The 115,343-nt window shown below is 72.0% G+C and carries 97 protein-coding genes, 2 pseudogenes and 1 riboswitch (1 of these 100 running past the window's edge); of the genes and pseudogenes, 68 read left to right on the top strand and 31 right to left on the bottom strand.

Annotated elements, in window-relative coordinates; all coding sequences use genetic code 11:
• On the bottom strand, positions 1–446 hold the 5' portion of the coding sequence (locus ACFY0F_RS17715; protein WP_388794364.1) for a hypothetical protein. It extends 40 nt beyond the left edge of the window; the window shows 446 of its 486 coding nt (coding positions 1–446); it begins with the start codon at positions 444–446; its stop codon lies beyond the left edge, outside the window.
• 347 nt (positions 447–793) lie between these two features.
• Here ACFY0F_RS17715 and aroC point away from each other — a divergent pair, with 347 nt between their 5' ends.
• The 6 genes from aroC to nusB all read left to right on the top strand — a co-directional run bounded on the left by aroC (position 794) and on the right by nusB (position 6,965).
• On the top strand, positions 794–1,978 hold the full coding sequence (aroC, locus tag ACFY0F_RS17710) for a chorismate synthase (protein WP_388794361.1): 1,185 nt from the start codon (positions 794–796) through the stop codon (positions 1,976–1,978).
• Complete coding sequence (aroB, locus tag ACFY0F_RS17705) at positions 1,975–3,621, top strand: 3-dehydroquinate synthase (RefSeq protein ID WP_388794358.1); 1,647 nt, start codon at positions 1,975–1,977, stop codon at positions 3,619–3,621. The genes aroC and aroB overlap by 4 nt, the downstream gene beginning before the upstream one ends.
• 183 nt (positions 3,622–3,804) lie before the next feature.
• Positions 3,805–4,734 carry a Pro-rich N-terminal domain-containing protein gene (locus tag ACFY0F_RS17700; protein WP_388794355.1) on the top strand — a complete coding sequence of 310 codons (930 nt, stop codon included), beginning with the start codon at positions 3,805–3,807 and terminating at the stop codon, positions 4,732–4,734.
• A 70-nt stretch (positions 4,735–4,804) separates the two neighbouring features.
• Complete coding sequence (locus ACFY0F_RS17695; RefSeq protein WP_388794352.1) at positions 4,805–5,911, top strand: aminopeptidase P family protein; 1,107 nt, start codon at positions 4,805–4,807, stop codon at positions 5,909–5,911.
• 56 nt (positions 5,912–5,967) lie between these two features.
• Entirely contained in the window at positions 5,968–6,534 is a 567-nt protein-coding gene (gene efp / locus ACFY0F_RS17690) for an elongation factor P (RefSeq protein ID WP_388794349.1), read from the top strand.
• A 2-nt stretch (positions 6,535–6,536) separates the two neighbouring features.
• Positions 6,537–6,965: a transcription antitermination factor NusB gene (nusB, locus tag ACFY0F_RS17685; RefSeq protein ID WP_388794346.1), complete on the top strand. Its 429-nt coding sequence runs from the start codon at positions 6,537–6,539 to the stop codon at positions 6,963–6,965.
• Between the two features lie 221 nt (positions 6,966–7,186).
• On the opposite strand, the gene bldD is transcribed toward nusB, so the two are convergent.
• The gene (gene bldD / locus ACFY0F_RS17680; RefSeq protein WP_086562148.1) at positions 7,187–7,690 is read right to left on the bottom strand and encodes a transcriptional regulator BldD; all 504 of its coding nucleotides are present in this window, start codon (positions 7,688–7,690) and stop codon (positions 7,187–7,189) included.
• A gap of 254 nt (positions 7,691–7,944) precedes the next feature.
• Here bldD and pyrR point away from each other — a divergent pair, with 254 nt between their 5' ends.
• The 13 genes from pyrR to metK all read left to right on the top strand — a co-directional run bounded on the left by pyrR (position 7,945) and on the right by metK (position 22,387).
• Positions 7,945–8,553, top strand: coding sequence for a bifunctional pyr operon transcriptional regulator/uracil phosphoribosyltransferase PyrR (pyrR, locus tag ACFY0F_RS17675; RefSeq protein WP_388794343.1), 609 nt, complete (start codon positions 7,945–7,947; stop codon positions 8,551–8,553).
• 110 nt (positions 8,554–8,663) lie between these two features.
• The gene (locus ACFY0F_RS17670) at positions 8,664–9,644 is read left to right on the top strand and encodes an aspartate carbamoyltransferase catalytic subunit (protein ID WP_388794341.1); all 981 of its coding nucleotides are present in this window, start codon (positions 8,664–8,666) and stop codon (positions 9,642–9,644) included.
• A 5-nt stretch (positions 9,645–9,649) separates the two neighbouring features.
• Complete coding sequence (locus ACFY0F_RS17665) at positions 9,650–10,936, top strand: dihydroorotase (protein WP_388794338.1); 1,287 nt, start codon at positions 9,650–9,652, stop codon at positions 10,934–10,936.
• Positions 10,933–11,526, top strand: a complete 594-nt coding sequence (locus tag ACFY0F_RS17660) for a hypothetical protein (RefSeq protein ID WP_388794335.1) — start codon at positions 10,933–10,935, stop codon at positions 11,524–11,526. Before ACFY0F_RS17665 ends, ACFY0F_RS17660 begins: the two co-directional genes overlap by 4 nt.
• Entirely contained in the window at positions 11,523–12,665 is a 1,143-nt protein-coding gene (gene carA / locus ACFY0F_RS17655) for a glutamine-hydrolyzing carbamoyl-phosphate synthase small subunit (RefSeq protein WP_388794332.1), read from the top strand. Before ACFY0F_RS17660 ends, carA begins: the two co-directional genes overlap by 4 nt.
• The gene (gene carB, locus ACFY0F_RS17650) at positions 12,658–15,966 is read left to right on the top strand and encodes a carbamoyl-phosphate synthase large subunit (RefSeq protein WP_388794329.1); all 3,309 of its coding nucleotides are present in this window, start codon (positions 12,658–12,660) and stop codon (positions 15,964–15,966) included. Before carA ends, carB begins: the two co-directional genes overlap by 8 nt.
• Positions 15,967–16,050: 84 nt before the next feature.
• Complete coding sequence (locus ACFY0F_RS17645) at positions 16,051–17,157, top strand: quinone-dependent dihydroorotate dehydrogenase (protein ID WP_388794326.1); 1,107 nt, start codon at positions 16,051–16,053, stop codon at positions 17,155–17,157.
• A 5-nt stretch (positions 17,158–17,162) separates the two neighbouring features.
• Positions 17,163–18,008, top strand: coding sequence for an orotidine-5'-phosphate decarboxylase (gene pyrF, locus ACFY0F_RS17640; protein ID WP_388795243.1), 846 nt, complete (start codon positions 17,163–17,165; stop codon positions 18,006–18,008).
• A 299-nt stretch (positions 18,009–18,307) separates the two neighbouring features.
• On the top strand, positions 18,308–18,631 hold the full coding sequence (locus tag ACFY0F_RS17635) for an integration host factor (protein ID WP_003977346.1): 324 nt from the start codon (positions 18,308–18,310) through the stop codon (positions 18,629–18,631).
• Between the two features lie 60 nt (positions 18,632–18,691).
• Positions 18,692–19,285, top strand: a complete 594-nt coding sequence (gmk, locus tag ACFY0F_RS17630; RefSeq protein ID WP_388794323.1) for a guanylate kinase — start codon at positions 18,692–18,694, stop codon at positions 19,283–19,285.
• Positions 19,286–19,336: 51 nt separating this feature from the next.
• Positions 19,337–19,609, top strand: a complete 273-nt coding sequence (rpoZ, locus tag ACFY0F_RS17625) for a DNA-directed RNA polymerase subunit omega (protein WP_005319902.1) — start codon at positions 19,337–19,339, stop codon at positions 19,607–19,609.
• A 112-nt stretch (positions 19,610–19,721) separates the two neighbouring features.
• Complete coding sequence (gene coaBC / locus ACFY0F_RS17620) at positions 19,722–20,927, top strand: bifunctional phosphopantothenoylcysteine decarboxylase/phosphopantothenate--cysteine ligase CoaBC (RefSeq protein ID WP_388795240.1); 1,206 nt, start codon at positions 19,722–19,724, stop codon at positions 20,925–20,927.
• 251 nt (positions 20,928–21,178) lie between these two features.
• Positions 21,179–22,387 carry a methionine adenosyltransferase gene (gene metK / locus ACFY0F_RS17615; protein ID WP_388794320.1) on the top strand — a complete coding sequence of 403 codons (1,209 nt, stop codon included), beginning with the start codon at positions 21,179–21,181 and terminating at the stop codon, positions 22,385–22,387.
• Positions 22,388–22,463: 76 nt separating this feature from the next.
• Here the strand turns inward: metK and ACFY0F_RS17610 are convergent, their stop codons facing one another.
• Complete coding sequence (locus ACFY0F_RS17610; protein ID WP_388794317.1) at positions 22,464–23,264, bottom strand: S1 RNA-binding domain-containing protein; 801 nt, start codon at positions 23,262–23,264, stop codon at positions 22,464–22,466.
• Positions 23,265–23,588: 324 nt separating this feature from the next.
• On the opposite strand from ACFY0F_RS17610, the gene ACFY0F_RS17605 reads away from it, so the two are divergent.
• Positions 23,589–25,748 carry a primosomal protein N' gene (locus tag ACFY0F_RS17605; protein ID WP_388794314.1) on the top strand — a complete coding sequence of 720 codons (2,160 nt, stop codon included), beginning with the start codon at positions 23,589–23,591 and terminating at the stop codon, positions 25,746–25,748.
• Positions 25,749–25,796: 48 nt separating this feature from the next.
• Here ACFY0F_RS17605 and ACFY0F_RS17600 read toward each other — a convergent pair whose 3' ends face one another.
• Positions 25,797–26,339 carry a hypothetical protein gene (locus ACFY0F_RS17600; RefSeq protein ID WP_388794311.1) on the bottom strand — a complete coding sequence of 181 codons (543 nt, stop codon included), beginning with the start codon at positions 26,337–26,339 and terminating at the stop codon, positions 25,797–25,799.
• Positions 26,340–26,630: 291 nt separating this feature from the next.
• Here ACFY0F_RS17600 and fmt point away from each other — a divergent pair, with 291 nt between their 5' ends.
• From fmt to ACFY0F_RS17560, 8 genes are all read left to right on the top strand, one after another.
• Positions 26,631–27,563, top strand: coding sequence for a methionyl-tRNA formyltransferase (gene fmt, locus ACFY0F_RS17595; protein WP_388794308.1), 933 nt, complete (start codon positions 26,631–26,633; stop codon positions 27,561–27,563).
• Between the two features lie 80 nt (positions 27,564–27,643).
• Positions 27,644–29,062 carry an RsmB/NOP family class I SAM-dependent RNA methyltransferase gene (locus tag ACFY0F_RS17590; RefSeq protein ID WP_388794305.1) on the top strand — a complete coding sequence of 473 codons (1,419 nt, stop codon included), beginning with the start codon at positions 27,644–27,646 and terminating at the stop codon, positions 29,060–29,062.
• Between the two features lie 466 nt (positions 29,063–29,528).
• Complete coding sequence (gene rpe / locus ACFY0F_RS17585) at positions 29,529–30,215, top strand: ribulose-phosphate 3-epimerase (protein ID WP_388794302.1); 687 nt, start codon at positions 29,529–29,531, stop codon at positions 30,213–30,215.
• 89 nt (positions 30,216–30,304) lie between these two features.
• The gene (locus ACFY0F_RS17580; RefSeq protein WP_388794299.1) at positions 30,305–31,348 is read left to right on the top strand and encodes a sugar-binding transcriptional regulator; all 1,044 of its coding nucleotides are present in this window, start codon (positions 30,305–30,307) and stop codon (positions 31,346–31,348) included.
• Between the two features lie 209 nt (positions 31,349–31,557).
• Positions 31,558–33,000 (top strand): GuaB1 family IMP dehydrogenase-related protein, encoded by a 1,443-nt coding sequence (locus tag ACFY0F_RS17575; RefSeq protein ID WP_388794296.1) that lies wholly within the window; start codon positions 31,558–31,560, stop codon positions 32,998–33,000.
• Between the two features lie 59 nt (positions 33,001–33,059).
• Positions 33,060–33,512: an Lrp/AsnC family transcriptional regulator gene (locus ACFY0F_RS17570; RefSeq protein WP_388794293.1), complete on the top strand. Its 453-nt coding sequence runs from the start codon at positions 33,060–33,062 to the stop codon at positions 33,510–33,512.
• 595 nt (positions 33,513–34,107) lie between these two features.
• Complete coding sequence (locus tag ACFY0F_RS17565) at positions 34,108–34,896, top strand: carbon-nitrogen hydrolase family protein (protein ID WP_388794290.1); 789 nt, start codon at positions 34,108–34,110, stop codon at positions 34,894–34,896.
• Between the two features lie 57 nt (positions 34,897–34,953).
• On the top strand, positions 34,954–36,666 hold the full coding sequence (locus ACFY0F_RS17560) for a flavin monoamine oxidase family protein (protein ID WP_388794287.1): 1,713 nt from the start codon (positions 34,954–34,956) through the stop codon (positions 36,664–36,666).
• 21 nt (positions 36,667–36,687) lie between these two features.
• On the opposite strand, the gene ACFY0F_RS17555 is transcribed toward ACFY0F_RS17560, so the two are convergent.
• The 3 genes from ACFY0F_RS17555 to ACFY0F_RS17545 all read right to left on the bottom strand — a co-directional run bounded on the left by ACFY0F_RS17555 (position 36,688) and on the right by ACFY0F_RS17545 (position 39,894).
• Positions 36,688–37,617, bottom strand: coding sequence for an LLM class F420-dependent oxidoreductase (locus ACFY0F_RS17555; protein ID WP_388794284.1), 930 nt, complete (start codon positions 37,615–37,617; stop codon positions 36,688–36,690).
• A gap of 89 nt (positions 37,618–37,706) precedes the next feature.
• Entirely contained in the window at positions 37,707–38,393 is a 687-nt protein-coding gene (locus ACFY0F_RS17550) for a DUF5995 family protein (protein WP_388794281.1), read from the bottom strand.
• A gap of 103 nt (positions 38,394–38,496) precedes the next feature.
• A complete protein-coding gene (locus tag ACFY0F_RS17545; protein ID WP_388794278.1) occupies positions 38,497–39,894 on the bottom strand; it encodes a uracil-xanthine permease family protein in 1,398 nt (465 codons plus the stop codon).
• Between the two features lie 121 nt (positions 39,895–40,015).
• Here ACFY0F_RS17545 and ACFY0F_RS17540 point away from each other — a divergent pair, with 121 nt between their 5' ends.
• Both ACFY0F_RS17540 and ACFY0F_RS17535 read left to right on the top strand, forming a co-directional pair.
• Positions 40,016–41,275 carry an alginate lyase family protein gene (locus ACFY0F_RS17540; RefSeq protein WP_388794274.1) on the top strand — a complete coding sequence of 420 codons (1,260 nt, stop codon included), beginning with the start codon at positions 40,016–40,018 and terminating at the stop codon, positions 41,273–41,275.
• 121 nt (positions 41,276–41,396) lie between these two features.
• The gene (locus tag ACFY0F_RS17535; RefSeq protein ID WP_388794271.1) at positions 41,397–41,855 is read left to right on the top strand and encodes an acyl-CoA thioesterase; all 459 of its coding nucleotides are present in this window, start codon (positions 41,397–41,399) and stop codon (positions 41,853–41,855) included.
• On the opposite strand, the gene ACFY0F_RS17530 is transcribed toward ACFY0F_RS17535, so the two are convergent.
• Positions 41,815–43,023 (bottom strand): MFS transporter, encoded by a 1,209-nt coding sequence (locus ACFY0F_RS17530; RefSeq protein ID WP_388794268.1) that lies wholly within the window; start codon positions 43,021–43,023, stop codon positions 41,815–41,817. The two genes, ACFY0F_RS17535 and ACFY0F_RS17530, sit on opposite strands and share 41 nt — an antisense overlap.
• Before the next feature lie 121 nt (positions 43,024–43,144).
• On the opposite strand from ACFY0F_RS17530, the gene ACFY0F_RS17525 reads away from it, so the two are divergent.
• The gene (locus ACFY0F_RS17525) at positions 43,145–44,389 is read left to right on the top strand and encodes an ROK family transcriptional regulator (protein ID WP_388794265.1); all 1,245 of its coding nucleotides are present in this window, start codon (positions 43,145–43,147) and stop codon (positions 44,387–44,389) included.
• On the opposite strand, the pseudogene ACFY0F_RS17520 reads toward ACFY0F_RS17525, so the two are convergent.
• Positions 44,386–44,646 (bottom strand): annotated as a pseudogene (locus ACFY0F_RS17520) (nucleoside-diphosphate sugar epimerase); the annotation flags it as partial. The gene ACFY0F_RS17525 and the pseudogene ACFY0F_RS17520 overlap by 4 nt on opposite strands.
• 312 nt (positions 44,647–44,958) lie before the next feature.
• Positions 44,959–45,089, top strand: a riboswitch (FMN riboswitch).
• Positions 45,090–45,242: 153 nt separating this feature from the next.
• Between ACFY0F_RS17520 and ACFY0F_RS17515 the strand changes: the two are divergent.
• The 9 genes from ACFY0F_RS17515 to ACFY0F_RS17475 all read left to right on the top strand — a co-directional run bounded on the left by ACFY0F_RS17515 (position 45,243) and on the right by ACFY0F_RS17475 (position 52,670).
• The gene (locus ACFY0F_RS17515) at positions 45,243–45,848 is read left to right on the top strand and encodes a riboflavin synthase (protein WP_388794262.1); all 606 of its coding nucleotides are present in this window, start codon (positions 45,243–45,245) and stop codon (positions 45,846–45,848) included.
• On the top strand, positions 45,845–46,495 hold the full coding sequence (gene pnuC, locus ACFY0F_RS17510) for a nicotinamide riboside transporter PnuC (RefSeq protein ID WP_388794259.1): 651 nt from the start codon (positions 45,845–45,847) through the stop codon (positions 46,493–46,495). The genes ACFY0F_RS17515 and pnuC overlap by 4 nt, the downstream gene beginning before the upstream one ends.
• On the top strand, positions 46,492–47,850 hold the full coding sequence (locus tag ACFY0F_RS17505) for a bifunctional 3,4-dihydroxy-2-butanone-4-phosphate synthase/GTP cyclohydrolase II (RefSeq protein WP_388794256.1): 1,359 nt from the start codon (positions 46,492–46,494) through the stop codon (positions 47,848–47,850). The genes pnuC and ACFY0F_RS17505 overlap by 4 nt, the downstream gene beginning before the upstream one ends.
• 21 nt (positions 47,851–47,871) lie before the next feature.
• Entirely contained in the window at positions 47,872–48,357 is a 486-nt protein-coding gene (gene ribH, locus ACFY0F_RS17500) for a 6,7-dimethyl-8-ribityllumazine synthase (protein WP_388794253.1), read from the top strand.
• Positions 48,358–48,391: 34 nt separating this feature from the next.
• Positions 48,392–48,664, top strand: a complete 273-nt coding sequence (locus ACFY0F_RS17495; protein WP_190196936.1) for a phosphoribosyl-ATP diphosphatase — start codon at positions 48,392–48,394, stop codon at positions 48,662–48,664.
• A 48-nt stretch (positions 48,665–48,712) separates the two neighbouring features.
• Complete coding sequence (gene hisG, locus ACFY0F_RS17490) at positions 48,713–49,561, top strand: ATP phosphoribosyltransferase (RefSeq protein WP_388794250.1); 849 nt, start codon at positions 48,713–48,715, stop codon at positions 49,559–49,561.
• A gap of 33 nt (positions 49,562–49,594) precedes the next feature.
• Positions 49,595–50,050, top strand: coding sequence for a PH domain-containing protein (locus ACFY0F_RS17485; RefSeq protein ID WP_388794247.1), 456 nt, complete (start codon positions 49,595–49,597; stop codon positions 50,048–50,050).
• A 203-nt stretch (positions 50,051–50,253) separates the two neighbouring features.
• Positions 50,254–51,588 (top strand): hemolysin family protein, encoded by a 1,335-nt coding sequence (locus ACFY0F_RS17480; RefSeq protein WP_388794244.1) that lies wholly within the window; start codon positions 50,254–50,256, stop codon positions 51,586–51,588.
• A complete protein-coding gene (locus ACFY0F_RS17475) occupies positions 51,585–52,670 on the top strand; it encodes a hemolysin family protein (protein ID WP_388794241.1) in 1,086 nt (361 codons plus the stop codon). Before ACFY0F_RS17480 ends, ACFY0F_RS17475 begins: the two co-directional genes overlap by 4 nt.
• An 87-nt stretch (positions 52,671–52,757) precedes the next feature.
• On the opposite strand, the gene ACFY0F_RS17470 is transcribed toward ACFY0F_RS17475, so the two are convergent.
• Positions 52,758–54,623: an AAA family ATPase gene (locus ACFY0F_RS17470; RefSeq protein ID WP_388794239.1), complete on the bottom strand. Its 1,866-nt coding sequence runs from the start codon at positions 54,621–54,623 to the stop codon at positions 52,758–52,760.
• Positions 54,624–55,075: 452 nt separating this feature from the next.
• On the bottom strand, positions 55,076–55,675 hold the full coding sequence (locus tag ACFY0F_RS17465; RefSeq protein WP_388795237.1) for a uridine kinase: 600 nt from the start codon (positions 55,673–55,675) through the stop codon (positions 55,076–55,078).
• A 251-nt stretch (positions 55,676–55,926) separates the two neighbouring features.
• Here ACFY0F_RS17465 and ACFY0F_RS17460 point away from each other — a divergent pair, with 251 nt between their 5' ends.
• From ACFY0F_RS17460 to ACFY0F_RS17435, 6 genes are all read left to right on the top strand, one after another.
• On the top strand, positions 55,927–56,883 hold the full coding sequence (locus ACFY0F_RS17460) for a hypothetical protein (RefSeq protein ID WP_388794236.1): 957 nt from the start codon (positions 55,927–55,929) through the stop codon (positions 56,881–56,883).
• A gap of 46 nt (positions 56,884–56,929) precedes the next feature.
• Positions 56,930–58,471: an amino acid permease gene (locus ACFY0F_RS17455; RefSeq protein ID WP_388794234.1), complete on the top strand. Its 1,542-nt coding sequence runs from the start codon at positions 56,930–56,932 to the stop codon at positions 58,469–58,471.
• 211 nt (positions 58,472–58,682) lie between these two features.
• On the top strand, positions 58,683–60,053 hold the full coding sequence (locus ACFY0F_RS17450) for a peptidase C39 family protein (RefSeq protein ID WP_388794231.1): 1,371 nt from the start codon (positions 58,683–58,685) through the stop codon (positions 60,051–60,053).
• Positions 60,054–60,160: 107 nt separating this feature from the next.
• Positions 60,161–60,301: an SCO1431 family membrane protein gene (locus tag ACFY0F_RS17445; protein ID WP_388794228.1), complete on the top strand. Its 141-nt coding sequence runs from the start codon at positions 60,161–60,163 to the stop codon at positions 60,299–60,301.
• A 98-nt stretch (positions 60,302–60,399) separates the two neighbouring features.
• Positions 60,400–61,059 (top strand): TetR/AcrR family transcriptional regulator, encoded by a 660-nt coding sequence (locus ACFY0F_RS17440; protein ID WP_388794226.1) that lies wholly within the window; start codon positions 60,400–60,402, stop codon positions 61,057–61,059.
• 226 nt (positions 61,060–61,285) lie between these two features.
• Positions 61,286–62,458: an acyl-CoA dehydrogenase family protein gene (locus ACFY0F_RS17435; protein ID WP_388795234.1), complete on the top strand. Its 1,173-nt coding sequence runs from the start codon at positions 61,286–61,288 to the stop codon at positions 62,456–62,458.
• A 365-nt stretch (positions 62,459–62,823) separates the two neighbouring features.
• Here the strand turns inward: ACFY0F_RS17435 and ACFY0F_RS17430 are convergent, their stop codons facing one another.
• Positions 62,824–63,270 (bottom strand): hypothetical protein, encoded by a 447-nt coding sequence (locus ACFY0F_RS17430; protein ID WP_388794224.1) that lies wholly within the window; start codon positions 63,268–63,270, stop codon positions 62,824–62,826.
• Between the two features lie 268 nt (positions 63,271–63,538).
• Between ACFY0F_RS17430 and ACFY0F_RS17425 the strand changes: the two genes are divergently transcribed.
• The 4 genes from ACFY0F_RS17425 to fxsA all read left to right on the top strand — a co-directional run bounded on the left by ACFY0F_RS17425 (position 63,539) and on the right by fxsA (position 67,586).
• Complete coding sequence (locus ACFY0F_RS17425; protein ID WP_066997022.1) at positions 63,539–63,979, top strand: Lrp/AsnC family transcriptional regulator; 441 nt, start codon at positions 63,539–63,541, stop codon at positions 63,977–63,979.
• Between the two features lie 52 nt (positions 63,980–64,031).
• Positions 64,032–65,648 carry an amidohydrolase gene (locus ACFY0F_RS17420; protein ID WP_388794220.1) on the top strand — a complete coding sequence of 539 codons (1,617 nt, stop codon included), beginning with the start codon at positions 64,032–64,034 and terminating at the stop codon, positions 65,646–65,648.
• A gap of 536 nt (positions 65,649–66,184) precedes the next feature.
• Positions 66,185–66,982, top strand: a complete 798-nt coding sequence (locus tag ACFY0F_RS17415; RefSeq protein ID WP_388794217.1) for a polyprenol monophosphomannose synthase — start codon at positions 66,185–66,187, stop codon at positions 66,980–66,982.
• Between the two features lie 46 nt (positions 66,983–67,028).
• On the top strand, positions 67,029–67,586 hold the full coding sequence (gene fxsA, locus ACFY0F_RS17410; RefSeq protein WP_388794214.1) for an FxsA family membrane protein: 558 nt from the start codon (positions 67,029–67,031) through the stop codon (positions 67,584–67,586).
• A gap of 108 nt (positions 67,587–67,694) precedes the next feature.
• On the opposite strand, the gene ACFY0F_RS17405 is transcribed toward fxsA, so the two are convergent.
• The 4 genes and pseudogenes from ACFY0F_RS17405 to ACFY0F_RS17390 all read right to left on the bottom strand — a co-directional run bounded on the left by ACFY0F_RS17405 (position 67,695) and on the right by ACFY0F_RS17390 (position 71,172).
• A complete protein-coding gene (locus ACFY0F_RS17405) occupies positions 67,695–68,069 on the bottom strand; it encodes an RNA polymerase-binding protein RbpA (RefSeq protein ID WP_009187548.1) in 375 nt (124 codons plus the stop codon).
• A gap of 267 nt (positions 68,070–68,336) precedes the next feature.
• Positions 68,337–69,686: an MFS transporter gene (locus ACFY0F_RS17400; protein WP_388794211.1), complete on the bottom strand. Its 1,350-nt coding sequence runs from the start codon at positions 69,684–69,686 to the stop codon at positions 68,337–68,339.
• Positions 69,687–69,756: 70 nt separating this feature from the next.
• Complete coding sequence (locus ACFY0F_RS17395) at positions 69,757–70,524, bottom strand: glycerophosphodiester phosphodiesterase (protein WP_388794208.1); 768 nt, start codon at positions 70,522–70,524, stop codon at positions 69,757–69,759.
• Positions 70,521–71,172, bottom strand: a pseudogene (locus tag ACFY0F_RS17390) (YitT family protein). The gene ACFY0F_RS17395 and the pseudogene ACFY0F_RS17390 overlap by 4 nt, the downstream one beginning before the upstream one ends.
• 165 nt (positions 71,173–71,337) lie before the next feature.
• Here ACFY0F_RS17390 and ACFY0F_RS17385 point away from each other — a divergent pair.
• A complete protein-coding gene (locus tag ACFY0F_RS17385; RefSeq protein WP_388794205.1) occupies positions 71,338–72,834 on the top strand; it encodes a PLP-dependent aminotransferase family protein in 1,497 nt (498 codons plus the stop codon).
• 34 nt (positions 72,835–72,868) lie between these two features.
• Here the strand turns inward: ACFY0F_RS17385 and ACFY0F_RS17380 are convergent, their stop codons facing one another.
• The gene (locus ACFY0F_RS17380) at positions 72,869–74,449 is read right to left on the bottom strand and encodes a hypothetical protein (RefSeq protein WP_388794202.1); all 1,581 of its coding nucleotides are present in this window, start codon (positions 74,447–74,449) and stop codon (positions 72,869–72,871) included.
• Positions 74,450–74,498: 49 nt separating this feature from the next.
• The gene (locus ACFY0F_RS17375; RefSeq protein WP_388794199.1) at positions 74,499–74,693 is read right to left on the bottom strand and encodes a hypothetical protein; all 195 of its coding nucleotides are present in this window, start codon (positions 74,691–74,693) and stop codon (positions 74,499–74,501) included.
• Between the two features lie 327 nt (positions 74,694–75,020).
• Here ACFY0F_RS17375 and ACFY0F_RS17370 point away from each other — a divergent pair, with 327 nt between their 5' ends.
• The 5 genes from ACFY0F_RS17370 to ACFY0F_RS17350 all read left to right on the top strand — a co-directional run bounded on the left by ACFY0F_RS17370 (position 75,021) and on the right by ACFY0F_RS17350 (position 80,416).
• Complete coding sequence (locus tag ACFY0F_RS17370) at positions 75,021–75,413, top strand: ankyrin repeat domain-containing protein (protein WP_388794196.1); 393 nt, start codon at positions 75,021–75,023, stop codon at positions 75,411–75,413.
• Between the two features lie 300 nt (positions 75,414–75,713).
• Complete coding sequence (locus ACFY0F_RS17365) at positions 75,714–77,132, top strand: HEAT repeat domain-containing protein (protein ID WP_388794193.1); 1,419 nt, start codon at positions 75,714–75,716, stop codon at positions 77,130–77,132.
• A 139-nt stretch (positions 77,133–77,271) separates the two neighbouring features.
• Positions 77,272–78,402: a glycosyltransferase family 4 protein gene (locus ACFY0F_RS17360; protein WP_388794190.1), complete on the top strand. Its 1,131-nt coding sequence runs from the start codon at positions 77,272–77,274 to the stop codon at positions 78,400–78,402.
• Positions 78,399–79,583: a glycosyltransferase gene (locus tag ACFY0F_RS17355; protein WP_388794187.1), complete on the top strand. Its 1,185-nt coding sequence runs from the start codon at positions 78,399–78,401 to the stop codon at positions 79,581–79,583. Before ACFY0F_RS17360 ends, ACFY0F_RS17355 begins: the two co-directional genes overlap by 4 nt.
• Positions 79,580–80,416, top strand: a complete 837-nt coding sequence (locus tag ACFY0F_RS17350) for an SGNH/GDSL hydrolase family protein (RefSeq protein WP_388794184.1) — start codon at positions 79,580–79,582, stop codon at positions 80,414–80,416. Before ACFY0F_RS17355 ends, ACFY0F_RS17350 begins: the two co-directional genes overlap by 4 nt.
• A 28-nt stretch (positions 80,417–80,444) precedes the next feature.
• Here the strand turns inward: ACFY0F_RS17350 and ACFY0F_RS17345 are convergent, their stop codons facing one another.
• The 5 genes from ACFY0F_RS17345 to ACFY0F_RS17325 all read right to left on the bottom strand — a co-directional run bounded on the left by ACFY0F_RS17345 (position 80,445) and on the right by ACFY0F_RS17325 (position 84,897).
• The gene (locus ACFY0F_RS17345; protein ID WP_388794181.1) at positions 80,445–81,314 is read right to left on the bottom strand and encodes a biotin-dependent carboxyltransferase family protein; all 870 of its coding nucleotides are present in this window, start codon (positions 81,312–81,314) and stop codon (positions 80,445–80,447) included.
• The gene (locus ACFY0F_RS17340) at positions 81,311–81,928 is read right to left on the bottom strand and encodes an allophanate hydrolase subunit 1 (RefSeq protein ID WP_388794178.1); all 618 of its coding nucleotides are present in this window, start codon (positions 81,926–81,928) and stop codon (positions 81,311–81,313) included. Before ACFY0F_RS17340 ends, ACFY0F_RS17345 begins: the two co-directional genes overlap by 4 nt.
• The gene (locus ACFY0F_RS17335) at positions 81,925–82,683 is read right to left on the bottom strand and encodes a LamB/YcsF family protein (RefSeq protein ID WP_388794175.1); all 759 of its coding nucleotides are present in this window, start codon (positions 82,681–82,683) and stop codon (positions 81,925–81,927) included. The genes ACFY0F_RS17340 and ACFY0F_RS17335 overlap by 4 nt, the downstream gene beginning before the upstream one ends.
• Before the next feature lie 67 nt (positions 82,684–82,750).
• Positions 82,751–83,581, bottom strand: a complete 831-nt coding sequence (locus tag ACFY0F_RS17330) for a putative hydro-lyase (protein ID WP_388794172.1) — start codon at positions 83,579–83,581, stop codon at positions 82,751–82,753.
• Complete coding sequence (locus ACFY0F_RS17325; RefSeq protein WP_388794169.1) at positions 83,578–84,897, bottom strand: MFS transporter; 1,320 nt, start codon at positions 84,895–84,897, stop codon at positions 83,578–83,580. The genes ACFY0F_RS17330 and ACFY0F_RS17325 overlap by 4 nt, the downstream gene beginning before the upstream one ends.
• Before the next feature lie 128 nt (positions 84,898–85,025).
• On the opposite strand from ACFY0F_RS17325, the gene ACFY0F_RS17320 reads away from it, so the two are divergent.
• The 4 genes from ACFY0F_RS17320 to ACFY0F_RS17305 all read left to right on the top strand — a co-directional run bounded on the left by ACFY0F_RS17320 (position 85,026) and on the right by ACFY0F_RS17305 (position 92,953).
• Positions 85,026–85,721, top strand: coding sequence for a GntR family transcriptional regulator (locus ACFY0F_RS17320; RefSeq protein ID WP_388794166.1), 696 nt, complete (start codon positions 85,026–85,028; stop codon positions 85,719–85,721).
• 90 nt (positions 85,722–85,811) lie between these two features.
• On the top strand, positions 85,812–87,338 hold the full coding sequence (locus ACFY0F_RS17315; RefSeq protein ID WP_388794163.1) for a hypothetical protein: 1,527 nt from the start codon (positions 85,812–85,814) through the stop codon (positions 87,336–87,338).
• A gap of 58 nt (positions 87,339–87,396) precedes the next feature.
• Complete coding sequence (locus tag ACFY0F_RS17310) at positions 87,397–88,275, top strand: hypothetical protein (protein WP_388794160.1); 879 nt, start codon at positions 87,397–87,399, stop codon at positions 88,273–88,275.
• 40 nt (positions 88,276–88,315) lie between these two features.
• Positions 88,316–92,953 (top strand): hypothetical protein, encoded by a 4,638-nt coding sequence (locus ACFY0F_RS17305; RefSeq protein WP_388794157.1) that lies wholly within the window; start codon positions 88,316–88,318, stop codon positions 92,951–92,953.
• A 48-nt stretch (positions 92,954–93,001) separates the two neighbouring features.
• Here the strand turns inward: ACFY0F_RS17305 and ACFY0F_RS17300 are convergent, their stop codons facing one another.
• Complete coding sequence (locus ACFY0F_RS17300) at positions 93,002–93,553, bottom strand: hypothetical protein (protein WP_388794154.1); 552 nt, start codon at positions 93,551–93,553, stop codon at positions 93,002–93,004.
• A gap of 418 nt (positions 93,554–93,971) precedes the next feature.
• On the opposite strand from ACFY0F_RS17300, the gene ACFY0F_RS17295 reads away from it, so the two are divergent.
• The 5 genes from ACFY0F_RS17295 to ACFY0F_RS17275 are packed head-to-tail and all read left to right on the top strand — an operon-like array spanning position 93,972 to position 101,801.
• A complete protein-coding gene (locus ACFY0F_RS17295; protein WP_388794151.1) occupies positions 93,972–96,737 on the top strand; it encodes a nitrate- and nitrite sensing domain-containing protein in 2,766 nt (921 codons plus the stop codon).
• Positions 96,734–97,168 (top strand): roadblock/LC7 domain-containing protein, encoded by a 435-nt coding sequence (locus tag ACFY0F_RS17290; RefSeq protein WP_388794149.1) that lies wholly within the window; start codon positions 96,734–96,736, stop codon positions 97,166–97,168. Before ACFY0F_RS17295 ends, ACFY0F_RS17290 begins: the two co-directional genes overlap by 4 nt.
• A 9-nt stretch (positions 97,169–97,177) precedes the next feature.
• A complete protein-coding gene (locus ACFY0F_RS17285) occupies positions 97,178–97,573 on the top strand; it encodes a DUF742 domain-containing protein (RefSeq protein ID WP_388794147.1) in 396 nt (131 codons plus the stop codon).
• 24 nt (positions 97,574–97,597) lie between these two features.
• Positions 97,598–101,215 carry a hydantoinase B/oxoprolinase family protein gene (locus ACFY0F_RS17280; protein ID WP_388794145.1) on the top strand — a complete coding sequence of 1,206 codons (3,618 nt, stop codon included), beginning with the start codon at positions 97,598–97,600 and terminating at the stop codon, positions 101,213–101,215.
• Entirely contained in the window at positions 101,196–101,801 is a 606-nt protein-coding gene (locus tag ACFY0F_RS17275) for an ATP/GTP-binding protein (protein ID WP_388794143.1), read from the top strand. The genes ACFY0F_RS17280 and ACFY0F_RS17275 overlap by 20 nt, the downstream gene beginning before the upstream one ends.
• A 153-nt stretch (positions 101,802–101,954) precedes the next feature.
• Here ACFY0F_RS17275 and glpK read toward each other — a convergent pair whose 3' ends face one another.
• The 4 genes from glpK to ACFY0F_RS17255 all read right to left on the bottom strand — a co-directional run bounded on the left by glpK (position 101,955) and on the right by ACFY0F_RS17255 (position 106,362).
• Entirely contained in the window at positions 101,955–103,475 is a 1,521-nt protein-coding gene (gene glpK / locus ACFY0F_RS17270) for a glycerol kinase GlpK (RefSeq protein ID WP_388794141.1), read from the bottom strand.
• Positions 103,476–103,496: 21 nt separating this feature from the next.
• Positions 103,497–104,246, bottom strand: coding sequence for an MIP/aquaporin family protein (locus ACFY0F_RS17265; RefSeq protein ID WP_388794139.1), 750 nt, complete (start codon positions 104,244–104,246; stop codon positions 103,497–103,499).
• A 482-nt stretch (positions 104,247–104,728) separates the two neighbouring features.
• Positions 104,729–105,919, bottom strand: coding sequence for a lipid-transfer protein (locus ACFY0F_RS17260; RefSeq protein WP_388794136.1), 1,191 nt, complete (start codon positions 105,917–105,919; stop codon positions 104,729–104,731).
• A complete protein-coding gene (locus tag ACFY0F_RS17255; protein ID WP_388794133.1) occupies positions 105,916–106,362 on the bottom strand; it encodes a Zn-ribbon domain-containing OB-fold protein in 447 nt (148 codons plus the stop codon). Before ACFY0F_RS17255 ends, ACFY0F_RS17260 begins: the two co-directional genes overlap by 4 nt.
• 226 nt (positions 106,363–106,588) lie before the next feature.
• Here ACFY0F_RS17255 and ACFY0F_RS17250 point away from each other — a divergent pair, with 226 nt between their 5' ends.
• On the top strand, positions 106,589–107,125 hold the full coding sequence (locus ACFY0F_RS17250) for an NUDIX domain-containing protein (RefSeq protein WP_388794130.1): 537 nt from the start codon (positions 106,589–106,591) through the stop codon (positions 107,123–107,125).
• 7 nt (positions 107,126–107,132) lie between these two features.
• On the opposite strand, the gene ACFY0F_RS17245 is transcribed toward ACFY0F_RS17250, so the two are convergent.
• Positions 107,133–109,490, bottom strand: coding sequence for a TIM-barrel domain-containing protein (locus tag ACFY0F_RS17245; protein ID WP_388794127.1), 2,358 nt, complete (start codon positions 109,488–109,490; stop codon positions 107,133–107,135).
• 211 nt (positions 109,491–109,701) lie between these two features.
• Here ACFY0F_RS17245 and ACFY0F_RS17240 point away from each other — a divergent pair, with 211 nt between their 5' ends.
• On the top strand, positions 109,702–111,669 hold the full coding sequence (locus ACFY0F_RS17240; protein WP_388794124.1) for an acetoacetate--CoA ligase: 1,968 nt from the start codon (positions 109,702–109,704) through the stop codon (positions 111,667–111,669).
• A gap of 101 nt (positions 111,670–111,770) precedes the next feature.
• A complete protein-coding gene (locus ACFY0F_RS17235; protein WP_388794121.1) occupies positions 111,771–112,664 on the top strand; it encodes a hypothetical protein in 894 nt (297 codons plus the stop codon).
• 68 nt (positions 112,665–112,732) lie between these two features.
• Here ACFY0F_RS17235 and ptsP read toward each other — a convergent pair whose 3' ends face one another.
• Together ptsP and ACFY0F_RS17225 are read right to left on the bottom strand one after the other, a co-directional pair.
• Positions 112,733–114,403: a phosphoenolpyruvate--protein phosphotransferase gene (gene ptsP / locus ACFY0F_RS17230; protein ID WP_388794118.1), complete on the bottom strand. Its 1,671-nt coding sequence runs from the start codon at positions 114,401–114,403 to the stop codon at positions 112,733–112,735.
• A gap of 78 nt (positions 114,404–114,481) precedes the next feature.
• Positions 114,482–114,931, bottom strand: a complete 450-nt coding sequence (locus tag ACFY0F_RS17225) for a PTS glucose transporter subunit IIA (RefSeq protein WP_388794116.1) — start codon at positions 114,929–114,931, stop codon at positions 114,482–114,484.
• Positions 114,932–115,343: the final 412 nt, after the last annotated feature.

Genomic DNA, 115,343 nt, shown 5'->3' with positions numbered 1-115,343 from the left:
CCTTCTCCGTCGAGATCGATGTTGTAGCCGACGGTTGCATCTGCCGTCCAACCGGTACCTGAGCCGGTGTGGGACGCCGTTCCGCAAGTCCGGCCACCGGTTTCGTTGTCGTTGATGGCGCGGGTGAAGTCGCAGCCGTTGTAGGTTATCGCGGCGTCGTTCTTTTCCAATCTCGTCTCGACCCAGAAAAGGTCGAACTTCCTGGCGCCGCCGCCATCGGCCCAGTCGATGTAGGTCTCGGCGTCGTACGTCGAACCGGTTCGCCATACGCAGAGCTGAAGGTACACGTCGACGTTGTAGCCGGGTGTGTCGAATTCGCGGTGCTGCTTGCCCGTGCAAGAGATGTCATCAGCGGCGTATGCCGTGGGAGTGGTGAAAGCGGACAAGCCGACCATGGTGGTTGCGATGGCGAGAAAAGCCCTGCCGATTCCGCGCACTCTAGACATGTATAACTCCCGAAGATCTTGTTTAGGATCGGTAAAGTAAAACTAAAGGATCGGTTGTGTCAAACGATCGAGGGAGATGTGGCACGGTTGCCCGGAATTTCGGGTGGATTTAGCCTTATGGCTGTATTTGAATGAGTGTCCTGCAGGTCGGTAATGTCCGCAGGTGATCGCTGGTCGTGGAGGTCGAGGCCCGCTCGGTCCGTCTGCTGGACCGGCGGCCGTTCCCGCGCCCGGACGTGGGAGGATCGGAGATGGCGGGCCGGGGCCGCGCACCCGGGCACGTCGTTGCCGTACGCGAGGACACGCGTACGCGGGGCAGTACCGGGCGCGAGCATTGAGGAGCACCGTTGAGCAGGTTGCGCTGGCTGACCGCGGGGGAGTCCCACGGTCCCGCACTCGTCGCCACGCTGGAGGGCCTTCCCGCCGGCGTGCCGGTCACCACGGAACTGGTGGCGGACCACCTCGCGCGGCGGCGCCTCGGCTATGGGCGCGGGGCGCGCATGAAGTTCGAGCGGGACGAGGTCACCTTCCTGGGTGGCGTCCGGCACGGCCTCACCCTCGGCTCCCCGGTCGCGATCATGGTGGGCAACACCGAGTGGCCCAAGTGGGAGCAGGTCATGGCGGCCGACCCCGTCGATCCCGAGGTGCTGGCCGGTCTGGCCCGCAACGCGCCGCTGACCCGCCCCCGCCCCGGCCACGCCGACCTCGCCGGCATGCAGAAGTACGGCTTCGACGAGGCCCGCCCGATCCTGGAGCGCGCCTCGGCCCGGGAGACCGCGGCCCGCGTGGCGCTGGGCGCGGTGGCCCGGTCGTACCTGAAGGAGACGGCCGGCATCGAGATCGTCAGCCACGTCGTGGAGCTGGCCTCGGCGAAGGCCCCCGCGGGCGTGTACCCCACGCCGGCCGACGTGGAGAAGCTGGACGCCGACCCGGTGCGCTGCCTGGACGCCGACGCCTCGAAGGCGATGGTCGCGGAGATCGACCAGGCCCACAAGGACGGGGACACCCTCGGCGGCGTGGTCGAGGTGCTCGCCTACGGCGTTCCGGTGGGCCTCGGCTCGCACGTGCACTGGGACCGCAAGCTCGACGCCCGGCTGGCCGGTGCCCTCATGGGCATCCAGGCGATCAAGGGCGTCGAGATCGGCGACGGCTTCGAGCTGGCCCGGGTGCCCGGCTCCAAGGCGCACGACGAGATCGTCGGCACGCCGGACGGCATCCGGCGGGTGTCCGGCCGCTCCGGTGGCACCGAGGGCGGCCTGACCACCGGTGAGCTGCTGCGGGTGCGGGCCGCGATGAAGCCGATCGCGACCGTGCCGCGCGCTCTGCGGACCGTGGACGTCAGCACCGGCGAGGCGGCCCAGGCGCACCACCAGCGTTCCGACGTGTCCGCGGTCCCGGCCGCCGGCATCGTCGCCGAGGCCATGGTGGCGCTCGTCCTCGCGGACGCGGTGGCGGAGAAGTTCGGCGGCGACTCGGTGACCGAGACCCGCCGCAACGTCCAGTCGTACCTCGACAACCTGCAGATCCGATGAGCGGACCGCTGGTCGTCCTGGTCGGCCCGATGGGCGTCGGCAAGTCCACCGTCGGGCGGCTGCTCGCCGAGCGGCTGGGCGCCGTCTACCGGGACACCGACGACGACATCGTGGCTGCCGAGGGCCGCACGATCGCCGAGATCTTCGTCGACGAGGGTGAGGCGGCCTTCCGGGCGATCGAGAAGGCCGCCGTGCACAAGGCGCTCGCCGAGCACGAGGGCGTCCTCGCGCTCGGCGGCGGCGCCGTCCTCGACGAGGACACCCGCGGCCTGCTCGTCGGGCACCGTGTGGTCTACCTCTCCATGGACGTCGAGGAAGCGGTCAAGCGCACCGGCCTCAACGCGGCCCGCCCGCTGCTCGCCGTCAATCCGCGCAAGCAGTGGCGCGAGCTGATGGAGGCGCGGCGGCACCTGTACGAGGAGGTCGCCACCGCCGTCGTGCCGACCGACGGCCGCGTGCCGGAAGAGGTCACCCAAGCGGCCCTGGACGCACTGGAGTTGAAGACTGCATCTCCCGGGGGGCAACCCCCGGACCCCCGGCCGGAGGATGTAATGACGAACCAGCTCACAAGGATCCAGGTAGCCGGCACCGCGGGCACCGACCCCTACGAGGTGCTGGTCGGCCGGCAACTCCTCGGTGAACTGGGCGGGTTGATCGGGCCCAGGGTCAAACGGGTCGCGGTGATCCACCCGGAGGCCCTCGCCGAGACCGGTGACGCCCTGCGCGCCGACCTCGCCGAGCAGGGCTACGAGGCCGTCGCCATCCAGGTGCCGAACGCCGAGGAGGCAAAGACCGCCGAGGTCGCCGCCTACTGCTGGAAGGCGCTCGGCCAGTCCGGCTTCACCCGCTCCGACGTCATCGTGGGCGTCGGGGGCGGTGCCACCACCGACCTGGCCGGGTTCGTGGCCGCGACCTGGCTGCGCGGTGTGGGCTGGATCGCCGTCCCGACCACCGTGCTGGCCATGGTGGACGCGGCGGTCGGCGGCAAGACCGGCATCAACACGGCCGAGGGCAAGAACCTCGTGGGTGCCTTCCACCCGCCGGCCGGTGTGCTGTGCGACCTGGCCGCGCTGGAGTCGTTGCCCGTCAACGACTACGTCTCCGGACTCGCCGAGATCATCAAGGCCGGTTTCATCGCCGACCCGGTGATCCTGGAGCTCATCGAGTCCGACCCCGAGTCCGCACGCACCCCGGCCGGACCGCACACCGCCGAGCTCATCGAGCGCTCCATCCGTGTGAAGGCGGAGGTCGTCTCCTCCGATCTGAAGGAGTCCGGCCTGAGGGAGATCCTCAACTACGGCCACACGCTCGGCCACGCCATCGAGAAGAACGAGCGCTACAAGTGGCGGCACGGTGCCGCGGTCTCCGTCGGCATGCACTTCGCCGCCGAACTCGGCCGCCTCGCCGGCCGGTTGGACGATGCGACGGCCGACCGCCACCGCAGCATCCTGGAGTCGGTCGGGCTGCCGCTGCACTACCGCCACGACCAGTGGCCCAAGCTGCTGGAGACGATGAAGGTGGACAAGAAGTCCCGCGGCGACCTGCTGCGCTTCATCGTGCTCGACGGCCTCGCCAAGCCGACCGTCCTGGAGGGGCCGGACCCGGCGGTGCTGCTGGCCGCGTACGGCGAAGTGGGGCAGTAGGCAGCCGCGCGGTGCGTCGTGGGCGGCTCGTTCCGTCCGATTCGCCTCGGGGGCCGGGCACTTCGCACCGCCCCCGGGCGTTTCACCAAACGACGGCCGGGGACGGTACCGTTCGGTGGGGAGCGGGGGAACAAGCCCGCTACCGGCGCCAATTGCCTGTAGGAGGAGACGGAGTGGGACCGGATGCAGCACGCAGTGGGGTCTGAGCTGCCGCCGCCCCACCAGCCGGGGCAGGGACCGGCCGCCGGCTGGGTGCCGGCCGTACAACAGCCGGCCGCACACCATCCGGGAGCGCACCACCCGGGAGTCGACCACCCGGGAGCGCACCACCCGGGAGCCCACCAGGGTCCCGCGCCCGTGCCCCCGCCGCCCCCGGCGCCGGCTTTCACCGGTGGCTCCCCGGGGCCGGTGCCGCCCGCGCCCGCGCAGCCCCCGGCCCCGCAGCACCCGCCCGTTGCCCAGGCCCCCGACACCACCGGCCACGTGCCGCTGCCGCCCGGCGGCCCGGTCGCCATGCCCAGCGCGCCGCCCGCGACCGCGGCCCCCGATCCGTCCGGGGCGACCCTGGCCGTGCTGCTGATCGGTCCCGCCGGTGCCGGGAAGACCAGCGTCGCCAAGTACTGGGCGGACCACCGCCGGGCCTCCACCGCCCACATCAGCCTCGACGACGTGCGCGAATGGGTCCGCTCGGGCTACGCGAACCCGCAGTCGGGGTGGAACGACAACTCCGAGGCCCAGTACCGCCTGGCCCGCCGCACCTGCGGCTTCGCCGCCCGGAACTTCCTGGCCAACGGCATCTCCTGCATCCTCGACGACGCCGTCTTCCCGGACCGGCCGGTCGTCGGCCTCGGCGGCTGGAAGCGGCACGTCGGCCCCGGACTGCTGCCCGTCGTGCTCCTCCCGGGCCTGGACATCGTCCTGGAGCGCAACGCCGAGCGCACCGGCAACCGCCGCCTCACCGACGAGGAGGTGGCCCGCATCCACGGCCGCATGGCCGGCTGGTACGGCTCGGGCCTGCCGATCATCGACAACTCACAGCTGGACGTTCCGCAGACGGCGAGAGTGCTCGACGAGGTCCTGGCGAGAGCGATCGCGAGCCCGCCGAGCTGGTGATCCAGGGGGAGCGGACCCCACTCGGCCCCACCAAACGGCGCGAATCGGGCAAAACTCCTACGCTCGTCTCATGTCAGAGGTGTACGCGACCCGCCGATCCCGGCTGAGAGAACGCTGCAACGCGGCCGGTACCGCGGCAGCGCTCATCTCCCGCCCCGCCAACGTGCGCTACCTCGCGGGGGCCGCCCCCCAGGGCGCAGCACTGCTCCTCGGTAAGCGCGAGGACCTCCTCGTCTGCGCCGGACCGCCCGACGACCGCCCCGCCGAGGGGCGGCCGGGCGAGAACCTGCGGCTGCACGTCCTGCCGTCACCCGGCGGTGACACGGCGGTCGCGGCAGCCGACCTCGCGGCGGCCCAGGGGGCTGAAGCCCTGGCCGTGGAGGAGCACGACCTCACCGTCACGCGGTACAGAGCCGTCTCCTCCGTGGCGGCCGGTCTCCGGCTCGTCGACCTCGGCGGAGCCGTGGAGCAGCTCAGGGTGGTGAAGGACGAGGAGGAGATCTCCTGCCTGCGGATCGGCGCCGAGATCGCCGATCAGGCCCTCGGGGAGCTGCTGGAGTCCATCCTGGTGGGCCGCACGGAACGGCATCTCGCCCTGGAGCTGGAGCGACGCCTGGTCGACCACGGCGCCGACGGGCCCGCCTTCCCGACCTCGGTCGCCACCGGACCCAACTCCGGCCGGCCCGGGCATCCGCCCACCGACCGGCGGGTCGAGGAAGGCGACTTCCTGTCCGTCTGCCTGGGGGCCACCTACCGCGGCTACCGCTGTGAGATCGGCCGGACGTTCGTCATCGGGACCTCGCCGGCCGACTGGCAGATCGAGCTGTACGACCTGGTGTTCGCCGCTCAGCGCGCCGGACGGGAGAGCCTGGCACCCGGCACGGCCTACCGGGACGTGGACCGGGCCGCGCGTCAGGTGCTGGACTCCGCCGGGTACGCGCAGGGCCTGCCGCCGCGCACCGGACACGGGGTGGGACTCGAAATCGACGAGGACCCTCAGTTGGCTCCCGCGGCCATGGGTAAACTGGACGCTTGCGTGCCGGTCACCGTCGAACCGGGGGTCCACCTCCCGGGCCGGGGCGGCGTCCGGATCGATGACACGCTCGTCGTACGCCCCGAGGCGGACGGCGGACCCGAGCTACTCACCATCACGACCAAGGAGCTGCTCGCGCTCTAGCCTCGCGCTGCGCGCCTGCCCCGGGGTCGTACGTCAGTCCAGGAGATTCCGCAACCGTGGCTTCCACGAACGACCTCAAGAACGGCATGGTGCTCAAGCTCGAAGGCGGCCAGCTCTGGTCCGTCGTCGAGTTCCAGCACGTCAAGCCCGGCAAGGGCCCGGCCTTCGTGCGCACCAAGCTCAAGAACGTGCTCTCCGGCAAGGTCGTCGACAAGACCTTCAACGCCGGCGTCAAGGTCGAGACGGCCACTGTCGACAAGCGCGACATGCAGTTCTCGTACATGGACGGCGACTACTTCGTCTTCATGGACATGGAGACCTACGACCAGCTGATGGTCGACCGCAAGGCCGTCGGCGACGCCGCCAACTTCCTCGTCGAGGGCTTCACGGCCACCGTCGCCCAGCACGAGGGCGAGGTGCTCTTCGTCGAGCTCCCGGCCGCCGTCGAGCTGACCGTCAAGGAGACCGAGCCGGGCGTCCAGGGCGACCGCTCCACCGGCGGCACCAAGCCCGCCATCCTGGAGACCGACCACCAGATCCAGGTCCCGCTCTTCATCACCACCGGTGAGAAGATCAAGGTCGACACCCGCACGAGCGACTACCTCGGCCGGGTGAACAGCTAACCGTGGCCGCCCGCAACACGGCCCGCAAGCGCGCCTTCCAGATCCTCTTCGAGGGGGACCAGCGCGGCGCCGATGTCCTGACCGTCCTCGCGGACTGGATCCGGCTCTCCCGGACCGACACCCGGCAGCCTCCGGTGAGCGAGTACACGATGCAGCTGATCGAGGGCTACGCCGAGCACGCGAAGCGCATCGACGAGCTGATCGCCCAGTACTCGGTCGGCTGGACGCTCGACCGGATGCCGGTCGTCGACCGGAACATCCTGCGTCTGGGAGCCTACGAACTGATCTGGGTGGACGAGACCCCGGACGCCGTCGTCCTGGACGAGATGGTGCAGCTCGCGAAGGAGTTCTCCACGGACGAGTCGCCCTCGTTCGTCAACGGCCTGCTCGGCCGGCTGAAGGAGCTCAAGCCCTCACTGCGCCGCGCTTAGCCAAAAAGGGGCGCCGTGGGACCGCGGCAGCCGGGCGACCGCAGGTCGTCCATGGCTGCTCGCGCCCACGCGGCGGGGCCGCATGTCGATGCGGCCCCGCGCCCCCTTGGCGTTGTCCCTCGCGACATGGAAAAGCCGCCGGGGTGGCAGGAACCCACAAAGGTTCCCGCCACCCCGGCGGCACGTTTCTGCTGGGCCGGTCCGCCGGCCCTGCGGAGCGCTCAGCCCTCCTCGTGGGCCGCCACCGCGCGGCGCGCGTCCGCGTCCAGCACACCCCAGCTGATCAGCTGCTCGGTGAGGACCGAGGGCGACTGGTCGTAGATGACGGCGAGCGTGCGCAGGTCGTCCTGCCGGATCGACAGCACCTTGCCGTTGTAGTCACCGCGCTGCGACTGGATGGTCGCCGCGTACCGCTGCAGGGGGCCCGCCTTCTCGGCCGGCACCGTGGCCAGCCGCTCCAGGTCCAGGACCAGCTTCGGCGGCGGCTCGGCGGCACCGCCCGGCGTGGTGCCCGGCAGCAGCTCCTGCACGGGGACGCCATAGAAATCGGCCAGCTCGGCAAGGCGCTGCACGGTCACGGCGCGGTCGCCGCGCTCGTAGGAACCGACCACCACGGCCTTCCAGCGCCCCTGGGACTTCTCCTCGACACCGTGGAGGGAAAGGCCCTGCTGGGTGCGGATGGCCCGGAGCTTGGCCCCGAGCTGTTTGGCGTATTCGCTGGACATATAGCTCCCCGGACACTGTGTCGACGCGGCTGGCAGTGTTTCCGCGCCGCGCGGCTGGTAACTCACTGTGAGGTTACGCAGCGTTACTCTCCTGCGTCAAGCGGAATGGTCCGCAGCGACTCTTCCGTGGTGGCGGCGGCCCATTGCGCCAAGGGGGTGATCGGGGGCGTTCGGGTGACCTGCTACCGTGGATGGCGCAATTCCGACGTCCTTTAACGTCCGTCCCGTGAGGCGGAGAAGGAGGTCCGTTTCGTATGGACAGGCAAGACAGGCAAGACAGGCGAGACAAGCCGGACGCGCAGACGTCCGACGCGCGGCCCGTTCTGGAAGGGCCCGACATCGCGCGGGTACTGACCCGCATCGCCCACGAGATCGTCGAGCGCGCCAAGGGCGCCGACGACGTGGTGCTCCTCGGTATTCCGACCCGGGGCGTCTTCCTCGCCCAGCGGCTGGCCGCCAAGCTCGAGAAGATCACCGACCGCAAGGTGCCGGTCGGGTCGCTGGACATCACCATGTACCGCGACGACCTGCGCATGCACCCGCCGCGTGCGCTGGCCCGCACCGAGATCCCCGGTGACGGCATCGACGGCAAGCTGGTCGTCCTCGTCGACGACGTGCTCTTCTCCGGCCGCACCATCCGCGCCGCCCTCGACGCCCTGAACGACATCGGGCGCCCGCGTGCGGTGCAGCTCGCTGTCCTGGTCGACCGCGGCCACCGCGAACTGCCCATCCGCGCCGACTACGTCGGCAAGAACCTCCCCACGTCGCTGCGGGAGACGGTCAAGGTCCAGCTCGCCGAGGAGGACGGTCGCGACACCGTGCTGCTCGGTGTGAAGCCGGCCGCCCCGGGCGAGCAGCACTAGCGCTCCGGTCCGCCCCGAGTGCGCGTTCCCGCACGTGTCCACGCCGGTCGCGCCTCCTGGGGGCACCCCCAGATCCCCCGATTCTTGAATTGCCTTACGGAGCCTGACAGATGCAGCGTCATCTCATCTCGGCCGCCGATCTCACCCGCGACGACGCCGTCCTGATCCTCGACACCGCCGAGGAGATGGCCCGGGTCGCCGACCGGCCGATCAAGAAGCTGCCGACCCTGCGCGGCCGCACCGTCGTCAACCTCTTCTTCGAGGACTCCACCCGGACCCGGATCTCCTTCGAGGCCGCCGAGAAGAGGCTGTCCGCGGACGTCATCAACTTCTCCGCCAAGGGCTCGAGCGTGTCCAAGGGCGAGTCCCTGAAGGACACCGCCCAGACCCTGGAGGCCATGGGCGTCGACGCCGTCGTCATCCGGCACGGCGCCTCCGGCGCCCCCTACCGGCTGGCCAACTCCGGCTGGATCGACGCCGCCGTCATCAACGCCGGCGACGGCACCCACCAGCACCCCACACAGGCCCTCCTGGACGCCTTCACCATGCGCCGCCGGCTGGTCGGCCGGGACGCCGGGATCGGCCAGGACCTGTCGGGCAAGCGCATCACGATCGTCGGCGACGTCCTGCACAGCCGGGTCGCCCGCTCCAACGTCGACCTGCTGCACACCCTCGGCGCCGAGGTCACCCTGGTCGCGCCGCCCACCCTGGTGCCGGTCGGCGTCGGGACCTGGCCGTGCGAGGTGTCGTACGACCTCGACAGCACGCTGCCGAAGTCCGATGCCGTGATGATGCTCCGCGTGCAGCGCGAACGCATGAACGCCGCGTTCTTCCCCACCGAGCGCGAGTACTCCAGGCGCTACGGCCTCGACGGCGACCGCATGGCGCGGATGCCCGAGCACGCCGTCGTGATGCACCCCGGCCCGATGGTCCGCGGCATGGAGATCACCGCCGAGGTCGCCGACTCCGAGCGCTGCACCGTCGTGGAGCAGGTCGCGAACGGGGTCTCCATCCGGATGGCCGTCCTGTACCTGCTGCTCGGCGGCAACGAACCCGCCCTCACCCACGCCCGCACCACCGAGGAGAAGTAAGTTCCATGAGCAAGATCCTGATCCGTGGTGCGAAGGTGCTCGGTGGCGAGCCGCAGGACGTGCTGATCGACGGCGAGGTCATCGCCGAGGTGGGCACCGGTCTGAGTGCCGAGGGAGCCGAGGTCGTCGAGGCCGGCGGCAAGGTGCTGCTGCCGGGCCTGGTCGACCTGCACACCCACCTGCGCGAGCCCGGCCGCGAGGACTCCGAGACCGTCCTCACCGGCACGCGCGCGGCCGCCTCCGGCGGTTACACCGCCGTCTTCGCCATGGCCAACACCTTCCCGGTCGCCGACACCGCCGGCGTGGTCGAGCAGGTCTGGCGACTGGGCCGGGAGCACGGCTACTGCGACGTGCAGCCCATCGGCGCCGTCACCGTGGGCCTGGAAGGCAAGAAGCTCGCCGAGCTGGGCGCCATGCACGAGTCGGCCGCCGGCGTCACCGTCTTCTCCGACGACGGCAAGTGCGTCGACGACGCCGTGATCATGCGCCGGGCGCTCGAGTACGTGAAGGCCTTCGGCGGGGTCGTCGCCCAGCACGCGCAGGAGCCGCGGCTGACCGAGGGCGCCCAGATGAACGAGGGCGTCGTCTCCGCCGAACTGGGCCTGGGCGGCTGGCCGGCCGTCGCCGAGGAGTCGGTCATCGCCCGGGACGTGCTGCTCGCCGAACACGTCGGCTCCCGTGTGCACATCTGTCACCTGTCGACCGCCGGAAGCGTCGAGATCGTCCGTTGGGCCAAGTCCCGCGGCATCCAGGTCACCGCCGAGGTCACCCCGCACCACCTGCTGCTCACCGACGAACTGGTGCGCAGCTACAACCCCGTCTACAAGGTCAACCCGCCGCTGCGCACCGAACGCGACGTGCACGCCCTGCGCGAGGCGCTCGCCGACGGCACGATCGACATCGTCGCCACCGACCACGCCCCGCACCCGCACGAGGACAAGGACTGCGAGTGGGCCGCGGCCGCCATGGGCATGGTCGGCCTGGAGACCGCGCTGTCGGTGGTCCAGGAGACCATGGTCGACACGGGTCTGCTGGACTGGGCCGGCGTCGCCGACCGGATGTCCGTCCAGCCCGCGCGGATCGGACGGGCCGAGGGCCACGGCCGTCCCGTCTCGGCAGGTGAGCCCGCCAACCTCACCCTCGTCGACACGGCCTACCGTGGCCTCGTGGACCCCGCGGGCTTCGCCTCGCGCAGCCGCAACACCCCGTACGAGGGACGCGAGCTGCCGGGCCGTGTCACCCACACGTGGCTGCGGGGCAAGGCCACGCTCGTCGACGGGAAGCTCACGTGACACCTGCAACCCTGCTCGCGGCCGGACTCGCGACCGGCCTCGCCGCCGACCGCAAGCCGGCGGACGTCACCGACTGGGCCGCGCGGATCGGCTGGCTCGTCGGGCTCGCCCTGTTCGTCGCGCTCGTCTACTGGCTGATGCGCGAGGGCTGGAAGTGGCGCGGCACCCTCCAGAGCGACCTGCCCGAGCTGCCGACCGCGCCGGACGACCCCGGCCCGGTGAAACTGAGCATGACCGGCCGCTACCACGGCTCCACCACGGCCGGTCAGTGGCTGGACCGCATCGTGGCGCACGGCCTGGGCACCCGCAGCCGGGCCGAGCTCACCCTGACGGACACGGGACTGGACGTCGTACGCCCCGGGGCGGCCGACTTCTTCGTCCCCGCCGCCGCGCTGCGCGAGGCCCGGCTCGACAAGGGCATCGCCGGCAAGGTGCTCACCGAGGGCGGGCTGCTGATCGTCACCTGGCAGCACGGCGACCGGCTGATCGACTCAGGATTCCGCTCGGACCGCGCCGCGGAACACCACGAGTGGGTCGACGCCATCAACTCCATGATCAAGACAACCAGCACGGAAGGCGCCGAACGATGACGACCTCCACCAGGGGAGCTGGCAAGACTCCCGCCGTACTCGTCCTGGAGGACGGCCGGATCTTCCGCGGCCGCGCCTACGGGGCCGTGGGGGTGACCTTCGGCGAGGCCGTGTTCTCCACCGGCATGACCGGCTACCAGGAGACCCTCACCGACCCCTCCTACCACCGCCAGGTCGTGGTGATGACCGCCCCGCACGTCGGCAACACCGGCGTCAACGACGAGGACCCCGAGTCCAAGCGCATCTGGGTCGCCGGTTACGTCGTGCGCGACCCCGCGCGCGTGCCGTCCAACTGGCGCTCGCGGCGCTCCCTGGACGAGGAACTCGCCGCGCAGGGCGTCGTCGGCATCTCCGGCATCGACACCCGCGCCCTCACCCGCCACCTGCGCGAACGCGGCGCCATGCGCGTCGGCATCTTCTCCGGCGGCGCGCTGCCCGACGAGGGCACCATGCTCGCCGAGGTCCGCCAGGCCCCCGAGATGAAGGGCGCCGACCTCTCCGCCGAGGTCGCCACCCAGGAGGCCTACGTCGTCCCCGCGGTCGGTGAGAAGAAGTTCACCGTCGCCGCCGTCGACCTCGGCATCAAGGGCATGACCCCGCACCGCATGGCCGAGCGCGGCATCGAGGTGCACGTACTGCCCGCGACCGCGACCGTCGAGGACGTCTACGCCGTGAACCCGGACGGTGTGTTCTTCTCCAACGGCCCCGGCGACCCCGCCACCGCCGACCACCCGGTCTCCGTCATGCGGGGCGTCCTGGATCGCGGCACCCCGCTGTTCGGCATCTGCTTCGGCAACCAGATCCTGGGCCGCGCCCTCGGCTTCGGCACCTACAAGCTGAAGTACGGCCACCGCGGTATCAACCAGCCCGTGCAGGACCGTACGACCGGCAAGGTCGAGGTCACCGCGCACAACCACGGCTTCGCCGTCGACGCCCCGCTCGACAAGGTGTCCGACACCCCCTACGGCCGCGCCGAGGTCTCCCACGTCTGCCTGAACGACAACGTGGTGGAGGGCCTCCAGCTCCTCGACCGCCCGGCCTTCAGCGTCCAGTACCACCCCGAAGCGGCGGCCGGCCCGCACGACGCCGCCTACCTGTTCGACCGCTTCGTGAACCTCATGGAGGGCCAGCGTGCCTAAGCGCACCGATATCCAGTCCGTCCTGGTCATCGGCTCCGGCCCGATCGTCATCGGCCAGGCCGCCGAGTTCGACTATTCCGGCACCCAGGCCTGCCGGGTTCTGAAGGCCGAGGGCCTGCGGGTCATCCTCGTCAACTCCAACCCGGCGACGATCATGACCGACCCGGAGATCGCCGACGCCACCTACGTCGAGCCGATCACCCCCGAGTTCGTCGAGAAGATCATCGCCAAGGAGCGGCCCGACGCGCTGCTGCCCACCCTCGGCGGCCAGACGGCCCTGAACACCGCCATCTCGCTGGACGAGAACGGCGTGCTGGCCAAGTACGGCGTGGAGCTGATCGGCGCCAACGTCGAGGCGATCCACAAGGGCGAGGACCGCGACCAGTTCAAGGAGGTCGTCGAGGAGGTCCGCAGGAAGATCGGGCACGGCGAGTCCGCCCGGTCGGTGATCTGCCACTCCATGGACGACGTGCTCGCCGGTGTGGAGCAGCTCGGCGGCTACCCGGTCGTCGTCCGTCCCTCCTTCACCATGGGCGGCGCCGGCTCCGGTTTCGCGCACGACGAGGACGAGCTGCGCCGCATCGCCGGTCAGGGCCTCACGCTCTCCCCGACCACCGAGGTGCTCCTGGAGGAGTCCATCCTCGGCTGGAAGGAGTACGAGCTGGAGCTGATGCGCGACAAGCACGACAACGTCGTGGTCGTGTGCTCCATCGAGAACTTCGACCCGATGGGCGTGCACACCGGCGACTCCATCACCGTGGCGCCGGCGATGACGCTGACCGACCGCGAGTACCAGGTCCTGCGCGACGTCGGTATCGCGATCATCCGCGAGGTCGGTGTCGACACCGGCGGCTGCAACATCCAGTTCGCGGTGAACCCCGAGGACGGCCGTGTGATCGTCATCGAGATGAACCCGCGCGTGTCCCGCTCCTCGGCGCTGGCCTCCAAGGCGACCGGCTTCCCGATCGCCAAGATCGCCGCCAAGCTCGCCGTGGGCTACACCCTCGACGAGATCCCGAACGACATCACCCAGGAGACCCCGGCCTCCTTCGAGCCGACCCTGGACTACGTGGTCGTCAAGGCCCCGCGGTTCGCCTTCGAGAAGTTCCCGCAGGCGGACTCCACGCTGACCACCACCATGAAGTCGGTCGGCGAGGCCATGGCCATCGGCCGCAACTTCACCGAGGCCTTCCAGAAGGCGCTGCGCTCGCTGGAGAAGAAGGGCAGCCAGTTCACCTTCGTCGGGGACCCGGGCGACAGGACGGCCCTGCTCGCGGAGGCCGTCCGGCCCACCGACGGCCGCATCAACACGGTCATGCAGGCCATCCGCGCGGGCGCCACCCCCGAGGAGGTCTTCGAGTTCACGAAGATCGACCCCTGGTTCGTCGACCAGCTCTTCCTGCTCAAGGAGATCGCGGACGAACTGGCCGAGGCGCCCGAGCTCACCGGCGAGCTGCTCGCCGAAGCCAAGCGGCACGGCTTCTCCGACCAGCAGATCGGTGAGATCCGCGGGCTGCGCGAGGACGTCGTCCGTGAGGTCCGGCACGCCCTCGGGATCCGCCCGGTCTACAAGACCGTCGACACCTGCGCCGCCGAGTTCGCCGCGAAGACCCCGTACTTCTACTCGTCCTACGACGAGGAGACCGAGGTCGCGCCGCGCGAGAGGGCCGCGGTCATCATCCTGGGCTCCGGCCCGAACCGCATCGGCCAGGGCATCGAGTTCGACTACTCCTGCGTCCACGCCTCCTTCGCGCTGGGCGACGCCGGGTACGAGACCGTGATGGTCAACTGCAACCCGGAGACCGTCTCCACGGACTACGACACCTCCGACCGTCTGTACTTCGAGCCGCTGACGCTCGAGGACGTACTGGAGATCGTGCACGCCGAGCAGCAGGCCGGCCCGGTCGCCGGCGTCGTCGTACAGCTCGGCGGCCAGACCCCGCTGGGGCTGTCGCAGGCCCTGAAGGACAACGGCGTGCCGATCGTGGGCACCTCCCCGGAGGCCATCCACGCCGCCGAGGACCGCGGCGCCTTCGGCCGGGTCCTCGCCGAGGCCGGCCTGCCCGCCCCCAAGCACGGCACGGCCACCACCTTCGCCGAGGCCAAGGCCATCGCCGACGAGATCGGCTACCCGGTCCTGGTCCGGCCCTCCTACGTGCTCGGCGGGCGCGGCATGGAGATCGTGTACGACGAGACCCGGCTGGCCACCTACATCGCCGAGTCGACCGAGATCAGCCCCTCCCGGCCGGTGCTGGTCGACCGGTTCCTCGACGACGCCATCGAGATCGACGTCGACGCCCTGTACGACGGCGAGGAGCTGTACCTCGGCGGCGTCATGGAGCACATCGAGGAGGCCGGCATTCACTCCGGCGACTCGGCGTGCGCCCTGCCCCCGATCACGCTGGGCGGCTTCGACATCAAGCGGCTGCGCGCCTCGACCGAGGCCATCGCGCGCGGGGTGGGCGTCCGCGGGCTGATCAACATCCAGTTCGCGATGGCGGGCGACATCCTGTACGTCCTGGAGGCCAACCCGCGTGCCTCCCGTACGGTCCCCTTCACCTCGAAGGCGACCGCGGTGCCGCTGGCCAAGGCCGCCGCCCGGATCTCGCTGGGCGCGACCATCGCCGAGCTGCGCGAGGAGGGCCTGCTGCCGAAGCACGGCGACGGTGGCGAGCTCCCGCTCGACGCGCCGATCTCCGTCAAGGAAGCGGTCATGCCGTGGTCCCGCTTCCGCGACATCCAGGGCCGGGGCGTCGACACGGTCCTCGGCCCGGAGATGCGCTCCACCGGCGAGGTCATGGGCATCGACTCCGTCTTCGGCACCGCCTACGCCAAGTCGCAGGCCGGGGCGTACGGCCCGCTTCCCACCAAGGGCCGCGCCTTCATCTCGGTGGCCAACCGCGACAAGCGCTCGATGATCTTCCCGGCGCGTGAGCTGGTCGCCCACGGCTTCGAACTGCTCGCCACCTCCGGCACGGCCGAGGTCCTCAAGCGCAACGGCATCAAGGCCACGGTGGTGCGCAAGCAGTTCGAGGGCACCGGCCCGAACGGCGAGAAGACCATCGTCCAGCTCATCCACGACGGTGAGGTCGACCTCATCGTCAACACCCCGTACGGCACCGGTGGCCGCCTCGACGGCTACGAGATCCGTACGGCGGCCGTGGCGCGCTCCGTGCCGTGCCTGACGACCGTCCAGGCGCTCGCCGCGGCCGTCCAGGGCATCGACGCCCTCAACCACGGCGACGTGGGCGTGCGTTCGCTCCAGGAACACGCACAGCACCTGACCGCGGCCCGCGACTAACGGCCCAGGAGGGGGACACCGGAAACGGTGTCCCCCTCTTCATGAGGCCCCCCTCTTCACGAGGCTTCACGAGGACATCTGGACATGTACAAGTATTTCTTCCGTCTGGTTTTCAAACGGATGGATGCCGAGAAGGCGCACCATCTGGCCTTTCGCTGGATCCGGCTGGCCGTCCGCATCCCCGTGCTGCGCACCTTCGTCGCCGCGGCCCTCGCGCCCCGCTACAAGGAACTGCGCACCGAGGCGCTCGGGCTGCGCATGCACGGCCCCTTCGGGCTCGCCGCCGGCTTCGACAAGAACGCGGTGGCGATCGACGGCATGTCGATGCTGGGCTTCGACCACGTCGAGATCGGCACCGTCACGGGCGAGCCGCAGCCCGGCAACCCCAGGAAGCGGCTGTTCCGGCTGGTCGCCGACCGCGCGCTGATCAACCGCATGGGCTTCAACAACGACGGCTCCCTGGCCGTCGCCGCCCGCCTCGCCACCCGTGAGCCCGTGTTCCGGACGGTCGTGGGCGTGAACATCGGCAAGACCAAGGTGGTCCCGGAGGCCGAGGCGGTCGCCGACTACGTGAAGTCGGCCGAGCGGCTGGCGCCGTACGCGGACTACCTGGTCGTGAACGTCTCCTCGCCGAACACCCCCGGTCTGCGCAACCTGCAGGCCACCGAGGCGCTGCGCCCGCTGCTGAGCGCCGTGCGCGAGGCCGCCGACCGGGTCGTGCCGGACCGCCGCGTGCCGCTGCTGGTGAAGATCGCGCCGGACCTCGCGGACGAGGACGTCGACGCGGTCGCCGACCTGGCCGTCGAGCTCGGCCTGGACGGGATCATCGCGACGAACACCACCATCGCGCGCGAGGGGCTCGGCCTGAAATCCGTGCCCTCGCTGTCCAAGGAGGCCGGCGGGCTGTCGGGAGCCCCGCTGAAGGCGCGCTCCCTGGAGGTTCTGCGCCGCCTCTACGCGCGCGTGGGCGACCGCATCACCCTGGTCGGCGTCGGCGGCGTCGAGAACGCCGAGGACGCCTGGCAGCGCATCCTGGCGGGCGCCACGCTCGTCCAGGGATACAGCGCCTTCATCTACGAGGGGCCCTTCTGGAGCCGGGCGGTCCACAAGGGGCTGGCGGCCCGTCTGCGCAACAGCCCGTACGCCACCCTCGCCGACGCGGTCGGCGCCGACGTGAGGAACCCCGTATGACCGGCATGACGGTTCAGGAAGCCTTCGGCGCACGCCTGCGTCGCGCCATGGACGAGCGCGGCCCGCTGTGCGTCGGCATCGACCCGCACGCGTCCCTGCTCGCCGAGTGGGGCCTGAACGACGACGTCGCCGGGCTGGAGCGGTTCAGCCGCACGGTCGTCGAGGCGACGGCCGACCGGGTCGCCGTCCTCAAGCCGCAGAGCGCCTTCTTCGAGCGCTTCGGCTCCCGCGGCGTCGCCGTCCTGGAGGCGTCGGTACGGGAGGCACGCGAGGCCGGTGCCCTGGTGGTGATGGACGCCAAGCGCGGCGACATCGGATCGACCATGGCCGGGTACGCCGAGGCGTTCCTGCACAAGGACGCCCCGCTGTTCTCGGACGCCCTGACCGTCTCGCCGTACCTCGGCTACGGCTCCCTGAGCCCGGCCGTCGCGCTGGCCCGGGAGAGCGGCACGGGCCTGTTCGTTCTGGCCCTCACCTCCAACCCCGAGGGCGGCGAGGTGCAGCACGCGGTCCGTGCCGACGGGCGCGACGTCGGCGCGACGATGCTGGCCCACCTGGCGGCCGAGAACGCGGGGGAGGAGCCCCTGGGCTCGTTCGGCGCGGTGGTGGGCGCCACGCTCGGCGACCTGTCCTCGTACGACCTCGGCATCAACGGCCCGCTCCTCGCGCCCGGCGTCGGGGCCCAGGGGGCGACGGCGGCCGATCTTCCCCGGGTGTTCGGAACCGCGGTGCGCAACGTGGTGCCGAACGTCAGCCGGGGTGTTCTGCGTCACGGTCCCGAGGTCGGGGCGCTGCGAGCGGCCGCGGAGCGGTTCGCGGAGGAGATCCGGGCCGCCGTCGCGGACGCCTGAGTCCTCCGATGAGTGCTCGGGTGAGCGGCTCCAGGGCGGCTTGAGGGTGAATACATTCTCAAATCGAGGGCAGTATGTCTGAAATGTCTGGCCTGACGGAGGCTGACCAGGACTTTTCCGCTGTTCTCGCTGACTCTGGCGGACTTGCCCGCTAGTCTCCGAGCAGTGGGGACACCTCCCACGCCCTTCAGGCAGTGGGGGAGGACGGGCAGCGTGTTGCTCGTGGCTCCCCAGGTGTGGGGCGACTAGGTTCCTCACCGGTCCGTATCCGACAGTTCGACATCCGAGGTGACGTAGGCGTGGCTCTTCCGCCCCTTACCCCTGAACAGCGCGCAGCCGCGCTCGAAAAGGCCGCCGCGGCTCGCCGGGAGCGGGCCGAGGTCAAGAATCGACTCAAGCACTCCGGCGCCTCTCTTCACGAGGTCATCAAGCAGGGCCAGGAGAACGACGTCATCGGCAAGATGAAGGTCTCCGCCCTGCTCGAGTCCCTGCCGGGCGTGGGCAAGGTCCGCGCCAAGCAGATCATGGAGCGACTCGGTATCTCCGAGAGCCGCCGCGTGCGTGGCCTCGGTTCCAACCAGATCGCCTCCCTGGAGCGTGAGTTCGGGAGCACCGGCTCCTGAGTACCGGGAGGTCCGGGACCGGCGTCCCGGGCACCCCGGCATTGCTGGAATAATCGCTGCATGGCTGCAACATTCCGGGGGACGACCCCCGAGCCCCCGGGCGTACGTCCGCGGCTGACCGTGCTCTCCGGCCCCTCCGGGGTCGGCAAGAGCACGGTCGTCGTCCATATGCGCAAGGAACATCCCGAGGTCTGGCTCTCGGTGTCGGCGACCACCCGCAAGCCGCGCCCGGGCGAGCAGCACGGGGTCCACTACTTCTTCGTCACCGACGAGGAGATGGACAAGCTGATCGCCAACGGCGAGCTGCTGGAATGGGCCGAGTTCGCCGGCAACCGCTACGGCACGCCCCGCCAGGCCGTGCTGGAGCACCTGGAGGCCGGGGTGCCGGTCCTGCTGGAGATCGACCTGCAGGGCGCCCGCCAGGTCCGCGAGTCCATGGCGGAGGCCCAGCTGGTGTTCCTGGCCCCTCCCTCCTGGGAGGAGCTCGTGCGCAGGCTCACCGGCCGTGGCACCGAGCCGCCCGAGGTGATCGAGCGCCGCCTGGAGGCGGCCCGGATCGAGCTGGCGGCCGAGCCGGAGTTCGACGAGACCCTGGTCAACACCTCCGTCGAGGACGTGGCGCGCGAGCTGCTAGCCTTGATGGACGTTGTGTGATCGTGAAGATCACCCTCACCTGATTCTTTCCCATCCATCGGAAGGTAGAGCGTGTCCTCTTCCATCACCGCGCCCGAGGGCATCATCAACCCGCCGATCGACGAGCTCCTCGAGGCCACCGACTCGAAGTACAGCCTCGTGATCTACGCGGCCAAGCGGGCCCGCCAGATCAACGCGTACTACTCGCAGCTCGGCGAGGGCCTCCTCGAGTACGTCGGTCCGCTCGTGGACACCCACGTCCACGAGAAGCCGCTCTCCATCGCCCTGCGCGAGATCAACGCCGGTCTCCTGACCTCCGAGGCCATCGAGGGTCCGGCGCAGTAGTACCTTCACATCGCAGTTGGTTCATCCACAGGCCCGGCAGTGCTCCTGCCGGGCCTGTGGTGTGTGATGGACCCGTACGTTGCCGAACCGGGGAGAGACGGTGGACAAGTCGGTGGACAAGCCCAAGGTCGTTCTGGGGGTCAGTGGCGGGATCGCCGCGTACAAGGCCTGTGAGCTGCTGAGAAGGTTCACGGAGTCGGGCCATGACGTACGGGTGGTCCCCACCGCCTCCGCGCTGCACTTCGTCGGCGCCGCCACCTGGTCCGCCCTGTCCGGCAACCCGGTCTCCACCGAGGTCTGGGACGACGTCCAGGAGGTGCCGCACGTCCGCATCGGCCAGCGGGCCGACCTCGTGGTCGTCGCCCCCGCCACCGCCGACATGCTCGCCAAGGCGGCCCACGGCCTCGCCGACGACCTGCTGACCAACACACTCCTCACGGCACGCTGCCCGGTCGTCTTCGCCCCGGCCATGCACACCGAGATGTGGGAGCACCCGGCCACCCGGGAGAACGTGGCGACACTGCGCCGCCGGGGCGCCGTCGTGATCGAACCGGCGGTGGGCCGCCTGACCGGCGTCGACACGGGCAAGGGGCGGCTGCCCGACCCCGGAGAGATCTTCGAGGTCTGCCGCCGGGTCCTGGCCAGGGGAGCGACGGAGCCGGACCTCGCCGGCCGGCACGTAGTCGTCAGCGCCGGCGGCACCCGTGAGCCCCTCGACCCGGTCCGCTTCCTCGGCAACCGCTCCTCCGGCAAGCAGGGCTACGCCCTCGCCCGCACCGCCGCCGCCCGGGGCGCACGGGTGACACTGATCGCCGCCAACACCGGCGGGCTGCCGGACCCCGCCGGAGTGGACGTCGTACCCGTCGGCACGGCGCTCCAGCTGCGCGAGGCCGTACTGAAGGCGGCCGGCGACGCCGACGCCGTGGTCATGGCCGCGGCCGTGGCCGACTTCCGGCCCGCGACCTACGCGGCAGGGAAGATCAAGAAGAAGGACGACCAGGACCCGGAGCCGGTCACCCTCGTACGTAATCCGGACGTCCTGGCGGAGATATCGGCCGAACGGCCCCGGACCGGACAGGTGATCGTCGGCTTCGCCGCCGAGACGGACGACGTCCTCGCCAACGGCCGGAAGAAACTGGCACGCAAGGGCTGCGACCTCCTCGTGGTGAACGAGGTGGGGGAACGCAAGACGTTCGGCTCGGAGGAGAACGAGGCCGTCGTACTCGGCGCCGACGGCAGTGAGACGCCCGTACCGCACGGCCCGAAGGAGGCCCTCGCGGAGGTCGTCTGGGACCTTGTCGCCGAGCGGCTGAACTGATCGCTCCGCCCTTGGATTCGGCCGTTCGGCGGTGTCTTCGAGGACGTGATTGTCGCGTGGCGGCCCTGGCCAAGGCCGCCGCGTATTGGGCAGAATGCCCGTGCCGCAGGTCACAGGGCTCCCGAGAGGTGAGACATGTGGCCCGTGGGCAGACTGCCACCGATAAACTGTTTCTCGGACGATGCCGGGCGCAGCTCCCCGCGTCGTCCGTCAATGATCAGCCAGCAGCCGCTGCAAACCCAGGGAGCGTTGTGTCCCGTCGCCTGTTCACCTCGGAGTCCGTGACCGAAGGTCACCCCGACAAGATCGCTGACCAGATCAGCGACACCATTCTCGACGCGCTCCTGCGTGAGGACCCGACCTCCCGGGTCGCCGTCGAGACGCTGATCACCACCGGTCTGGTCCATGTGGCCGGCGAGGTCACCACCAAGACCTACGCGGACATCGCGACCCTGGTCCGCAACAAGATCCTCGAGATCGGCTACGACTCCTCGAAGAAGGGCTTCGACGGCGCCTCCTGCGGCGTGTCCGTCTCGATCGGCGCGCAGTCCCCGGACATCGCGCAGGGCGTGGACACGGCCTACGAGTCCCGGGTCGAGGGCGACGACGACGAGCTCGACCGGCAGGGTGCCGGCGACCAGGGCCTGATGTTCGGCTACGCGGCCGACGAGACGCCCACCCTGATGCCGCTGCCGATCTTCCTGGCGCACCGGCTGTCGAAGCGCCTGTCCGACGTCCGCAAGAACGGCACGATCCCCTACCTGCGTCCGGACGGCAAGACGCAGGTCACCATCGAGTACGACGGCGACAAGGCCGTCCGCCTCGACACGGTCGTCGTCTCCTCGCAGCACGCCAGCGACATCGACCTGGAGTCGCTGCTCGCGCCCGACATCCGTGAGTTCGTCGTCGAGGCCGAGCTGAAGGCGCTCCTGGACGAGGGCATCAAACTCGAGACCGAGGGCTACCGCCTGCTGGTCAACCCCACCGGCCGTTTCGAGATCGGCGGCCCGATGGGTGACGCCGGCCTGACCGGCCGCAAGATCATCATCGACACCTACGGCGGCATGGCCCGCCACGGCGGCGGCGCCTTCTCCGGCAAGGACCCGTCCAAGGTGGACCGCTCCGCGGCGTACGCGATGCGCTGGGTCGCCAAGAACGTGGTCGCCGCGGGCCTGGCCTCCCGCTGCGAGGTCCAGGTCGCCTACGCGATCGGCAAGGCCGAGCCGGTCGGTCTGTTCGTCGAGACCTTCGGCACCCACAAGGTCGAGACCGAGAAGATCGAGAAGGCCATCGACGAGGTCTTCGACCTCCGCCCGGCCGCCATCATCCGCGACCTCGACCTGCTCCGCCCGATCTACGCCCAGACCGCGGCCTACGGCCACTTCGGCCGCGAGCTCCCCGACTTCACCTGGGAGCGCACCGACCGCGTGGACGCGCTGCGCGCGGCCGCGGGCCTGTAGGTCCCCCGGCTTCAAGCCAGAGGCCCGGCTCCCCTACGGGAGCCGGGCTTCGGCGTGTGGTGGACGGACGTGCCGGTCAGGCGGCGGGGGCCAGCCGGATCCGGCGGCGCACCCGATCGATCTCCAGGATGCTGACCAGCAGTTCCTGCCCCTCGCAGACGCCGTCCGGGTCCAGGTCGCAGGCGTGCACCAGACCTTCGGTGTCCTCGCCGATGCGGACGAACACGCCGAAGGGGAGTCGCCTGGTCACCCGGCCCGCCACGACGTCTCCGGCGGACCGGGCCGACCGGTCCCAGGGATCCTCCCGCAGGGCCTTGAGCGAGATGACCACCTCACCCTGGTACGTGTCGGTCACGACCACCGCGCCGGTGACCCGCTGCCCCGGACTGACCGCGTCCGCGGGGTGATCGACATGGGACCAGCTCAGGTCCGGAACGCGGATGAAACCCGTGCCCGGATACGCGGGATGCGGGGGCTCCCCGTCGAGCCGTACGAAGACCCCGAAGTCGTGTACGGCGGCCACCGTACCCGTGACGACATCACCGGGCCGCGTGCGCAGCAGATGGCGGTACAGGGCCTCGTCCTCGCAGGCTTTGGCGGAAAGCCCGACCGTGCCGGTCCTCTCGTCGGCGCCCAGCACCTCAGCGGTGATCCGCTGCCCGACGGCCACCACCTGCGAAGGGTCCTGGAACACCCTCCAGGACAGCAGGTGCAGGGGGATACGGCCGGTCGGCGCCTGCGGGTCGTCGCCGTCCAGGCACACGACGACGTCGCGCTCGCCGAAGCCGGCCACCGTACCGGTCCGCAACTCCGGGTGTGCCCGTGTGGCGAGACGTTCGCGCAGTTGCTCCATGGGGTCCGGTACGGGTTCGGTCATGGGCGTGAGCCTAGGGGGTGTCTTGTGGATCACGCCGGGGTCGCGGGGTCTGGCACGCACTCCCCCACTCTCGACTTCGCTCGAGCGGGAGGGGCCCCACCGGCGTTGTCGTCGGTCCCCGACTCCCCCACGCTCGAACGAGCTCGCGAGGGGGGACCCCCATCGCGTCGACTCCCTCCTCCGCCTTGCAGCTGCACGCACCAGACCCCGCTCGGGTCGGCTGGAAGGCGCCGTCGGTCGCAACCGGCCTGATCCACAAGACACCCCCTAGGGCGCCGGTCGCGGGCGCGTCGGTTGTCAGTGCCGTTTGGTAAGAATGCAAGGGTGAGCAGCGAGAACGGGCCGGGGGACGGCGGGGGCGAAGGGGCCGCGGCGGCGGAGCAGCTCGCGCTCATCCGGGAAGGTGTGCGGCAGGGGAAGGCGAAGGCGCCGCGAGCGAAGCCGCGTACCTGGCGGGGGGCCGCGCTGGCCGGGCGGTTGCCGGTCGCGCGGGTGCTGGTCGACAAGGGCGTGCTGCATCTCGACCGGTACTTCGACTACGCCGTGCCGGAGGAACTGGACGAGCAGGCCCAGCCCGGAGTGCGGGTGCGGGTGCGGTTCGGGGCCGGGCGGGGCCGGGTCCGGGAAGGGCGCCGGGAGGGCGGCGGGCTCATCGACGGGTTCCTCGTCGAGCGGCGGGCCGAGTCCGACTACGCGGGGCCGCTGGCGGCGCTGGCCCAGGTGGTGTCGCCCGAGCCCGTGCTGAGCGAGGAGTTGCTGGGGCTGGCCCGGGCCGTCGCCGACCGGTACGCGGGCAGCCTCGCCGATGTGCTGCAGCTCGCCGTGCCGCCACGCAGTGCGCGGGCCGAGCAGCGGCCGTCGCCCGAGCCCCTGCCGCCGCCCACGGCGCCCGGCACCGGGTCCTGGAGCCGGTACGAGCACGGGGCCGCGTTCCTGGAGTCGCTGGCCTCGGGAGGCTCGCCGCGAGCCGTGTGGAACGCCCTGCCGGGACCCGGGTGGAGCGAGGAGCTGGCCCGGGCCGTCGCCGCGACGCTCGCCTCGGGACGCGGCGCCCTTGTCGTCGTACCGGACGGGCGGGCCGCCACCCGGGTCGACGCCGCGCTGACCGCACTGCTCGGTGAGGGGCGGCACGCGGTCCTCACCGCCGACGCCGGGCCCGAGAAGCGGTATGCGCAGTGGCTCGCCGTGCGGCGCGGGTCGGTGCGGGCCGTGGTCGGGACGCGGGCCGCCATGTTCGCGCCGGTACGGGACCTCGGGCTCGTCGCCGTCTGGGACGACGGGGACGACAGCCACAGCGAGCAGCACGCTCCGCAGCCGCACGCCCGGGATGTGCTGCTGCTGCGCGCCGCTGTGGACAAGTGCGGTTTTCTGCTGGGGAGTTGGTCCTCCACCGTGGAGGCTGCGCAGCTCGTGGAGAGCGGCTGGGCCCGGCCCCTGGTCGCGGGCCGGGAGGAGGTGCGGCGGACCGCTCCCCTGGTGCGAACGGTCGGGGACGGTGACCTGGCCCGGGACGAGGCCGCCCGGGCGGCCCGGCTGCCGACGCTCGCCTGGCAGGTGGCCCGCGAGGGACTGCGGCAGGGGCCGGTCCTGGTGCAGGTGCCCCGGCGAGGCTATGTGCCGCGCATGGCCTGTGCGCAGTGCCGGGCGCCCGCACGCTGCCGGCACTGCTCGGGGCCGCTCCAGGCCCAGCAGTCCGGGGCGCTCGGCTGCGGCTGGTGCGGGCGTGAGGAGGGCGCCTGGCACTGCCCGGAGTGCGGAGGATTCCGGCTGCGCGCCCAGGTGGTCGGGGCCCGGCGGACCGCGGAGGAACTGGGCCGGGCCTTTCCCGCCGTACCCGTGCGGACCTCGGGCCGCGAGCACGTGCTGGACACGGTCCCGGACACACCCGCCCTGGTGGTGAGCACACCGGGGGCGGAGCCGGTCGCCGAGGGCGGCTACGCGGCGGCCCTGCTGCTCGACGGCTGGACCATGCTCGGCAGGCCCGACCTGCGCGCCGGAGAGGACGCGCTGCGCCGCTGGATCGGGGCCGCGGCGCTGGTGCGGCCGCAGGGTGACGGCGGGACCGTGGTCGTCGTCGCCGAGCCCACGCTGCGGCCCGTGCAGGCGCTGGTGCGCTGGGACCCCGTCGGGCACGCGGTGCGGGAGCTGGCCGAGCGCGCCGAGCTCGGATTCCCGCCCGTGTCGCGGATGGCGGCCGTGTCGGGGACGGCGCAGGCCGTGGCGGAGTTCCTCGGCACGGTGGAACTGCCGCCGGACGCCGAGGTGCTGGGGCCCGTTCCGGTGCCTGCCACTCCCGCCGGGCGGCCCCGGCGTCCAGGGGCGCCGCCTCCCGGGGAGCACTGGGAGCGGGCGCTGGTCCGGGTGCCGCCCGGCAGCGGGGCCGCGCTCGCGTCCGCCCTGAAGGCGGCACAGGCCGCGCGGATGGCGCGGGGGAACGGCCAGACGCCGGTCCGGGTGCGGATCGACCCGCCGGACATCGGGTGAGCCGACGGGCCGGCCGACGAACCGGGCAGGAGCTGGGCGCCCGAGGCGTCAGCCGTTGCGCGGGCCGGGGAAGGCCGTGGTCCGGGCGTCTTCGCGGAGCGTGGGACTGCCCGCGGTCGGCTGGGTCGGCATCGAGCGGGCCGCCGGGACCGTAGGCACCGAGGGCAGGCCGGTGTTCACACTGATCGTCCGGGTGCCCGGGGCCTCCGTCGAGCGCTCGGCCTCCGCGGCCGCCTGCGCCGCGGCACGGCGGGCGCCGTAACGGCGGTGGACCGCCTGCTTGGTGACCCCGAGGGCGGAGCCCACCGCGTCCCACGAGAAACCGAGTGAGCGGTCGAAGTCCACGGCGGCCGTGACCAGCGTCTCGACACTGTCCCGCAGTTCCTGGGCGAGACGGACCGTCGGGGCTGGGGCGCGTCCGTAGACGACGAAGCCCGTGGAGGGACCGGAGCGCCGCGGGCGGTAGACGTTGCCCAGCTGGGCGGTGAGCGTGCGCAGTGCGTCCACCTGCCGGCGGACCCGCTCGATGTCCCGCACCAGCAAGTGCAGGCTGGCCCGGGCCTGGGCGTCGTGGGTTGCGTGGTCGGCCATGAACAAGCCTCTCGAACCGGCGTTGAAAGGAATTGGGCCGCGAAAGCGGCCCGATGTGGTCAACTCTGTCTTGACCAACGCGTATGCGCTCCGCTGGTAACGGGGTAGGGGCGTATGGGCTGGGGCGTACGCCGCTCTCCCACCCGCGCACCACCCGTTTCCAGTCGGCCAGGAGGCCCGGCGCCCTGTGGGGGTCGCCCACCGTCGGCGGCTGTCCGCTTCCCGCCGGTGATCACGGCATAGACTTGTGTGTTGCCCGTCGATCACCGCCCGAGAGGCCCGAAGCCACCCATGAAGCTCGTCTTCGCCGGTACCCCCGAGGTCGCCGTTCCCGCTCTCGACGCCCTTCTCACCTCCGGGCGGCACGAGGTGGCCGCCGTCGTCACGCGGCCCGACGCGCCGGCCGGCCGGGGACGCAGGCTGGTCGCGTCTCCCGTGGCCGAACGCGCGATGGAGGCCGGGATCGAGGTGCTCAGGCCCGCCAAACCGCGGGACCCGGAGTTCCTGGAGCGGCTGAGGGAGATCGCGCCCGACTGCTGTCCCGTCGTCGCCTACGGCGCCCTGCTGCCCAGGGTGGCCCTCGACATCCCCGTCCACGGCTGGGTCAACCTGCACTTCTCGCTGCTGCCCGCCTGGCGCGGAGCGGCTCCCGTGCAGCACGCCCTCATGGCGGGGGACGAAATCACCGGTGCCTCCACGTTCCTGATCGAGGAAGGGCTGGACTCGGGGCCGGTGTACGGAACGGTCACCGAGGAGATCCGGCCCACCGACACCAGCGGCGACCTGCTCACCCGGCTGGCGTTCGCGGGCGCCGGGCTGCTCGCCGCCACGATGGACGGCATCGAGGACGGCACGCTGAAGGCCGTACCGCAGCCCTCCGAGGGCATCACCGTGGCTCCCAAGATCACTGTCGAGGACGCGCAGGTCGACTGGTCGGCCCCCGCGCTCCGGGTGGACCGGGTCGTGCGCGGCTGCACCCCCGCGCCCGGCGCCTGGACCACGTTCCGCGGCGAGCGGCTCAAGCTCATCCACGTCACGCCGGTGCCCGAGCGGACCGACCTCGCCCCCGGCCGGCTGGCCGTGGGCAAGAACAGCGTGCACGTCGGAACCGGTTCCTACGCCACCGAGCTGCTGTGGGTACAGGCCCAGGGCAAGAAGCCGATGCGCGCGGCGGACTGGGCCCGGGGCGTGCGGATCGCGGACGGGGAGACGCTGGGCGGCTGAGACGCCCGCCCGCCTTCGCAGGTGCCGGCCGGACGTAGGCTGGACACCGCACCCCGTCCCACACCCGGAGCACCTTTTTCGTGAGCGACCAGCCCCGTCGGCCCCACAAGCCCGCCAAGCCCTACCGCCGGCCCCAGAAGGACCCCGTCCGCATCCTCGCCTTCGAGGCGTTGCGTGCCGTGGACGAACGCGACGCGTACGCCAACCTCGTGCTGCCGCCGCTGCTCAGGAAGGCGCGGGAGAAGGGCGACTTCGACGCCCGGGACGCGGCACTGGCCACGGAGCTGGTGTACGGGACGCTGCGCCGGCAGGGGACGTACGACGCCGTCATCGCCGCCTGTGTCGACCGACCGCTCAGGGAGGTCGACCCGCCCGTCCTCGACGTGCTCAGCCTCGGCGTGCACCAGTTGCTCGGCACGCGGATCCCCACGCACGCCGCCGTGTCCGCCTCCGTCGAGCTGGCCCGGGTCGTACTCGGTGACGGGCGGGCGAAGTTCGTCAACGCGGTGCTGCGCAAGGTCGCGCAGGACGACCTCGACGGATGGCTGGCCAAGGTCGCGCCGCCCTACGACGAGGATCCCGAGGACCACCTCGCCGTGGTGCACTCCCACCCCCGCTGGGTCGTCTCGGCCCTGTGGGACTCGCTCGGCGGTGGCCGCGCCGGGATCGAGGACCTGCTGGCGGCCGACAACGAGCGGCCCGAGGTCACCCTCGTCGCCCGGCCCGGGCGCGCCACCCCCGAGGAACTGCTCCGGGAGGAGGCCGCCGTACCCGGCCGCTGGTCGCCGTACGCCGTGCGGCTCACCGAGGGCGGGGAGCCCGGAGCCGTCGAGGCGGTGCGTGAGGGCCGGGCCGGCGTCCAGGACGAGGGCAGCCAGCTGGTCGCCCTCGCGCTGGCGAACGCGCCGCTGGAGGGACCTGACGGGAAGTGGCTCGACGGGTGTGCCGGACCCGGCGGCAAGGCCGCGCTGCTGGCCGCCCTCGCCGCCGAACGCGGCGCGGTGCTGCTGGCCTCCGAGAAGCAGCCGCACCGCGCCGGGCTGGTGGCCAAGGCGCTGGCCGGCAATCCCGGGCCGTACCAGGTCATCGCCGCCGACGGAACCAGGCCGCCGTGGCTGCCCGGCGCCTTCGACCGCGTACTGGTGGACGTGCCGTGCACCGGTCTGGGCGCCCTGCGCCGGCGGCCCGAGGCCCGGTGGCGGCGCCGCCCGGAGGACCTGGAGAACTTCGCGCCGTTGCAACGCGCCCTGCTGCGCGGCGCGCTGGACTCGGTGCGGGTCGGCGGCGTCGTCGGCTACGCCACCTGCTCCCCGCACCTCGCCGAGACCCGGGCCGTCGTCGAGGACGTGCTCAAGCAACACCCGGACACCGAACTCCTCGACGCCCGCCCCCTCCTGCCGGGTGTCCCGGCGCTCGGCGAGGGCCCCGACGTACAGCTGTGGCCCCATCTGCACGGCACCGACGCGATGTACCTGGCGCTGATCCGCCGTACCGGCTGACCGCCCGTCCGCCGGACCGGCCGCCTCGCGCGGCGGTGGGCCGGTGGCTCGGCCGTGCGTGACGGTGAAGGGCCGGGCACGCCGGGTCGATCGACGCGTCGGTCCGCCCGGCCGGCCGGACGGCGGGCCGTCACCGGGCGGCGGCGAGGGAGGGGGACGCGGGCGGCGCATGCCGTGTGTCCGGCATCGCCGGTCCCGCCTTCGCCGAGCGCGTCGTGCGCGGGGCGTCCGCCGGACCGGTCGGGCCACGCGGGGCCACCATCGCCGTGCTCCCCTCGGCCGGGGGCCGGGCCCTCGGCGGCCGTCCGTCCCGGCCGGCCGCAATGCCGTGACCAGCCGCTTCGGGCGTCGGCCGGGCCGGGCCGGAAGCCTGGCGGGGCGCGCAGGGGGCGCGCTGAGCGGCGGGGAAGACTGCCAGGGACGTACCGACGCGAACAACCGTGCAAGAACATGGCAGGCTTGGGGCATGGCCGTGCAGATCAACCCCAGCATCCTGTCCGCCGACTTCGCCCGCCTCGCGGACGAGGCCAAGGCGGTCCAGGGAGCCGACTGGCTCCACGTCGACGTCATGGACAACCATTTCGTCCCCAACCTCACGCTCGGCGTGCCGGTCGTGGAGTCCCTGGCCCGTGCGACGGACACGCCGCTGGACTGCCACCTGATGATCGAGGACGCGGACCGCTGGGCGCCGCAGTACGTGGAGGCGGGCGCCTCGTCCGTCACGTTCCACGTCGAGGCGGCCGCCGCGCCCGTGCGGCTGGCCCGCGAGATCCGGGCCAAGGGCGCCCGCGCCGCCATGGCCCTGAAGCCCGCGACGCCCATCGAGCCGTACGAGGACCTGCTCCCCGAGCTCGACATGCTGCTGATCATGACGGTCGAGCCGGGCTTCGGCGGTCAGGCGTTCCTGGACATCATGCTCCCCAAGATCCGCCGCACCCGCGAGCTGATCGCCAAGCACGGCCTGGAGTTGTGGTTGCAGGTCGACGGGGGCGTCTCGGCCTCGACGATCGAGCGATGCGCGGATGCCGGAGCGGATGTCTTCGTCGCCGGTTCCGCCGTCTACGGGGCGAAGGACCCGGCAGAAGCGGTACGTGCACTACGCACGCAGGCCGAGGCGACGACCGCCAAGGCGTCGTGGGCGTGCGGACACTAGACGGCCCTTGGGCCACAGCTACGTGAACGGCGCCCACCAGGGCAGATCAAGCGCGCCGAATCTGCAAGGATGAACGGCGAATCCAGAGTGTGAACAGCAGTGAGGAGATCGCCGTGTCGGGTATGTCGGCGGGCCGGTCAGCCATGCGGATGGGACCCGCTGAGCTGGTGCAGGCGGCGGCCATGGCCCGCCGCTTCTACCTCGAGGGAAAGTCCAAGATCCAGATCGCTGAGGAGTTCGGCGTCAGCCGCTTCAAGGTGGCCCGGGTACTGGAGACTGCCCTCGAAAGGGACCTCGTACGCATCGAGATCCGAGTCCCCGCCGAACTGGACGCCGAGCGCTCCGACGCGCTCCGCGCCCGCTACGGCCTCAGGCACGCCGTCGTGGTCGAGTCCCCGGCCGAGGCCGAGGAGACCCCCGACCCCGAGAACCTGGGGGAAGTCGCCGCCGACCTGCTCGGTGAGCTCGTGAACGAGGGGGACGTCCTGGGCCTGGCCTGGGGCCGGTCCACCATCCACATGGCGGCGGCCCTGGACCGGCTGCCGCCCTGCACGGTGGTGCAGCTGACGGGCGTGTACGACGCCGGGACCGCCGAGCGCGGCTCGGTCGAGGCCGTCCGCCGTGCCGCCCAGGTCTCCGGCGGCGACGCCCACCCCATCTACGCGCCGATGCTGCTGCCGGACACGGCCACCGCGGCGGCGCTGCGCCACCAGACCGGCATCGCCCGCGCCTTCGAGTACTTCGACAAGGTCACGGTCGCCTGTGTCTCCATCGGTTCCTGGGAGCCGGGCATCTCGACCGTCCACGACATGCTCAGGGACGACGAGCGGGCCCACTACGCCTCGCTCGGCGTCGCCGCGGAGATGTCCGCGCACCTCTTCGACGCCGAGGGCCGCCGGGTCGGACGGGACCTGGGGGAGCGGTGCATCACGGTCAAGGCCGACCAGCTCCGCCGCGTCCCCGAGGTCGTGGCGATCGCCGGCGGGCAGCGCAAGGCGGCGGCGATCGACGCGGTGCTGCGCTCGGGGCTCGTCACCAGCCTGGTGACGGACACCTCCGCCGCGGACTACCTGATGACCGCCGGACCGACGCCGAAGCCCGCGCTCAACCGCGCGGACCCCGACGGCCCCTGACCGGACCGGCGCCCTTGGCCATGGCCGGCCCGATGCCGTCCCGGCCGGGGGCGCCGGCCGTTGGAGGTTCCTCCCAAGCCCCTCTGACCAGCCTGGATGTTTCGTCGGGGGCATGGCACAGGGGCTCTCATGGGAGAATGAAGTACGTGCTCTTTCCCCCTGGCTGACCTGTCCGGGGGCCGCCTCCGAACGACTGGGATGTGCAGCACGTGCGTTTCCTCAACGACATCCGGCCCGCGTACGACCTGACGTACGACGACGTGTTCATGGTGCCGAGCCGCTCCGCGGTGGGCTCACGTCAGGGCGTGGACCTCAGCGCCCCGGACGGCACGGGCACCACCATCCCGCTCGTCGTCGCCAACATGACCGCCATCGCCGGCCGCCGCATGGCCGAGACGGTGGCCCGGCGCGGCGGCCTGGTGGTCATCCCGCAGGACATCCCGATCGACGTCGTCACCGATGTCATCGGCTGGGTGAAGAGCCGCCACCTCGTGCTCGACACCCCCATCGTGCTGGCCCCGCACCAGACCGTCGCCGACGCGCTGTCCCTGCTGCCCAAGCGCGCGCACAACGCCGGTGTCGTCGTCGACGACCAGCAGCGGCCGATCGGTGTCGTCACCGACCGGGACCTGACCGGCGTCGACCGCTTCACCCAGCTCGAAGTGGTCATGTCCAAGGACCTGCTGCTGCTCGACGCCGACATCGACCCGACCGAGGCGTTCAACCGGCTCGACGGGGCCAACCGTCGCTACGCCCCCGCCGTCGACAAGGACGGCAGGCTGGCCGGCATCCTCACCCGCAAGGGCGCCCTGCGCGCGACCCTGTACACCCCCGCCACCGACGCTGCGGGCAGGCTGCGCGTCGCCGCCGCCGTCGGCATCAACGGCGATGTGGCGGGCAAGGCCGAGCAGCTCCTGGACGCCGGCGTGGACACGCTCGTCATCGACACCGCGCACGGCCACCAGGAGTCGATGATCAACGCGATCAAGCTGGTCCGCGACCTCGGCCCGCGGGTGCCGATCGCGGCCGGCAACATCGTCGCCGCCGAGGGCGTGCGCGACCTGGTCGAGGCGGGCGCCGACATCGTCAAGGTCGGCGTCGGCCCCGGGGCCATGTGCACCACCCGCATGATGACCGGCGTGGGCAGGCCGCAGTTCTCCGCCGTCCTCGAGTGCGCGGCCGAGGCGAGGAAGTACGGCAAGCACGTCTGGGCCGACGGCGGTGTCCGGCATCCGCGCGACGTGGCGATGGCCCTCGCGGCCGGGGCGTCCAACGTGATGATCGGCTCGTGGTTCGCCGGCACGTACGAGTCGCCCGGTGACCTCCAGCACGACGCGAACGGCCGCCCGTACAAGGAGTCCTTCGGGATGGCCTCCGCCCGCGCGGTGCGCAACCGCACCTCCGAGGAGTCGGCGTACGACCGCGCGCGCAAGGCCCTGTTCGAGGAGGGGATCTCCACCTCCCGCATGTTCCTCGACCCGGCCCGGCCGGGCGTCGAGGACCTGATCGACTCGATCATCGCGGGCGTCCGCTCCTCCTGCACCTACGCCGGTGCCGCCTCCCTGGAGGAGTTCGCCGAGAAGGCCGTCGTCGGCATCCAGAGCGCCGCCGGCTACGCCGAGGGCAAGCCGCTGCACGCGAGCTGGAGCTGACGCGCCGGCCCGCTCCCCACCAGCAACGCCCGCACCATCCGAGAAGTGAACGACCCACTGTGCTGAACGAACTCGACGAACGCATCGTGCACGCCCTCGCCGAGGACGCCCGCCGCTCCTACGCGGACATCGGGCAGATGGTCGGCCTGTCCGCGCCCGCCGTGAAGCGGCGTGTGGACCGGTTGCGCGCCACCGGAGCCATCACCGGGTTCACCGTACGGGTGGACCCGGCGGCGCTCGGCTGGGAGACCGAGGGGCTCATCGAGATCTACTGCCGGCGCAACACCTCGCCCGAGACCATCCGGCGGGGCCTGGAGCGCTACCAGGAGGTCGTCGCCGCCTCCACCGTCACCGGGGACGCCGACGCGATCGTCCAGGTCTTCGCCTCCGACATGCGCCACTTCGAACGGGTGCTGGAGCGGATCGCGGGGGAGCCGTTCGTGGAGCGCACCAAGTCGGTACTGGTGCTCTCACCGCTGCTCAGACGCTTCTCGTCGGGATCGCCGACCTGAGCCGAGCGGCCCGGACATGCGCCCCCCGCCCGTGGAGCACGACCGAGGGCCGAGGAGACGTGCCCGGGTACCGGCACACAACCGCGACCACCGGGGCCCGCCGCGCACGGCAGGCTCCGGCGCGGTGCGCCACCGGGGTCTGACCGGCCGCGCGCGCCGATGTCACGGCCTCCGGTCGGACGTCGCACGGCCGGGCGTCGAGCCGGCGGGGGCGGCGGCCGGAGCGCTGTGGGAAACCGTCGAGCGGTTACGGGAGCCGCCCCGGCGCGGTGCGCCACCGGGGGCTGACCGGGCGCGCGCGCCGATGCCACGGCCTCCGGTCGGATGTCGCACGGCCGGGCGTCGAGCCGGCGGAGGAAGGCGGCCGGAGCGCTGCGGGAAACCGTCGAGCGGCTACGGGAGCCGCGGTACGCCGGATCCGTAGCCGCATCGGCCGCATCGGCCGCTCGGGCGCGCAACGAATCGCCGTCGGACGGCAGGCGCACGCAACGAACCGCTCATTGGCGCGCAACGGGTTCTTCTTGTCCGGCCGAGCCCGGCGACCGTACCGTCTAAGTGACCCCCCGAGACCCTTCCGCCCCGGTGAGGACCACGCATGCGCACCGCCCTGCTCCAGAGCTCCGGCCGCCCCGGCTCCACCGTCGAGAACCTCAAGGTCCTCGACGAGGCCGCGGGCCGTGCCGCCGCCGCGGGTGCCGTGCTGCTCGCCGCGCCGGAGATGTTCCTCACCGGGTACGCGATCGGCGACGACATCGGCCGCCTCGCCGAGCCGGCCGACGGCGCCTCCGCCGACGCGATCGCCGAGATGGCCGCCCGGCACGGCCTCGCCCTCGCCTACGGCTATCCGGAGCGGGACGGCGAGACCGTCTACAACTCCGCGCAGCTGATCTCCGCCGACGGCACCCGCCTCGCGAACTACCGCAAGACCCACCTGTTCGGCTGCGCCGAGCGCGACCACTTCACCCCGGGCGAGAAGTCGCTCGTCCAGGCCCGGCTGGGCGGCCTGACCGTCGGCATCATGATCTGCTACGACGTCGAGTTCCCGGAGAACGCGCGCGCCCACGCCCTGGCCGGCACCGACCTGCTGGTCGTGCCGACGGCGAACATGCACCCGTTCCAGTTCGTCGCCGAGGCCATGGTGCCGGTGCGTGCCTGGGAGAACCAGATGTACGTCGCGTACGTCAACCGGGTCGGCCACGAGGGCGAGTTCGAGTTCTTCGGCCTCTCCGCCCTCGCCGGACCCGACGGCATCGCCCGCACCCGTGCCGGCCGCGGCGAGGAACTGGTCGTCGCCGACGTCGACCCCGTCCTCCTGGCCGCCTCCCGTGAGGCGAACCCGTACCTGAAGGACCGCCGTCCCGGTCTGTACGGGTCCCTGGTCTGACCCACCGATCCCCCCGAGTCTTCCCTCGAGTCACCCCGCGCAAGGAGTCCCTACCCCATGACGTCCACGGTGCCCAACGCCGTCGAGCACGCAGACGAGCAGCAGCCGCCGACCACCATGTTCGGCCCGGACTTCCCCTACGCCTACGACGACTTCCTCGCCCACCCGGCGGGCCTCGGCCAGGTCCCCGCGACCGAGCACGGCACCGAGGTCGCGGTCATCGGCGGTGGCCTGTCCGGCATCGTGGCCGCCTACGAGCTGATGAAGATGGGCCTCAAGCCCGTCGTGTACGAGGCCGACCGGATCGGCGGCCGGCTGCGGACGGTGGGCTTCGAGGGCTGCGACCCGTCGCTCACCGCCGAGATGGGCGCGATGCGCTTCCCGCCGTCCTCCACCGCCCTGCAGCACTACATCGACCTGGCGGGGCTCGAGACCCGGCCCTTCCCCAACCCGCTGTCCGAGGCGACCCCGTCGACCGTCGTCGACCTGAAGGGCGAGTCGCACTACGCCGAGACGATCGACGACCTGCCGCAGGTCTACCGCGATGTCGCCGAGGCCTGGAACAGGTGCCTCGAAGAGGGTGCCGACTTCTCCGACATGAACCGCGCCATACGCGAGCGGGACGTGCCGCGCATCCGCGAGATCTGGGCACGGCTCGTCGAGAAGCTCGACAACGAGACCTTCTACGGCTTCCTCTGCCGCTCCGAGGCCTTCAAGTCCTTCCGGCACCGCGAGATCTTCGGCCAGGTCGGCTTCGGCACCGGCGGCTGGGACACCGACTTCCCCAACTCCATCCTGGAGATCCTCCGCGTCGTCTACACCGAGGCCGACGACCACCACCGCGGCATCGTCGGCGGCTCCCAGCAGCTCCCGCTGCGCCTGTGGGAGCGCGAGCCGGAGAAGATCGTCCACTGGCCGTACGGCACCTCGCTGAAGTCCCTGCACGTCGACGGCGAGCCCCGCCCCGCCGTGATCCGGCTGCACCGCACCGCGGGCAACCGGATCACCGTGACGGACGCGAACGGCGACATCCGCACCTACAGGGCCGCGATCTTCACCGCCCAGTCCTGGATGCTGCTGTCCAAGATCGCCTGCGACGACTCGCTCTTCCCGATCGACCACTGGACGGCGATCGAGCGCACCCACTACATGGAGAGCTCGAAGCTGTTCGTCCCCGTCGACCGGCCGTTCTGGCTCGACAAGGCCGTCGACGACAGGGGCAACCCGACCGGCCGGGACGTCATGTCGATGACGCTCACCGACCGCATGACCCGCGGCACCTACCTCCTCGACGACGGCCCGGACAAGCCCGCCGTCATCTGCCTCTCGTACACGTGGTGCGACGACAGCCTGAAGTGGCTGCCGCTGTCGGCGAACGAGCGGATGGAGGTCATGCTGAAGTCGCTCGGCGAGATCTATCCGAACGTCGACATCAGGAAGCACATCATCGGCAGCCCGGTGACGGTCTCCTGGGAGAACGAGCCGTACTTCATGGGCGCGTTCAAGGCCAACCTGCCCGGCCACTACCGCTACCAGCGGCGCCTGTTCACGCACTTCATGCAGGACCGGCTGCCCGAGGACAAGCGGGGCATCTTCCTGGCCGGCGACGACATCTCCTGGACGGCCGGCTGGGCCGAGGGGGCGGTCCAGACCGCGCTGAACGCGGTCTGGGGCGTCATGCACCACCTCGGCGGCGCCACCGACCCGGGCAACCCCGGGCCGGGCGACGTCTACGACGAGATCGCGCCGGTCGAGCTCCCGGAGGACTGAGCCCTTCGTGAGCCCCGGGGGTCACACCCCCGCCGCGCGCGCCTTCTCGTAGACCTCGGCGGCGACGTCCTTGAGCTCCTCGGCGTCGCGGGTGCCCTCCTGGAGGTCGACGAAGATCTCGTCGAGACCGACCTCGGCGTGCGCGGCCAGGTCCTCCACGATCTGGTCGACGCTGCCCTGGAAGGGCCGCCGGTCGGCGCCGGTGTACCCCTGGGACAGGTAGGCCGCATTGGTGCGCAGAACCGTCTGGATCGGCTCGGTGCGCCCCCGTTCCGCGGCCAGTTCCTGGAGCTCGCGCCACTGCGCGGCGACGGTGTCGGCGCCCATGCCCACCGGCATCCAGCCCTCGGCGTGGTCGACGAGACGGCGCCGGGCCTTCTTCGACGCCGCCGCCAGCAGGATCGGGATCGGGCGGGCGGGCTTGGGGCCGACCACGGCGGACGCGATCTTGGTGATGCGTCCGTCGTGGACCACCGGATCGGGGCCCCACACCGCCCGGCACACCTCGATCAGCTCGTCCAGGACCTGCCCGCGCTCCTCGAAGGGCCGTACCGACGCGGCCGCGTACTCGTCGAAGGACCAGCCGGTGCCGAGACCCGCCACCACGCGGCCGCCGCTCGCCGCGTCCAGGGTGGCGAGGGCCTTGGCGAGCTGGAACGGCACGTGCAGCGGGGCGACCAGCACGCTGGTGCCCAGACGGGCCCGCTCGGTCGCCGCGGCGGCGAGGGTGAGGGTGACCAGCGGTTCGGCGACACCCCGGTAGCCGTCCGGCCAGGGGAGGCCCTCGATGCCGTAGAGGCCCTGAGTGGCGGGGTCGGGGACCAGGAGCCGCTCGTAGACCCAGAGGCTCTCGTAACCGATCCGCTCGGCCGCGCGCGCCACGTCGGGCACGTCCCGTCCGAGGTCGTACTGCTTGTTCTGGGGAAGAGCGAGTCCGAGCCGCGTCGCCATGCCCTGTACTCCTTTGCAGAAGGTCGCTTGGTGTCGAACGTACAACGTTCACAAAGGAGTTGAGGGGTCGAAGCACCGGCGTGGCCGGATCAGTCCGGTAGTGGTGTGAGCAGCATGCGGCCCGCGAAGCCGACCGCCGCGTCGAGGCGCTCGGTGAACTCCTCGGCCAGGTCCTCGAACCGGCGCAGCGCCCACAGTGCGCGCGCGGCCGACCAGGTGGCGTCCCGGGCGCGCTCCAGGCTCCAGGAGCCGAGGAGATGGGTGAGCGGGTCGGCGATCTGGAGGAGGTCGGGACCCGGCATCAGGTCCTCGCGGATGCGCTCCTCCAGTGCCACGAGGAGCTCGCCCACGCGGTCGAACTCGTCCTCGAGCTCGGCCGGTTCGCAGCCGAGGGCACGGCAGGTGTCCACGACGGCCAGCGCCAGGTCGTGGCCGATGTGGGCGTTGATGCCGGCGAGTGCGAACTGCAGGGGACGTACGCCGGGGTGGCGGCGGAACTGGAACAGCGGCCGCCAGCAGGCCGGCGGACGGCGGTCGTCGGCCACCGCGTCGACCGCGGCGAGATACCGCTCGGCGAACCGCACGTCCAGCGCGCTCGCGGCCCCCGGATCGGGGAAGATCCCGGCGCGCAGGCGCCGTTCCACCTCCTCGGTGACGGCCAGGTAGACGCGGTTGAACACCGCGACCCCGTCGCGCGCGGGCAGTGCGGCGTCGAGGCCGCGCATGCGGGAGACGACGGCCTCGACGGACGGGGTGAGGGGTTTCGACTGCGCCATGGGGGAAGCGTCCCAGTCCCGGGCCGACCGGCGGGCCGACGTGCCCGGACTTCCCCGGAACGGGGGAACGCGGAAGCCGTGCGCCCACCCCGTTCGGGCTGGGTCAGGCCTCCGGTCCGGTGCCGGCCGCCTTCTGGTCGTAGGACGACGTGCCCTCGTCCAGCAGCGGTTCCTGCTGTTTGAGGTGGGCGGGGGCGAGGGCGCGCAGGCCGTGGTAGCCGGTGATGGTGACCAGAGTGCCGAGGGCGATGCCGCTGAGCGAGAAGGTGTCGCTGAACCTCATCGTCACGTTGCCGACGCCGATGACGATGCCCGCGGCCGCGGGGACGAGGTTGAGCGGGTTGCGCAGGTCGACCCCGGCGCCCAGCCAGATCTGGGCGCCGAGCAGGCCGATCATGCCGTACAGGATGACGGTGATGCCGCCGAGCACACCGCCCGGGACGGCGGCGACGACCGCGCCGAACTTCGGGCAGACGCCGAAGAGCAGGGCGAATCCCGCCGCCGCCCAGTACGCGGCCGTCGAGTACACCCGGGTCGCGGCCATCACGCCGATGTTCTCGGAGTACGTGGTGTTGGGCGGCCCGCCCACGGCGGTGGACAGCATCGACGCGACGCCGTCGGCCGAGATCGCCGTGCCCAGCTTGTCGTCCAGCGGGTCGCCCGTCATCTCGCCCACGGCCTTGACGTGCCCGGCGTTCTCCGCGACGAGCGCGATGACCACCGGCAGGGCGACGAGGATCGCCGACCACTGGAAGGACGGGCCGTGCAGGGACGGCAGCCCGATCCAGTCGGCCTTGCCGACACCGGAGAGGTCGAGCCGCCAGTGGTCGGTGACCTTGCCGCTCGCGTCCACCGAGTGGATCCTGCCGAAGATCCGGTCACTGGCCCAGGAGAGGCCGTAGCCGAAGACCAGCCCCAGGAAGATCGCGACCCGGGACCAGAAACCACGCAGGCAGACCACGGCCAGCCCGGTGAACGACATCACGAGCAGCGCCGTCCACTGGTCCTGCGGCCAGTAGGTGGAGGCGGTCACCGGGGCGAGGTTGAAGCCGATCAGCATCACCACCGCGCCGGTGACGATCGGCGGCATCGTGGCGTGGATGATCCGCGCCCCGAAACGCTGCACCGCGAGACCCGCCAGGAACAGCGCCGCACCGACGACGAAGACCGCGCCGGTCACGGTCGCGCTCGTGCCGCCCTGCGCCCGGATGACCGCGGCCACCCCCACGAAGGACAGCGAGCAGCCCAGGTAGCTCGGCACCCGGCCGCGCGTGGCGAGCAGGAAGACCACGGTCGCGATGCCCGACATCATGATCGCCAGATTGGGGTCGAGGCCCATCAGAACGGGGGCGACGAACGACGCCCCGAACATCGCGACCACGTGCTGGGCGCCGAGGCCCACCGTCCGCGGCCAGGACAGTCGTTCGTCGGGGCGTACCACCGCTCCGGGCGCGGGCGTGCGCCCGTCACCGTGCAGTTTCCAGCGCACGCCGAGATCCATGGTGATGTTCGCTTTCGTGGTGCGTGAAGTCGGTCCGGACCATTGTCACGGTCAGTCGGCGGTTCTAGGCTCGCACGGTCCTACTCATGAACTGCGTTCACATGTATGATCGGAGTGCTTGATGGGTGGAAGATCCCGTGCGGCCGTTCTCCTGGCCGCGGTGGTGACCTTGGGAGCCACGCTCGTGCCCGCCGCGCACGCGGCACCGAGGCCTCCCCGAACGGCCGTCCTCGACGGCGCCCGCCTCCAGCAGACCCGGGCCCGCATCCAGCACGGCGACCCGCGACTCGAACGTGCGCTCAAGGGCCTGACCGCCCGCGCCGACGCCTGGCTCGGGCAGGGCCCGTGGACGGTCGTCGACAAGCCGAAGCCGGCGCCCGGCGGCGGCGTCCACGACTATCTGAGCCAGGCCCCCTACTGGTGGCCCAGCACACCACCCACCGCCGACAACCCCTGGGGCTGCCCCTACGTCCAGCGCGACGGGCAGCGCAACCCGGAGGTCGACAGCGGCACGGACCGGCAGGACGCCGAGAAGGTCTTCGACTCGACCTACGACCTCTCCCTCGCCTGGTACTACACCGGGAGGCGGAGCTACGCCGAGAAGGCCGGACAAATCCTGCGCACCTGGTTCCTCGATCCGGCCACCCGGATGAACCCCAACCTGAACCACGCGCAGTTCATCCCCTGCAAGTACGACGGCCGGGCCATCGGCATCATCGACTTCTCGCAGTCGTACAGCAGCGTCCTGGACGCGCAGGCGATCCTCGCCACGGGCGCCCCCGGCTGGACCGCGAAGGACCGGACCGCGATGGGGAAGTGGAACACCGACTTCCGCGACTGGCTGAAGAACAGCGACTTCGGCGCGCAGGAGGGCGCCGCCGCCAACAACCACGGCACCTTCTACGACATGCAGCTCGCCGCCCTGGCGTACGCCACCGGCGACGAGGACCTGGCACGCCGGACCGTCCTCGGCGCGCGCGCCAGGCGGATCGACCCGCAGATCGCCGCCGACGGCAGTCAGCCGCAAGAGCTCGCGCGCACCCGGAGCTGGCACTACTCGACCTTCGACCTGGTCGCCTACACCCGGCTTGCGGCCATCGGACGGCACGTCGGCGTGAACCTGTGGGCCTATCGGGGCCCTGAGGGGCAAGGGCTGGCCAAGGCGGTCGACTACCTGCTGCCCGCCGCCACCGGCGCCACCTCCTGGCCGTACCCCGAACTGGAGTTCCACCGGTACGCGGCGAGCGACGTCGTCCACGCCGCCGCCGACGCGGGGGACAGGGCGGCCCTGAAGGCCGTGTCCAGGCTGGAGTCCCCGCCCGGCGGTGACCTCTGGGCGCTGCGGCCCGCCGCCGAGCAGCTGGACTCCATAGCGGGCTGACCGGAGGCTTCCCCGCCTTCCTCGCGGCCGGGGCTGCTGAGCGCTCGCTTAGGATGGTGGCAGGTGTACGCGTGTCCCAGGCGTACGCCCGCCCCGTCCAGCCACGCTCAGGAGCCCTTCCGTGACCGCCGAAGCGCCACCCGTCCCCGCCCTCGCGTACGGCCGGCTGATCCCCGTCGCCGTTCACTTCGACGACCTGGACGCGCTCGGGCTGCTGCACAACGCCCGCTACCCGCTGCTGGTCGAGCGCGCCTGGACCGAGCTGTGGCACACCCATGGCGTCCGTTTCGAGGGGGACTGGGCGGCCGCGGGAGACGCCTGCAACGCCGTCAAGGAGCTGCGGATCACCTACGAGGCGCCGGTGACCAGCCCGGGGGAGTACGCCGTCCACCTGTGGCTGGAGCGGCTCGGCACCACCGGCCTCACCTACGGCTTCCGCTTCTGCTCGGCCGACGGGGCGGTCACCTACGCGCACGGCACCCGGGTGCTGGTCCGGCTGGACGCGGCCACGCTGCGTCCCACCGCGTGGACCGAGGCGTTCAGGACTGCCGGTCGGGAACTGCTGCGGCCGGCGCACTGATCTCGCGCGAGCCCCGGCCACCGCCCAGCACCCCCGCGAAGACGGCGATGCCGCAGGCCAGCGCCGTCACCAGACCGAACGACACCACCAGGCTGGTGGCCTGCGCCACCCCGCCGATCAGACTCGGTGCGATCAGCCCCGAGGTGTACGTGATGGTCGCCACGCCCGCGATCGCCTGACTGGGGTTCGGGCCGCTGTGGCCGGCCGCCGCGAAGCACAGCGGGACGACGACCGCGATCCCGAGACCCATCAGCGCGAACCCGGTCATCGCCACCGCCGGGTACCGCGCGACGACGATCAGCAGGCCGCCGAGAACCGCCAGGACGCCCCCGGCGCGGACCGTTCGGACCGCCCCGAAGCGGTTCACCACCGCGTCCCCGGCGATCCGGGCCACCGCCATGGTCAGCATGAAGCCGGTCGTCGACGCCGCCGCGAGACCGGCCGAGCCGTCCAGCCGGTCGCGCAGGAAGACCGCCGACCAGTCGAGGCTCGCGCCCTCCGCGAACACCGCGCAGAAACCCACCGCGCCGATCAGCAGCGCGGACCTCGGCGGCAGCGCGAACCTCGGCGGCGGCTCCTCGTCCTCGGCGGGCTGCACGTCCAGCACCCAGCCGCACGCCAGTACGCCGAGCAGCGTGAGCACGGCCGCCGCCAGCGCGAAGTGCAGCCGGGCGTCGGAGCCGAGATGCGCGGCGAGCGTGCCGGCCGCCGAGCCGATCAGGGCGCCGGCGCTCCACATGCCGTGCAGCCCCGACATGATCGACCTGTCCAGCAGGCGCTCCACCTCGACGCCCAGCGCGTTCATGGCGACATCGGCCATCCCGGCGGTGGCGCCGTAGACGAACATCGCCAGGCACAGCGTGTACAGGTTCGGCGCGAGGGACGGCAGCACCAGGGCGAGAGTCCACAGCGCTATCAGGCCCCGAAGGGCCGTACGGCTGCCGAAGTGGTGGCTGATCCGGCCGGCCAGCGGCATCGAGCACGAGGCGCCGAAGGCGGTGAAGGCCAGGGCGAAGCCGAGCTGCCCCGTGCTGAGCGAGGCATGGTCCTGGATCCACGGCACCCGGGTGGCGAAGGAGCCGGTGACGGCACCGTGCACGGCGAAGACGGCCGCCACGGCGTAACGGGCGCGCCGGACCGGCCGCCGGTCGTCGGCCATGTGACTCATGTTCCGTCCCCTCCCTGGATGGGCACACCCCGCTGCACCGCCGTAAACTATCAGGGAGCCTGCCTGATAGATAGCGCGTTCTCCGCGGCGGCGGGCGCCGCGATCTGGGAGGATTCCGGTCATGCCCGCATCACCGAGCACCGCCCGGGCCATCAACGACCGGCTCGCCCTGCGGCTGCTGCAGCAGGAAGGCCCGCTGACGGCGGGGCAGTTGAAGCAGCGGACGGGACTGTCCCGGCCGACCGTCGCCGACCTCGTCGAGCGGCTCACCGCCTCCGGGCTGATCACGGTGGTGGGGGAGTCCGGGGAACAGCGCCGGGGCCCGAACGCCCGGCTGTACGGCATCGTCGCCGACCGCGCCCACCTCGCGGCGCTCGACGTGCGGACCGAGAGCGTCTCCGTGCTGGTCTCCGACCTCCTCGGCCGGGTACTCGCCGAGGCGTCCGTACCGATCGGCGGGGACGGCGGCACGGGCCCCGCGGAGGAGCAGGCGGTGGCGCTGGTGGAGCGGGCGGTGAAGGAGGCCGGGGCCGACCGGTTGCACACCGTCGGCATCGGCGCACCGGGTCTGATCCACCCCCGCACGGGTGAACTGCGCGACTCGGCGGGGCTGCCCGGCTGGCACCGCGGCCTGGTCGCCGCGCTCCAGGAACGCTTTCTCCAGGCTCGCGTCAGCGTCGAGAACGAGACCAACCTCGCCGCCCTCGCCGAGCAGCGCGAGGGCGCCGCCCGCGACCGGGACACCTTCGTCCTCCTCTGGCTCGGACACAGTCCCGGCGCCGCCGTCGTCCTCGACGGCACCCTGCGCCGGGGTGCCTCCGGAGGCACCGGCGAGATCGGCTTCCTGCCCGTTCCGGGCGCGGCCGCGCTGCCCTCGGCGACCGACTGCTCGGGCGGTTTCCACTCCCTGGTCGGGGCGGCGGCGATCGCGGAACTGGCCGTGGCCCACGGACTCCTGGGCCCCGGCAGGGAGGAGCCCGGCGCGGCCGTGGCGGTGCGCGAGGCGGCCGCGGCGGCGGGCGGGGACGGGGCCGGTGACGCGCCCGCGCGCTTCCTCGACGCCCTGGCCGACCGGATCGCCATCGGCGTCGCCTCCGTCGTCGCCGTCCTGGACCCCGGGTGCGTGGTCCTCGGCGGCGAGACCGGCCAGGCCGGCGGTGAGCCGCTGGCCGCACGGGTCGCGGGGCGGATCTGCCGGATGTCCCCCATGCCCACCGAGGTACGGGCGAGCGAGCTGGGCGGCACCGCGGTGCTCCGCGGAGCCCTGCTGACGGCCCGGGAACGGGCGCAGGACGAACTGTTCGCACCCCCGTCCCCCCTTGAAGCGGACTCCGGGCTGCGGGGGCCGCGCTGGGACAGGCCCTAACCCTGGGCCCCGCCCCCGAACCGCCGCTCCAGATAGTCCTCGAATGTGCCCTTGTCCACCGCCAGACGCGGTGTGAGGTGGCCGCCTTCGCGGAAGGCGCGGAAGGTCCTTCCGGGCAGCGCGATGTGCGCGGTGGGACGTCGACGGCCGGTCGCCTTCAGATAGGCGTGGGCCAGCGACTCCATGGTGCGTACCTCGGGGCCGCCCATGTCGGCCACGCGCCCCGCAGGCGCCCCGGCCGCCAACTCGACGAGACGTGTGTCCTCGGCATCCGCGGCCGAGCCGAGCATCCGGTAGGCCAGGCCGAACAGCCGTGGACGATGGGCTTCGAACGCGTCGGTGAACGGGGCCGTCATGCGAGCACCCTGCCAGAGCGGGGTCCGGCGGCGGGCAAGGGCCGTCGTCACCGCCGCCGGGCCCGACCGCACCCTAAAAGGACTAGACCAGCCGGTCAATAGTCCGGACCAATATCGAGGCGGACGGTGACGACGGGGGGACTGTGAGCCACCCCACATGGATCACCCGCATGGGTGCGGGCTGGGCGTGGCACACTGGCCCTGTACCAGAAGCAGCGCACTCCGGGGTCGGTGAAAGTCCGAACCGGCGGTTACAGTCCGCGACCCGGTCGCTTCCAGCGGCCGGTTGACCAGGTGAAATTCCTGGACCGACGGTTAAAGTCCGGATGGGAGGCAGTGCGCGGCGGGCGGGCATGCACATGTGCGCGCCGCCGTCTGGGCTCGTCCGGTCGCGGACGGGTCCCTCCGGCGTCGCACCGGTTCTGCTCATCCGCTTCATTCTGTCGTCATCGACAGACCCCGGAGTCCGTGCCCGAAGAGGCAGGAGGACCCGGGAAGTGTTCACCGGAATCGTCGAAGAGCTGGGCGAGGTCACCGCCGTCGAGAACCTCGGCGACGCCTCCCGCTTCCGACTGCGCGGCCCCGTCGTCACCGAGGGTGCGAAGCACGGCGACTCCATCGCCGTGAACGGCGTCTGTCTCACCGTCGTCGACCACGAGGGCGACGAGTTCACCGCCGACGTCATGGCCGAGACCCTGGACCGCTCCAGCCTGGGCGCCCTCTCCGCCGGCTCCCGGGTGAACCTCGAGCGCCCCACCGCCGTCGGCGCCCGCCTCGGCGGCCACATCGTGCAGGGCCACGTCGACGGCACCGGCCAAGTACTGGAGCGCAAGCCCTCCGACAACTGGGAGATCGTCAAGATCTCACTCCCTGCGGACCTGTCGCGCTACGTCGTCGAGAAGGGCTCCATCACCGTCGACGGCATCAGCCTCACCGTCGTCGACGCCGGCCCCGACCACTTCACCGTCAGCCTCATCCCCACCACCCTCGCCCTGACCACCCTCGGACTCAAGCAGCCCGGCGACCCGGTCAACCTCGAGGTGGACGTCGTCGCCAAGTACGTCGAGCGGCTGCTCGCGGCGGGTCAGGGGGCCGCGAAGTGAACGCGCTGAACTCCGAGGCGTTCACCCTCCTCGGCCAGCACATCCTCTGGTCGGACATGATCGGCAACATCCTCGGCCTGATCACCCTGGCACTCGGCTGGCGACGCTCGCTGTGGACCTGGCCGGTCCAGTTCCTGTCCGGCCTCGTCCTCTTCGGAGCCTTCTTCGGCCATCTGACGGGCAGCGCCGGCAAGCAGGTCGTCGTCATGACGGTCGCCCTGTACGGCTGGTGGCAGTGGAACCGGAACAAGGGCCGGTCCGAAGACGGCGGCGACGGCCACATCGCCCCCCGGTTCGCGACCTGGACCGAGCGCGGCGCCATGCTGGCCGCCGCCGCCGTCGGCACGGTCGCCGTCGCCCTGCTCTTCAAGGCCTACCCGAGCCTGTCCTGGGACCCCTGGCCGGACGCCTACATCTTCGTCGGCACCATCGTCGCCATGTACGCCCAGGCACGCGGCATGGTCGAGTTCTGGATCGCCTGGCTCCTCGTCGACCTCGTCGGCGTCCCCCTGAACTTCGCCAACGGCTACGCCTTCTCCGGCTTCGTCTACGTCATCTACGGCGCGCTCGTCCTGTGGGGCATGCGCGACTGGTGGCTGCGCTCCCGCCAGGGCTCGCGGCCCGCTCTGGAAGGAGTCCCCGCATGACCGCGGCACCCATCCTCTACAGCACGGACGGCTTCGAGGACTTCGCGCTCGACCCGGTCGAGCAGGCCATCGCCGACATCGCGGCCGGACGTCCGGTCGTGGTCGTGGACGACGAGGACCGGGAGAACGAGGGCGACCTCGTCATCGCCGCCGAGAAGGCGACGCCCGAGATCGTCGCCTTCATGATGAGCGAGTGCCGCGGCCTGATCTGCGCCCCCATGGAGGGCGAGGAACTGGACCGGCTGAGGCTCCCCCAGATGGTCGAGGACAACACCGAGTCGATGAAGACCGCCTTCACCGTCTCCGTGGACGCCTCCGCCGCGCACGGTGTCAGCACCGGCATCTCGGCCTCCGACCGGGCGACCACGCTGCAACTGCTGGCGAGCGGCGACGCCGAGCCGGCCGACTTCGTCCGTCCCGGCCACGTCTTCCCGCTGCGCGCCAGGCCCGGCGGGGTCCTGGTCCGCAACGGCCACACCGAGGCCGCCGTCGACCTCGCCCGGCTCGCGGGCCTGCGCCCGGCCGGTGCCATCGTCGAGATCGCCGGTGAGGACGGCCGCATGCTGCGCCTCCCGGAACTGATCCCGTTCGCCCGCAAGCACGGCCTGACGATCATCTCCATCGAGGACCTGATCGCCTACCGCCGAGGTACGGAGCCCACCGTCCGGCGCGAGGCCGAGACCCGCCTGCCCACCGCACACGGCACCTTCACCGCGTACGGCTACCGCTCCACTGTCGACGGTGTCGAGCACGTCGCCCTCGTCCACGGCGAGATCGGCGACGGGGAGGACGTCCTGGTCCGCGTCCACTCCGAATGCCTCACCGGTGACGTGTTCGGCTCCCTGCGCTGCGACTGCGGCCCCCAGCTCGACACCTCCCTGCAGCGCATCCAGGACGAGGGCCGGGGAGTCGTCGTCTACCTGCGCGGACACGAGGGCCGCGGCATCGGCCTGCTGTCCAAGCTGCGGGCGTACGAGCTCCAGGAACAGGGCCACGACACCCTCGACGCCAACCTCGAACTCGGCCTGCCCGCCGACGCCCGCGACTACGGCGCCGGCGCGCAGATCCTCGACGACCTCGGCGTCCGCAGCCTGCGCCTGATGACCAACAACCCCGAGAAGACCGAGGCGCTGCTGCGTCACGGCATCGAGGTCACCGGCCGCGAGCCGATGCCCGTCCAGGCGGGCGAGCACAACCTGCGCTACCTGCGCACCAAACGGGACCGGATGGGACACGACCTGCCCTGGCTGGACACGCCCGCCGTGCCGGCCCCCGCGGCCGCGTCCGCGGCAGCATCTGTGACCGCGTCCGCGGCAGCATCTGTCGCGTCCGCGGCCACCTGCGGCAACCAGTAAGAGAAAGCACTTAGGAGAGACGTGAGCGGCAAGGGTGCACCGGAACTGTCCGTACGCAACGCGAGCGACCTCAGGGTCGCGGTCATCGCGGCGCAGTGGCACGACAAGGTGATGGACGGTCTGGTGAACGGCGCCCTGCGCGCCCTGAGCGACCTGGGCATCGACGAGCCCACGCTGATCCGGGTCCCGGGCAGCTTCGAGCTCCCGGTGGCCGCCAAGGTGCTGGCCGGCCGCGGCTACGACGCGGTCGTCGCCCTCGGCGTCGTCATCCGCGGCGGCACCCCGCACTTCGACTACGTGTGCCAGGGCGTCACCCAGGGCCTCACCCAGGTCTCCGTGGAGACCGGCGTCCCCGTCGGCTTCGGCGTGCTGACCTGCGACACCGAGGAGCAGGCCTTGGACCGGGCCGGTCTGGAAGGTTCGAACGAGGACAAGGGACACGAGGCCGTGACCGCGGCGGTGGCAACCGCGGTCACACTTCGCTCAGTATCCGAACCCTGGCACTGAGGCACGGCCCGGACCGCGTAGGGTGAGGACCACCATGTCCAAGAAGACGTTCGAGGAGCTCTTCACCGAGCTCCAGCACAAGGCCACCCACGGCGACCCCGCCACCTCCCGCACCGCCGAGCTGGTCGGCAAGGGCGTCCACGCCATCGGCAAGAAGGTCGTCGAGGAGGCCGCAGAGGTCTGGATGGCCGCCGAGTACGAGGGCAAGGAGGCGGCCGCCGAGGAGATCTCGCAGCTGCTCTACCACGTCCAGGTGATGATGGTCGCCCGCGGGATCTCCCTGGACGACGTCTACGCCCACCTCTGAGCCGTACCGCAGACAACCCGTACAGAACGAGCAAAGGAAGCCGACCTCATGCTGCGCATCGCCGTCCCCAACAAGGGTTCCCTGTCCGGCCCTGCGGCGGAGATGCTGCATGAGGCCGGCTACCAGCAGCGCCGGGAGTCGAAGGAACTGCGCATCGTCGACCCGGGCAACGAGGTCGAGTTCTTCTACCTCCGCCCCCGCGACATCGCGATCTACGTCTCCTCCGGCCGCCTCGACATCGGCATCACCGGCCGCGACCTGCTGATCGACTCCGGTGCCAACGCCGAGGAGATCCTCCCGCTCGGCTTCGCCCGCTCCACCTTCCGCTTCGCCGCCAAGCCGGGCACCGCGAACGGCATCGAGGACCTCGCGGGCAAGACGGTCGCCACCTCCTACGAGGGCATCGTCGCCAAGCACCTCGCGGACAGCGGCGTCGACGCCTCGGTCGTCCACCTCGACGGCGCCGTGGAGACGGCGATCGAGCTGGGCGTCGCCGAGGTCATCGCGGACGTCGTCGAGACGGGCACCAGCCTGCGCAACGCCGGCCTCGAGGTCTTCGGCGAGCCGATCATGAAGTCCGAGGCCATCGTCGTCCGCCGCACCGGCGCCGACACCGAAGAGCCCAAGGTGCAGCAGTTCCTGCGCCGCCTCCAGGGCGTCCTGGTGGCCCGCACCTACGTGATGATGGACTACGACTGCCGTGTGGAGCAGCTCGAGAAGGCCGTCGCGCTCACCCCCGGCCTGGAGTCCCCGACCGTCTCCCCGCTGCACAACGAGGGCTGGGTCGCCGTCCGCGCCATGGTCCCGGCCAAGGAGGCCCAGCGGATCATGGACGACCTGTACGCGATCGGTGCCCGGGCCATCCTGACCACCGCCATCCACGCCTGCCGCCTCTGAGCCGCAGGAGGGACAAGCAGGGATAAGCGCCAGATGTCCGACCTTCCCGACCTTCCCGTCACCTTCCGGCCGGGGCACACCCGCGTGATTCTGCTCACCGCGGGCGTCGCGATCTTCGTGGTCATCTCGGGGATCGCGGTGCTCCTGGAACACCTCGGCCCGGGGGAGCGGCTCAGCTTCGTGATCACCGGTGCCCTCATCTTCGGCGTGCTGGCCCAGCTCGCCCGGGTGAGGGTCGTGGCCGACGACTCCGGCGTCACCGTCGTCAACATCGCAAGCAGGCGGCACCTGGACTGGGCGGAAATCGTCCAGGTGAACCTCCGTCCGGGCGATCCCTGGGTGTTCATCGACCTCAGCGACGGCACCAGCCTGCCCGCGCTCGGCATCCAGCCGGGCGTCGCCAAGCAGCGCGCCATCGCCGACGCGCGCACCCTCCGGGCGCTCGCCGAGGCCCGCTCGACGGCCCACCCCGTGGAAGATCAGGGCTGACTCGGAGCCGTCGACCCTGCCGTAGTGGCCCGTGTCTTGATTAATCTGGTGATGGAGGCGTTTTCGCTGCGCCTCCGCCCCTGTGCGCCGCCCGGCGTCCAGGGGTTCCTGCTACCCGAGGAGTGACTCCCTCCGGCGATGGACGGATCGTCCTGTAGTACCTGCGCCGCCCCCTCCCGACATCACGGTGAGGCGGTGGCATCATGACCACCCCCCTGCTGCTCCTCGCGGCGGCGTTCCTGCTGATTCTCGCCAACGGTTTCTTCGTGGCGGCCGAGTTCGGCCTGGTGACGGTCGAACGCCCGGATGCCGAGAAGGCCGCCGCCGAGGGCGACAAACGCGCCCGTACGGTCGTCGAGTCGCTGAAGGAGCTGTCCTTCCAGCTGTCCGGCACCCAGCTCGGCATCACCATCACCTCCCTCGTCGTCGGCATGCTCGCCGAACCGGCCCTGGCCGAGCTGCTGCACCGCCCGTTCGCGGCGGTCGGCCTCCCCGAGGGAGCCGTGTCCGGTGTCGCCGTGGTCGTCGGCATGCTGCTCGCCTCGGCGATCCAGATGGTGATCGGCGAGCTGGTGCCCAAGAACTGGGCGGTGTCCAAGCCGCTGCAGGTCGCCCGGTTCGTGGCCGGCCCGCAGCACCGGTTCGCCCGCCTGTTCCGCCCGGTGATCGCCGCGCTCAACACGGTCGCCAACCGGCTCGTCCGGGCCCTGGGCGTCGAACCCGCGGAGGAACTGGCCTCCGCCCGCACCCCCGGGGAACTCGTCTCCCTCGCCCGGCACTCCGCCCGGGCCGGCGCCCTGGAGCAGGACACCGCCGACCTGTTCGTGCGCACCCTGTCGCTGGGCGAGCTGACCGCGCAGCACGTCATGACCCCGCGCGTGAAGGTCAGCGCCCTGCAGTCCTCGGCCACCGCCGAGGACGTGGTCAACCTGACCCGCGCCACCGGACTGTCCCGCTTCCCCGTCTACCGGGAGAAGATCGACGAGATCGTGGGCATGGCCCACCTCAAGGACGCCCTGGCGGTCCCGGTCCACGACCGGCTGCGCACCCCCGTCGGCCGCATCGCCCGTCCGGCCCTGCTCGTCCCCGAGACGCTGCCCGTCCAGCCCCTGCTGGCCCGGCTGCGCAGCGAGCAGCCCATCGCGGTCGTCGTCGACGAGTACGGCGGCACCGCCGGCGTGGTCACCCTGGAGGACATCGTCGAGGAACTGGTCGGCGAGGTCCGCGACGAGCACGACGGCCAGCTCGTTCCGGAGCTCGCCGCCGCCCCGCCCGAGGACGGCAAGCCCGCCTGGGACGTCGACGGCAGCTGCCGCGTGGACATCCTCCTGCGCATAGGCCTCGACGTGCCCGAGGGCCCGTACGAGACCGTCGCGGGCCTGGTCGCCGACCTGCTCGGCCGTATCCCCGCCCCCGGGGACAAGGCGGAACTGCCCGGCTGGCGGCTGTCCGTCCGCCGGGTCGGCCACTACCGTGCCGAACGGGTCCGCCTGGTGCGCACCACCCCCGCGGTGAACGTCGTGGAGGCCGTTCGATGAGCCTCCTCCAACTGTTCTTCGCCGCGCTGCTCGTACTGGCCAACGGCTTCTTCGTCGGCGCCGAGTTCGCACTCGTCTCCGTCCGCCGCAGCCAGATCGAGCCGCTCGGCACGGCCCGGGCCCGGCAGGTGCTGTACGGCCTGGAGCGGCTGCCGCAGATGATGGCCGCCGCCCAGTTCGGCATCACCGTCTGCTCACTGACCCTCGGCGCGGTCGCCGAACCGACGGTGGCGCACCTCCTCGAGCCGGTGTTCGAGTGGATCCGTCTGCCGGAGGGAATGATCCACCCGCTGGGGTACGTCATCGCCCTCGCCGCCGTCGTCTTCTTCCACCTCGTCATCGGCGAGATGGTCCCGAAGAACCTCGCGATGGCCGCCCCGGAGAAGGCCGCGCTGTGGCTCAGCCCCGGTCTGGTCGCCTTCGCCCGCCTGTGCCGGCCCATCACCGTGGCCCTCGGCGCCTGCGCCCAGGGGATCCTGCGGCTGTTCCGGGTCGAGCCCAAGGACGAGGTCGAGGCCGTCGTCACCAGCGAGCAGCTCAACCGCCTGCTGGAGGACTCCGGCCAGGCCGGCCTCCTCGACCCCGAGGAGCAGGAGCGCCTGGAGGACGCGCTGGAGCTGGGCTCGCGCCCGGTCACCGACGTGCTCCTCGGGCGCGAGTCCCTGGTGACGGTGGCTCCGTCGGTCACGCCGGGGGAGATCGTCGAGCTGACCGCGCGCACCGGGTACTCCCGGTTCCCGGTCGCGGCGGAGACCGGCGCCTTCATGGGCTACCTGCATGTGAAGGACGTACTCGACCTGGAGGAGTCGGAACGGGCCGTCCCGCAGCACGTCTGGCACCCGATGACGACCCTGCGGGCCGAGCTGCCGCTCGACGACGCCCTCACGGTGATGCGGCGCGCGGCCACCCATCTGGCCCAGGTGGCCGACGCCTCCGGCAAGGTGCTCGGCCTGGTCGCGCTGGAGGACGTCCTGGAACTCCTGGTCGGCGAGGTCCGTGACCCGGCCCACCGGGAGACACCGGATGCCAGGGTGAGCGACCCCCGGGTGAGCGGTGAGCCGGAGGAGGCACTGGCGAGCTGAGCCTGGGTGCCGCTGCGCAGTCGAGCAGCGGCACCCGGCCGGCGCCGGCGAGCGACACCCCCCGGCGCCGGCCCCGGCCCACCGCACCTACATGGCCGACGGATCCTGGGGCCCCCGCCCCGACAGCACCTCTCCATAGGCCTGCATCAAGTCGGGCAACCGCAACGTCGCCAGATCGTCCCGAGTCAACATCCCCGGATACGTGGACAACCGCAGATCCCGGTACGCACAGCTCTTCTCGTACAGCGTCCGCAGGAACCGCCCGTTCCCCAGCTCGTCGATCCACCCCTGCTCGACGACATGCCCCGCGATCGACCGCAGCTCGTCCAGCGCCTCCTCGTCCCACACGTCGCCGTTCTCCGCGGCGAGCACCTCACCGATCGAGGTGAGTTCGAGGGGCCGGTAGGACGGGAAGTCGACGCGGGTGGTGAAGCGGGAGGACAGCCCGGGGTTGGCGGCGAGCAACCGGTCCATCCCCTCCGGATAGCCGGCCAGGATCACCACCAGGTGGTCGCGGTTGTCCTCGGCCCGCTTGAGCAGCACCTGCAGGGCCTCGTCGCCGTACGCGTCGCCCTTGCCGTATCCGGAGTTGGACAGCGAGTACGCCTCGTCGACGAACAGCACCCCGCCGATCGCGGAGTCGATCAGCTCGTTGGCCTTCACGGCCGTCTGGCCCAGGTACTCCCCGACCAGGTCGGCCCGCTGCGCCTCCACCAGGTGGTCACCGCCGAGCAGGCCGAGGGCGTAGAAGACGCGGCCGAGGATACGGGCGACGGTGGTCTTGCCGGTGCCCGAGGGGCCGGAGAAGACGAAGTGCCGTTTCGGCGGCTGGACCGGCAGGCCCTGCCCGGCACGCAGCCGGGCCATGTTCAACTGTGCGGACAGGGCCTTGACCTGGCGCTTCACGGGCTCCAGCCCCACCATGCGCTCGAGTTCGGCGAGCGCGGCCTCCAGCAGCGCGGGATCGGTCGGTCCGGCGGGCAGCGGCGAGGACGGTGCGACGGTCTTCGCACGCACCGCCGGGTCGGTCACCGACGGCATCGCACCGGCCGACGGCAGGTCGGCCTCGGTCAGCCGCAGGTCGCGGCCCTCGGTCCCGAAGAGCGGATCGAGCACGTCGGGGCCGTCGACGGTGTCCTGGCCGACTCCGGTGAGTGTGATCGCCGCGAGATCGGTCGCGTCGTCGTACCCGTCGCTCTCGGCGATGGCGGCGAGCCGGGCGGAGGTGTCCATGAAGGCCGAGTCGACTCGGTGCACCGCCCGGTACAGGGGGAGCGCCGCGGCGCTGCGGCCGGTGCCCTCGTGCGCCCGGGCCAGCCAGTATCTGAGCTCCTTGCGCTGCGGCTGCTCGCTGCGGCAGCGCATCAGGGCCGCCGAAAGCAGCGGCTCGGCCTGTCCGTACATCTCCAGCCGGACCCGGGCCATGCCCCCGAACAGGCCTGCCTCGATGCCCAGCAGGGCATCGTCGAGCAGCGGGTCGGTGTGCCGGACCAGCTGCTCCCAGTCCTTGACCAGATAGGCGCGGCAGGCATGCAGGAAACGGACCTGCGCGTCGGTGTCCACGGGTGGCAGCCCGGCGAGGGCACGGTCCAGCTCCGGTACGTGGCGGCCGTCCAGCCAGTGCGAGGCGTGCGCCAGCAGCAGGTCGCGGGGGCTTTCGAGCACCGGTTGCACCCACCAGCCCAGCCAGTACCAGGAGTTGAGGGTGCGGCGGTGCCGGGCACGCTGCTCCCCGAAGCGGTCCCGGTGCCGGTACATCCTGAGCAGGGCGGTCGTCGTGTCGACGCGCAGCGCGTGCAGCCCGAGCCAGCCGTCGGCCATCCCGGGGTCCATCCGCACCGCGGCGCGGAACTCCTCCTCCGCCTGGGGGTAGGCGCCCATGGTGTAGGCGTCCACGCCTCGTAGCCAGGCGAGGTCGGCCGGGGCCTCGGGGCCTTGCGTGCCGAAGTCCATCACGTCCCCCACAAAACGTGCCCCCGTAGGTTCGTCGCCGTACCGTCGTCCCGGCGACTGCCTTGGTCGAAACGCTGTACTGCGGACCGGAGTTGCAGATGCGCGAAGCAGCCGTTCGATGGTCGCACCGAGGGCATCGTACCCGCGTGGCGTCCACCCGCCGAAGGGTGCCGCACGAGCCGTTGCGCGAGGTGGGAGCAGATGGGGCGCACACGGCGCGGTGACCGAGGGTGAGCGAACGACGGCGCACGGCGCCCGGAAACCGGCCCGCGGGCAGAACGAAGCCCCCGATCACGGGGGAACAACCGGGGGCTTCGCGTAGGTGGACGGCCCCGATGGACCGCACATTGAGAACGTAAGACCTGTCCGGGCCCCCGGTCAAGCCGAGTTGGAGCACTCGAACGGTTCTCGGACACGGCTCTTCGCGAGATCGGCGCAACGCGGACGGAACGTCACTCACAGCGACAGGCTTGGTCCGGTCCAGGAGACGCCGGAGGCATCGGCAGCACCTCGTACCCCAGCGGTGACTGCCGTACCAGGAAGTCGGCGTACGGACGCGAGGGATCCCCCCTGAAGTGCGCGCGTTCCGCCCGGACCCAGCCGGCCCAGAAGGTGCTCTGCTCCGGTCCGTCCCGCAGCCGTCCCCGCGCCCACGAGGCCTCGCAGGGCAGTTCCATCCACAGCAGCCCCGCCAGGTAGGGCCGCAGGGCGCGGCGGCCGGCACCGACCCCCTCGACGAGAAGCACCGGTGCGGGTGGCAGCGCGCTGGGCGGGCCGAAGCGCCGGGTGCGCCAGTCGTACGGCGTGTAGTACGCGGTCTCGCCGCGGCCGAGCGGCTCCAGCACCTGGGCCAGCAGGCGCCCGGTCCAGTCGAAGAGCTGCTCGTGCGTGGCGATGTCGTCCAGATGCAGTACCGGAGCTCCGCCCAACTCGACGGCGAGGCGTCCGGCGAACGTGGACTTGCCGGAACCGGCGTGCCCGTCGACGCCGACGAGGCGGACCGGGCCGCAGGAAGGCGGCAGCGCGTGCAGCCGGGAGGCGAGGTCGTGAATGACGATTCCTGAGGTGTGGTGTGGTGTGGGAAGTTTTCCGGAAACATTCTAGTAGTGGCCCATAGTGGGTGGACCGGCGGCCGAAAAGAAGTCGCGCCTTGAACCATCGGCCGGCAGCCAGTCAATCCGGCGGATTGAGACCCGAAATCTCCTGACCGATATGTCGAATTCGGCATTCCCGGTGCGTGCGCGGCTGAGTAAAGTGCGTCCTGCACAACTGCGATGCGCCGGGCGGGGACGGACAGGGGTAGATGGCCGCGGACTTATTCGAAGGGCAGTATGTGTGGCATCCGGCGGCCGACGACCGCGTGCTCGCGCATGTTTGCCTCGACGTGCGCGCCGGACGTTACAGAAGCGCCCACGAAGCGCTGGCCGAGACGGGTGCCGACTACGGCCTGCGCGCCCACCGCTCCCTGGTCCTGGCCTCCGAGGCCGCCGGCAGCGATCTCGTCGAACGCTGGCTGGCGGAGGAGCCGGCACCCGAATCGGCGCTGATGTGGGCCCGGGTGGCCGTGCAGCGGGCGCTCAGGGCCGCCGACGCACGCGACGAGCGGGCCGAGGCCCTGGAGCGGATCGCGCTGGCCGCCTGCGACCGGGCCGCCGCCCTGGCTCCGGCCGACCCCACGCCCTGGGTCGCCAAGCTGGCCATGGCCCGGCTGCACCGGCTGCGCGAGCCGGCCCCGCACGGACTGCTCACCTCCCCGCCCGGCCCCTGGCGGCTGTTCGCGCACGTGCTGTCCCTCGACCCGTGGCACCGCGAGGCCCACCACCGCTTCCTCTCCTTCTTCTTCACCCGGTACGGCGGCTCGGTCAACGCGGCCTGGGACGTGGCCGCCTTCCTCAGCCAGCGGGCACCCGCCGACTCCCCGCTGCGGCTGCTGCCGCTGGTCGCCCTGGTCGAGAGCTACAACCCGACCCAACTGCTCGCCGACCGCGTCTGGGAGCAGCCCCAGTGGCGCTCCACGGCCCTCGCGATCTACCACAACTGGCTGCCCAGGGTGGCCGGATACCGCTTCACCCCGGTGCTCGACCTGGCCTACCTCGCGCACGCGCTGGTCATGGCCCAGTGCGAGTTCGAGGCCCGGGCGGTCTTCACGGCGATGGGCCGCTACGCCTCCCGCATGCCCTGGAGCGCCTTCGGTGATCCCGCGGAGCAGCTCTCCAGGGCCCGGCGCACCTGCGGCCTGCCGGTGCCGGGGCCCGGCTGACCGCCCGGCTTCCTGCTCGTCCCCCTACCCAGAGAAAGGTCGATCTGTGTCAGAACGGATATCGACTCCACGGGCCGGAGCCCGCGGGGGAGAGGGCCCGACCGCGCTCGACGACGACGCGACCCTGCACGCGATGGGTTATCCGCGGAAACTCACCCGTCGGTTCCAGGCGTTCGACAATTTCGCGATCTCCTTCACCATCATCAACATCATCTCGGGTATTTTCTCGTCCTTCGGCTACGGCATGAACGCGGGCGGCCCCCGTATTCTCGTGTTCGGCTGGATCGGTGTCTCCGTGATGGTGCTGTTCATCGGCGCGGCCATGGCCGAGGTGGCCTCGGCCTATCCGACGAGCGGGGCGCTGTATTTCTCAGCCGGTAAACTCGCCAAACGCCACAAGGGCGCCTGGTCCTGGTTCACGGGCTGGCTGAACTTCGTGGGCCAGATCGGCGGCACCGCCGCCACGGGATACGCGGCGGCGACCTTCATCCAGGCCTTCGTCGCCCTCCAGTGGGACTCCTACGAGCCCACCGTCCACCAGACGGTCCTGATCACGGCCCTGATCATCGTGCTGCAGGGCCTGGCCAACACGTACACCGTCCACCTGGTCGCCGTCCTCAACCGGATTTCCGTCTGGTGGCTGCTGATCGGACTCGTGGTGATCGTGAGCGCACTGATGGTGATGCCGGACCACCACCGGTCGGCCTCCTTCGTGACGCATTTCGTGAACAACACGGGCTTCACCAACGGTCTTTACGGCGGCATGCTCGGCCTGCTGGTGACCAGTTGGACCTTCACCGGCTTCGACGGCAGCTTCCACATGTCCGAGGAAACCGTCCGGGCGACGGTGAACGCGCCGAAGGGGATCACCCGTTCGATCGGGTATTCGGCGATCACCGGGTTGATCCTGATGCTGGCACTGGTCTACAGCATCGGTGACTACGGCAGGGTGGCGGGCTCTTCCGCGCCGCCCGTCCAGATCCTCATCGACGGTCTCGGCCTGGGCTGGGCCAAGGCGCTGCTGCTGGTCGTGATCGGCGCGATGCTCTTCTGCGGTCTGGCCAACCTCACCAGCAACACCCGGCAGATCTTCGCCTTCTCCCGGGACGGCGCCATGCCCGGCTCCCGCTGGTGGCATTCGGTGTCACCGCGTACCCGTACCCCGGTCAAGGCGGTGTGGCTGGCGGTGGGCTGCTCGCTCGCACTGGTGCTGCCGGGCTGGTGGTCGCACACGGCGTTCACCGCGATCGTCAGCGTCAACGTCGTCGGGCTGTTCCTCGCCTACGCCGTGCCGATCTTCCTGAGGCTGCGGCTCGGTGACGACTTCCATCCGGGGCCCTGGCACCTGGGCCGCTGGGGCCGTCCGATCGGCTGGCTCGCCGTGGTCTGGATCCTGCTCAGCAGCGTGCTGTTCATGCTGCCGCAGGCGTCCCCGATCACCGCCGACTCCTTCAACTACGCGCCGATCGCGCTGGCCGCCGTCCTGCTGGTGGCCACGGTGTGGTGGTTCGCCACCGCCCGCCGCCGCTTCCAGGGGCCGGTCGGCTACGGCCGACCGGACGAGGTCGCGGCCATGGACCTGGTCTGACGCACCGTCACGACCCCGGCGTGCGTACCCGGACACGCACGCCGGGGCCGACCGTGTTCCGTGGTGCCCGCCAGTGGACGAGACCAATATTCGTGGGCGTGGCACGGGCCGAAGTGCTGGCAGGGGCATGCCGCCTGCCCCATAGTTGGCGCACAGCCGTGCAACGGACCGCCCGACCGCCCGACACCTGACACCTGGGGGTCTTCCGCCCATGAGCACTGCCGAACAGCCTTCCCGCAGAACCGTCCTGGCCGCGGCCGTCGCCGCCGCGGTGGTCTCCGGAACCGGCCCCGCGGTCGCCGCGAGCGGCACCGCGGCCGCCGACGCCGAGGACCCCGGCCGCACCACGGCCCGCTCCGTCGACTACCGCGCCTGGACGACGTACCAGGACTGGCGGGGCGGCGCCGCGAAGGGCACCCGTGCCGTCGCAGGTCCCCGCCCCGGCCTGGTGATCGCCGACCCGGTCGGCACCACCGACTACACCGATCCGCACACCGGCACCACGGCCGCCTGGGAGTACGCCACCTGGACCTCGCCGGTGCACCGGCTCGCCGTCCCCGCCACTGAGGCGATCGCCTCCTGGAACGCCGGCACCCCGGCGGGCACCTGGCTCCAGGTCGAGCTGCAGGGGGCCTACTCCGACGGCACCGACACCCCCTGGTACGTGATGGGCCGCTGGGCGGCCGGTGACCAGGACATCAAGCGGACCTCGGTGGACGGCCAGACCGACGGCAGGAGCACCGTCTGGACGGACACCTTCGCGATCGACGACGCCTCCACCGGTCTGCGCCTGACGTCCTACCGGCTGCGGCTGACCCTGTACCGCAAGCCCGGCACCACGCTCACCCCCACCGTCTGGCGGCTCGGCGCCATGGGCTCCGACGTCCCCGACCGCTTCACCGTCCCGGCCTCCACTCCCGCTCGGGCCGGTGAACTGATCGTTCCGCGCTACTCGCAGGAGATCCACGCGGGTCAGTACCCCGAGTACGACAACGGCGGTGAGGCCTGGTGCAGCCCCACCTCCTCGCAGATGATCATCGAGTACTGGGGCGACCGGCCCACCCCCGGGCAACTGTCCTGGGTGGATCCGTCCTACGCCGACCCGCAGGTGTGCCACGCGGCCCGGAACACCTACGACTACCAGTACCAGGGCTGCGGGAACTGGCCGTTCAACGCCGCCTACGCGGCCACCTACCCGGGTCTGCAGGGCGTGGTCACCCGGCTCGGTTCGCTCACCGACGTGGAGACGCTGATCGCGGCCGGCATCCCGGTCATAACGTCCCAGTCCTTCCTCAAGACGGAGCTGACCGGCGCCGGATACGGGACCTCGGGCCACCTCATGACCGTGATCGGCTTCACCGCCGAGGGTGATGTGATCGCCAACGATCCGGCCTCGCCGAGCGACGCCGCGGTGCGGCGGGTGTACCTGCGGCGGGAGTTCGAGAACATCTGGCTCAGGACCAAGCGGTACAACGCCGCCGGCAAGGTCGTCTCCGGTACGGGCGGCGTCTGCTACCTGTACTTCCCCGCCCGCCCGGGTCTCCGCCGGCGCCGGGCACTCGCGTCGGTGGGCGTGTGCTGAACGGCTGTCTGTGACCGACGTCTCCGCCGCACGAGCCACGACCGATGGCAGGGTGGACACAACGGTGGGGGGATTCCACCCGGCACAGCGAACCTCGGTGAGACACCATGACCGCACACTCGGCCATCGCCGCCCGCACCCGCACCGGCGGCCCGCAGGACGACGGGCCCGAACTCCTCGAGCACGTCATGGGCTGGATCCTGGTCGTGGTGATCGCCGTGCTCGTGACCCGGATCGGCCTGCTGTGAGCTGACGGCCCGGACGGGAACGGCTGTTCGACGGAGCGCCCGATGTTGTTCTGACATACTTCCGATGTCCCGCCGCCCGCCCGAGACCAGGGTCCGAATTGAATATGAGGCAACAGGGTGCCGCCGTCCGTCCTCCGACGCGCGGTACCCAGCGCTCCGCGACGCGTCGTGCCGAACTCATCGCCATCGGCCGGAAGTTGTTCGCCGACACGTCCTACGACGCGCTCTCCATGGACGACATCGCCCGGCAGGCGCATGTCGCCAAGGGCCTGATCTACTACTACTTCCAGTCCAAGCGCGGGTACTACCTGGCGATCATCCAGGACTCGGTCGCGGGTCTGGTCAAGCACGCCGCGAGCGGTCTCGACCTGCCGCCCGTGGACCGCGTCCACCGCACCGTCGACAGTTATCTGCGCTACGCCGAGCACCACCAGGCCGCGTACCGCACCGTCGTCAGCGGGGGAGTCGGGTTCGACGCCGAGGTGCACGCCATCCGGGACGGGGTCCGTGAGGCGATCGTGGCGACCATCGCCGAGGGGGCCTACGGCCGCCGGGACGTCGCTCCGCTGGCCCGCATGGGCCTGCTCGCCTGGGTGTGCAGCGTGGAGGGGGCCACCCTGGACTGGATCGACCGGCCGGGACTGTCCCGCGACACGATGCGTGAGCTGCTGGTGAAGACCCTGGGCGGCGCCCTGCGCGCCATCGAGGAGATGGACCCCGCCCATCCGGCTCCGGAGCCGGCCCGACGCGACGCCTGAGCGCGGTCCGGACGCGGGGGACCTCTGGGGTGGACGACTTGAAGTGAGCGGTCGTTAACTGGTGACGAGAGGTCGCTGATCGGGCATACTCACAGCGCACAGCCGCTGGTCAGCGGCTTCCGAGACCCGGGAGCGCGCGCATCGGCCGACCAGACGAATCAGGCGGCGCCGCCCCACCCAAGGCGCACGTCCGCCGATGCGCCCGAACAGGGAGGAGAGCGTCGCCATGCCCGACCGCGCCCAGCAGCCTGTGGACCGGCAACTGCCCACGGACGAGGCCCGGGACCTGATCTCGCTCGTCCGTGAGATCGCGCAGCGTGAGATCGCACCGAAGGCGGCCGAGGAGGAGGACGCCGGACGCTTCCCGCGCGAGACATTCACCCTGTTGTCGCAGTCGGGCCTGCTGGGTCTGCCGTACGACTCCGAGTACGGCGGCGGCGACCAGCCCTACGAGGTCTACCTGCAGGTCCTCGAGGAGCTCGCGGCGGCCCGCCTCACCGTCGGCCTCGGCGTCAGCGTGCACACCCTCGCCTCCTACGCCCTCGCCGCCCACGGCACCAAGCAGCAGCAGGTCGAGCACCTGCCCGCGATGCTCGGCGGCGGACTGCTCGGCGCCTACTGCCTCTCCGAGCCCTCGTCTGGCTCGGACGCCGCCTCACTGCGCACCAGGGCGGTCCGCGACGGCGACGACTGGGTGATCACCGGGACCAAGGCGTGGATCACGCACGGCGGCGTCGCCGACTTCTACACGGTCATGGCCCGCACCGGCGAGGACGGCCCGCGCGGGATCACCGCGTTCCTCGTGCCCGGCGATGCGGAGGGCCTGAGCGCCGCCGTGCCCGAGAGGAAGATGGGCATGAAGGGCTCGCCCACCGCCCAGGTCCACTTCGACGACGTACGGGTCTCCGACGAGCGGCGCATCGCCGAGGAGGGCCAGGGCTTCTCCATCGCCCTGTCCTCGCTCGACTCCGGGCGTCTGGGCATCGCGGCCTGCGCCATCGGCCTGGCCCAGGCGGCGCTGGACGAGGCCGTCGCCTACGCGACCGACCGCAGGCAGTTCGGGCGGGCGATCGCCGACTTCCAGGGCCTGCGCTTCATGATCGCCGACATGGCCACCCAGATCGAGGCGGGCCGCGCCCTGTACCTGGCGGCGGCCCGGCTGCGGGACGCCGGCCTGCCGTTCGCCAAGCAGGCCGCCATGGCCAAGCTGCACTGCACGGACACGGCCATGCGGGTGACCACCGACGCCGTGCAGCTCCTCGGCGGATACGGCTACACCGCGGACTTCCCGGTGGAGCGTTATATGCGCGAGGCCAAGGTCCTGCAGATCGTCGAGGGCACCAACCAGATCCAGCGGATGGTCATCGCCCGTCACGTAGCGGGGCCGGAAGGGCGCTGAACTGCCCGAGCGTCGCCGACGGGGCCGCCAGCCTGACCCACTCCGGGTCGTGGCGGCCCGGCAGGGTGCGGCCCCGGTCGGCCCAGACGCGCATCAGGTCGCGGTAGATGGGCGGATCGGGCGGCGGCGGAGGCACCGGTCCGGTGGGCCGGGGAACGAACACACGGTACTGACGCCCGGTCGCCGATTGTCTGGGGGTCATACCAGGGCAACGCCCGCACCGGCGGACAGGTCACCGCTCCGACGAATCGAGCGTGAGTTCACGGCCGCCCCCTCGGGTGGGCCGTCGGCGTACTCGCGCGGAAGTCCTGCACCACGGCGGTCCGCGTGCCATGGTGCAGGGTGCCGGTGTGCGGCGCGGTGTCTCAGGCGGCCTGGCCGCGCAACGTCGCCACGCGCATCGGGCGAGAGCCCGGGCCGCCGACGTGCGAGAAGGGCTGCGTCCGCCAGTTCAGGCCCTGCGGCAGGGTCAGCAGGAGCGCGGTGTCCTGTTCCTGGGGCCGGGAGGAGTCGTCCGCGGGGCGGGCGTCGGCCGCCGCACGGCCCGTGCCGGCACACACCGTGAGGCCGAACGGGTTCCACGGCGAAGCGCACAGAGCGTGCTCCGGCAGGACCTCCTCGTCCGCCAGCAGGGCGATGGGCTGCGCGCAGTCCGGGCAGATGACCCGGTACATCTCGAAGGTGTCGTAGGCGTCGGGTTCCTCGATGTCCACGTCGTCGAAGGCGTCGGGTTCGACGCCCTCCGGCTCGGGCTCTACGACGGACTGCCGCCGCTTGGGCATGGTGCGACCAGGGCGCTTAAGACTCTGCATTGGGTTCTCCCCCTCGGGCTGGGCCGTGAAGGCACTGCGGCCTCGACCACAGCAAGCACTTCCCGTCCGTTCTCGGCGGTAATCACGAGAGCATCACGGAGCCTGCTCGGTGACTGTGGCGTTCGTCACATGCCGCCCGCAGGTGTCCGGTGCGGCGTGTTTGTCCCTCAGGTGGCTCACAGTACGCCCTCCGGGACATCACGAACCGGCTATGACCTGGCTTGCTCAGGTATCCGAGGAGATCAAGCGCACTGTAGGTTTTGGCCCCATGGAGGAGCTGGACCGTCAAATCGTGCAGCTGCTCGTCAAGGACGGGCGGATGAGCTACACAGACCTGGGCAAGGCCACGGGCCTGTCCACGTCGGCCGTGCACCAGCGGGTGCGCCGGCTGGAGCAACGTGGCGTCATCCGTGGCTACGCCGCGGTCGTCGACCCGGAGGCCGTGGGGCTGCCCATGACCGCCTTCATCTCGGTGAAACCGTTCGACCCCAGCGCCCCCGACGACATCGCCGACCGGCTCGCCGGCGTCCCCGAGATCGAAGCCTGCCACAGCGTCGCGGGCGACGAGAACTACATCCTCAAGGTGCGCGTGGCCACCCCGCACGAGCTGGAGGAACTCCTCGCCCGGCTGCGGTCGCTGGCCGGGGTGTCCACCCGTACGACGGTGGTGCTGTCGACGCCGTACGAGGCCCGGCCGCCGAAGATCTGAACCGGCCGCCCCGCGTGCGGCGGACCCGGCCGCCCGCGAGAGACTGTCGGTCATGAGTGAACGATCCGCCGCCGACGCCGAGACCGTCCTGCTGCGTCGCGGAGAGGTGCACAGCCCGGCCGACCCCTTCGCCACCGCGATGGTCGTGGAGCGCGGCCAGATCGCCTGGGTCGGCTCCGAGGGCGCCGCCGACGCCTTCGCGGACGGCGTCGACGAGGTGATCGACCTGGACGGCGCCCTGGTCACCCCGGCGTTCACCGACGCCCATGTGCACACCACGGCCACCGGCCTGGCGCTGACCGGGCTGGACCTGTCCGACGCGCCCTCCCTGGAGGCGGCCCTGGCCCGGGTGCGGGACTTCGCCGCCGCCCACCCGGACGACCGGGTCCTGCTCGGACACGGCTGGGACGCCGCCCGCTGGCCCGGTGGACGCCCCCCGGCCCGCGCGGAACTCGACGCGGCCGCCGGCGGCCGCCCGCTGTACCTGTCGCGTATCGACGTCCACTCGGCGGTCGTCACCAGTGCACTGCTCGACATGGTGCCCGCCGGCGTCTCCCGCGCCGACGCCGCGCTCACCGGCGACGACCACCACGCCGTACGCGCCGCCGCGTTCGCCGCCGTCACCCCCGCCCAGCGCGCCGAGGCGCAGCGGGCCGCCCTCGCGCACGCCGCCTCTCTCGGCATCGGTTCCGTGCACGAGTGCGGCGGACCGCGGATCTCCTCCGAGGACGACTTCACCGACCTGCTGCGGCTCGCCGCCGGACAAGCGGGCCCCCGGGTGATCGGCTACTGGGCCGAGCGGGGCGCCGAGGGCATCGACAGGGCACGGGAGCTGGGCGCGGCCGGCGCCGCGGGTGACCTGTTCGTCGACGGCGCCCTCGGCTCGCACACCGCCTGCCTGCACCAGCCGTACGCCGACGCGGGCCACACCGGCACCGCCTACCTGGATGCGGCCGCCGTCACCGAGCACGTCGTCGCCTGCACCGAGACGGGCCTCCAGGCGGGCTTCCACGCCATCGGCGACGCCGCCGTCACCGCCGTGGTGGAGGGGGTCCGGGCCGCCGCCGAGAAGGTGGGCCTCGCGCGCGTCCGCGCCGCCCGGCACCGTGTCGAGCACGCGGAGATGCTCACCCCCGAGGCGATCGCGGCCCTCGCCGAACTCGGCGTGACCGCCTCCGTGCAGCCCGCCTTCGACGCGCTGTGGGGCGGCGAGGACGGCATGTACGCCCGGCGCCTCGGCGCGGAGCGGGCCGGCACGCTGAACCCCTTCGCCGCCCTGCTGCGCGCCGGCGTGCCGCTCGCCTTCGGCTCCGACAGTCCGGTCACCCCCCTCGACCCCTGGGGCACGGTCCGTGCGGCCGCCTTCCACCGCACACCCGGGCACCGGATCTCCGTCCGGGCCGCGTTCACCGCCCACACCCGTGGCGGCTGGCGGGCCGTCGGCCGGGACGACGCGGGTGTCCTGGTGCCCGGCGCGCCCGCCGACTACGCCGTCTGGCGTACCGACGCGCTCGTGGTCCAGGCCCCCGACGACCGGGTGGCCCGCTGGTCGACCGATCCCCGCTCGGGCACCCCGGGCCTGCCCGATCTGACCCCGGGGAGCGACCTGCCGGTCTGTCTGCGGACCGTCGTGGGCGGGCGGACGGTGTTCGTACGGCCGGGCGAGTGATCTACCGGGGTGGCGCGCTCGACGATCGGCCGCTCGATCGCGTCGCGCGACCTGCGTATCGTCTGTGCCGACCAGGCGATTGAGAGAGTCTGCGCAGGTCAGGCGGCTGTTGACAGCCGACGGCGAAAGGCCGGTAGGTTCGGCCGGGTCCACCACCGGACGCCCGACCGGGGAGCATTTCGCGCACGCGTCGCAGCGCCGCTGGGTCAGGGACGGTGTGCCGCACCGGGGCACCGTCGCTGGGAGCCAGGCTCAGCAGCCGCGCCTACGCGGGAACGCCTCCGACCGGTCGGGAGGGTGTGACCCGGGTGGGGCCCGGACGCTCAGTAGACAACGGCTTTCGGTCGGTCCGCAGCCAGCGGGTCCCAGGTCGGCCCGAAGGGCGCCGGGCCCCCATCCGCAGCGGGACGCGGAACGAAAAGCTGATTCTTACCCCGCTCTCGGGGAATCGACACCCCAGTAGGGCCGAGTCTTCGCGTCGACGCAGGCCGCGGCCACTATGGTGGACTCTGCGTACGACATGTGAAGGGGCAGCAGTGAACGACGGCGACGGGACCCACGCGGCACAGGACCGGGGGAGGAAGTCCGGTCCGCTCGGCACGGCCTTGGTGATCATCCCGACCTACAACGAGGCCGAGAACATCAAGTCCATCGTCGGCCGGGTGCGCAAGGCGGTCCCCGAGGCGCACGTCTTGGTGGCGGACGACAACAGCCCCGACGGCACGGGCAAACTCGCCGACGAACTGGCCGCCCATGACGACCATGTCCAGGTGATGCACCGCAAGGGCAAGGAAGGCCTCGGCGCCGCCTACCTCGCGGGCTTCCGATGGGGCCTGGACCACGGCTACGGCGTGCTGATCGAGATGGACGCCGACGGCTCCCACCAGCCGGAGGAGCTGCCTCGTCTGCTCACCGCCCTCAAGGGCGCCGACCTCGTGCTCGGCTCCCGGTGGGTGCCCGGCGGCCGGGTGGTGAACTGGCCGAAGTCCCGCGAGTTCCTCTCGCGCGGCGGTTCCACCTACTCGCGGCTCATGCTCGACGTGCCGATCCGCGACGTGACCGGCGGCTTCCGCGCCTTCCGCCGCGAGACCCTCGAGGGCCTCGGGCTCGACGAGGTGGCCTCGCAGGGGTACTGCTTCCAGGTCGACCTGGCCAGGCGCGCGGTCAAGGCCGGCTATCACGTCGTCGAGGTGCCGATCACCTTCGTGGAGCGGGAGCTCGGCGACTCCAAGATGAGCCGCGACATCGTCGTGGAGGCGCTGTGGCGGGTCACGGCCTGGGGCGTGGGGGACCGGCTCGGCAAGATCACGGGCAAGGGCGGACAGGCTCGCTGACCGCCCCCTTATCCGGCGCTGAGCCGGATCCGGGCACACTGGGAGCATGACGACTGGCGCTCAGGGCTCCCAGCAGCCCACCGTACGGCCCCGCCGCTCCCGTCTGCGGACGTTCCTGCCGCTCGGGATCGCCGCTTGGCTGGTGCTGGAGATCTGGCTGCTGACCGTGGTCGCGGGCGCGGTGAGCGGTTTCGCGGTGTTCCTGCTGCTGGTCGCGGGCTGCGTCGCCGGCTCCCTGGTCATCAAGCGTGCGGGCCGCCGCGCCTTCCGGAACCTCAACGAGGCGTTGCAACGGGGCGGCACGCCGGCCAAGGGCTCGGGCAACGGCCTGACGATGCTCGGCGGCCTGCTGCTGGTCATCCCCGGCCTGATCTCGGACGTGGCGGGGTTGCTGCTCCTGGTGCCGCCGGTCCAGAAGGCTCTGAGTCGCTCCACGGAGCGCGCCTTGGACCGCAAGCTCCGTGAGTCCGCCCCCGGCGGTCTCGGCGACGTGTTCCAGCAGGCGCGGATGCATCGGCCCGACGGCAAGATCGTGCAGGGCGAAGTGATCAGGCACGAGCCGGAGGACGCTCAGCAGGAGCAGCGGCCGCCCTTGACCCGCTGAGCGCCCGCCCCGCCCGAATCCGTCGGAACACAAAACCGCGGGCGCCGTACATGACGTACGGCGCCCGCGGTTACTCGTGTGCGCTGAACCGGCCGGCCCCCGCAGGGACTATGCGCTCTTGCGGCTGTCGCGGGGATGAACGGCGATGTTCATCGCCCCCGAGCGCAGTACCGCAAGACGCTCCTCGAGGACCTCTTCGAGTTCCTCGCGGGTGCGTCGCTCCATCAGCATGTCCCAGTGCGTACGCGCGGGCTTGGCCTTCTTCTCCTCAGGACCGTCGCCGTCCACCAGGAGTGCAGGGGCTCCGCAGACCTTGCACTCCCACTCCGGCGGGATCTCCGCCTCCACCGAGAAGGGCATCTCGAAGCGGTGCCCCTTCTCGCATGCGTACTCCACGGCCTGGCGCGGCGCCAGGTCGATGCCGCGGTCGGTCTCGTAGCTGGTCACCACGAGGCGCGTACCGCGAAGAGCTCGCTCACTCATGAATCGTGCCTCCCGGGCTTGTCGCCCACAGGACAGGTGTCGCTGTCGTCGTCATCCGGTCAACGTCCGGTCGGCGGTAAAGATTCCCGTTCCGAGTCCCGTTCCGGGTCATGCGTCGCCGTCGTAGCCGCCCCTTGTTGTACCCACCAGCGCCCGGTTTGTCACATCTGCTAGCAGATGTCACCTAGCGTTTCGGCTTCTTTGACGCGCAGTAACGGTACGCCTGGCAGGCCAAACGCGTACACTACCGCCCTTTCGTGTTGAGTGCTAAATCTTCTCCGGAACCGGGTTTCCCGCTTCGCCGATCGCACGCCGCACCGGGACCCGCGCGAGCAGCACGAACCCGATGACGAAGAAGGCCACGAGCGACACGATCGCCGAACGGTAGCTTCCCGTCAGCTGGTAGGTGACCCCGAACAGCAGCGGGCCGAGCCAGCTCATCCCGCGGTCGCTCATCTCGTAGGCCGAGAAGTACTCCGCCTCCTTGCCGGGCGGCACCAGGTGCGAGAACAGCGACCGGGACAGCGCCTGGCTGCCGCCGAGGACCAGGCCGATCCCGGCCGCGAGCACGAAGAACCAGACCGGCGCTCCGGCGGGCAGGAAGTACCCGGCCCCCAGGGTGACCGTCCAGGCGACCAGCGAACCGAGGATCGTCCGCCTCGCCCCGTACGTCCGGGCCAGCCGCCCCATCCCCAGTGCGCCCGCGACCGCCAGCACCTGCACCAGGAGCACGGCCCCGATGAGCGTCGACTGGCCCAGCCCCAGCTCCTGCGAACCGTAGAGCGAGGCCTGCGAGATCACCGTCTGGATGCCGTCGTTGTAGACGAGGTAGGCCAGCAGGAAGGCGAGCGTCAGCGGGTGGCGGCGCATGTTCCGGACAGTGGCCGCGAGCTGCCGGAGTCCGGGCGCGGTGGCCTCCCGCGCCGGTCCCGTCCGGCGGTCGCGCAGCCGCCGCAGCGGCACCAGCGTGAAGGCACCCCACCACAGGCCGGCCGACGCCAGGCAGATCCGGACCGCCGCCGTCTCGGAGAGCCCGAAGGACTCGTGCCCGGAGTACAGCACCAGGTCGCCGATCAGTACCAGGGAGCCCGCCGCGTAACCGAGGGCCCAGCCGCGCGAGGAGACCGCGTCGCGTTCCTCGGGCGGGGCGATCTGCGGCAGGTAGGAGTTGTAGAGCATCATCGCCACGGACTGCGCCGCGTTCGCGACGATCAGCAGGACGCCGCCCAGCAGGTACCGGTCGCCGTCCAGGAAGAACATCCCGGTCGTGGCAGCCGCGCCCACGTAGGCGGCCGCACCCAGCAGCGGCTTCTTGCGTCCCGTGCGGTCGGCCGCGCCGCCCACCAGGGGCATCAGCGCGACCGCCAGGATCACCGACAGGGACACCGAGTACGCGAAGAAGGACCCGGCCCGGACCGGCACGCCCAGGGGATGGACGAAACCGTCCGCGTCCGCCGCCGACTCGGCGACCGACGTCAGGTAGGGGCCGAGGAACACGGTCAGCACGCTCGTCGAGTAGACGGAGCACGCCCAGTCGTAGAAGTACCAGCCGCGCTGCTCGCGCCGCAGCCCGGCGTCCTCGTCGGACCCCCGGGCCTGCACGGTGTCCGTACCCACCCGTGCCCTCGCTTCCCCGCCGAAGTGCCGTGCGCAGGACTCGGGGCCGGTCCGGGAGGTTCCGGACCGCTCAGACCCAGACGCCCCGGTCCTCCATGACCTTGCGCAACGTGTCGATGTGATCGGTCATGATGCCATCGACGCCGAGGTCGAGGAGCCGGTGCATCCGCTCGGGCTCGTTGATCGTCCACACGTGCACCTGCAGCCCGCGCGCGTGGGCGACCCGCAGGAAGCGGTGGTCCACCACCGGGACACCCGACTGGGACTCGGGCACCTGGGCGGCGACCGCGGACCGGCGTACCGCCGCGGGCAGTCCCCACGAGCGCAGGCGCAGGTTCAGCACCCCGCGCGTGCCGAACGACGTGGCCAGCCGCGGCCCGGCCAGCCGCTGGGCGCGCAGCACCCTCGCCTCGGAGAAGGAGCCGACGCAAACGCGGTCCCAGGCGTCTGTTCTCTCGATCAGCGCGAGCAGCGGCCGCAGGGCGGGCTCCGCCTTGCAGTCGACGTTCCATCGGACGTCCGGGAAGGTCTCCAGCAGCTCCTCGAAGAGCGGCACCGGCTCGCTGCCCGCCACGCGCGCGTGCCGGACGTCCTCCCAGGGCAGGTCGGCGATCCGGCCCGCGCCGTCCGTGACCCGGTCCAGGGTCGCGTCGTGGAAGGCGACCAGCTTCCCGTCCGCCGTGGCGTGCACGTCGGTCTCGATGTACCGGTAGCCGAGGTCGACCGCGCGCCGGATCTGCGCCACGGTGTTCTCCAGGCCGTCGGCGGCCCCTCCGCGGTGGGCGAAGGGAATCGGCCCGGGATGGTCCAGGTACGGGTGGCGGATGAGCGTCGTCACGTGCGCAGTATCACCCCCTCGGGTGACCCGGTGGCAACCACCGTGCTGCCGCCGGATGCCGACGGGACGGCGAACACCCGCAGGAACAACTGGGCCAGTGGGCCGATCGACAGCGCGTACAGGACGGTGCCCACACCGACGGTGCCGCCCAGGACGAACCCGGTCGCCACGACGGTGATCTCCACGGCCGTACGGATCAGCCGGATCGAGCGGCCCGTGCGCCGGTGCAGCCCGGTCATCAGACCGTCCCGCGGGCCGGGGCCGAAGTTCGCGGCGATGTAGAGGCCGGTCGCCGCGCCGTTGAGCACGACACCGGCCACCAGGAGCGGAATCCTCACGGCCAGGGCGTGGGCATCGGGCAGTACGGAGAGGGACGCGTCCATGGCGGCCCCGATGACCAGGACGTTGGAGACCGTGCCGAGGCCGGGCCGCTGGCGCAGCGGGATCCACAGCAGCAGCACCGCCGCGCCCCACGATCGTCAGCACGCCGCCCATGCTCAGCCCCGTCAGTTCCGCGAGGCCCTGGTGCAGGACGTTCCACGGCTCGAGTCCGAGACCGGCCTTCACGAGCAGCGCGGAACTCCCGCCGTACAGCGCGAGCCCCGCATACAGCTGGATCAGGCGCCTGCTCGTGTGCGGCTTGGTCATGGACGCCTTCATGGACGACTTCGTAGACGCCTTCTTGGACGCCCTCGTGTACGACTTCGTGGACACGGATCCCCCCGACTGGTGGTAGTGGACTGGTGCGTGTCACTCTGTGGCTTGCAAGGAGAAGCCATCCATGGCCAATCCGGGGAAGGTGGACTGATCGTCATGGCCCAGTGGACCTCCGCGGTGGGTGCCGCGCAGCTCGCCCGGTTGCTCAACTCCCAGCAGGACCGCCCGGCCGGCCCCGGCACGCGCCGCCCCCCGGCCTACCGCGCGCTCGCGGACGGCATCCGGTTGCTGGTCCTGGAGGGCAGGGTGCCGGTGGCCGCCCGGCTGCCCGCCGAGCGCGAACTGGCGCTCTCGCTCTCCGTCAGCCGCACCACCGTCGCCGCCGCCTACGAGGCACTGCGTACCGAGGGATTCCTCGAGTCCCGGCGTGGCGCGGGCAGCTGGACGGCGGTCCCGGCGGGCAACCCCCTGCCGGCCCGCGGGCTGGAGCCGCTGCCGCCCGAGGCACTGGGGTCGATCATCGACCTGGGCTGCGCGGCGCTGCCCGCCCCCGAACCGTGGCTCACCCGGGCGGTGCAGGGCGCCCTGGAGGAGCTGCCGCCGTACGCCCATACGCACGGCGACTACCCGGCGGGCCTCCCGGCGCTGCGCTCGATGATCGCCGAGCGGTACACCTCGCGCGGAATCCCGACCATGCCCGAGCAGATCATGGTGACGACCGGTGCGATGGGCGCCATCGACGCGATCTGCCACCTCTTCGCGGGGCGCGGTGAACGCATCGCCGTGGAGTCGCCGTCGTACGCGAACATCCTGCAGTTGATGAGGGAGGCGGGTGCCCGGCTCGTGCCGGTCGCCATGGGCGAGGGGCTCAGCGGGTGGGACATGGACCGCTGGCGCCAGGTGCTGCGGGACGCCGCGCCTCGGCTCGCGTACGTCGTCGCCGACTTCCACAACCCCACCGGCGCGCTCGCCGACGAGGACCAGCGGCGTCGGCTGGTGGACGCGGCCCGTTCGGCCGGCACCGTGCTCGTCGCCGACGAGACGATGAGCGCTCTGTGGCTGGACGACGTCGAGATGCCGCGTCCGGTGTGCGGCTTCGACCCGGCGGGCTCCACGGTGATCACCGTCGGCTCGGCCAGCAAGGCATTCTGGGCCGGCATGCGCATCGGCTGGGTACGGGCGGCCCCGGACGTGATCCGCAGCCTGGTCGCGGCGCGCGCCTACGCCGACCTGGGCACCCCCGTCCTGGAGCAACTCGCCGTCAACTGGCTGTTCAGCACCGGTGGCTGGGAACAGGCGGTGGACCTGCGCCGTGCCCAGGCGCGCGAGAACCGCGACGCCCTGGTCACCGCGATCCGCCGTGAACTGCCCACCTGGGAGTTCCAGGTGCCCAAGGGCGGCCTGACGCTGTGGGTGCGTGCCGGCGGCCTGTCGGGTTCGCGACTCGCGGTGGCCGGGGAGCGGGTCGGTGTACGGGTCCCCTCGGGCCCGCGCTTCGGGGTCGACGGCGCGTTCGAGGGGTATGTGCGGCTCCCGTTCACGGTCGGGGGAGCGGTGGCGGAGGAGGCGGCGACCCGGCTGGCCGCCGCCGCGCACCTGGTGGAGACCGGCGCGAGCAACGGATCGGAGTCGCCGCGCACGTTCGTGGCGTAGGGAGCTGTAGAGGGGCGCGGGGCGCGAGCGGGGCTCAGGACCTCTCGGCGAGCATGGCCTCCGTGGGCACAGGCTCCTTCTCCAGCGGCACCGCCTCGCCGTCCGCCGGCGTCGTCCGCGGCGGCAGCAACGCCGTCACCGCCTGCCGGTCGGCGTCGCTGGTGGCGTCGTCGTAGGGATCGGGTGTCGCCGGCACCTGCAGTCGGTGCACCGGGCCGTCGCCCAGGCGCGCGTACCCCCGCCCCGGGGGGACCTGCGCGGGCGGAGTCGTGTGCGGCGGCACACCCAGGACGTCGACGAGCTGCTCCGCCGTCGCGGGCCCGAGCACGACACGCGCGCGTGTGTGCTGCCGTACTCCCTCGCTCAAGGCGTCCGCACCGTCGAACTGCTCGGCCACGACCACGGTCACCTGGGCTGCCCGGCCGTGCCGCAGCGGCACCTGGAGCAGCGTCTGCGGATCCTTGTGCCCGTCCGCCGTCGGATGGACGAAGGCGCTCGGCCGGTCCAGCAGGATCCACAGCGGCCGCCTGGTGTCGTCCGGCGGCGGATGTCCCGCCTGCCGCGCGCGGTTGACGGCGACGAGCCGCCGCTCCGTCTCGTGCGCGGCCCACTCCAGGCTGGCCAGCGCCCCGGTCGGCCCGCACTCCACCGCGAGCACCCCGTCGCGTCCGGTCAGACAGGCGTACTCGCCGGTGCCGCCCCCGTCGACGATGAGCACGTCACCGTACTGGAGGGCCTGGAGCGCGATGGACCGGAGCAGGGTCGAGGTGCCGCTGCCGGGCCGGCCCATGGCCAGCAGGTGCGGCTCGGTCGAGCGCAGGCCGGTGCGCCACACCACGGGAGGGACGTCGAGTTGTTCCTCGCCGTAGGAGAGGGGAAGCGTGCGCTGGACCTCCGCCGGGTCGGTGAAGCCGAGGACCGTCTCACCGGGCGCGGTGACGAACCGCTGGGCGCGGATGTCGGCGGGCAGGGGGGCCAGGGCGGTGACGGTCAGCTCGTTGCCCTCCTCGTCCCACCTGAAGTGGTACTCGCGGCCCCGCCCGGCCTTCGCGGCGAGGAGCGCCTCGATCCGTGCGCGGGCCTCCGGTTCACCGTCCGTGAAGTACGCCGGGTACCGGATCACCAGGTGCCCGACGCGCCCCGCGTCGTCGAACTCGTGAGCGATGAAGGCCAGCTCCCAGTCCCCGCCGTGCGCGTACAGCGGAGCGGGGTCCTCGGCGGTCGAGAAGTACGGCACCAGGGCCTCGTACAGCGACCTCAGCCGCTGCGTCCGGGACTCGTCGGGCCCTTCGGACTCCTGCGGAGCCCGGTCCCGGCCGTGCCAGGCCGCCGCCGCCATCAGTGTGCCGGTGGCGAGCAGCGGCCCGTACGGCACCAGGGTCACGACCATGACCGCAGAGGCCGCCAGGAACAACAGCGGCCCGCGCCTGTCCTTGGGTGTTCCGGCCCACCTGCGCCGGCCGGCCGAGGCCATTCGGCGCAGCCCGCGGGTGATGGTGATCAACGGGTGGAGGACGTCGGTGGCGCTGTCGGCCGCCGTCCGGGCCAGCTCCCGGCTCCTGGCGATCTGTGCGCTGCCGGTGCGCAGAATGCGGGGAAGGGGACGCCGGGCCACTGCTGTCTCCTCAGGATGCGTGCGGACGGGACGGTCGGCGTCGGGGCGGTCAGAATTTGAGACCGCCCAGGAGGCTCGCCAGGCTCTCGCCGCCGGCCCTGATGCTCGGTGCGATGGCCGTGTTCGCCAGGTAGAAGCCGAACAGCGCCGAGGCGCAGGCGTGGGAGCCCTTGAGCCCGTCCTTGCGGAAGTAGAGGAAGACGACGGTGCCGAGCAGGACGACGCCTGAGATGGAGAGGATCATTGGAGGTCTCCTGGTGTCGAGGGGGACAGTCACCCTGAGTTCTTCCAGGATCACAGCATGTATCCATACGATAAAAGGTGCAACTGGGTGAAATGCGGTGGTTTTCGCCCGGCTGGTCGAGCGGTGTGCGGCCAGTCGGACCGGACTCTGTGCCTCCTGGGGGCACCGATGCTCTCGGGGTGATCTCTACCTCGGGCAGATCGGGTCATGTCCCCCCGGAACCAGTACGCTGGCGATTCACTCGTACGGCGGCGGTTCGCGTGCTGCCGTACGCTCCCTCAGTCCCCGAACGATGCGCGGAAGTCGCAAGGAGAGGCGGTCCGGCCGATGAGTGAAGCCCCCGACCCCGAGGTCGTGGAGCTGGCGACCAAGATCTTCGACCTGGCCCGGCAGGGGCGGACGGAGGAACTCGCGGCGTACGTCGACGCGGGAGTTCCGGCCAACCTCACCAACGACCGGGGCGACTCGCTCATCATGCTCGCCGCCTACCACGGCCACGCCGACACGGTCCGCGCGCTGCTCGCCCGCGGTGCGGCGGCCGACCAGGTCAACGACCGGGGCCAGACCCCGCTCGCCGGGGCCGTCTTCAAAGGCGAGACGGATGTGATCAAGGTTCTTCTGGAAGGCGGCGCCGACTCCGGAGCGGGGACTCCGTCGGCCGTCGACACCGCCCGTATGTTCGGCAAGAGGGAACTTCTGGAATTGTTCGGCGCGCACTGATCCGAACATTCTGACCAGGCACGACACGGAAAACGGGGGAGGCGGTAAAGGGCCGCCGGAAATACGGTCGCGGCAGCGGAAACCGCGGGTCATCATGACGTCGTGATTCACGGACGCGATGGCTGGGCAGGTGTTGCCGCACCACGCGGGCCGTGATGCGGTCCGCATGGGCCACAGACGAGAGGCAGAGAGAGATGGTCTACAGCAAGCAAGAGACGGCGGGCGCCCCGACGTTGTGTCACGCGGCCAGGTAATGCGTGTTCCCCGGTTGCGTCGACGCTTGATGTGAGGCTGTTTCCCATGTTCGATCCGGTCATAGCGCCCAGCGGTACGCTGCTCGGCCTGCTCCAGCGGGGCCGCGGCGACGGCACGCTGCACGCGCTCACCGCCCCGCGCGCCGAGGCGCTCGCGGCCCTGGACCACTGTGTGCTGCGCGATCCCCGCCACGACTGGCAGGTGGAGAACCGCTCCCTCTACTACGCCCGCCTGTACCTCGACCTGAACGGCGAACTCGACGCCGTCGAGGCCCACCTCTTCGACCCCGAGGACGCCCTCGACACCGACGAGTCCCGCACCGGCCTGGCGCTCGCCGTCCTCGGCCACCTCGCCTCGTACGGCAGGCTGGACGCACTCGAAATGCTGCGCAGGTACGCGGCCCGCGGCGCCAACTGGGCCTGGGCCCTCGACGAACTCGCGCTCCGCGACGACGACGCGGCCCTGCGGGCCCTCGCCGCACCCGTCCTGGCGCGGTTCGCCACCGACCCCGAGGGCGAGGCCGAACTGGCCGCCGCAGTGCGCGACGCCTTCGAGCCCCGGCCGTGGCGGCTGTGGGCGGAGGACCCGCGCGAATCGATCGCCACCCGCGTGCGTGCCGCCCAGGAGGCCGGCTGCTTCGACCGCTGGCAGCGGCAGTTGCGGCCCAGCGGGCCCCGCCCGGACTGGAGCGTACGGGCCGTCTTCGAATGGGCCCAGCAGGGGATCGAGCGCGGTGCCGCCCTCCACGTCCCCGCCGCCCGCTGCCTGGTCGCCGTCGCCGGTCCCGAGGACCGGCCGGAGATCGTCCAGGCGGCCAGGGAGGGGACCGAGGGAGCCCGGTGCACCGCCCTGCGCTACCTCGCCGACAGCAACGACCCCGCCGCCCTCGGTCTCATCGAGGCCGCGGTCGCCGACGGCACGGTGCCCGTCGTGGAGGCGGCCCTGGACGCCTTCGAGCGGATGCGCAGCGTCGCCGCCGTCGACCGCGCACGCGGGTGGGCCCACCGCCCCGACGCCCTCGGAGCCGCCGCCGCACGCATGCTCGCCTGCCGGGGCGGCGCCCGGGACAGCGACCTGGTGCTGGGTGCCCTCCGTGAGGCGGTACGGGGCGAGGGCCCGGACGCGCCGACCCTGTGGACCCTCGTCGACGGCGCCGGACGGCTCGGCATCGCTTGCGCGGCACCCGTCCTGCGCCATGTCTACCGCGAGACGGCCTCCTCCCATCTCCGCGGCCGCGCCGCCCGCGCGCTGGCCGCCACCGACCCTTCCTTCCCCGCCGGATTCGCCGTCGAATGCCTGTGGGACTGCGAGGAGACCACCCGCGAACTCGCCGCCCGGCACGCCGAGACCGGCGACGCCCGCGTGGTGGAGCAGCTGCGCCGGCTCGCCGCCGATCCCGCCGAGGAGGCCGAGGTCCAGACCGCCGTGCGCAGCCGGATCGCCCCCGAGGGGCCCGCCGTGTGAACGCCGGATGACCCGCGGGTCAGGGGGGCGTGGACACCGTCCGACCCGCTCGGGTGTGCAGCGCAACGCTCACAGGACGTTCCTCGGCCGGAAAGATCCACGTTGACGCGGCCACGTCCGGCGCGGCGACAACACCGGTATGCGTGTCGTCATCGTGACCGAATCCTTTCCCCCCGATGTGAACGGCGTGGCCCACTGCGCGCTCCAGACCGCCCGGCACCTCGTAGATCGCGGTCACCTTCCGCTCGTCGTCGCACCGGCCCCCGCGCCCGGTGTCAAGGCCGACGCCCTCGCGGCGCCGTGCCCCGTCGTCCACGTCCCCTCCCTCCCGCTCCCCGGCTACCCCCAGGTCCGCGTCGCCCTCCCCAGTCGACGCCTCGCCGCGGCCGTCACCGAGCACCGCGCCAACCTGGTCCACCTCGCCAGCCCCTTCGTCCTCGGCGTCCGCGGCATGGCTGCAGCCGCCCGGCTGGGCGTCCCGGCCGTCGCCGTCTACCAGACCGACCTGGCCGGATACGCCCGCACCTACATGGGCGCGGGTGAGGCGGCCGCCTGGCGGCGGATCCGCTCCGTCCACTCCGCCGCCGACCGCACCCTCGCCCCCTCCAGCGCCGCCCTGCACGACCTGGAGGCGCACGGCGTACCTCGGGTACGGCTCTGGCCGCGGGGTGTGGACACCGTCCGTTTCCGGCCAGATCTGCGCGACGAGGCGCTGCGCCGGGAAATCGCCCCGAACGGCGAGCTGATCGTCGGCTACGTCGGACGGCTCGCCCCCGAGAAGCAGGTCGAACTCCTGGCCGGGGTCTGCGGCCTGGAGGGCGTACGGGTCGTCGTCGTGGGCGACGGGCCCAGCCAGGCGCAGCTGACCGAGGCCCTGCCGGGCGCCGTCTTCCTGGGCCGCCGCACCGGTGACGAACTCGCCCGGATCTTCGCCTCGCTGGACGTCTTCGCGCACACCGGCCCCTTCGAGACGTTCTGCCAGACCGTCCAGGAGGCCATGGCCAGTGGTGTGCCGGTCGTCGCGCCCGCCGCGGGCGGCCCGCTCGACCTGGTCGCCCACGGCAGCACCGGGCTGCTGGTACCGCCGCGCGACGCCGACGCCGTACGGGAGGCGGTGGCCGCGCTGGCCACCGACCCGGCGCTGCGCAGCGCGTACGGCACCGCGGGCCGGGCCATGGTCGAGGGACGTACCTGGGCGGCGGTCGGCGACCAGCTGATCGCGCACTACGAGGACGTCCTCGCCGCGCGGCGGACGGCGGTGGCGGCATGAGCACCGGCACCGAGCCCCTGCGGATCGTGCGGCTCGCCAACTTCGTCGCCCCCGCCTCGGGCGGACTGCGCACCGCCCTGCGGGAACTCGGCAGGGGGTACCGGGCGGCGGGCCACGAACCCGTCCTCGTCGTCCCCGACGAGCGCCACACCGACCGGGAGACCGAGCAGGGCCGCGTGATCACCCTGCCCGGGCCGCTGCTGCCCGGCACCGGCGGTTACCGCGTGCTCACCGACAAGCGGCGCGTCGCAGCCCTGCTGGAGCGCCTCGCCCCGGACCGCCTGGAGGTGTCCGACCGCACGACGCTGCGGTGGACCGGCAAGTGGGCCCGGCGGGCCCGGGTCCCCGCCGTCATGGTGTCCCACGAGACCGCCGACGGAGTGCTGCGCACCTGGGGCGTGCCCGAGGACCTCTCCCGGCGGGCCGCCGACGCCCTCAACATCCGTACCGCGCACGTGTACTCGCGGGTCGTGTGCACCACCGAGTTCGCCGAGCGGGAGTTCGTCCGGATCGGCGCCCGCAACGTCGTGCGGGCCCCGCTGGGCGTGGACCTGATGGAACGCCACCCCTCCCTGCACGACCCGGGCCTGCGTGCCCGGCACGCGCGCGCCGGCGAGGCGCTGCTGGTGATGTGCTCCCGGCTGTCCGTCGAGAAACGGCCCGGCACGGCGCTCGACGCGCTGGACGCGCTGCGCCGGCGAGGACGGCGGGCGGTGCTCGTGGTGGCCGGTGACGGACCGCTGCGGGGTCGCCTGGAACAGCGGGCGCGGGAACGCGGGTTGCCGGTGGCCTTCCTGGGGCACGTGTCGGACCGGGCTCTGCTGGGGGCGCTGCAGGCCTCCGCGGACGTGTGCCTGGCACCCGGGCCCGCCGAGACCTTCGGGCTCGCCGCCCTGGAGGCCATGGCGTGCGGCACGCCCGTGGTGGTCAGCGCGTCGTCCGCGCTGCCGGAGGTCATAGGCTCCGCGGGGGCCGCGGCACCCGACCGCGGGGAGGCCTTCGCGGACGCCGTGGAACTGCTCCTGGAACACTCGGCGCCGCAGCGGCGGGAGGCGGCACGCGCGCGTGCGGAGTGCTTCGGATGGGGCGCGGCGGTCGAGGCGTTCCTGGCGGCTCACGACGCGACGGTGCTGTCCCGCCCCACGGCCTCCCGCCCTGGCGTCGTGGAGGGCGTCGCATGAGACCCCTCCGCTTCGTGGCCCTCGGGGACTCGCTCACCGAGGGCGTGGGCGACCCCGTCGGCGACGTGTGGCGCGGCTGGGCCGCGCTGCTGGCCGACGGGCTCGCCGAGGGACCGGTGGAGTTCACCAACCTCGCGGTCAGCGGGTCGCAGACGAGGGACGTGCTGGAGCGGCAGACCCCGGCCGGGCTGGCACTGCGCCCGGATCTGGTGTCGGTCGTCATCGGCGTCAACGACACCCTGCGCTGCACGTTCGACATCCACGCGGTGGCCGCCCGGCTGGACGAGGTCTACGCGGCCTTCACCGGCCGGGGCGCGACCGTCCTCACGGCCTGTCTGCCGGACCCCGGCGCGATGCTGGGGCTGCCCGGCGCGCTGGCCCGGCGGCAACGGGCGGTCAACGCGGTGGTGCATGCGCTCTCCGATCGGTACGGGGCCGTCCATCTGCACGCCTCGGACGGCGCCTGGCTCTCCGACCGCGCGCTGTGGAGCGCGGACCGGCTGCACCCGGGCGAGCGCGGGCACCGGCAGCTCGCCGTGCGGTTCCACGCGCTCCTCGCGGAGTCGGGCACGGCGAGCGGACCCGCGCCGTCGGCGGAGCCGGCGAGCCCCGCGCCGACCCGGTCGGCGAGCCTGCGGTGGCTGGCCACCGCCGGAACAGGCTGGGTGGCCCGCCGCTGCACCGACTTGCTGCCCCAGTTGCTGCGGTTGGCGGCCGACGAGCTGCGCCACCGGGCCCGCGGCACCAGCGCCCGCCTCGACCTGCGCGCCGCCCACGCGGTGTCCGCGGCGCTCGCCGCCCTGTCGGCGGTGGAGCGGCCGGACGCCGCGTGACGCCCCGGCGGCGGGCGCCGCGTACGGCTCAGCGGCGGCGTACGGCGACGAAGCGGACCGGAGTGCCCGGCAGGGCCTGCGCGGCCGCCGGCAGGTCGGCCGCACGGACCACCGCGATCACCGGGTAGCCCCCGGTGGTCGGGTGGTCGGCCAGGAACACCACCGGCCGGCCGTCGGGCGGGACCTGGACCGCGCCCAGGACCATGCCCTCGCTCGGCAGTTCGCCGGGGCGGGCCCGCTCCAGCGCGGGTCCCTCCGTGCGCAGCCCGATGCGGTTGCTCGCCGACGACACCCGGAACGTACGGTCGGTGAGGTCGCGGACGGCCCCTGGTGTGAACCAGTCGTCGCGCGGACCGAGCGTGACCCTCAGGACGAGCTCGGCGGGCGGGGACGGCTGCGGGGCGACGTCCACGCGCGCGTGGGCGGGAGAAGGGTTTCCCAGCGGCAGAACCGTCCCGTCCGCGAGCGGCGCGGGGCCGAGGCCGGACAGCAGGTCCGTGGAACGGCTGCCGAGCACCGGCTCGACGCAGATGCCGCCGCACACACCCACGTAGCCGCGCACTCCCCGTTCGGCCGTCCCCACCTCCAGCACCTGCCCGGCGGGCACCACGACCGGAGCACCCCAGGCGACCGGTCGTCCGCCCACCCGCACGGAGCACGGCGCACCCGTGACCGCCACCGCGACCGTCGAACGCGGGCGCAGGGCGCAGCCGGTGAGCGTCGTCTCCAGCACGGCGGCGTCGGGAGCGTTGCCCACCAGCCGGTTGGCGAGCGCCGCCGCGGGCGGGTCGAGCGCCCCGGAGCGGGGCACACCGAGGTGGGCGTACCCGGGCCGCCCCCGGTCCTGCACCGTGGTCAGCGCCCCGGCCCGTACGACGACGAGCGCCCGGTCGGTCATGCGTCCCCCACCGGTACGAAGCGGACGCGCGCGCCCGGTGACAGCAGCGCGGCCGGCACGCGCGCGTGGTCCCACAGCACCGCGTCCGTCGTGCCGATCAGCTGCCAGCCGCCCGGCGACGACCGCGGGTACACACCCGTGTAGGGGCCCGCCAGCGCCACGGCACCGGCCGGGACGGACGTGCGCGGGGTCGTCCGGCGCGGCACCTCGTGCTGCGGCGGCAGCCCGGTGAGATAGCCGAAGCCGGGAGCGAAGCCGCAGAAGGCGACGGTGAACTCGGTGGCCGCGTGGATGCGCGCCACCTCGTGCTCGGGAACCCTCCAGTGAGCGGCGACGTCGGCGAGGTCCGGGCCGTCGTAGCGGACCGGGAGTTCGACGACGTCACGCGCGTGTGGGGGAGCGGCCGGCACGTCCGCCGCAGTCAGCTCGGCGGCCAGGCGCTCCAGGTCGTCGAGGCCGTCGAGGAGCACCGTGCGGGCGGCGGGCACGATCTCACGGACGGACAGCAGACCCGCCGCCCGGCGCCGCAGCAGCTCCGCGTGCAGCGCCTGGGCCTCCTCGCCCGAGGCGAGTTCGACCAGCAGCCCGCGGTCGCCGACCGGCACAGTCCTCATGCGAAGGCCTCCACGGTCACCCCGGAGGCGACCAGCCGCTCGCGCACCCGGCGGGCCAGTTCGACCGCGCCGGGCGTGTCCCCGTGCAGGCACAGGGAACGGGCGCGGACCTCTATGCGCGTGCCGGAGTGCGCGGTGACCGTGCCGTAGCGCGCCAGTTCCACGGAGCGCTCCACGACCGCTTCGGGGTCGCTGACCACCGCACCGTCCCCGCCGCGTGGCACGAGTGTGCCCTCCTCGGTGTACGCGCGGTCCGCGAAGGCCTCCGTGACGGCGGGCAGACCCGCCTTGCCCGCCAGGTCCAGCAGCCGGGATCCGGGCAGGCCCAGCACAGGGAGGGTGGCGTCCGCGAGGAGCACCCCGTCGACGACGGCAGCGGCCTGCTCCTCGTCGTGCACCACCCGGTTGTAGAGGGCGCCGTGCGGCTTCACGTACGCCACGCGCGCACCCGCCGCGCGCGCGAAGACCTCCAGGGCGCCGATCTGGTACGCGACCTCGGCCGCGAGTTCCGCGGGCGGCACGTCCATCGCGCGCCGCCCGAAGCCCGCCAGGTCCCGGTAGGAGACCTGCGCGCCGATCGTCACGCCGCGCTCGGCCGCCAGCTCACACACCCGGCGCATGGTGGCCGCGTCCCCGGCGTGGAAGCCGCAGGCCACGTTGGCGCTGGTGACGACGGACAGCAGGCGTTCGTCATCGGTCAGCCGCCAGCGGCCGAAGCCCTCGCCGAGGTCGGCGTTCAGATCGATCACGGTCATGGGTCTTCTTCCGTGCCTTTCGTGTCGGTGCGCTCGGAACAGGCGGTGCCAGGAACAGGCGGTGCGGTCAGAACAGGCGGTACTGCTCGTCGCGGGCGTCGGTGAGGAACATCTGTCCCGGCGCGTGGGTGATGGCGAACGGCGGCCGGGAGGCCATCACGGCGGCCTGCGGGGTCACTCCGCAGGCCCAGAAGACCGGGATGTCGTCCGGCTCGGCGGTCACCGGATCGCCGAAGTCCGGCCGGCCCAGGTCGTCGATGCCCAGTGCCGACGGATCGCCGCAGTGCACGGGGCTGCCGTGCACGGCCGGGAGCCGGCTGCTCTCCCGGATCGCGGCCGTCAGATGCTCCGGCGGAACCGGGCGCATGGACACCACCATCGGACCGCGCAGCCGCCCGGCCGGGCGGCACCGACGGCCGGTGACGTACATCGGCACGTTGCGCCCCTGCTCGAGATGGCGGATGGGCACACCGGCCTCGGCCAGTGCCCACTCGAAGGTGAAGCTGCAACCGATCAGGAAGGAGACCAGGTCGCTGCGCCAGTGGGCGAGCACGTCGGTCGGCTCGTCCACCAGCTCGCCGTCCCGCCACACCCGGTAGCGCGGCAGGTCGGTGCGCAGGTCCGCGCCCTCGCCGAGGACGGTGGTGAACGAACCGGCGTCCGTCACGTCGAGCACCGGACAGGGCTTGGGGTTGCGCTGGCAGAAGAGCAGCATGTCGTAGGCCCAGTCGGCGGGCACCGAGATCAGGTTGGCCTGGGTGTGACCCGCGGCGACCCCGGCTGTCGGGCCCGCTAGGCCCTCGCGGAAGCGGGCCCGCGCCGCCTTCGGGCTCCACGCGTGCGCGTGCTCCTCGGCGAGGATCAGGGGGCGGTCCTCGATGCGGTCCGGTGTGGTCACTGCAGCTCCGTTCCTCGCGTCTCCGGCAGCCCGAACAGGGCCAGCGCCGCGATGCCGTACCCGATCGCGCCGAAGACCAGCGCGCCGCCCACACCCCAACTGTCGGCGAGGAAGCCCACCAGGGTCGGGAAGACCGCGCCCACCGCGCGGCCGGTGTTGTACGTGAAGCCCTGCCCGGTGCCGCGCACCGCCGTCGGGTACAGCTCGCTCAGGTAGGAGCCGAAGCCGCTGAAGATGGCCGACATGCAGAAGCCGAGCGGGAAACCGAGCACCAGCAGGAGGGTGTTGGCGCCGCTGGGGATGTTCGCATAGGCCAGGATGCAGACGGCCGACAGCAGCGCGAAGAGCCAGATGTTGCGCCGCCGGCCCAGCCGGTCGGTGAGGTAACCGCCGGTCAGGTAGCCGAGGAAGGCACCGGAGATCAGGAACGTCAGATAGCCGCCGGTACCGACGACCGACAGGCCGCGCTCGCTCTTCAGGTACGTCGGCACCCAGGTCGCCAGCGTGTAGTAGCCGCCCTGCACGCCCGTGGACAGCAGGCCCGCGAAGACCGTCGTACGCAGCAGCCCGGGCGCCCCGTCCCGTCCCGGCCGGAAGATGGCCGTGAACGACCCGCGCTGCGGGCTGCGTTCACGGGCCGCGGTCGCCTCGGGGGCGTCGTGCACCCGGCGGCGCAGCCACACCACCAGCAGGGCGGGCAGCGCGCCGGTCCAGAACATCACGCGCCAGGCCAGGTCGTCACCGGCGTAGGAGAAGACCAGCGTGTAGACGACCGCGGCCAGCGCCCAGCCGACGGCCCATGAGCTCTGGATCGCGCCGAGGGTGCGTCCCCGGTTTCTGGCGCTCGCGTACTCGGCCACCAGGATCGCTCCGACCGCCCACTCGCCGCCGAAGCCGAGGCCCTGCAGGGCCCGGAAGACCAGCAGCGTCTCGTAGGTGGGCGCGAAGCCGCAGGCCACGGTGAAGACGGCGTACGTGATCACCGTGATCATCAGGGCCCTGACCCGGCCGACCCGGTCCGCCACCACGCCCGCCACGGCACCGCCGATCGCGGAGGCCACCAGCGTGACGGTGGTGAACAGGCCCGTCTGACCACTGTCCAGACCGAAGTACGCCGCCAGCGCCACCATGCTCAGCGGCAGCGTGAAGTAGTCGTAGGAATCCAGGGCATATCCGCCGAAAGCACCGGCGAAGGCGCGGCGACCGCGCGGACCGAGAGCGTGCAGCCAGCCCAACGGGCCGTCTTCGGCGCTGCGTTCGCCTTGCGTCGGCTGTACGCCGGGAGTCACGGACTGTGGTGGAGGGGTCGTGCTCATGGGCACCTCGCAGAGGGAGGACGGAGGGTGCTGAGAAGCGAACCGGTGTCGAGTACCGTAGGGGATCGTTCAACGATCCTTCAATACCCATGTTGTCTCGTTCTTCTGCCTGGGGTTGAATTCCAGGCATGGCAGAGCAGCTGACAGGACTGGCCGACGACCGCGCGCTCCTGGGGCGCACCAGTACCGCCGAGCGGGTCTCGGACATCCTCAGGAGCCGTATCGCCGAGGGCTACTTCCCGCCCGGCACCCGGCTGTCGGAGGACAGCATCGGCGGGGCGCTCGGCGTCTCCCGCAACACGCTGCGCGAGGCGTTCCGGCTGCTCACCCACGAACGGCTGCTCGTCCACGAGCTGAACCGGGGCGTGTTCGTCCGGGTCCTGGCCGTCGAGGACGTCGAGGACATCTACCGCACCCGCGCCCTCGTCGAGTGCGCCATCGTGCGCAGCCTCGGTGAACCGCCTTACGCCCTCGGCGGGCTGGCCGAGGCGGTCGCGGAGGGGCAGCGGAGCGCGCACGAAGGCGACTGGCAGGGCGTCGCCACCGCCAACATCCACTTCCACCGGGAGCTGGTGGCCCTCGCCGGGAGCGACCGCACCGACGAGCTGATGCGCAGTGTCTTCGCCGAACTGCGGCTGGCCTTCCACGTCGTGGACGACCCGCGTGCCCTGCACGAGCCGTACCTCGGGCGCAACCAGCAGATCCTCGAGGCGCTGCGGGCGGGGGACAAGCGGGAGGCGGAGCAACTGCTCGCGGTCTACCTCAACGACGCACTCGCACGGGTCGTCGAGGTCTATCGCCGGCGCGTCGGGGAGGACGGCTAGCCCTGTCGGTGGTGCCAGGGCGCCCGGTGACGGGGGAGGGCATCTGCGTCGTTTGGGTCGTTGTCAGACCGAGGACCTAGTCTGTGCACCGTGACTTCGCCTGCATCGACGGACAGCGTTCCGCCCCAGCTCAGCGCGGGGCCGCGCCCTGCGCCGGGTCCGGCCGCCGACGAGGGGCTGGCCCGGCGGCTGCGCGCGCTCGCCTGCACCGCGCCGCTGCACGACCTCGACGTGCGCAAGGCCAACCTGGCGGGCGAGTACTCGGTGTACGGCATGGCGGAAGTGGCCCTCGCGGCCATCGACCTCGTCACGCTGAACATGGACTTCGACACCGGCGCCGATCACGAGCAGATCGTGGCCCGGCTCGTCCCGCGCATCGCCGCCCAGGCCCCGCAGCGGCCCGTCGCCGAGCACGAGCGGGTGGCCCGCTGGGTCATGGAGAACCTGATCAACGTCGGCAGCGTCGACCGCGGCTTCCGCGCGGTGTACGGCACGTTCGCGCCGGACGGCACATACGTGCGCCGTGACTACGACTTCAAGCTGATCGAGGAGGTCCCGGGCCCCGGCGGCACCGTCTACCTGCGCACGACCGACGAGGCCGTCAACGTCCTCGTCGGCGCCCTCGACACCGATGTCACCAGCGCCCAGATCGCCGCCGAGGTCAAGCTCGAGGTGCTCATCAACCGCGGCCGCCTCGCCGACGCCCAGCTCGCCGCCGAGCAGGCCCGGTACCGCACCGTGCAGTACTCGGAGACCCTGCGCCGCGCCCTGGAGGCGACCCGGCGCAACGTCCGCGCGGTGGACTGGCTGAGCGCTGTGCCCGACATGATCGCCGAGGCCCTGGACCATGTGGCCGACCGGTACCGCCACGAGAACGCGATCCTCATCAACATCCGCAAGGCACGCGACGAGACCGAGGACCCCGGGCACAAGCGACGGGCCGCCGAACTGGTCGACATCGTCAAGGACTGCATCCGGCGGCACACCCAACTGCAGTCCCGCCTGCTGGAGGCCGGACCGCTGTTCCGCGCCGAGCAGGACCGGCAGGCCTTCGCCACACCCCTGACCACCTCGGGCCTGGACCTGTACGGACACCTCGTCGCGCCCGTCCTCCCCCTGCCCGTGGAGCAGGCGACCCGGGTCACGGACGCCTTCTTCGCGCGCGGTACGGGTCTGCGCACACCGGTGTCCGTCCGGGTCGTCGACCTCGTCGACATACTGCTGACACCGCCGGTGGAGCGGGAGCACCTGGGCGCCGAGATGCCGGAACCCGACCTGATCGCCACACCGGACGACAGCCGGTTCAGCGAGGAGCAGCTGACGGCGGCGACGCGGTTGCTGGATCTCCCGGCGGACGCGCCCCGACGGCTGTCCGGACTGCTGGCCGAGGCGCGCCGGCAGGACCCGGACCTGCCCTACCTGGTGGCGCTGCTGGCGGTGCACGCGGCCAGCCCGCCGGTGGGGACCGCCTACCGGCAGGGCGAGGAGAAGCTGCTGTTCGCCGTGGACGACGGGACCGAACTCGACGATCCGGAGTTCGGCGGGGCCGATCTCATCGTCGGCACCGCCCTGTTGGACGCGGCGGGCATGGCGGCGGACCGGACGGAGGCCGTGTGAACACCGCCGCGCGCAGTACGTACGAATGTGAGCATGCCATCGACAAGGAGCGACAGCCGTGACCGAGCACGTCGACTGGAGTGAGCCCGAGCCTGCCGCCGCGCCGGCGGGCTCCGCCGTCACACCCGCCGACGCCGCCGACGCGGCGCGGCTCGTCTCCTTCGGGCTGCAGCCGAGGCTCCAGCCCGCCCGCGACCAGGAGTACACCGATCTGCTGCGCCGCTACCGCGAGGACCCGCCGTTCGCGCGGCTGGCCGACGCGGTCGCCACCGGACTCGGACTCGTGGTGCTGGAGGTCTCCCCCCGTGCGGGCATGGCCGTGACGGCCGCCGAGGACTCGGTGTTCGCCGTCCGCATGGGTGACTACGCGCGTCGCACGTCCGCGGACTCGGGGGACAGGTTCCTGCACGGACTGGCTCATCTCGCCGTCGCCGCGCTCGCGTTCCCGCGCCCGGAGGACCTGGCCGACGACGGCTATATCGGACGCGTCACCGTCAACGGTGTCGACGCCTTCGTCCGGCAGGCCTGCCGACGTCTGGAGGAACGCGCCGAGGAACTGGGCGAGAACACCGACCCGGTCACCGACGCCCCCGGCCTGGAGGCCGCCTGGCGGATCTGGGCCAGGCGCAGCGCGACCGGCGCCACCAAGGACGCGCGCCGGCCGGCCGCCTCGACCACGGGCATCGTGGCGAAGGCCGTGGGGTTCCTCACCGAATCCGGGTTCCTGCAGCGCACGGGCGACGAGGGCGGCGGCACCTACCGCACGACCGCCCGCTACCAGCTCCAGGTGCGCGACCTCGCGGGCAGCGCCGCCATGGCCGAACTCCTCGAACTGGGCGTGGTCCCGGTCACCGACGGCACGGCAAGCCTGCTGCCCGCCGAGGACACCGAGGACCTGGACCTGGTGGCCGACGCCGGACTGCCCTTCCACTCCTGAACCATCCCGACCTGCCGAAGAATTCACGCGAGAGTCCGCCATGTACGAGCTGTCCCGGGTCCGCCTCTACTCGATCGGGCCCGCCGGTGCGCGCTATGCCGACACCGTGCTTGACCTGCGGGGTGTGGGCGACCCGGTGCCCGAACCCGCGCCCACCCAGGCGGAGTTCTTCGCGGAGGAGCCGGTCGGTCCGCCGCGCCGTCCCGCGCCCGCCGGCGTGCTCTTCCTGGAGAACGGCGGCGGCAAGTCCGTCCTGCTCAAGCTGATCTTCTCCGTGATGCTGCCGGGGCACCGCAACACCCTCGGCGGCGCCAGCTCCGGCGTGCTGCGCAAGTTCCTTCTCGCCGACGACTGCGGGCACGTGGCACTGGAGTGGCAGCACGTGCTGACCGGCGAGTGCGTCGTCGTCGGCAAGGTCAGCGAGTGGCGCGGACGGCAGGTGTCCAACGACCCGCGCAAGTTCGCCGAGGCCTGGTACTCGTTCCGGCCCGGCCCCGGACTGAGCCTCGACAACCTCCCCGTCGCCGAGTCCACCGCCGTACGGCCGCCCGTCGAGGGCGCGTCCGGCGCCCAGGGCCGCCGCCGCACGATGAAGGGCTTCCGGGACGCCCTCACCGAGGCGGGCAAGGCGTACCCGCACCTGGAGGTGCACTGGGAGGAGATCCACGACCGGTGGATCGAGCACCTCGGCGAGCTCGGCCTCGACCCCGAACTCTTCCGCTACCAGCGGGAGATGAACGCCGACGAGGGCGAGGCGGCCGGCCTGTTCGCGGTGAAGAAGGACTCCGACTTCACCGACCTGCTGCTGCGCGCCGTCACCGACACCCGCGACACCGACGGACTCGCCGACCTGGTCAGCGGCTTCGGCAGCAAGCTGGGCCGGCGCGCCGAGCTGATCGCCGAACGGGACTTCACCGCCGGGTCCGTCGACCTGCTCGGCCGGATCGTCGAGGCCGCCGACGCCCGCTCACGCGCGCGTGACATCCACGCCGGCGCCGAGCGCCGCACCCGCAACCTGGCCCGGCGGCTGTCCGCGCGGGGCGTGCGGGAACGGGTGCGGGCCGCCGACCTCGCCCAGCGGGTGACAGCCGCCGCGTACGCGGTGACACATTCCGAGGGCGCCCGCGAGCGCAGCGCGCTGATCGCCGCCGAACTCGCCTACCGGCACGCCTCCCTGGCGCTCGCCGGCGCCGAGAAGTCGGCCGCCGCGCAAAAACGCGAGCTCGCCGACGCGCGCACCCTGCACTCCGCCTGGCAGGCCGCCGAGGCAGTGCTGCGCCACCGCTCCGCCGCCGACCGCGTCGCCCGCGTGGCCGCCGCGATCCAGGAGGCCGAACGGGACGCGGCCCCCGCGCTCGCCGCCCGCGCCAAGGCCGCCGTCGACCTGGTGCGGGCCCTGCACGCCGCCGCGGAGAGCGCCGAGAACCTCGCCAACGAGGAGGAGGAGCGCTCGGCCGCCCTGCAGGAGGTCAGCGACTCCGCCTACCGCGACTCGACCGCCGCCGCCACCGAGGCCCAGCGAGCCCGCAGCGAGGCCGGGCATCTGCGCCAGCGGCTGACCGAGGTCGAGCAGGAGACCGCAGAGGCGGTGCGCGCGGGATGGCTCGACGACAGCGCACCCGACGCCGACCCCGCACGCGCGGCCCTCGCGGCCAACGACGCCGAGAAGACCGCCGTGGCCGCGTGGGACGCGGCGCGCGAAGCCTCCCGTAAAGCCACCGAACACGCACGTGAGGCGGCCGCCGCCGAGTCCCGCGCCGAGCTGACGGCGGCCCGCGCGGCGGACGCGGCGACCGCGGCCGAGCGTTCCTACGAGGCCGAGCGCCGCCTCGCCGAGTCCCTCGCGGCGGAGCAGCGGCTCACGGAGCTGCTGAGCCTCGTGGGCGACGACGTACGTCCCGGCATCCCCCAGCCCCGGCACCACAGCGACACCCACCCCGCCCCCTCGGCCGGTCCGGGCGGCGGCTTCCTCACACCCGAGGAACTCGACCGCTTCGCCGACGAGTTGCGCGAGCTCCTCGACGACGCGGTCTCCACCGCCGAGCGACACCTCTTCGAGCTGCGCACCGCCGCCGCCGACGACTCCCGGATCCTCGGTGCCCTCGGCGACGGCGGGCTGCTGCCGCCCGGACCCGACGTCCTCGCCACCGTCGAATACCTGGGTGAACACGGCATCCCCGCGCTGCCCGGCTGGCGCTACCTCGCCCAGGCCGTCGACCCCGCCGACCACGCGCGCGTGCTCACCGCCCGCCCGGAGCTGGTCGACGGCGTGATCATCACCGACCCCGACACCCATGCGCGTGCCCGCGAGGTGCTCGGCGAGGCCGCCCTGCTGCCGCGGTCCGCCGTCGCCGTCGGTACCGCCGCCGCGCTGCTCGCCCCCACCCCGGCCGAGGACGCGACCCCCGGGGGCGCTGCCCAGGTCTTCCTCGTCCCGCCGAACCCGGCCATGCACGACGAGCACGCCGCCGACGAGGAGCGGCAGGCGCTGCGTGCGCGGGCGACCGAGCGGGACGAGGAGATCCGGGCGCTCGCCGCCCGGCTGGGCAAGGACCGGGAGCTGGCCGCGCGGCTCGCCTCCTGGCGTACCGGCTGCCCGGCCGGCCGGCTGACCGAGCTCGCTCGGGCGACCGAGGAGGCACGCGCCTTCGCCGAGGAGTCCGAGGCCGAGCTGGCGGAGGCGCGCACCGCGCGGGCCGAGGCGGACGAAGCCGCCGCCGAGGCCGCGCAGGTGCGCGACGAGCGGCAGGAGGCCGCGCAGAAGGCCCGGCGCGCCGCCGACGCCCTCGCCGGGCTCGCCTTCCGGCTGCGCGAGCGCGCGGGCTGGCAGGTCAAGCTCCGTGAACTCGCCGACGAGGCCGCCGAGTCGGAGACCCGCGCCCAGGCGTGCCTGGAGCGTGCCCGGGTCGCCGACGAGGACCGCCGAGCCGCCCAGCGGGCCGCCGACGACGCCCGCCGCACCGCCCGGGCCCTGCGCGCCGAGCGCTCCGAGATCGCGGGCGCCCCCGACGACGTACCGGAGGAGGACACGGACGCGCCCAAGTCGTCCCTGCCCGCCCTCCGCGAGGCCTACCGGGCCGCATCCCAGGTGTACGAGAAGGTCGGCGTCGGCGCCGACCTGCGCGCCGAGCAGGCCCGCGCGGAGAGCGACGAGAGCGCGACCCGCGCCGAGCTGGACCGCCTGAGCAACAAGGTCCGTACGCGCGCGGAGCAGCTGCTGCAGTCGCCCGACGGCTCCGACGGGCCCTCCCGGCAGGCCGCCGCGGCGCGAGCGGAGGAGCTGGTGCAGCTCCTGGAGACCCGTATGTCCAGCGCCAGCGAACAGCTCGGCCGGCTGCGCGGCGAGGCCGAGCGGCACGCACCCGAGGACGGCGAGGCGCACACCGAGCTGCCCGAGGACCTCCTCCCGCGCGACGCCGAACACGCCCAGGCGCTGCTGCGCACCGCCACGGCCGAGCTCGCCTCCCGCACCGAGGCGTTGACCCAGGCCCGTGAGGCGCACACCGAGCTGCTCGAGGCCCACCGGGCCGCCGAGGACGCTGCGGGCGGCTTCGACGAGATCGCCGCGATGCTCCGCGATCTGCTGCGCGAACACACCGCCGAGGAGGAGCAGGAGGCACCGGAGCCCTACCCCGGCAGTCTGGACGACGCCCGGCAGACGGCCGCCGAGGCCCGCCGCTCGCTGCGCGGGTGCGCCGCCGACCTGTCGGCCGCCGAGGCCGCCGTGCGCGAGGCCGCCGACGTCCTGGTCCGGCACGCCAACTCCACCCGCTACGAGCAGGTCCGCACCCCCGCCCGGCAGCAGATCCGCGAGCTGCCCGCCTCGGCGCTGCCCGAGCACGCCCAGAAGTGGGCCCAGGCCTTCGCGCCCCGGCTGCGGGTCCTCACGGACGAGCTGGAGCAGCTGGAGCGCAACCGGGACTCGATCGTGGACCGGTTGCGCGGGCTGGTGGAGTCGGCCCTGGCCACCCTGCGGTCCGCGCAACGGCTGTCCCGCCTGCCCGACGGACTCGGCGAGTGGTCGGGGCAGGAGTTCCTGCGCATCCGCTTCGAGGAACCCGACCAGGCCACGCTCACCGAACGGCTCGGCGAGGTGATCGACGAGGCGACCCGGGCCGCCGTGAAGAAGAACTCCGACCTGCGCCGCGACGGCATGTCCCTGCTGCTGCGCGGAGTCGGCGCCGCGCTCCAGCCCAAGGGCGTCGCCGTGGAGATCCTCAAGCCCGACGCCGTGCTGCGTGCCGAGCGCGTCCCCGTCGGGCAGATGGGCGACGTGTTCTCCGGCGGCCAGCTGCTGACCGCGGCCATCGCCCTGTACTGCACGATGGCGGCGCTGCGGTCGAACGACCGGGGGCGGGACAAGCACCGGCACGCGGGCACGCTGTTCCTGGACAACCCGATCGGCCGTGCCAACGCCACGTACCTGCTGGAACTCCAGCGGGCCGTGTCCGACGCGCTCGGCGTGCAACTGCTCTACACCACCGGCCTGTTCGACACGACCGCGCTCGCCGAGTTCCCGCTGGTGATCCGGCTGCGCAACGACGCCGACCTCAGGGCCGGGCTGAAGTACATCAGGGTGGAGGAGCACCTCCGGCCGGGACTGCCCCAGCAGCCCCAGGCCGGAGAGGCGGTGCACAGCGAGATCACGGCGACACGGATGTTCAAACGGCCCGCATAGCCGTCACGCGTCGCAGCGCACCCCGGCGTCCGGGCGGCGCACCGCGCCTCAAGGGTGCGACAGCTGCCCGGCGCCGCCCCGGCGGCGTATCCGCTCCCGCTCGCGTTCCACGGCCTGTGCCGCACGTCGGGCGGCGCGCCGCTCACGCCGCAGTGCACGGGCTGTGCTGCTCGGCTCCGACACCACGCCGCCCCGCTGGTTCCACACCTGGCGGGTCACCCACACGTCGACCGCGCCCCAGGTGGCCACGACCGTACTCGCCACGCTGCTGATCACCATGGGGAACGCCAGCCAGGACCCGGCCATCGTGCACAGGAACGCCACCATGGCCTGAATGAGCGTCACGGAGATGAGGAGCACCGCCCTGACGGCCGCCGTCCGTACCGGGTCGGGCAGCCGTCGCCGCCGGGCGGGCTCCTCGACCCACAACGGCCTGTAGTAGGGCTGCTCTTCCGCCCGGGCCGGGCCCGCATCACCGGTCGACTTCCCCGGGGAGCCGTGCGGCCGCATGCCGCCCTCCGCCACCTGGGGGTCTCTCAGCTTCTCGGGGCGTACCGCCCCACCGTCCTCGGGCGCCTTGCGCCGCTCCGCCGTGCCCATCACCGTGTCACTCCCCACCGCCGGCACACGCTCGCTCCGGCGTCCGAAGACACCAACTCCCCACTGCGTGCCCGGCTTGCGCTGTTTTACGCCGCCCGGATGCGGGTTGCGGCTCCTGCAGCCGATTCCGCACTCATCTCCCGTGGGGAAGGACGAACGAAGCGTCACGAAGATTCCCGCCCGCCGAAAAATTCCGGCCAACCGGTCCGCCGGAACGGCCACCCCCCACTTCCCGCGCCAGCTCGATCACGGTGGCAATCTCCCGCAATGCCCGGACAACTCGGCACCTCGCATCGCGAGAGCGGAAGTTCACCTTCCGGACTCGCCTTCGAGTTAACGGTGTGGCGGTAGTAGGCTCGCGCCGTTTGTTGACGCACGTTTGCACCCCCGGTCGGCGGGGGTCGAGCTGGGGGAGGCCATGCGCTTTCGCGGGAAGTCCATCCGCCGGAAGATCGTGGCGCTGCTTCTCGTGCCGCTGGTGTCCCTGACTGTCATCTGGGGCTTCGCGACGGTGCTCACGGGCCGCGAAGTGGCCCAGCTCTTCCACGTCACGCACGTCGTGGAGAACATCGGCTACCCCGCCGAGGACACCGTCCGCGTCCTGCAGCAGGAACGCCGCCAGACCCTGGTCTATCTCGCCGACCCGCGGGTGTCCGACGCTCTCTCCGCGCTCCGTCGCACCCGCACCGCCACCGACACCGCCATCGCAAGGTTCCGCGAGGAGGCGCAGGATTCCGACGTCCGCGACGGAATGGACCAGGACGACCGTGACCACCTCACCGCCGTCCTGGACGCCTTCGAGGGCGTCGGCTCACTGCGCAGCGGTGTCCAGCAGGGCACGGTGACCCGCGCCCAGGCACTCGACCGCTACAACCGCCTCATCGACCCGTGCTACACCCTGCTGGCCTCCCTCGACGGCGTCGACAACGTCGAGATGGACAAGCAGGCCCGCGCGCTCGTGAACATCACCCGCGCCCGCGAACTGCTCTCCCGCGAGGACGCCCTGGTCGGCTCCGCCCTGGTGGTCGGAAAGCTCACCGACGACGAGACCCGGGACGTGTCCGACCTCGTCGCCCAGCGCGACCTCCTGTACGACATCAGCCTCCCGCTGCTGCCGTCGTCGGAACGCGAGCGCTACGACCGCTTCTGGAAGAACGCCACCGCCGCGCCGCTGCGCACGGCCGAACAGGCCGTCATCGCCGACCGCTCGGGAACGCCCCACGGCGTCACCGCCAAGACCTGGGACACCACCGCCGGCCAGGTGCTCGACGGACTGCGCACCCTGGACGACCAGGTCGGCGACCGCTACCAGGACCGCATCCGCCCGGAGTCCGTGAGCGTGATCGTCCAGGCGGCCGTCGCGGGCGTCCTCGGACTGGTGGCCCTGCTGCTCTCCGTCTTCCTGTCCGTACGCGTCGGCCGCGGGCTCATCCGCGATCTGCGGCAGCTGCGCCTGGAGGCGCACGAGGCATCCGGTGTCCGGCTGCCCAGTGTGATGCGCCGGCTCTCCGCGGGTGAGCAGGTCGACGTGGAGACCGAGGTTCCGCGCCTGGAGTACGACAAGAACGAGATCGGCGAGGTCGGCCAGGCGCTCAACACGCTGCAGCGCGCCGCCGTCGAGGCCGCCGTCAAGCAGGCCGAGCTGCGTGCCGGAGTCGCCGAGGTCTTCGTCAACCTCGCCCGCCGCAGCCAGGTGCTCCTGCACAAGCAGCTCACCCTCCTCGACACCATGGAGCGCAGGACCGAGGACACCGACGAACTCGCCGACCTCTTCCGCCTCGACCACCTGACCACCCGCATGCGCCGGCACGCCGAGGGCCTGGTGATCCTCTCCGGCGCCGCTCCCTCGCGGCAGTGGCGCAAGCCCGTGCAGCTCATGGACATCGTCCGGGCCGCCGTGGCCGAGGTCGAGGACTACGAGCGCATCGAGGTCCGCCGGCTGCCGCGCGTCGCGGTCACCGGTCCGGCCGTCGCCGACCTCACCCACCTGGTGGCCGAACTCCTCGAGAACGCCACGGTCTTCTCGCCGCCGCACACCGCCGTCCAGGTCCTCGGCGAGCGGGTCGCCAACGGCTTCACCCTGGAGATCCACGACCGAGGCCTCGGCATGGCGCCCGAGGCGCTGCTGGAGGCCAACCTCCGGCTCGCCGAGACACCCGAGTTCGAACTCTCCGACACCGACCGGCTCGGCCTGTTCGTGGTCAGCCGGCTCGCTCAGCGCCAGAACGTCCGGGTCTCGTTGCAGCCGTCGCCCTACGGCGGCACCACTGCCGTGGTCTTCATCCCCGACGTCCTGCTCAGCGACGACGTCCCGGACACCAACGGCCTCGGTTTCCGCCTCGACCGCGAGCCGCTGCGGCCGGCCACCGGCGAGGAGGGCCGTAACCCGGCGCTCACCCAGGCACCCGCGCAACCGCCCGGCGTGCCCGCAACGCTCCTGGACGGTCCGGTCGAGCTGGAGGCGCCCGTCGACCTGGACGCCCTCGACGGCTACCCGGGAGCCCTCACCGACGAGGGAAGCGAACGCGGAGGCCTCTTCCGCGCCCGCCGCTCGCTCGCCGGCGCGGACGAGGAGGCCCGGTCCCGGTCGGGGGCGCCCTATCCGCAGGCCCCCGGACCCGCATACCCGCCGAACGCCGACGACGCCCCCAGCGGCCCGGTGCCGTTGCCCCGGCGTCGTACGCCCAAGCTGGTCAGCTCGCACGGGCGGCCCGTCACCGAACAGCGGCCCAGACGCGACCGCGCGGACGAGAGGCCGTTCCCGGACTCCGGGCCCCGCCGCCCGGAACCGGACGCGGGCCTGGCTCCACTGCCGAACCGCCGCCGCGGCGAGGCGGCGGCCCGCCGGGACACCGGACCGGCCGGCCGCGTCGGCGAACGGACCCAGCCCCCGGCCACGGCCCCGGACGAACCGTCGCAGCACGGCACCCCCCAGGACACCGCGCCTGGCACCGGTCCGCTGCCCAGACGCGTCCGGCAGGCCAGCCTGGCCCCACAGCTGAGGCAGGACACCGCACGGCGGGCAGAGCCCCGGACGGAGCCGGCCGAGCGTGACGCCGACGAGGTACGCAGCCGTATGGCCTCGCTCCAGCGCGGCTGGCAGCGCGGCCGTGAGGAGAACGCCGCGGGCGACGGAGCCCGCAACGGCACAGCACAAGGAACGACAAAGGGGGACGGTCGATGACCGCACCGAAGGCGACCGGCCACAGCGCGACGAACAACGGAGGGCTGAACTGGCTCCTCGACGATCTCGTCGACCGGGTGGCCAGCATCCGCAAGGCCGTCGTGCTCTCCGGCGACGGCCTCGCCACGGGGGTGTCCAAGGACATCACCAGGGAGGACAGCGAGCACCTGGCCGCCGTCGCCTCCGGCTTCCACAGCCTCGCCAAGGGCGTCGGCCGGCATTTCGAGGCGGGAAACGTCCGGCAGACGGTCGTGGAGCTCGACGACGCCTTCCTGTTCGTGACGGCCGCGGGCGACGGCAGCTGCCTCGCCGTTCTCTCCGACGCCGACTCCGACGTGGGCCAGGTCGCGTACGAGATGACGCTCCTGGTCAAGCGGGTGGGTGTGCATCTGGGCACCGCGCCGCGCACCGATCTGCCCGCCGGCGGGTAGTGGAAGGACATGAGCGGAGACGGTCAAGGGAAAAGCCACTGGTTCGACGACGAGGCCGGACCGGTCGTCCGCCCGTACGCCATGACGCGCGGCCGCACCACCAGTGCGGCCCAGCACCGCCTCGACCTGATCGCGGTGGTCGTCACGGAACCCCACGCGGACGACCCGGAAGCGGACCAGACGCTGTCCCCGGAACACGTGGACATCGTCGAACTCTGTCGCGAGACGCCGCAGTCGGTCGCCGAACTCGCTTCGGAGCTCGACCTGCCCATCGGGGTGGTGCGGGTCCTCATCGGTGATCTCGTGAACGAGGAACTCGTCCACGTCAACCGGCCGGTGCCCCCGGCCGAGCTGCCGGACGAGAGTATTCTGCGCGACGTGATCAACGGCCTCCGGGCGCTGTGACCGGCGCGGAAGCGGGGTAGTGACGTGACAGGCTGGCAGTTCTGGGTCGACCGAGGCGGCACGTTCACCGACATCGTCGCGCGGCGCCCGGACGGCCGGCTGCTCAACCACAAGCTGCTGTCCGACAACCCCGCCCGGTACGCCGACGCCGCGGTCGCCGGCGTACGCGCTCTCCTCGACGGCTCCGAGGAGCCCGTCGAGGCGGTCCGTATGGGCACGACGGTCGCCACCAACGCCCTCCTCGAACGCAAGGGCGCGCGCACCCTGCTGCTCGTCACCCGAGGCTTCCGCGACGCCCTGCGCATCGCCTACCAGAACCGCCCCCGCATCTTCGCCCGCCGCATCGAACTGCCGGAGCTGCTGTACGAGCGGGTCGTCGAGGTCGACGAGCGCATCACGGCCGACGGCACCGTCCTGCGCGCACCCGACCTGGACGCGCTGGCGGGCCCGCTGCAGGAGGCCTACGCCGACGGAATCCGCGCCGTCGCCGTCGTCTTCCTGCACAGCCACCTCCACCCCGCCCACGAACGGGCCGTCGGTGAGCTCGCCGACCGCACCGGCTTCCCGCAGATCTCGCTGTCCAGCGAGGTCAGCCCGCTGATGAGACTCGTCCCGCGCGGGGACACCGCGGTCGTCGACGCCTACCTCTCGCCCGTGCTGCGCCGCTATGTCCAGCACGTCGCCGGAGAACTCGAGGGCGTTCCGCTGATGTTCATGCAGTCCAACGGCGGACTCGCCGAGGCCGGGCAGTTCCGCGGCAAGGACGCCGTCCTGTCCGGGCCGGCCGGCGGCATCGTCGGCATGGCCCGCATGTCCCAGCTGGCCGGATTCGACCGGGTCATCGGCTTCGACATGGGCGGCACCTCCACCGACGTCTCCCACTTCGCCGGCGAGTACGAACGCGTCTTCACCACACAGCTCGCGGGCGTCCGGCTGCGCGCCCCCATGCTGGACATCCACACCGTCGCCGCCGGCGGTGGCTCGGTCCTGCACTTCGACGGCTCCCGCTACCGGGTGGGACCGGACTCGGCGGGCGCGGACCCGGGGCCCGCCTGCTACCGCGGCGGCGGCCCGCTCGCCGTCACCGACGCCAACGTCATGCTCGGCCGCATCCAGCCCGGGCACTTCCCCCACGTCTTCGGCCCCGACGGCGACCAGCCCCTCGACGCCGAACTCGTCCGGGTCCGCTTCACCGCCCTCGCGCGCGAGATCCGCGAGCGGACCGGCGACGACCGCACCCCCGAGCAGGTCGCCGAGGGCTACCTGCAGATCGCCGTCGCCAACATCGCCAACGCCGTGAAGCGGATCTCCGTGCAGAAGGGCCACGACGTCACCCGCTACGCCCTCACCACCTTCGGCGGAGCGGGCGGCCAGCACGCGTGCATGGTCGCCGACTCCCTCGGTGTCCGCACCGTGCTCGTACCGCCGATGGCCGGGGTCCTCTCCGCGCTCGGCATCGGCCTGGCGGACACCACCGCGATGCGCGAGCAGTCCGTCGAGGCGCCTCTGCGGACCGCCTCGATGCCCGGCGTCCACAAGACGGCCGGCGAACTGGAGGCCGCGGCCCGAGCGGAACTCCTCGCCGAGGACATCCCGGCGGACCGCATCCGGATCACCCGCCGCGCCCAGCTCCGCTACGACGGCACGGACACCACCCTCACCGTCCGGCTCGCCGAGCCCGACACCATGAGGCGGGCTTTCGAAGAACGTCATCGCGCCACGTACTCCTTCACCCTCGACCGCCCGGTCATGGTCGAAGCCCTCTCCGTGGAAGCCACCGGCATCACAGAACCCCCCGATCTTTCCGCCCTCGCCGCCTACCAGGGCCACTCCGCCGCCCCCGAGACCGTCCGGCTCCACACCGGCGGCCGCTGGCGCGACGTGTCCCTGTACCGCCGCGAGCACCTGCCCCCCGGCGAGTCCGTCACAGGCCCCGCGATCATCGCCGAGGCCGGCGCGACGACCGTCGTCGACGACGGCTGGCGGGCCGCGGCCACCGACGGGGGGCATCTGGTCATGGAACGCACGGCGACTACGCAGAGTTCCGATCTCGACACGGAAGTCGACCCCGTCCTGCTCGAGGTCTTCAACAACCTCTTCATGTCGATCGCCGAGCAGATGGGCGCACGGCTGGAATCCACGGCCCAGTCCGTCAACATCAAGGAACGCCTGGACTTCTCCTGCGCCCTGTTCGACCCGGACGGAAACCTGGTGGCCAACGCCCCTCACATCCCCGTCCACCTCGGCTCCATGGGCACCAGCGTCAAGGAGGTCGTCCGCCGCCGCGGCGAGGCCATGCGTCCGGGCGACGCCTACGCCGTCAACGACCCGTACCACGGCGGCACCCATCTGCCGGACGTCACCGTCATCACACCGGTGTTCGACACGCATGGTGACCGGATCCTCTTCTACGTCGCCGCACGCGGTCACCACGCCGAGATCGGCGGCATCGCACCCGGCTCCATGCCCGCGGGCAGCCGCACCATCGAGGAGGAGGGCGTCCTCTTCGACAACTGGCTGCTCGCCGAGAACGGCCGGCTCCGCGAGGCGGAGACCCTCCGCCTCCTCACCGAGGGGCCCCACCCGTCCCGCAACCCCCGGACCAACCTCGCCGACCTGCGCGCCCAGATCGCCGCCAACCAGAAGGGCGTCGACGAGGTCGGCCGCATGATCGAGAACTTCGGCCTCGACGTCGTCCAGGCCTACATGCGGCACGTCCAGGACAACGCCGCCGAAGCCGTCCGCCGCGTCATCGACGCCCTGGACGACGGCGAGTACGCCTACGAGACCGACTCGGGCGCCGTCATCCGCGTCCGGGTCCGCGTGGACCGTGACGGCCGCCGCGCCACCATCGACTTCACCGGTACCTCCGCCCAGCTCGCCACCAACTTCAACGCCCCGCGGTCCGTGGTCGACGCCGCTGTGCTCTACGTCTTCCGCACCCTGGTGGCCGACGACATCCCGCTCAACGACGGCTGTCTGCGTCCCCTGGACATCATCGTGCCGCCACGCTCGATGCTCGCCCCGGAACCGCCGGCCGCGGTCGTCGCGGGCAACGTCGAGACCTCCCAGGCCATCACCGGCGCTCTCTACGCGGCGCTGGGCGTACAGGCGGAGGGATCCGGGACCATGAACAACGTCACCTTCGGCAACGACCGTCACCAGTACTACGAAACCGTCGCCTCCGGATCCGGCGCCGGCGACGGTTTCCCGGGGGCGAGCGTCGTGCAGACCCATATGACCAACTCCCGGCTGACCGACCCGGAAGTCCTCGAGTGGCGACTGCCCGTGCTGCTCGAGGAGTTCGCGGTCCGCCGCGGAAGCGGCGGCGACGGGCGCTGGCGCGGCGGTGACGGCGCGGTGCGCCGCATCCGGTTCTGCGAGGCCATGACGGTGTCCACGCTGTCCCAGCACCGTCGGGTCCCCCCGTACGGCATGGCGGGCGGCTGTCCGGGCGCCCTGGGTTCCAACCGTGTGGAACGGACCGGCGGCACGGTCACCGCTCTCGGCGGGAGCGACTCGGCCGACGTCGGTCCCGGCGACGTGCTCGTCATCGAGACCCCTGGCGGCGGAGGCTACGGCTCGCCGTCACCCGACCCCCATCAAGCAGGAGAAGAGATCGATGATCTTCGGGCGTTCTGAGCGCGGCAAGCCACCGGTCGAGCCCGTCACGCTCAAGATCCTGGTGGCCGGCGGCTTCGGCGTGGGCAAGACGACCCTCGTCGGCGCGGTCAGCGAGATCAGGCCGTTGCGCACCGAGGAGCTGCTCACGGAGGCCGGCCGCCCGGTCGACGACACCAGCGGTGTGGAGGGCAAGCGCACCACCACCGTGGCCATGGACTTCGGCCGCATCACGCTGCGCGAGGACCTGGTGCTGTACCTGTTCGGGACCCCCGGGCAGGAACGGTTCTGGTTCATGTGGGACGAGCTCTCCGAAGGCGCGCTCGGTGCCGTGGTCCTGGCGGACACCCGCCGTCTCGAGGACTGCTTCGCCGCCGTCGACTACTTCGAGCGACGCGCCATCCCCTTCCTCATCGCCATCAACTGCTTCGAGGGAGCCGCCCGTTACCCGGTCGAGGACGTCCGTCAGGCCCTCGACCTCGACGACGACGTACCGCTCGTACTGTGCGACGCCCGCGACCGGGAGTCCGTCAAGGAGCTGCTCATCGGGGTCGTCCGGCACGCCATGGCGTACGCGGCCGACCGCCGTCAGACCGTCACCATGTGACCTCCCGCCAGGCCACGGCACGGCCCGTACCCCCGCCGACCGGGGTACGGGCCGTGGTTCCGTGCGGGTGTCCGCGCACACGCCCGCGCATGCGGCACGCGCGCGTGGAACCCGCCCGCAACCGGTGGTGCATCCAGACGTCCGCCGTGCCGGCTAGCCGGCGCCCTCCTCCAGCCAGCCGAAGCTCTTCTCCACGGCCTTGCGCCAGTTGCGGTACTCGCGGTCCCGCACGGGCGCCTCCATGGCGGGCGTCCACTCCGCGTCCTCCTGCCAGTGCGCCTTCAGCTCGTCGAGGTCGTTCCACACCCCTGTGGCGAGGCCGGCCGCGTACGCGGCGCCCAGGCAGGTCGTCTCCGAGACCCGGGGCCGGATCACCGGCACTCCGAGGACATCGGCCTGGTGCTGCATGAGCAGGTTGTTCTTGGTCATGCCGCCGTCCACCTTGAGGGTCGTGATGCGCACCCCGGAGTCCTGGAACATGGCGTCCACCACCTCCCGTGTCTGCCAGCTGGTCGCCTCCAGGACCGCGCGCGCGAGATGGGCCTTGGTCACGTAACGGGTCAGACCCGTGACGACCCCGCGCGCGTCGGCCCGCCAGTAGGGGGCGAACAGACCCGAGAACGCCGGCACGATGTACGCGCCGCCGTTGTCCTCGACACTCGCCGCGAGCGTCTCGATCTCGTCGGCCGTGCGGATGATGCCGAGTTGGTCGCGGAACCACTGCACCAGTGCGCCCGTGATCGCGATCGAACCCTCCAGGCAGTAGACCGGGGCCTCGTCGCCGATCTGGTAGCCCATGGTGGTCAGCAGCCCGCTCTTGGAGGGAACAGGCCGGTCGCCGGTGTTGAGCAGCAGGAAACTGCCCGTGCCGTAGGTGTTCTTCGCCGTCCCCACGTCATAGCAGGCCTGACCGAACACGGCGGCCTGCTGGTCGCCCAGCGCCGACGCGACGGGTACGCCCGCGAGCTGGCCGACCGCAGTGCCGTAGACCTCGGCCGAGGACCTGATCTCGGGGAGTACCGCCTCGGGCACGTCCATCGCGGACAGGATGGAGGCGTCCCACTGCAGCGTCCGAAGGTCCATCAGCATGGTGCGTCCGGCGTTGGTCACGTCGGTGACGTGCCGTCCGCCGTCCGTGCCTCCGGTGAGATTCCAGATCAGCCAGGAGTCGATGGTCCCGAAGGCGATCTCCCCGCGCTCGGCGCGAGCCCTGAGCCCCGGCACGGTGTCCAGCAACCAGGCCGCCTTGGGGCCGGAGAAGTAGCTCGCCAACGGCAGCCCCGTCTGCTCGCGGAAACGGTCCTGCCCGTCGCTGCCGCCCAGCGCGTGGCACAGGGACGCGGTGCGGGTGTCCTGCCAGACGATCGCGTTGTGCACGGGCTTGCCGGTGGCCCGGTCCCACAGGACCGTCGTCTCGCGCTGGTTGGTGATACCGAGTGTGCTGAGCTGGTCGGCGCGCAGGCCCGCCCTGGCGAGGGCCCCGGCGACCACCGCCTGGACCTTGGACCAGATTTCGGTGGCGTCGTGCTCCACCCAGCCCGGCTTCGGGAAGATCTGGCGGTGCTCGCGCTGGTCCACGGCGACGATCCCACCGCTGTGGTCGAAGATGATGCAGCGGCTGGAGGTGGTGCCCTGGTCGATCGCGGCGACGTACTTCTCGGCGTTGTCCGTCATGGCTGCCCCTTGGTCGCTGGGTCAGAAGGCTGCTTTGTAGATGAGGCCCGCGAGCGTCCCGCCGATCAGCGGGCCGACGACCGGGATCCAGGCGTAACCCCAGTCGGAGCTGCCCTTGTTGGGGATCGGCAGGAAGGTGTGCACGATGCGCGGGCCCAGGTCGCGCGCGGGATTGATCGCATAACCGGTCGGCCCGCCCAGGGAGAGGCCGATACCGGTCACCAGCAACGAGACGATCAGCACGGTGGTGCCGGACTCGCCGAGCCCCTTGGTCAGTCCGAAGGCGAGGATCGGCAGGACCAGGGCGATCGTCGCGATGATCTCCGTGATCAGGTTGGCGACGGGACTGCGGATCTCCGGGATGGTCGAGAAGATGCCCAGGGTGGGCACCGGTTCGTCGGCGGTTCCCTCGGTGGTGCCTTCCGTACGGACGTTGGCCTGGAACTGGGCGAGGTAGACCAGGTAGGCAAGGACGGCACCGAGCATCGCACCGACGATCTGGCCCAGCAGGTAGAGCCAGACCTTGCCCCACTTGCCGGTGTCGACGGCGATGCCGATGGTGACGGCGGGGTTGAGCTGACCGCCGGACAGCGGAGCGGCGGTGTACGCGCCGGCCAGTACCGCGAAACCCCAGCCGAAGGCGATCACCACCCAGCCCGAGGCCCGTGCCTTGGAGTATCCGAGGGTGACCGCGGCGCAGACGCCGGCACCGAACAGGATGAGGATCGCGGTGCCGATGACCTCGCCGACGAATATGTCCTGGTTGCTCATGGCGGCTCCTGGGCGCTGGTCCGGAGGAGCCGGCGCGGTGGACCGGCCCCGGGTGCAGGGACGTTTCCCTTGGCGACTTCAGCCGAAGGCAGGGAGGGTCCCGCGCCCCGCCCGGCGTCCGTGACGAGCGTGCCTCTGCAGCCGAATCGCTGGTGGGGGAGCGGGCCGTGGCTCAGGAGGAACCCGCGCGGCGCCATGCCTGATTGCGCCGGGAATGTACGGCGATGTCGACCGACACGGGAAGTGTTCACCGGTGCTCCGGGAGCGTCAAGGCTGCCGACGCAGGCGGTGACAACCACTTGGCGGGAGAGGTGCCGTTCTCTCGGCCCAGTGGCTCCGCGGCGGCGCGCTCGCGGAGGCGCACCCGGCCTGAGCGACCGTCACGGTGGAGCCGCGCCGGATCCGGTGACCCGCCGGTCCGGCATGCGCCGGCGCCCTGAGACCCCATCGCCCCCGGCACGCCGGCCCCGGCGCCCCGCTTCTCAGCGGACCGCGACGACCGACGATCCGTGCCCGAACAGACCCTGGTTCGCCGTGATCCCCACGTGCGCTCCGGCGACCTGCCGGTCTCCGGCGTGGCCCCGCAACTGCCAGGTCAGTTCGCAGACCTGGGCGATCGCCTGGGCCGGCACCGCCTCACCGAAGGAGGCGAGCCCGCCACTGGTGTTCACCGGTATCCGGCCGCCCAGGGACGTGGCACCTTCCCGCAGCAGCTTGGTGCCCTCGCCCTCGCCGCACAGGCCCAGGTCCTCGTACCACTGCAGCTCCAGAGCGGTGGAGAGGTCGTACACCTCGGCCAGGGACAGGTCCTCCGGCCCGATGCCGGCCTCCTCGTAGGCGGCCAGGGCGATCGAGGCCCGGAACGTCTCGTCCGGGGGCGCCGCACCGGCCGCGGAGTCCGTGGCGATGTCCGGCAGGTCCAGCACGGTGTTCGGGTAACGCGGTGTCACCGTGGACACCGCACGGATCCGCACCGGCGCGGAGACGCCGTGCCGGCGCGCGAACTCCGTGCTGGACAGCACCAGCGCCGCACCTCCGTCGGAGGTCGCGCAGATGTCGAGCAGCCGCAGCGGATCGGCGACCACCGCGGAGCCGGCCACCTCCTCCAGGGTCACCCGCTTGCGGTAACGCGCGTACGGGTTCAGCGCCCCCAGCGCCGCGTTCTTGACCTTGACCAGCGCGAAGTCCTCCGGGGTGTCCCCGTGCACCGCCATCCGCCGGCGCGCGTACAGCCCGAAGTAGGCCGGGTTCGTCGCACCGAGCAGCCTGAACCGCAGCCAGTCCGGATCGTCGGGCCGGTCTCCGCCGCCGGGCCGGAAGAATCCCTTGGGAGCCGAGTCCGCTCCCACCACCAGCACCGGGTCCGCCAGCCCGGCGAGGATCTGGGCCCGGGCCGTGGCGACGGCCTGCGCCCCGGAAGCGCATGCCGCGTATACACTGGTGACCCGGGCGCCCTGCCAGCCCAGAGCCCTGGCGAACGCGGCGCCCGCGACGTACCCCGGATATCCCCCGCGCACCGTGTCGGCGCCCACGATCGAGCGGATGTCCCGCCAGTCCAGTCCTGCGTCCGCCAGGGCCGTCCGGGCCGCCGCCGCGCCGTACTCGACGAAGCCGCGGCCCCACTTGCCCCACGGATGCATGCCCACGCCGAGCACCGCCACGTCCGCGGTCACGCCGTCACCTCCGTCGGCCTCCAGCGCCAAGTCGTCCAGGTCGTCCCCGGGTCCTCGAACAGCACTCCCGGGACGACCTCCACCTCCATGCCCACCGTCAGATCGGCCACGCCGATCCCGGGTACGGCCTGCCCCAGCACCACGATCCGCTCGGACTCCAGCTCCACCGCGATCAACGTGTACGGCTCCCAGGGAAGTTCCGGATCGCTCACATAGGGTGACGGCGGCCGGTACCGGCCGTCGGTGTACGACCAGATCCGGCCCCGCCGCGACAGCGGCACCTCCTCGAGCGTGCCGCCGCGACACCCGGGGTTGCGGCAGTGGGTGTCCTCCCGGGGGAAGAAGACCGACGCGCAGAGCGAGCACCGCGTGCCGAGGAGCCGGAAACCGTCCCCCTCACCGGTGAACCAGCCGGCGACCGCGGGCGTGCGTGTTGGCGACAAGGCCCCTCCCTGGCAACGTATCTGACGGAACGTCAGAAGTGTGCCACGGGCAACCGGAAAACGGCAGGCCGTACCGCAGAACCGGACGGCCCCCCACGGCGTCGTGTTATCGGGAAGGGCGGCCGGGGCCGACGGGGGTGGTTCCGGCCGTCCTTCCGTTTCCCTGCGACACGGAGTACGGATGCTTCCGGAAGACGCACTTCCTGCGATCGGATACAGTCCGCGCGTGTCCGAGAATCAGCAAACATCTGTCAACTTCGCACCGAACTCCCACTGTTCGAGCTGCGGAGCGCCCTACGGAGAGGAAGTCTCCGGCTGGCCCCGTACCTGCCCCTCCTGCGGGACCGTCGCCTACCGCAATCCGCTGCCGGTCGCTGTCGCCCTCCAGCCCGTGTACGACACGAAGGGCACCGCCCTCGTCGTCATCACCCGGACCGTCACCCCCGCGCGCGGGGGTACGGCACTGCCGGGCGGCTTCATCGACGACCGCGAGGACTGGCGGCAGGCCGTCGTCCGCGAACTCAGGGAGGAGACGGGCATCGACGCGGCGGCCCGCGACGTCCGCCTGGCCGACGCCATGAGCTCGCCCGACGGACACCTCCTGCTGTTCGGGCTCCTGCCGGAACGCCCCGCCGAAGGGCTGCCGCAGTCCGGCCCCACGGACGAGACGGAGGGCTGGCACCTGTTGCGCAGGCCGGAGGAGCTCGCCTTCCCGCTGCACACGCTGGCCGCGCGGGCGTGGTTCGAGGGCCGCTATCTCTGAGCCGGTCTCACCCGAGCCCGCGTACGCGCACCGGGTAGGGCGGCTCGCCCACGCCGTCCTCCCGCTCCCGCACCACCACCAGCCGCGAACCCTGCCAACGGGCGACGTAGCGCTCGAGCTCCGGTTCGTCGCCGCCGTCGCCCGCGTCCGACACCACCAGACCGGCCCCGGTCTGTCCCCGCTGCGGCGCCCACACCTCCAGCTCCACCCCGTCGTCGCCCTGCACGGGAAGCACCGCCCCCGCACGCGCGAACACCGGGATCCGCGACAGCGGGGCGTCGACCAGCACCTGCGCCGGCCCCTCGTACACCTGCTCCGTCGCGGTGTCGTACCAGCGTCCCCGCGGCAGTTGCACCGCACGCCGGTCCCCGCCCGCATCCAGCACCGGCGCGACCAGCAGGCAGTCACCCAGCAGGAAGGCGTCCTCACAGTCCCGCAACGCGCGGTCCTCGGGCGCCCCCCACCAGACGGGGCGCACATACGGAGCGCCCGTACGCCGGGCCAGGTGCGCCAGCGTCACGAAGTACGGCAGCAGACGCCGACGCCCCAGAAGCGCCACCCGCGCGTGCTCGAGCACCTCGGGGCCGAACTCCCACGGCTCCCTGCGCCCCGCACGCAGACTCGCGTGCGTACGGAACAACGGCAGGTACGCGCCGAGCTGGAACCACCGCAGATACAGCTCCGGCGAGGGACTCCCGTCGAACCCACCCACATCCGGTCCCGAGTACGGAACCCCGCACAGACCGAGCCCCAGCACCAGTGACAGGGAGGCACGCAACCCCGGCCAGCCCGTGCGGACGTCACCGGACCACGAACCGCCGTAGCGCTGCATGCCGGCCCAGCCCGAGCGAGAGAAGACGAACGGCCGTTCCCGCGGTGCCAGCTCGCGCAGCCCCTCGTAACCCGCCCTGGCCATGCACAGCGCGTACACGTTGTGCGCCTCCTGGTGATCCCCGCCACGCCCCTCCAGGGAGTGCCGAGCCGAACGCGGCAGGGTCGACTCGCCGAACGCGTTGAACGACGTCGGTTCGTTCATGTCGTGCCAGAACCCGGCGAAACCCTGCGCGAGCCGCTCCTCGTAGAGCCCGCCCCACCACTTCCGCACGCGCGCGTGCGTGAAGTCCGGATAGACCGACTCCCCGGCCCGGACCACACCCCGCACCGTCCGGCCCGAGGCGTCCCGCACGAAGGCGTCGACGGCCGCCCCGCCGTCGTACACCGCGTTCCCCGGGTCCGCCTTGACCGCCGGATCGACGATCGACACCAGCCGGATCCCGTCCCGGCGCAGCTCCTCCGCGAGCACCGGCAGCTTGGGGAAACGCTCCCGGTCGACGGTGAAGACCTGATGTCCGTCGAAGTGATCTATGTCCAGGTGGACCGCGTCCAGCGGCAGACCCCGCTCCTGATAGCCCGCGACGATCCGCCGCACCTCCTGCTCACCGCCGAAACCCCAGCGGGCGTGGTGGTGGCCCAAGGCCCATGTGGGCGGCAGGGCGGGCGCCCCACTGAGCGAGGCCCAGGTGTGCAGCACGCGCGCGGGGGTGCCCACCATGACCCAGCAGCGCAAGGGGCCGCCTTCCATCCGCAGCTCGCACCTTCCCGCACGATCGTGCCCGGAACCCGCCCCCTCCTCGCCCTCACGCAGTGCGACCGTCCCGTCCCACGAGGTGTCGTGGAACACCAGGTGCGTGGCCGCGTCCGACACCACCAGCTGAACGGGCATGGTGATGTACAGCGGATCGTCACCGGGGGCGAAGGCACGGCCGGGATCGGTGTTCCACAGCCGGTACGTCCCGTCCCGCAGCCGCGGCCCGGAAGCCCGCCCGCCCAGCCCGAAGAAGCGCGCATCGGCCGCCACCTCGGACCGCTGCATCCAGCGCGCGGTGCCCCCGCCCACCGGCTCCCACCACCGCGGCGGAAGATCGCGGCGCAGCATGACCCCGCCCGGCGTGCACACCTCGACGGCACCGTGCCTGGAGACGGAGACCGTCACACGCTCCGCCACGACCCGCCAGCCCCCGTCCTTGTCCGGCTCCAGGACGGCGCGGGGGTCCGGCTCGGGGCAGCGTCCGGCCAGCGCGTACGACGGCTCCGGCCCGGCGCCGTCCCAACCCCAGAAGACAGCACCGTTCACCGCCACCGTGATCCGCAGCTCGGACCGGCTGAAGCGGATGACACCACCCCCGGGACCGGGCTCCGCACCCTGTACCGGACCGGGCACCCGCGCACGCTCGGCCCCCCGTGGCCGCAGCCCGACGGCGTCCGTGCGCCTCCTGCGCCACGCCGCCCGTACGGTACGCAGCCCCTGCACCGCCCCCGTCGAGCTCACCACCTTCACCGAACGCACCAGGTCACGACCGTCCATGCTGCTCAGCCTGCCATTGACCGCCCCACGCGCGCGTGTCGTTCAACTTCCGTTCACTCGCCCCGGGAGCACATCTTCACGCCGCGGTCCGTGCGGGGCACACCCTGGTGTAGAAATCGATCACATGGCATCGTCCGTGTCAGCCGCGTACGCGTCCATGCAGCCCGTGCGCGACCGACGCCCACGAAGCGCACAGTCCGGGAGCCGCCCCATGTCGACCGCGAACCCCCAGCCGCTCTGGCAGCCGGACCAGGGAAGGATCGCCCGAGCCCGGATCACCCAGTTCCAGGACTGGGCGGCCGGGCACCACGGCGCCCCGGCCGAAGGCGGCTACCCAGCACTGCACCGCTGGTCCGTCGACCACCTCGACACCTTCTGGAAGGCCGTCACGGAGTGGTTCGACGTGCGGTTCTCCACCCCCTACGCGCGCGTGCTCGGTGACAGCTCCATGCCCGGCGCACAGTGGTTCCCCGGAGCGACGCTGAACTACGCCGAACACGCCCTGCGCGCAGCCGAGGACCGCCCGGACCGACCCGCGCTCCTGTGCGTCGACGAAACCCACGAACCCCGACCGGTGACCTGGTCCGAGCTGCGCCGCCAGGTCGGCTCCCTCGCCACCGAACTGCGCGCCCTCGGCGTACGCCCCGGGGACCGGGTGAGCGGTTACCTCCCGAACATCCCGCAGGCCGTCGTCGCCCTGCTCGCCACGGCCGCCGTGGGCGCGGTGTGGACCTCCTGTGCGCCCGACTTCGGCGCTCGCAGCGTCCTCGACCGCTTCCAGCAGGTCGAACCCACGGTCCTGTTCACCGTCGACGGCTACCGCTACGGCGGCAAGGAGCACGACCGCCGCGAAACCGTCGCCGAGCTGCGCCGCGAACTGCCCACGCTGCGCGCCGTCGTCCACATCCCCCTGCTGGGCACCGAGGCGCCGGAAGGGACCCTGGAATGGTCGGCTCTGACGTCGGCCGACGCGGAGCCCGTCTTCGAGCAGGTCCCGTTCGACCACCCCCTGTGGGTGCTCTACTCCTCCGGGACGACCGGTCTGCCCAAGGCCATCGTCCAGTCCCAGGGCGGCATCCTCGTCGAGCACCTCAAGCAACTCGGCCTGCACTGCGACCTGGGCCCCGAGGACCGTTTCTTCTGGTACACCTCGACCGGCTGGATGATGTGGAACTTCCTCGTCTCCGGCCTTCTCACCGGCACGACCGTCGTCCTGTACGACGGCAGCCCCGGCTACCCGGACACGGGCGCGCAGTGGCGGATCGCCGAGAGAACCGGAGCCACCCTGTACGGCACCTCGGCCGCGTACGTCATGGCCTGCCGCAAGGCGGGCGTGCACCCGTCCCGCGCATTCGACCTCTCCAAGGTGCAGTGCGTGGCCACCACCGGCTCACCCCTGCCGCCCGACGGATTCCGCTGGCTGCACGACGAGGTCCGCGAGGACCTGTGGATCGCGTCGGTCAGCGGCGGTACGGACGTGTGCTCCTGCTTCGCGGGCGCGGTACCCACCCTCCCGGTGTACACCGGCGAACTCCAGGCGCCGGGCCTCGGCACCGACCTGCAGTCGTGGGACCCGGCCGGAAAGCCCGTCGTCGACGAGGTGGGTGAACTCGTCGTCACCAACCCCATGCCCTCCATGCCGATCCACTTCTGGAACGACCCCGACGGCAGCCGCTACCACGACAGCTACTTCGACACCTACCCCGGCGTCTGGCGCCACGGCGACTGGATCACCGTCACCTCGCGGGGTTCCGTCGTCATCCACGGCCGCTCCGACTCCACCCTCAACCGGCAGGGCGTCCGCATGGGCTCGGCCGACATCTACGAGGTCGTCGAACGCCTCCCCGAGGTCAGGGAAACCCTCGTCATCGGCGTCGAGCAGCCCGACGGAGGCTACTGGATGCCCCTGTTCGTGCACCTGGCACCCGGAGCCGTCCTCGACGACAACCTCCGCGACCGCATCAAGCAGGCCATCCGCGAACAGCTCTCGCCACGGCACGTCCCCGACGAGATCATCGAGGTGCCCGGCGTTCCGCACACCCTCACCGGCAAGCGCATCGAGGTCCCGGTCAAACGCCTCCTCCAGGGCACCCCTCTCGACAAGGCGGTCAACCCGGGCTCCATCGACAACCTCGACCTCCTCGGCTTCTACGAGGAACTGGCCCGCAAGCGAGCCTGATCCCCGAGGCGGTCCCCGTCCGCCGCCCCCGTGCGCAGCCCGATTGTCAGTGCCGCCGGTTACGGTGAGTGAGCATTGATCGACTGCGCACAGGGGGACACATGGCGCACACCGACCACCAGACCGCGCGACGCGACCTGCGCCGCGAAATCGCCGGCACCATCGGCCTGCTCACCGACGAGCACGACTTCCGTGCCATGCGGCGCTACCGCACCTTCACCTTCGACGACCACACCACCTACCTCCAACAGGTGGAGAAAGTCCTGAGGACCCGCGCCTCGCAGGGCAGCCACACCACGGTCGCCCTCTTCGACCCCGAGGAGTACGCCGAATTCTGCGCGGAGTGCGGTCTCGACCCGGACCAGCCGTTCAGCCGCACCCGCTTCACGGCCGAACTCGCGGCCACCGGTCCGTCGATCCCCTACGAGGGACAGCCACTCACCGACCTCGTACCCGCCCTCGTCGACGAGGCCGTCCGGCAGGCCACCTGGGCATACGCCACCGGCCTGCTGGGGCGCCTCGGGCCCTGCCCGACCTGCGGCGAGGACATCGGCCGCGCGGCTTTCGACCGCGCCTGCGGCCTTGTCGTCCGGATCCTCGACACCGCACCCCCGGGAGACCGGCATCTCGTCTGCAGCGTCTCGGGAACACCCGAAGCACTCGTCTCCGTCCTCCACGCCGACGAGGACACCGACGGCAGCGTCCACCTCGACGAGGCGGAAGCCCTGGAGTTCACCACCGTCCTCGCCGTCGGTCTCGCCACGCGCAGCCCCGGCGGACTCGTCATGCGCACCAGCGCCCCGGACACGCCGGACCGGATCTACGGCTGGCGGCTGCGCGGAGACGGCCTCGAACCCCTGACGGCGGGAGAGGTCTTCGACGCCTACTGCACCGACATCGAGACCGGCGATCTCATCCCACCGGAGTCAGGTGTCGACTACCGCGTGGCCCCCGACCTCGGAGAGGAGGACATGCCGGCCGAACACCGCCACTGAACGCACGAGGGGCGCTCCACCGAAGGCGGAGCGCCCCTGACAACGGCCGACGACGCGCCGGGCCCGGCCTACTCGCCGGACAGCACCGCCTGGGCGGCGCTGCGCGCGTCCGCGGCGCTGTCCGCGGTCCGCGCGGCCGCCGCCGCACGCTCGCACTGCGCCCGCGTGTACTTGGCCAGCGCCGCCCGGACATAAGGAATCGACGCGGCGCCCATGGACAGGGAGGTGACACCCAGACCCGTCAGCACACAGGCCAGCAGCGGGTCCGACGCCGCCTCACCGCACACGCCACAGCTCTTGCCCTCGGCCTTGGCCGCCTCCGCGGACAGCGCGACCAAATCGAGCAGTGCGGGCTGCCACGGATCCTGCAGACGGGAGACCGCACCCACCTGACGGTCCGCGGCAAAGGTGTACTGCGCGAGGTCATTGGTGCCCAGGGACAGGAACTCGACCTCCTGAAGGATCGAGCGTGCCCGCAGCGCGGCCGACGGGATCTCCACCATCGCGCCGAACTTCGCCCGCAGTCCGGCCTCCCGGCACGCGTCCGCGAACGCCTTGGCGTCGGCGCGGTCGGCCACCATCGGGGCCATGACCTCGAGGTAGACCGGCAGTCCCTCCGCGGCCTTCGCGAGCGCCGTCAGCTGTGTGCGCAGGATGTCGGGATGATCCAGCAACGTCCGCAGGCCCCGCACGCCCAGCGCCGGGTTCGGCTCGTCCGCCGGCGTCAGGAAGTCGAGCGGCTTGTCGGCACCGGCGTCCAGGACACGGACGACGACACGGCTCTCGGGGAACGCTTCGAGAACCTGCCGGTAGGCCTGAGTCTGCTTCTCCTCGGACGGCGCGTTCTTGCTGTCGTCGAGGAACAGGAACTCGGTACGGAAGAGACCCACGCCCTCCGCCCCGGCCTCGACGGCGGCCGGGACGTCCGACGGGCCGCCCACGTTGGCCAGCAGCGGCACCTTGTGCCCGTCAGCGGTGGCACCCGGCCCGGTGGAGGCGGCCAGCGCGGCCTTCCGCTCCGCCGCGGCGGCCTCGAGCTGTGCCTTCTTCTCCTCGCTCGGGTTCACGAAGATGTCGCCGGTGCTGCCGTCGACCGCGATCAGCGTGCCCTCGGCGAGGTCACCGGCGCCCGGCAGCGCCACCACGGCCGGGACGCCGAGCGCCCGTGCCAGGATCGCGCTGTGGCTGGTCGGGCCGCCCTCCTCGGTCACGAACCCGAGCACCAGCGCGGGGTCCAGGAGCGCGGTGTCCGCCGGCGCGAGGTCGCGGGCGACCAGTACGTACGGCTCGTCGCTGTCCGGGACACCCGGCATCGGCACCCCCAGCAGACGGGCGACGATACGATTCCGCACATCGTCGAGGTCGGCGACGCGCCCGGCGAGGTACTCACCCGCACCCGCCAGCAGCTCGCGGTACGCGGCGAACGCGTCGTACACCCCCCGCTCGGCCGTGCTGCCGACGGCGATGCGCCGCTCCACATCCGCCATCAGCTCGGGGTCCTGGGCCATCATGGCCTGTGCCTCGAGCACCGCCTGCGCTTCACCGCCCGCCAGATTGCCGCGCGCCATCAGGTCGGCGGCGACGGCATCCACGGCCTGGCGGGCACGCCCCTGTTCGCGCTCCGCCTCTTCCGCCGCAATCTGCCTGGCAGGCGGCTCGAGCACCGCCGTCCCCATGTGCCGAACCTCGCCGATCGCTACCCCGTGGCTGACGCCGACGCCTCGCAGCGTTGTCTCCATTGCACCGTCTCCGATAGTGCGGCGGGTCCCGCCGCCGCGATGGTTGTTCTGTTCGCCGTCTCTACGACGGCATCGGCGTCACTTCCAGAGGAAGAGACTGTCGCCGGCCTTCACGTCGCCGTCGTCACGGAGGTCGGAGAGGGAGTCGGCCGTGGCCTCCAGAGCCACGACCGGGCACACCGCGGACTTGCCCGCGGCTTCGACGGCGGCAGGGTTCCAGCGCACGACGGCCTGCCCGCGCGTCACCGTGTCCCCCTTGTTGACGAGCAGCTCGAAACCCTCGCCGTTGAGCTGCACCGTGTCGATACCGAGGTGGGTGAGTACGCCGTGCCCCTGCTCGTCGACGACCACGAAGGCATGCGGGTGCAGGGAGACGATGACCCCGTCGACGGGGGAGACGGCCTCCGAAGGCTCCCGAACGGGGTCGATCGCGGTGCCCGGGCCGACCATGGCTCCGGAGAAGACCGGATCCGGCACAGCTGCCAGTCCGATGGCACGTCCGGCGAGCGGGGACGTCACGGTGGTCATTGGGAAGCCTCCCAGGGGTGGAGAACAGATGGGCCGCCACTGCCTGTCCCGGACGGCGCGCTGGCAGCAGGGTATGACATGGGAAGTGACGGTTCCGTATGGAAGTTACTGGCTAGAGGTCTAGACCACAAGCCTGGGGGATTTGCATGGCCTCCAAGGCCCCGTGTACAGTCGTAACCCTGCTCGAGACCGGGTGACGCGAACCAAGCGTCCTTGCTCAGCAGCATCCAACTTGTCAGATCCTATCTCGGGATCACTTCTGCGTGCCTGCAGGAGGGTGGTCAGAGAGACGGAAAAACACTGATAGAGTTGGAAACACCGAAGGGAAGCCCGGAGGAAAGCCCGAGAGGGTGAGTACAAAGGAAGCGACCGTTCCTTGAGAACTCAACAGCGTGCCAAAAATCAACGCCAG

Source organism: Streptomyces sp. NPDC001544, assembly GCF_042894285.1.
Taxonomy (GTDB): domain Bacteria; phylum Actinomycetota; class Actinomycetes; order Streptomycetales; family Streptomycetaceae; genus Streptomyces.
The sequence above is the reverse complement of the archived record's forward strand: the minus strand, read 5'-3'. Positions and strand labels throughout refer to the sequence as shown.

Excerpts from the sequence above, each read along its gene's own strand:
- aroB (WP_388794358.1), top strand. The coding sequence starts at position 1,975 with ATGAGCGGACCGCTGGTCGTCCTGGTCGGCCCGATGGGCGTCGGCAAG.
- ACFY0F_RS17700 (WP_388794355.1), top strand. The coding sequence starts at position 3,805 with ATGCAGCACGCAGTGGGGTCTGAGCTGCCGCCGCCCCACCAGCCGGGG.
- ACFY0F_RS17695 (WP_388794352.1), top strand. The coding sequence starts at position 4,805 with ATGTCAGAGGTGTACGCGACCCGCCGATCCCGGCTGAGAGAACGCTGC.
- bldD (WP_086562148.1), bottom strand. The coding sequence starts at position 7,690 with ATGTCCAGCGAATACGCCAAACAGCTCGGGGCCAAGCTCCGGGCCATC.
- pyrR (WP_388794343.1), top strand. The coding sequence starts at position 7,945 with ATGGACAGGCAAGACAGGCAAGACAGGCGAGACAAGCCGGACGCGCAG.
- ACFY0F_RS17670 (WP_388794341.1), top strand. The coding sequence starts at position 8,664 with ATGCAGCGTCATCTCATCTCGGCCGCCGATCTCACCCGCGACGACGCC.
- ACFY0F_RS17665 (WP_388794338.1), top strand. The coding sequence starts at position 9,650 with ATGAGCAAGATCCTGATCCGTGGTGCGAAGGTGCTCGGTGGCGAGCCG.
- carA (WP_388794332.1), top strand. The coding sequence starts at position 11,523 with ATGACGACCTCCACCAGGGGAGCTGGCAAGACTCCCGCCGTACTCGTC.
- ACFY0F_RS17645 (WP_388794326.1), top strand. The coding sequence starts at position 16,051 with ATGTACAAGTATTTCTTCCGTCTGGTTTTCAAACGGATGGATGCCGAG.
- pyrF (WP_388795243.1), top strand. The coding sequence starts at position 17,163 with ATGACGGTTCAGGAAGCCTTCGGCGCACGCCTGCGTCGCGCCATGGAC.
- gmk (WP_388794323.1), top strand. The coding sequence starts at position 18,692 with ATGGCTGCAACATTCCGGGGGACGACCCCCGAGCCCCCGGGCGTACGT.
- ACFY0F_RS17610 (WP_388794317.1), bottom strand. The coding sequence starts at position 23,264 with ATGACCGAACCCGTACCGGACCCCATGGAGCAACTGCGCGAACGTCTC.
- ACFY0F_RS17600 (WP_388794311.1), bottom strand. The coding sequence starts at position 26,339 with ATGGCCGACCACGCAACCCACGACGCCCAGGCCCGGGCCAGCCTGCAC.
- fmt (WP_388794308.1), top strand. The coding sequence starts at position 26,631 with ATGAAGCTCGTCTTCGCCGGTACCCCCGAGGTCGCCGTTCCCGCTCTC.
- rpe (WP_388794302.1), top strand. The coding sequence starts at position 29,529 with ATGGCCGTGCAGATCAACCCCAGCATCCTGTCCGCCGACTTCGCCCGC.
- ACFY0F_RS17565 (WP_388794290.1), top strand. The coding sequence starts at position 34,108 with ATGCGCACCGCCCTGCTCCAGAGCTCCGGCCGCCCCGGCTCCACCGTC.
- ACFY0F_RS17560 (WP_388794287.1), top strand. The coding sequence starts at position 34,954 with ATGACGTCCACGGTGCCCAACGCCGTCGAGCACGCAGACGAGCAGCAG.
- ACFY0F_RS17555 (WP_388794284.1), bottom strand. The coding sequence starts at position 37,617 with ATGGCGACGCGGCTCGGACTCGCTCTTCCCCAGAACAAGCAGTACGAC.
- ACFY0F_RS17550 (WP_388794281.1), bottom strand. The coding sequence starts at position 38,393 with ATGGCGCAGTCGAAACCCCTCACCCCGTCCGTCGAGGCCGTCGTCTCC.
- ACFY0F_RS17545 (WP_388794278.1), bottom strand. The coding sequence starts at position 39,894 with ATGGATCTCGGCGTGCGCTGGAAACTGCACGGTGACGGGCGCACGCCC.
- ACFY0F_RS17540 (WP_388794274.1), top strand. The coding sequence starts at position 40,016 with ATGGGTGGAAGATCCCGTGCGGCCGTTCTCCTGGCCGCGGTGGTGACC.
- ACFY0F_RS17530 (WP_388794268.1), bottom strand. The coding sequence starts at position 43,023 with ATGAGTCACATGGCCGACGACCGGCGGCCGGTCCGGCGCGCCCGTTAC.
- ACFY0F_RS17525 (WP_388794265.1), top strand. The coding sequence starts at position 43,145 with ATGCCCGCATCACCGAGCACCGCCCGGGCCATCAACGACCGGCTCGCC.
- ACFY0F_RS17505 (WP_388794256.1), top strand. The coding sequence starts at position 46,492 with ATGACCGCGGCACCCATCCTCTACAGCACGGACGGCTTCGAGGACTTC.
- ACFY0F_RS17495 (WP_190196936.1), top strand. The coding sequence starts at position 48,392 with ATGTCCAAGAAGACGTTCGAGGAGCTCTTCACCGAGCTCCAGCACAAG.
- hisG (WP_388794250.1), top strand. The coding sequence starts at position 48,713 with ATGCTGCGCATCGCCGTCCCCAACAAGGGTTCCCTGTCCGGCCCTGCG.
- ACFY0F_RS17485 (WP_388794247.1), top strand. The coding sequence starts at position 49,595 with ATGTCCGACCTTCCCGACCTTCCCGTCACCTTCCGGCCGGGGCACACC.
- ACFY0F_RS17480 (WP_388794244.1), top strand. The coding sequence starts at position 50,254 with ATGACCACCCCCCTGCTGCTCCTCGCGGCGGCGTTCCTGCTGATTCTC.
- ACFY0F_RS17475 (WP_388794241.1), top strand. The coding sequence starts at position 51,585 with ATGAGCCTCCTCCAACTGTTCTTCGCCGCGCTGCTCGTACTGGCCAAC.
- ACFY0F_RS17470 (WP_388794239.1), bottom strand. The coding sequence starts at position 54,623 with ATGGACTTCGGCACGCAAGGCCCCGAGGCCCCGGCCGACCTCGCCTGG.
- ACFY0F_RS17460 (WP_388794236.1), top strand. The coding sequence starts at position 55,927 with ATGGCCGCGGACTTATTCGAAGGGCAGTATGTGTGGCATCCGGCGGCC.
- ACFY0F_RS17450 (WP_388794231.1), top strand. The coding sequence starts at position 58,683 with ATGAGCACTGCCGAACAGCCTTCCCGCAGAACCGTCCTGGCCGCGGCC.
- ACFY0F_RS17445 (WP_388794228.1), top strand. The coding sequence starts at position 60,161 with ATGACCGCACACTCGGCCATCGCCGCCCGCACCCGCACCGGCGGCCCG.
- ACFY0F_RS17435 (WP_388795234.1), top strand. The coding sequence starts at position 61,286 with ATGCCCGACCGCGCCCAGCAGCCTGTGGACCGGCAACTGCCCACGGAC.
- ACFY0F_RS17430 (WP_388794224.1), bottom strand. The coding sequence starts at position 63,270 with ATGCAGAGTCTTAAGCGCCCTGGTCGCACCATGCCCAAGCGGCGGCAG.
- ACFY0F_RS17425 (WP_066997022.1), top strand. The coding sequence starts at position 63,539 with ATGGAGGAGCTGGACCGTCAAATCGTGCAGCTGCTCGTCAAGGACGGG.
- ACFY0F_RS17420 (WP_388794220.1), top strand. The coding sequence starts at position 64,032 with ATGAGTGAACGATCCGCCGCCGACGCCGAGACCGTCCTGCTGCGTCGC.
- fxsA (WP_388794214.1), top strand. The coding sequence starts at position 67,029 with ATGACGACTGGCGCTCAGGGCTCCCAGCAGCCCACCGTACGGCCCCGC.
- ACFY0F_RS17405 (WP_009187548.1), bottom strand. The coding sequence starts at position 68,069 with ATGAGTGAGCGAGCTCTTCGCGGTACGCGCCTCGTGGTGACCAGCTAC.
- ACFY0F_RS17385 (WP_388794205.1), top strand. The coding sequence starts at position 71,338 with ATGGCCCAGTGGACCTCCGCGGTGGGTGCCGCGCAGCTCGCCCGGTTG.
- ACFY0F_RS17375 (WP_388794199.1), bottom strand. The coding sequence starts at position 74,693 with ATGATCCTCTCCATCTCAGGCGTCGTCCTGCTCGGCACCGTCGTCTTC.
- ACFY0F_RS17370 (WP_388794196.1), top strand. The coding sequence starts at position 75,021 with ATGAGTGAAGCCCCCGACCCCGAGGTCGTGGAGCTGGCGACCAAGATC.
- ACFY0F_RS17365 (WP_388794193.1), top strand. The coding sequence starts at position 75,714 with ATGTTCGATCCGGTCATAGCGCCCAGCGGTACGCTGCTCGGCCTGCTC.
- ACFY0F_RS17360 (WP_388794190.1), top strand. The coding sequence starts at position 77,272 with ATGCGTGTCGTCATCGTGACCGAATCCTTTCCCCCCGATGTGAACGGC.
- ACFY0F_RS17355 (WP_388794187.1), top strand. The coding sequence starts at position 78,399 with ATGAGCACCGGCACCGAGCCCCTGCGGATCGTGCGGCTCGCCAACTTC.
- ACFY0F_RS17350 (WP_388794184.1), top strand. The coding sequence starts at position 79,580 with ATGAGACCCCTCCGCTTCGTGGCCCTCGGGGACTCGCTCACCGAGGGC.
- ACFY0F_RS17345 (WP_388794181.1), bottom strand. The coding sequence starts at position 81,314 with ATGACCGACCGGGCGCTCGTCGTCGTACGGGCCGGGGCGCTGACCACG.
- ACFY0F_RS17340 (WP_388794178.1), bottom strand. The coding sequence starts at position 81,928 with ATGAGGACTGTGCCGGTCGGCGACCGCGGGCTGCTGGTCGAACTCGCC.
- ACFY0F_RS17335 (WP_388794175.1), bottom strand. The coding sequence starts at position 82,683 with ATGACCGTGATCGATCTGAACGCCGACCTCGGCGAGGGCTTCGGCCGC.
- ACFY0F_RS17325 (WP_388794169.1), bottom strand. The coding sequence starts at position 84,897 with ATGAGCACGACCCCTCCACCACAGTCCGTGACTCCCGGCGTACAGCCG.
- ACFY0F_RS17320 (WP_388794166.1), top strand. The coding sequence starts at position 85,026 with ATGGCAGAGCAGCTGACAGGACTGGCCGACGACCGCGCGCTCCTGGGG.
- ACFY0F_RS17305 (WP_388794157.1), top strand. The coding sequence starts at position 88,316 with ATGTACGAGCTGTCCCGGGTCCGCCTCTACTCGATCGGGCCCGCCGGT.
- ACFY0F_RS17300 (WP_388794154.1), bottom strand. The coding sequence starts at position 93,553 with ATGGGCACGGCGGAGCGGCGCAAGGCGCCCGAGGACGGTGGGGCGGTA.
- ACFY0F_RS17295 (WP_388794151.1), top strand. The coding sequence starts at position 93,972 with ATGCGCTTTCGCGGGAAGTCCATCCGCCGGAAGATCGTGGCGCTGCTT.
- ACFY0F_RS17290 (WP_388794149.1), top strand. The coding sequence starts at position 96,734 with ATGACCGCACCGAAGGCGACCGGCCACAGCGCGACGAACAACGGAGGG.
- ACFY0F_RS17285 (WP_388794147.1), top strand. The coding sequence starts at position 97,178 with ATGAGCGGAGACGGTCAAGGGAAAAGCCACTGGTTCGACGACGAGGCC.
- ACFY0F_RS17275 (WP_388794143.1), top strand. The coding sequence starts at position 101,196 with ATGATCTTCGGGCGTTCTGAGCGCGGCAAGCCACCGGTCGAGCCCGTC.
- glpK (WP_388794141.1), bottom strand. The coding sequence starts at position 103,475 with ATGACGGACAACGCCGAGAAGTACGTCGCCGCGATCGACCAGGGCACC.
- ACFY0F_RS17265 (WP_388794139.1), bottom strand. The coding sequence starts at position 104,246 with ATGAGCAACCAGGACATATTCGTCGGCGAGGTCATCGGCACCGCGATC.
- ACFY0F_RS17245 (WP_388794127.1), bottom strand. The coding sequence starts at position 109,490 with ATGGACGGTCGTGACCTGGTGCGTTCGGTGAAGGTGGTGAGCTCGACG.
- ACFY0F_RS17240 (WP_388794124.1), top strand. The coding sequence starts at position 109,702 with ATGTCGACCGCGAACCCCCAGCCGCTCTGGCAGCCGGACCAGGGAAGG.
- ACFY0F_RS17235 (WP_388794121.1), top strand. The coding sequence starts at position 111,771 with ATGGCGCACACCGACCACCAGACCGCGCGACGCGACCTGCGCCGCGAA.
- ptsP (WP_388794118.1), bottom strand. The coding sequence starts at position 114,403 with ATGGAGACAACGCTGCGAGGCGTCGGCGTCAGCCACGGGGTAGCGATC.
- ACFY0F_RS17225 (WP_388794116.1), bottom strand. The coding sequence starts at position 114,931 with ATGACCACCGTGACGTCCCCGCTCGCCGGACGTGCCATCGGACTGGCA.